The organism is Pseudomonas sp. lyk4-TYG-107, from assembly GCF_030209055.1.
Taxonomy (GTDB): Bacteria; Pseudomonadota; Gammaproteobacteria; order Pseudomonadales; family Pseudomonadaceae; genus Aquipseudomonas; species Aquipseudomonas putida_A.
Genome location: NZ_JARVST010000030.1, coordinates 1 through 104,896 on the forward strand (window position 1 = coordinate 1; position 104,896 = coordinate 104,896).

General features: G+C 59.1%; 99 protein-coding genes, 2 tRNA genes and 2 pseudogenes. 47 read left to right on the plus strand and 56 right to left on the minus strand.

Annotated features, from left to right (window positions below):
• From QRN61_RS23905 to QRN61_RS23950, 10 genes and pseudogenes are all read left to right on the plus strand, one after another.
• A pseudogene (locus tag QRN61_RS23905) lies at positions 1–208 on the plus strand (type VI secretion system tip protein VgrG); the annotation flags it as partial.
• A complete protein-coding gene (locus tag QRN61_RS23910) occupies positions 198–935 on the plus strand; it encodes a DUF4123 domain-containing protein (protein WP_285375806.1) in 738 nt (245 codons plus the stop codon). The pseudogene QRN61_RS23905 and the gene QRN61_RS23910, both read left to right, overlap by 11 nt.
• Positions 935–5,584 (plus strand): RHS repeat-associated core domain-containing protein, encoded by a 4,650-nt coding sequence (locus QRN61_RS23915; RefSeq protein WP_245223389.1) that lies wholly within the window; start codon positions 935–937, stop codon positions 5,582–5,584. The genes QRN61_RS23910 and QRN61_RS23915 overlap by 1 nt, the downstream gene beginning before the upstream one ends.
• Before the next feature lies 1 nt (position 5,585).
• Positions 5,586–6,116 carry a CPCC family cysteine-rich protein gene (locus tag QRN61_RS23920; RefSeq protein ID WP_158547269.1) on the plus strand — a complete coding sequence of 177 codons (531 nt, stop codon included), beginning with the start codon at positions 5,586–5,588 and terminating at the stop codon, positions 6,114–6,116.
• A gap of 205 nt (positions 6,117–6,321) precedes the next feature.
• Positions 6,322–8,508: pseudogene (locus QRN61_RS23925) on the plus strand (polymorphic toxin type 47 domain-containing protein); the annotation flags it as partial.
• Positions 8,505–8,906, plus strand: a complete 402-nt coding sequence (locus QRN61_RS23930; protein WP_096796520.1) for a hypothetical protein — start codon at positions 8,505–8,507, stop codon at positions 8,904–8,906. The pseudogene QRN61_RS23925 and the gene QRN61_RS23930, both read left to right, overlap by 4 nt.
• A 181-nt stretch (positions 8,907–9,087) precedes the next feature.
• On the plus strand, positions 9,088–9,474 hold the full coding sequence (locus QRN61_RS23935; RefSeq protein WP_143520565.1) for a hypothetical protein: 387 nt from the start codon (positions 9,088–9,090) through the stop codon (positions 9,472–9,474).
• Positions 9,475–9,792: 318 nt separating this feature from the next.
• Entirely contained in the window at positions 9,793–10,116 is a 324-nt protein-coding gene (locus QRN61_RS23940; RefSeq protein ID WP_285375814.1) for a hypothetical protein, read from the plus strand.
• An 81-nt stretch (positions 10,117–10,197) separates the two neighbouring features.
• The gene (locus QRN61_RS23945; protein ID WP_285375815.1) at positions 10,198–10,563 is read left to right on the plus strand and encodes a hypothetical protein; all 366 of its coding nucleotides are present in this window, start codon (positions 10,198–10,200) and stop codon (positions 10,561–10,563) included.
• A gap of 189 nt (positions 10,564–10,752) precedes the next feature.
• Positions 10,753–11,058, plus strand: coding sequence for a hypothetical protein (locus QRN61_RS23950; protein WP_285375817.1), 306 nt, complete (start codon positions 10,753–10,755; stop codon positions 11,056–11,058).
• A 131-nt stretch (positions 11,059–11,189) separates the two neighbouring features.
• Here the strand turns inward: QRN61_RS23950 and QRN61_RS23955 are convergent, their stop codons facing one another.
• Positions 11,190–12,005 carry a VanW family protein gene (locus QRN61_RS23955; RefSeq protein WP_285375818.1) on the minus strand — a complete coding sequence of 272 codons (816 nt, stop codon included), beginning with the start codon at positions 12,003–12,005 and terminating at the stop codon, positions 11,190–11,192.
• Positions 12,006–12,220: 215 nt separating this feature from the next.
• Between QRN61_RS23955 and QRN61_RS23960 the strand changes: the two genes are divergently transcribed.
• A complete protein-coding gene (locus QRN61_RS23960) occupies positions 12,221–13,027 on the plus strand; it encodes a glycosyltransferase family 2 protein (protein WP_285375819.1) in 807 nt (268 codons plus the stop codon).
• Between the two features lie 329 nt (positions 13,028–13,356).
• Here QRN61_RS23960 and QRN61_RS23965 read toward each other — a convergent pair whose 3' ends face one another.
• The 7 genes from QRN61_RS23965 to QRN61_RS23995 form a co-directional block, all read right to left on the minus strand.
• On the minus strand, positions 13,357–13,941 hold the full coding sequence (locus tag QRN61_RS23965; RefSeq protein ID WP_285375820.1) for a hypothetical protein: 585 nt from the start codon (positions 13,939–13,941) through the stop codon (positions 13,357–13,359).
• An 85-nt stretch (positions 13,942–14,026) separates the two neighbouring features.
• Positions 14,027–14,209 (minus strand): hypothetical protein, encoded by a 183-nt coding sequence (locus tag QRN61_RS23970; RefSeq protein ID WP_095136647.1) that lies wholly within the window; start codon positions 14,207–14,209, stop codon positions 14,027–14,029.
• A gap of 11 nt (positions 14,210–14,220) precedes the next feature.
• A complete protein-coding gene (locus QRN61_RS23975) occupies positions 14,221–14,463 on the minus strand; it encodes a hypothetical protein (RefSeq protein ID WP_115989425.1) in 243 nt (80 codons plus the stop codon).
• Between the two features lie 150 nt (positions 14,464–14,613).
• Positions 14,614–15,684: a lipocalin-like domain-containing protein gene (locus QRN61_RS23980; protein ID WP_285375822.1), complete on the minus strand. Its 1,071-nt coding sequence runs from the start codon at positions 15,682–15,684 to the stop codon at positions 14,614–14,616.
• Complete coding sequence (locus QRN61_RS23985) at positions 15,674–18,145, minus strand: ABC transporter permease (RefSeq protein ID WP_285375823.1); 2,472 nt, start codon at positions 18,143–18,145, stop codon at positions 15,674–15,676. The genes QRN61_RS23980 and QRN61_RS23985 overlap by 11 nt, the downstream gene beginning before the upstream one ends.
• The gene (locus tag QRN61_RS23990; protein ID WP_027611612.1) at positions 18,142–18,795 is read right to left on the minus strand and encodes an ABC transporter ATP-binding protein; all 654 of its coding nucleotides are present in this window, start codon (positions 18,793–18,795) and stop codon (positions 18,142–18,144) included. The genes QRN61_RS23985 and QRN61_RS23990 overlap by 4 nt, the downstream gene beginning before the upstream one ends.
• Positions 18,796–19,099: 304 nt before the next feature.
• Positions 19,100–20,797 (minus strand): sulfatase-like hydrolase/transferase, encoded by a 1,698-nt coding sequence (locus tag QRN61_RS23995; RefSeq protein WP_285375824.1) that lies wholly within the window; start codon positions 20,795–20,797, stop codon positions 19,100–19,102.
• A 389-nt stretch (positions 20,798–21,186) separates the two neighbouring features.
• On the opposite strand from QRN61_RS23995, the gene QRN61_RS24000 reads away from it, so the two are divergent.
• The 17 genes from QRN61_RS24000 (at position 21,187) to QRN61_RS24080 (ending at position 40,034) form a co-directional block, all read left to right on the plus strand.
• The gene (locus QRN61_RS24000; protein WP_285375825.1) at positions 21,187–22,539 is read left to right on the plus strand and encodes a UDP-glucose dehydrogenase family protein; all 1,353 of its coding nucleotides are present in this window, start codon (positions 21,187–21,189) and stop codon (positions 22,537–22,539) included.
• Positions 22,536–23,573 carry an NAD-dependent epimerase gene (locus tag QRN61_RS24005; protein ID WP_097088761.1) on the plus strand — a complete coding sequence of 346 codons (1,038 nt, stop codon included), beginning with the start codon at positions 22,536–22,538 and terminating at the stop codon, positions 23,571–23,573. The genes QRN61_RS24000 and QRN61_RS24005 overlap by 4 nt, the downstream gene beginning before the upstream one ends.
• 18 nt (positions 23,574–23,591) lie before the next feature.
• On the plus strand, positions 23,592–24,338 hold the full coding sequence (locus QRN61_RS24010; RefSeq protein ID WP_096796214.1) for a sugar transferase: 747 nt from the start codon (positions 23,592–23,594) through the stop codon (positions 24,336–24,338).
• Entirely contained in the window at positions 24,338–24,985 is a 648-nt protein-coding gene (locus QRN61_RS24015) for a CpsD/CapB family tyrosine-protein kinase (RefSeq protein WP_007961335.1), read from the plus strand. Before QRN61_RS24010 ends, QRN61_RS24015 begins: the two co-directional genes overlap by 1 nt.
• A gap of 21 nt (positions 24,986–25,006) precedes the next feature.
• Complete coding sequence (locus QRN61_RS24020; protein ID WP_103367654.1) at positions 25,007–26,032, plus strand: polysaccharide biosynthesis/export family protein; 1,026 nt, start codon at positions 25,007–25,009, stop codon at positions 26,030–26,032.
• A 17-nt stretch (positions 26,033–26,049) separates the two neighbouring features.
• Positions 26,050–27,642 (plus strand): GumC family protein, encoded by a 1,593-nt coding sequence (locus QRN61_RS24025; protein WP_285375827.1) that lies wholly within the window; start codon positions 26,050–26,052, stop codon positions 27,640–27,642.
• Positions 27,639–28,730, plus strand: a complete 1,092-nt coding sequence (locus QRN61_RS24030) for a glycosyltransferase family 4 protein (protein ID WP_285375828.1) — start codon at positions 27,639–27,641, stop codon at positions 28,728–28,730. The genes QRN61_RS24025 and QRN61_RS24030 overlap by 4 nt, the downstream gene beginning before the upstream one ends.
• Positions 28,727–30,097 carry an O-antigen ligase family protein gene (locus QRN61_RS24035; protein ID WP_096796212.1) on the plus strand — a complete coding sequence of 457 codons (1,371 nt, stop codon included), beginning with the start codon at positions 28,727–28,729 and terminating at the stop codon, positions 30,095–30,097. Before QRN61_RS24030 ends, QRN61_RS24035 begins: the two co-directional genes overlap by 4 nt.
• Complete coding sequence (locus tag QRN61_RS24040) at positions 30,094–31,062, plus strand: glycosyltransferase family 2 protein (RefSeq protein WP_285375829.1); 969 nt, start codon at positions 30,094–30,096, stop codon at positions 31,060–31,062. The genes QRN61_RS24035 and QRN61_RS24040 overlap by 4 nt, the downstream gene beginning before the upstream one ends.
• Positions 31,055–32,191 (plus strand): glycosyltransferase family 2 protein, encoded by a 1,137-nt coding sequence (locus tag QRN61_RS24045; protein WP_097088749.1) that lies wholly within the window; start codon positions 31,055–31,057, stop codon positions 32,189–32,191. Before QRN61_RS24040 ends, QRN61_RS24045 begins: the two co-directional genes overlap by 8 nt.
• Before the next feature lie 13 nt (positions 32,192–32,204).
• Entirely contained in the window at positions 32,205–33,206 is a 1,002-nt protein-coding gene (locus QRN61_RS24050; RefSeq protein WP_097088747.1) for a polysaccharide deacetylase family protein, read from the plus strand.
• Complete coding sequence (locus QRN61_RS24055; RefSeq protein ID WP_027611601.1) at positions 33,203–34,507, plus strand: lipopolysaccharide biosynthesis protein; 1,305 nt, start codon at positions 33,203–33,205, stop codon at positions 34,505–34,507. The genes QRN61_RS24050 and QRN61_RS24055 overlap by 4 nt, the downstream gene beginning before the upstream one ends.
• The gene (locus tag QRN61_RS24060) at positions 34,504–36,429 is read left to right on the plus strand and encodes a hypothetical protein (RefSeq protein ID WP_285375831.1); all 1,926 of its coding nucleotides are present in this window, start codon (positions 34,504–34,506) and stop codon (positions 36,427–36,429) included. The genes QRN61_RS24055 and QRN61_RS24060 overlap by 4 nt, the downstream gene beginning before the upstream one ends.
• Before the next feature lie 215 nt (positions 36,430–36,644).
• Positions 36,645–37,334 (plus strand): GNAT family N-acetyltransferase, encoded by a 690-nt coding sequence (locus QRN61_RS24065; RefSeq protein ID WP_285375832.1) that lies wholly within the window; start codon positions 36,645–36,647, stop codon positions 37,332–37,334.
• Positions 37,335–37,338: 4 nt separating this feature from the next.
• Entirely contained in the window at positions 37,339–38,523 is a 1,185-nt protein-coding gene (locus tag QRN61_RS24070; protein ID WP_285375833.1) for a GNAT family N-acetyltransferase, read from the plus strand.
• The gene (locus tag QRN61_RS24075) at positions 38,495–39,286 is read left to right on the plus strand and encodes a ChbG/HpnK family deacetylase (RefSeq protein WP_285375834.1); all 792 of its coding nucleotides are present in this window, start codon (positions 38,495–38,497) and stop codon (positions 39,284–39,286) included. Before QRN61_RS24070 ends, QRN61_RS24075 begins: the two co-directional genes overlap by 29 nt.
• Before the next feature lie 55 nt (positions 39,287–39,341).
• Positions 39,342–40,034, plus strand: a complete 693-nt coding sequence (locus QRN61_RS24080) for a GNAT family N-acetyltransferase (protein ID WP_285375835.1) — start codon at positions 39,342–39,344, stop codon at positions 40,032–40,034.
• 134 nt (positions 40,035–40,168) lie between these two features.
• On the opposite strand, the gene QRN61_RS24085 is transcribed toward QRN61_RS24080, so the two are convergent.
• Together QRN61_RS24085 and QRN61_RS24090 are read right to left on the minus strand one after the other, a co-directional pair.
• Positions 40,169–40,975, minus strand: coding sequence for a class I SAM-dependent methyltransferase (locus tag QRN61_RS24085; protein ID WP_027611595.1), 807 nt, complete (start codon positions 40,973–40,975; stop codon positions 40,169–40,171).
• Between the two features lie 381 nt (positions 40,976–41,356).
• Positions 41,357–42,244, minus strand: a complete 888-nt coding sequence (locus QRN61_RS24090) for a LysR family transcriptional regulator (RefSeq protein ID WP_096796201.1) — start codon at positions 42,242–42,244, stop codon at positions 41,357–41,359.
• Between the two features lie 129 nt (positions 42,245–42,373).
• Between QRN61_RS24090 and QRN61_RS24095 the strand changes: the two genes are divergently transcribed.
• Positions 42,374–43,390: an alpha/beta hydrolase gene (locus QRN61_RS24095; protein WP_097088731.1), complete on the plus strand. Its 1,017-nt coding sequence runs from the start codon at positions 42,374–42,376 to the stop codon at positions 43,388–43,390.
• A gap of 207 nt (positions 43,391–43,597) precedes the next feature.
• On the plus strand, positions 43,598–45,025 hold the full coding sequence (locus QRN61_RS24100) for a mechanosensitive ion channel family protein (protein WP_285375837.1): 1,428 nt from the start codon (positions 43,598–43,600) through the stop codon (positions 45,023–45,025).
• Positions 45,026–45,217: 192 nt separating this feature from the next.
• Here the strand turns inward: QRN61_RS24100 and ycaC are convergent, their stop codons facing one another.
• The 6 genes from ycaC to QRN61_RS24130 form a co-directional block, all read right to left on the minus strand.
• Complete coding sequence (gene ycaC / locus QRN61_RS24105; protein ID WP_007961287.1) at positions 45,218–45,841, minus strand: isochorismate family cysteine hydrolase YcaC; 624 nt, start codon at positions 45,839–45,841, stop codon at positions 45,218–45,220.
• Positions 45,842–45,909: 68 nt separating this feature from the next.
• A complete protein-coding gene (locus QRN61_RS24110) occupies positions 45,910–47,748 on the minus strand; it encodes an amidohydrolase (RefSeq protein ID WP_103367640.1) in 1,839 nt (612 codons plus the stop codon).
• Positions 47,749–47,778: 30 nt separating this feature from the next.
• On the minus strand, positions 47,779–48,405 hold the full coding sequence (locus QRN61_RS24115; protein WP_095136682.1) for an antibiotic biosynthesis monooxygenase: 627 nt from the start codon (positions 48,403–48,405) through the stop codon (positions 47,779–47,781).
• Complete coding sequence (locus QRN61_RS24120) at positions 48,398–48,814, minus strand: DoxX family protein (RefSeq protein WP_096796196.1); 417 nt, start codon at positions 48,812–48,814, stop codon at positions 48,398–48,400. Before QRN61_RS24120 ends, QRN61_RS24115 begins: the two co-directional genes overlap by 8 nt.
• A 214-nt stretch (positions 48,815–49,028) precedes the next feature.
• Entirely contained in the window at positions 49,029–49,952 is a 924-nt protein-coding gene (locus QRN61_RS24125) for a LysR family transcriptional regulator (protein WP_096796195.1), read from the minus strand.
• Positions 49,953–50,009: 57 nt separating this feature from the next.
• Complete coding sequence (locus QRN61_RS24130) at positions 50,010–50,141, minus strand: hypothetical protein (protein ID WP_256578447.1); 132 nt, start codon at positions 50,139–50,141, stop codon at positions 50,010–50,012.
• Positions 50,142–50,259: 118 nt separating this feature from the next.
• Here QRN61_RS24130 and QRN61_RS24135 point away from each other — a divergent pair, with 118 nt between their 5' ends.
• Positions 50,260–50,715 (plus strand): helix-turn-helix domain-containing protein, encoded by a 456-nt coding sequence (locus tag QRN61_RS24135; RefSeq protein ID WP_210558979.1) that lies wholly within the window; start codon positions 50,260–50,262, stop codon positions 50,713–50,715.
• Positions 50,716–50,749: 34 nt separating this feature from the next.
• On the opposite strand, the gene QRN61_RS24140 is transcribed toward QRN61_RS24135, so the two are convergent.
• The gene (locus QRN61_RS24140) at positions 50,750–51,319 is read right to left on the minus strand and encodes a flavodoxin family protein (RefSeq protein WP_027611586.1); all 570 of its coding nucleotides are present in this window, start codon (positions 51,317–51,319) and stop codon (positions 50,750–50,752) included.
• 343 nt (positions 51,320–51,662) lie between these two features.
• Here QRN61_RS24140 and QRN61_RS24145 point away from each other — a divergent pair, with 343 nt between their 5' ends.
• Complete coding sequence (locus QRN61_RS24145; protein ID WP_285375841.1) at positions 51,663–54,470, plus strand: ATP-binding protein; 2,808 nt, start codon at positions 51,663–51,665, stop codon at positions 54,468–54,470.
• On the opposite strand, the gene QRN61_RS24150 is transcribed toward QRN61_RS24145, so the two are convergent.
• The gene (locus tag QRN61_RS24150) at positions 54,435–55,904 is read right to left on the minus strand and encodes an ATP-binding protein (RefSeq protein WP_285375842.1); all 1,470 of its coding nucleotides are present in this window, start codon (positions 55,902–55,904) and stop codon (positions 54,435–54,437) included. The two genes, QRN61_RS24145 and QRN61_RS24150, sit on opposite strands and share 36 nt — an antisense overlap.
• Positions 55,905–55,994: 90 nt before the next feature.
• Entirely contained in the window at positions 55,995–56,945 is a 951-nt protein-coding gene (locus tag QRN61_RS24155) for a GlxA family transcriptional regulator (RefSeq protein WP_285375843.1), read from the minus strand.
• A 220-nt stretch (positions 56,946–57,165) separates the two neighbouring features.
• On the opposite strand from QRN61_RS24155, the gene QRN61_RS24160 reads away from it, so the two are divergent.
• Positions 57,166–57,888: a pirin family protein gene (locus QRN61_RS24160; RefSeq protein WP_097088717.1), complete on the plus strand. Its 723-nt coding sequence runs from the start codon at positions 57,166–57,168 to the stop codon at positions 57,886–57,888.
• Positions 57,889–57,939: 51 nt separating this feature from the next.
• Here QRN61_RS24160 and QRN61_RS24165 read toward each other — a convergent pair whose 3' ends face one another.
• Positions 57,940–58,428, minus strand: coding sequence for a hypothetical protein (locus tag QRN61_RS24165; RefSeq protein ID WP_256578446.1), 489 nt, complete (start codon positions 58,426–58,428; stop codon positions 57,940–57,942).
• Positions 58,429–58,599: 171 nt separating this feature from the next.
• Complete coding sequence (locus QRN61_RS24170; protein ID WP_285375844.1) at positions 58,600–59,475, minus strand: LysR family transcriptional regulator; 876 nt, start codon at positions 59,473–59,475, stop codon at positions 58,600–58,602.
• A 109-nt stretch (positions 59,476–59,584) separates the two neighbouring features.
• Between QRN61_RS24170 and QRN61_RS24175 the strand changes: the two genes are divergently transcribed.
• The 3 genes from QRN61_RS24175 to QRN61_RS24185 all read left to right on the plus strand — a co-directional run bounded on the left by QRN61_RS24175 (position 59,585) and on the right by QRN61_RS24185 (position 62,889).
• Positions 59,585–60,775 carry a YbfB/YjiJ family MFS transporter gene (locus tag QRN61_RS24175; protein ID WP_285375846.1) on the plus strand — a complete coding sequence of 397 codons (1,191 nt, stop codon included), beginning with the start codon at positions 59,585–59,587 and terminating at the stop codon, positions 60,773–60,775.
• 61 nt (positions 60,776–60,836) lie between these two features.
• Positions 60,837–61,835, plus strand: a complete 999-nt coding sequence (locus QRN61_RS24180) for an NAD(P)H-quinone oxidoreductase (protein WP_285375847.1) — start codon at positions 60,837–60,839, stop codon at positions 61,833–61,835.
• A 109-nt stretch (positions 61,836–61,944) separates the two neighbouring features.
• Entirely contained in the window at positions 61,945–62,889 is a 945-nt protein-coding gene (locus QRN61_RS24185) for an alpha/beta hydrolase (protein ID WP_285375849.1), read from the plus strand.
• Here the strand turns inward: QRN61_RS24185 and QRN61_RS24190 are convergent.
• Positions 62,886–64,697, minus strand: a complete 1,812-nt coding sequence (locus QRN61_RS24190) for an ABC transporter ATP-binding protein (protein ID WP_103367631.1) — start codon at positions 64,695–64,697, stop codon at positions 62,886–62,888. The genes QRN61_RS24185 and QRN61_RS24190 overlap by 4 nt on opposite strands.
• Positions 64,698–64,899: 202 nt before the next feature.
• Here QRN61_RS24190 and QRN61_RS24195 point away from each other — a divergent pair, with 202 nt between their 5' ends.
• Complete coding sequence (locus QRN61_RS24195) at positions 64,900–65,313, plus strand: VOC family protein (RefSeq protein ID WP_097088705.1); 414 nt, start codon at positions 64,900–64,902, stop codon at positions 65,311–65,313.
• Positions 65,314–65,370: 57 nt separating this feature from the next.
• Here the strand turns inward: QRN61_RS24195 and QRN61_RS24200 are convergent, their stop codons facing one another.
• The 5 genes from QRN61_RS24200 to QRN61_RS24220 all read right to left on the minus strand — a co-directional run bounded on the left by QRN61_RS24200 (position 65,371) and on the right by QRN61_RS24220 (position 70,756).
• Positions 65,371–65,700, minus strand: coding sequence for a hypothetical protein (locus QRN61_RS24200; protein WP_007961262.1), 330 nt, complete (start codon positions 65,698–65,700; stop codon positions 65,371–65,373).
• 106 nt (positions 65,701–65,806) lie between these two features.
• The gene (gene rtcA, locus QRN61_RS24205) at positions 65,807–66,835 is read right to left on the minus strand and encodes an RNA 3'-terminal phosphate cyclase (protein WP_285375852.1); all 1,029 of its coding nucleotides are present in this window, start codon (positions 66,833–66,835) and stop codon (positions 65,807–65,809) included.
• An 8-nt stretch (positions 66,836–66,843) separates the two neighbouring features.
• Entirely contained in the window at positions 66,844–67,632 is a 789-nt protein-coding gene (locus tag QRN61_RS24210; RefSeq protein WP_285375854.1) for a nucleotidyltransferase domain-containing protein, read from the minus strand.
• 14 nt (positions 67,633–67,646) lie between these two features.
• Positions 67,647–68,873, minus strand: coding sequence for an RtcB family protein (locus QRN61_RS24215; RefSeq protein ID WP_027611573.1), 1,227 nt, complete (start codon positions 68,871–68,873; stop codon positions 67,647–67,649).
• A 335-nt stretch (positions 68,874–69,208) separates the two neighbouring features.
• Positions 69,209–70,756: an RNA-binding protein gene (locus tag QRN61_RS24220; protein ID WP_285375855.1), complete on the minus strand. Its 1,548-nt coding sequence runs from the start codon at positions 70,754–70,756 to the stop codon at positions 69,209–69,211.
• 204 nt (positions 70,757–70,960) lie between these two features.
• Here QRN61_RS24220 and rtcR point away from each other — a divergent pair, with 204 nt between their 5' ends.
• Together rtcR and QRN61_RS24230 are read left to right on the plus strand one after the other, a co-directional pair.
• Positions 70,961–72,568: an RNA repair transcriptional activator RtcR gene (gene rtcR, locus QRN61_RS24225; RefSeq protein WP_285375856.1), complete on the plus strand. Its 1,608-nt coding sequence runs from the start codon at positions 70,961–70,963 to the stop codon at positions 72,566–72,568.
• 350 nt (positions 72,569–72,918) lie between these two features.
• The gene (locus tag QRN61_RS24230) at positions 72,919–73,179 is read left to right on the plus strand and encodes a hypothetical protein (protein ID WP_150369115.1); all 261 of its coding nucleotides are present in this window, start codon (positions 72,919–72,921) and stop codon (positions 73,177–73,179) included.
• Between the two features lie 31 nt (positions 73,180–73,210).
• Here the strand turns inward: QRN61_RS24230 and QRN61_RS24235 are convergent, their stop codons facing one another.
• The 10 genes from QRN61_RS24235 to thrS all read right to left on the minus strand — a co-directional run bounded on the left by QRN61_RS24235 (position 73,211) and on the right by thrS (position 81,353).
• Positions 73,211–73,633: an RDD family protein gene (locus tag QRN61_RS24235; protein WP_150369117.1), complete on the minus strand. Its 423-nt coding sequence runs from the start codon at positions 73,631–73,633 to the stop codon at positions 73,211–73,213.
• 267 nt (positions 73,634–73,900) lie between these two features.
• A tRNA-Pro gene (locus QRN61_RS24240) sits at positions 73,901–73,977 on the minus strand.
• 88 nt (positions 73,978–74,065) lie between these two features.
• Positions 74,066–74,422 carry a MerR family transcriptional regulator gene (locus tag QRN61_RS24245; protein ID WP_003179985.1) on the minus strand — a complete coding sequence of 119 codons (357 nt, stop codon included), beginning with the start codon at positions 74,420–74,422 and terminating at the stop codon, positions 74,066–74,068.
• Entirely contained in the window at positions 74,403–74,705 is a 303-nt protein-coding gene (gene ihfA, locus QRN61_RS24250; RefSeq protein ID WP_002553164.1) for an integration host factor subunit alpha, read from the minus strand. Before ihfA ends, QRN61_RS24245 begins: the two co-directional genes overlap by 20 nt.
• A 3-nt stretch (positions 74,706–74,708) precedes the next feature.
• Entirely contained in the window at positions 74,709–77,087 is a 2,379-nt protein-coding gene (gene pheT / locus QRN61_RS24255) for a phenylalanine--tRNA ligase subunit beta (protein WP_139055542.1), read from the minus strand.
• A gap of 26 nt (positions 77,088–77,113) precedes the next feature.
• Entirely contained in the window at positions 77,114–78,130 is a 1,017-nt protein-coding gene (gene pheS / locus QRN61_RS24260) for a phenylalanine--tRNA ligase subunit alpha (RefSeq protein WP_003226365.1), read from the minus strand.
• 109 nt (positions 78,131–78,239) lie between these two features.
• Positions 78,240–78,596 (minus strand): 50S ribosomal protein L20, encoded by a 357-nt coding sequence (gene rplT, locus QRN61_RS24265; RefSeq protein WP_002553161.1) that lies wholly within the window; start codon positions 78,594–78,596, stop codon positions 78,240–78,242.
• A gap of 28 nt (positions 78,597–78,624) precedes the next feature.
• Entirely contained in the window at positions 78,625–78,819 is a 195-nt protein-coding gene (gene rpmI / locus QRN61_RS24270) for a 50S ribosomal protein L35 (RefSeq protein WP_002553160.1), read from the minus strand.
• 60 nt (positions 78,820–78,879) lie between these two features.
• Complete coding sequence (gene infC, locus QRN61_RS24275) at positions 78,880–79,431, minus strand: translation initiation factor IF-3 (protein WP_170929410.1); 552 nt, start codon at positions 79,429–79,431, stop codon at positions 78,880–78,882.
• Positions 79,431–81,353, minus strand: a complete 1,923-nt coding sequence (gene thrS / locus QRN61_RS24280; RefSeq protein ID WP_285375857.1) for a threonine--tRNA ligase — start codon at positions 81,351–81,353, stop codon at positions 79,431–79,433. Before thrS ends, infC begins: the two co-directional genes overlap by 1 nt.
• Positions 81,354–81,734: 381 nt before the next feature.
• On the opposite strand from thrS, the gene QRN61_RS24285 reads away from it, so the two are divergent.
• Positions 81,735–82,034 carry a hypothetical protein gene (locus tag QRN61_RS24285; protein ID WP_003226370.1) on the plus strand — a complete coding sequence of 100 codons (300 nt, stop codon included), beginning with the start codon at positions 81,735–81,737 and terminating at the stop codon, positions 82,032–82,034.
• Positions 82,035–82,326: 292 nt separating this feature from the next.
• Positions 82,327–82,539: a cold-shock protein gene (locus tag QRN61_RS24290; protein WP_003179963.1), complete on the plus strand. Its 213-nt coding sequence runs from the start codon at positions 82,327–82,329 to the stop codon at positions 82,537–82,539.
• Between the two features lie 72 nt (positions 82,540–82,611).
• Here QRN61_RS24290 and QRN61_RS24295 read toward each other — a convergent pair whose 3' ends face one another.
• Positions 82,612–82,929, minus strand: a complete 318-nt coding sequence (locus tag QRN61_RS24295) for an I78 family peptidase inhibitor (RefSeq protein ID WP_007961248.1) — start codon at positions 82,927–82,929, stop codon at positions 82,612–82,614.
• Between the two features lie 168 nt (positions 82,930–83,097).
• Positions 83,098–83,403: a hypothetical protein gene (locus tag QRN61_RS24300; protein WP_097088685.1), complete on the minus strand. Its 306-nt coding sequence runs from the start codon at positions 83,401–83,403 to the stop codon at positions 83,098–83,100.
• A gap of 132 nt (positions 83,404–83,535) precedes the next feature.
• Between QRN61_RS24300 and QRN61_RS24305 the strand changes: the two genes are divergently transcribed.
• A complete protein-coding gene (locus QRN61_RS24305) occupies positions 83,536–83,748 on the plus strand; it encodes a hypothetical protein (protein WP_096796226.1) in 213 nt (70 codons plus the stop codon).
• Positions 83,749–83,781: 33 nt separating this feature from the next.
• Here QRN61_RS24305 and QRN61_RS24310 read toward each other — a convergent pair whose 3' ends face one another.
• The 8 genes from QRN61_RS24310 to QRN61_RS24345 all read right to left on the minus strand — a co-directional run bounded on the left by QRN61_RS24310 (position 83,782) and on the right by QRN61_RS24345 (position 91,420).
• Entirely contained in the window at positions 83,782–84,810 is a 1,029-nt protein-coding gene (locus QRN61_RS24310; protein ID WP_096796176.1) for a nucleoside hydrolase, read from the minus strand.
• 44 nt (positions 84,811–84,854) lie between these two features.
• The gene (gene rbsD / locus QRN61_RS24315; RefSeq protein WP_027611553.1) at positions 84,855–85,259 is read right to left on the minus strand and encodes a D-ribose pyranase; all 405 of its coding nucleotides are present in this window, start codon (positions 85,257–85,259) and stop codon (positions 84,855–84,857) included.
• A complete protein-coding gene (rbsK, locus tag QRN61_RS24320; RefSeq protein ID WP_096796175.1) occupies positions 85,256–86,173 on the minus strand; it encodes a ribokinase in 918 nt (305 codons plus the stop codon). Before rbsK ends, rbsD begins: the two co-directional genes overlap by 4 nt.
• Positions 86,174–86,197: 24 nt before the next feature.
• Complete coding sequence (locus tag QRN61_RS24325) at positions 86,198–87,217, minus strand: LacI family DNA-binding transcriptional regulator (protein ID WP_027611551.1); 1,020 nt, start codon at positions 87,215–87,217, stop codon at positions 86,198–86,200.
• Positions 87,218–87,220: 3 nt separating this feature from the next.
• On the minus strand, positions 87,221–88,198 hold the full coding sequence (locus QRN61_RS24330) for an ABC transporter permease (RefSeq protein WP_007961238.1): 978 nt from the start codon (positions 88,196–88,198) through the stop codon (positions 87,221–87,223).
• The gene (locus QRN61_RS24335) at positions 88,195–89,748 is read right to left on the minus strand and encodes a sugar ABC transporter ATP-binding protein (RefSeq protein WP_285375863.1); all 1,554 of its coding nucleotides are present in this window, start codon (positions 89,746–89,748) and stop codon (positions 88,195–88,197) included. Before QRN61_RS24335 ends, QRN61_RS24330 begins: the two co-directional genes overlap by 4 nt.
• Positions 89,749–89,805: 57 nt before the next feature.
• Entirely contained in the window at positions 89,806–90,762 is a 957-nt protein-coding gene (locus QRN61_RS24340; RefSeq protein ID WP_003226388.1) for a sugar ABC transporter substrate-binding protein, read from the minus strand.
• A 202-nt stretch (positions 90,763–90,964) separates the two neighbouring features.
• Positions 90,965–91,420: a hypothetical protein gene (locus tag QRN61_RS24345; RefSeq protein WP_027611549.1), complete on the minus strand. Its 456-nt coding sequence runs from the start codon at positions 91,418–91,420 to the stop codon at positions 90,965–90,967.
• Positions 91,421–91,768: 348 nt separating this feature from the next.
• On the opposite strand from QRN61_RS24345, the gene QRN61_RS24350 reads away from it, so the two are divergent.
• From QRN61_RS24350 to QRN61_RS24360, 3 genes are all read left to right on the plus strand, one after another.
• Positions 91,769–92,857, plus strand: a complete 1,089-nt coding sequence (locus QRN61_RS24350) for an asparaginase (protein ID WP_285375865.1) — start codon at positions 91,769–91,771, stop codon at positions 92,855–92,857.
• A gap of 177 nt (positions 92,858–93,034) precedes the next feature.
• A complete protein-coding gene (locus QRN61_RS24355) occupies positions 93,035–93,325 on the plus strand; it encodes a DUF1654 domain-containing protein (RefSeq protein ID WP_003226395.1) in 291 nt (96 codons plus the stop codon).
• A 4-nt stretch (positions 93,326–93,329) separates the two neighbouring features.
• On the plus strand, positions 93,330–94,019 hold the full coding sequence (locus tag QRN61_RS24360) for an endonuclease (RefSeq protein WP_003226397.1): 690 nt from the start codon (positions 93,330–93,332) through the stop codon (positions 94,017–94,019).
• A 55-nt stretch (positions 94,020–94,074) separates the two neighbouring features.
• Here QRN61_RS24360 and QRN61_RS24365 read toward each other — a convergent pair whose 3' ends face one another.
• Positions 94,075–94,986, minus strand: a complete 912-nt coding sequence (locus QRN61_RS24365; RefSeq protein WP_285375867.1) for a siderophore-interacting protein — start codon at positions 94,984–94,986, stop codon at positions 94,075–94,077.
• An 86-nt stretch (positions 94,987–95,072) separates the two neighbouring features.
• On the minus strand, positions 95,073–95,441 hold the full coding sequence (locus QRN61_RS24370; RefSeq protein WP_047293271.1) for a sporulation protein: 369 nt from the start codon (positions 95,439–95,441) through the stop codon (positions 95,073–95,075).
• 250 nt (positions 95,442–95,691) lie between these two features.
• Here QRN61_RS24370 and csrA point away from each other — a divergent pair, with 250 nt between their 5' ends.
• Positions 95,692–95,886, plus strand: coding sequence for a carbon storage regulator CsrA (gene csrA / locus QRN61_RS24375; RefSeq protein WP_003179932.1), 195 nt, complete (start codon positions 95,692–95,694; stop codon positions 95,884–95,886).
• 225 nt (positions 95,887–96,111) lie between these two features.
• On the opposite strand, the gene QRN61_RS24380 is transcribed toward csrA, so the two are convergent.
• The 3 genes from QRN61_RS24380 to QRN61_RS24390 all read right to left on the minus strand — a co-directional run bounded on the left by QRN61_RS24380 (position 96,112) and on the right by QRN61_RS24390 (position 97,169).
• Complete coding sequence (locus QRN61_RS24380) at positions 96,112–96,567, minus strand: DUF2214 family protein (RefSeq protein WP_115989376.1); 456 nt, start codon at positions 96,565–96,567, stop codon at positions 96,112–96,114.
• A 37-nt stretch (positions 96,568–96,604) separates the two neighbouring features.
• Positions 96,605–96,868 (minus strand): hypothetical protein, encoded by a 264-nt coding sequence (locus tag QRN61_RS24385; RefSeq protein WP_285375871.1) that lies wholly within the window; start codon positions 96,866–96,868, stop codon positions 96,605–96,607.
• A gap of 224 nt (positions 96,869–97,092) precedes the next feature.
• Positions 97,093–97,169: transfer RNA gene (locus QRN61_RS24390), tRNA-Val, on the minus strand.
• A 184-nt stretch (positions 97,170–97,353) separates the two neighbouring features.
• On the opposite strand from QRN61_RS24390, the gene QRN61_RS24395 reads away from it, so the two are divergent.
• Positions 97,354–98,637 carry an NAD(P)/FAD-dependent oxidoreductase gene (locus QRN61_RS24395; protein WP_096796164.1) on the plus strand — a complete coding sequence of 428 codons (1,284 nt, stop codon included), beginning with the start codon at positions 97,354–97,356 and terminating at the stop codon, positions 98,635–98,637.
• 145 nt (positions 98,638–98,782) lie between these two features.
• On the opposite strand, the gene QRN61_RS24400 is transcribed toward QRN61_RS24395, so the two are convergent.
• From QRN61_RS24400 to QRN61_RS24415, 4 genes are read right to left on the minus strand one after another with little or no spacing between them, the layout of a single operon-like run.
• Positions 98,783–99,754, minus strand: coding sequence for an XdhC family protein (locus QRN61_RS24400; RefSeq protein WP_096796163.1), 972 nt, complete (start codon positions 99,752–99,754; stop codon positions 98,783–98,785).
• 1 nt (position 99,755) lies between these two features.
• Positions 99,756–100,991 (minus strand): c-type cytochrome, encoded by a 1,236-nt coding sequence (locus QRN61_RS24405; RefSeq protein ID WP_096796162.1) that lies wholly within the window; start codon positions 100,989–100,991, stop codon positions 99,756–99,758.
• 2 nt (positions 100,992–100,993) lie between these two features.
• Complete coding sequence (locus tag QRN61_RS24410; protein ID WP_003226408.1) at positions 100,994–101,533, minus strand: (2Fe-2S)-binding protein; 540 nt, start codon at positions 101,531–101,533, stop codon at positions 100,994–100,996.
• Positions 101,526–104,357, minus strand: a complete 2,832-nt coding sequence (locus tag QRN61_RS24415; RefSeq protein ID WP_135296201.1) for a xanthine dehydrogenase family protein molybdopterin-binding subunit — start codon at positions 104,355–104,357, stop codon at positions 101,526–101,528. Before QRN61_RS24415 ends, QRN61_RS24410 begins: the two co-directional genes overlap by 8 nt.
• Between the last annotated feature and the right edge of the window lie 539 nt (positions 104,358–104,896).

Below are 104,896 nucleotides of genomic sequence, written 5' to 3' on the forward strand. Positions count from 1 at the left end.
CATGAGCGGCCCGACGATCAACATCAACTCCGGCGGCAGCCCCGGCAGCGGCACCGGCGCCGCCCCGTTGATGCCCGGCGTGCTGAAACAGGCCGACGCCGACAAGGCCGGACAGGTCCTGACCCCGGCCCAGATCAACACCCTCAAACGCAACGCGCCGTTCTGCGAAGAATGCGAAAAATGCAAGGCAGGTGCCTGTGCCATCTGATCGACTGACACCCAAGGACTGGCTGGCACAACAGCCGCTGCAGAGTGGCGAGCGCCTGTACCTGATCGTCAGCGCAGCAAGCGATGCCGACGCGCTGAAAACCCTGTACCTGATCGAACCCACCGCCCAGCTCCTGCCAATCTGGGGCGGCACGCCCTACTCCACTTGGCAACCAGTGATGCCCTACGTCACCGAACTCAAACCGAACTCGGCATTCCTGCCGTGGATCGCCGAAACCGACGCCCTCGACTGGGGCTGGCTGGCCGTCTCACGCGCCGAACCGAACGAGGTGTTCGAGCACCTGCGCAGCCTGACGCAGGTAAAGATGCCGGACGGGACCGAGGTGTTTTTCCGCTTCTGGGATGGGCGGCATATCTACCCGATTCTGAAGGGGCTTGGGGAGAAGGCTGGGGAAGTAATGCCGGTGTTTGAGCGGTATTTGATTAATGGGCAGACGCTGGAGGTTGGGACACGGGTGTTGCCGAAGGTGAAGGATTGGCCGTGGTGGGAGGTGCCGAAGGATTTGCTGGATGGCTTAGCCAAGGACAACCCGACGACACTGATCAGCAACCTTATGCAGTGGCTGGAAGAAGACCGCCCGGACATTTACAACGCTTGGCCTGAGAACAACCTGAAGCTGAAAGTCAGCCGTTTCGTGCGCCGCCCGGATGCGCCGAAAAACCTTAAAGAAGCACTGTTAAACCACCTGATTCTGGAGCAAGGCTGATGGATCGCGTTGCCTTTGTTGATAAACAACTCTCTACCTTCCCGGACAGTTTGAAGGACTACCGAGAACTGACTGAAAGCAAATATGCGGAATGGCTGGACAAGGGGCCTCAATTTCTCGATAGACCAGCATTTTTTGGGTTGAGCAGATCCATCAAGCTCGGGAGCGCGAACGCTACTGTCAGTGTGAAAGACGATGAGTTCGAATCCACGGTTGCACAGTGCCCCAAGGATGGCAGACTGCTGATCGAAAGTAAGTTTGTCTCCGTCAACGACATTCCCGTTGGCAATATAACGGTCGAGGTCACTCCCAAAGAAGGCGGCACAGCAACTTCTATCACTCTCGATGCTGATGGAAAAGGTGTTTACAAGGGCGTACCAGGAAAAAAATACTTCGTTCGGGTACAAAGCTCAGTAACAAAAAATCAGCTAAATCAGCTATTTAGCTCCTACGACGGGTTCACCGCACAGTTAAAAGACTGGCTCGACTTAGAATGGAGAAAATACAGACCACTTTGGCCGAAGGAAACACTTGCCTCCCCCTACCTCGCCCAGATGAAGGGAACGCTCATTGGAAGTTGGGAGGCGATCAAGGCAGCATTTGACGGCATTAAGCGAATCTTTGAGATCCTGAAGGATCCGAAACAATTCGCAAAGGAATTGGGAGAAAGCGCGAGCGATTTGTTGAGACTAGCGAAAGAAACACCAGCGATGATGGAAAAGCTGATGTTGCTAGCCAGCGACCAAGCGGCACTTTTTCTTATTCTGAAGGCGTCAGGAATCTGGCTACTACAACTCCCTCCCAGCGTAATATCCGGAAAAACCGCAGAACAAATATCCAGCGCCATCGTAACTATTTTAATAGATATTCTTCTGGCGATCGTTCTCACGTTCGCTGCAGAGGGCTCAGGTATTGCCTACCTCGGCGTGCGCTTGGTTAACTACGGTGCAAGAGTTATCGAAGCCGTCTCTGGGTTTGTAAAATCCATATTCAGTATTGTTAAAAAGTTCATGGAAGCGATCGAGCACTACAAAAAACTCGCTACAAGGGCGATCGCTGGGACTTTTGAAAAGGGCAAGGTCAAACTTGGCTGGGACCGACAAGACCATGCAAAAGTTGGCAGTTCAGAGCATGTTGATGACAAATCAAAACAGTCAACCAACCACGACGATAAAAACGTCGCCTGCACCAGGGAAACTTGTGTTAACGGCTGCCCAGTATCGATGGTTACAGGGGAGGAACTGCTAACGCTTACTGACGGCCAGTTAAATGGACTGTTTCCATTCGAATGGACCCGCCTATATCGTACTAGCGCAGCAGAAGTAGACTGTGGACTAGGCTACGGGTGGAGTCACGCTCTTGCGCAGCGAGTCCAAGTGAATGACGACGGGATTGTCTGGACAGATCATGAAAATCGCATCACCAACTTTCCGCTTCCTAGCGAACAACGGTCAGCAATAACCAATAGCCTAGCAAAAGCGGCTATCTTTATTGGTGATGATCCATCTGAACTCATTCTGACCCAGGCAGGCGAGCGCCCGCTGTTCTATCACTTCAGGTACAACAGCGAAGGCGCAACACTTATTGCAATTACTGACCGGTATCGTAATCGGCTTCATATTACTCGCGATATTCATGGACGAATCAAACGTGTAGATAACGGTGCGGGACGAGCATTATTAATTCGCTATAATCGCAAGCATATTGTATCTGTCGATTATCAGCAGTTCATCCCTGCAGACAACCTGGAAGATGCTTGGGCCACCATTCAAACACTTGTCACTTATCGATACGACGAGCACAGTCGCCTCGTGGAAGCGAAAAACGCCGCGGGTGAAAGTGAGCTTTATTCCTATAACCACCAAAACGTAATTCTCGAAAGGCAACTAGCTGGTGGTGCGAGCTTCTTCTGGGAATGGGAGAACGAAGGAAAATCCTCTCGATGCATCCATCATTGGGCAAACTTTACACAGATGGATGCCCGCTATACTTGGGACGATAATGGAAGCGTCACTGTTACTAACGCTGATGGCAGTGAGGAAATCTACACTCATGACGATCACGCCAGACTCATCAGCAAAGTCGAACCGGGTGGAGCGGAACACAGCAACATCTACGACGAAAAGGGCCGTCTTGTTGCCGAAAAGAATCCATTAGGCGCAATCACGGAATACCAGTACAACGACGCGGGTCGATTGGAAGCAGTAATTCCGCCAGAGGACACACCTACACTTTACGACTACAAATTCGGCTTTGTGTCCGAAGTTCGTCGTGGCGATGCGATCTGGAAATATATACGAAACAAACAAGGTGATATCACTCAACAAATTGATCCCGACGGTAATTCAACGTATTACTCTTACGATGATCAAGGTCGTCTTTTAGAGATTCTAAACCAGGATGGCAGCCGCCATAGGTTAGGTTGGAACAACCTCGGCGAATTGCTTGAAGAGCAGTTACCGGATGGTGGGAAACGTAAATACCGTTACGATGCACTTGGGCGGCAAATCACTCGCCAAGATGAAACGGGCGCCATTACTCAATACCAATGGGATGCCGTTGACCGTCTGATTCAGGTGATCCTACCCGGTGGCGCCAGCCGTGCCTTCACCTATAACCCGTATGGTCGCGTCACCGCCGAGCGAGACGAACTTGGGCGCATTACCCAGTACGAATATGCTGACAACCTGCATCTTGTCAGTCGTCGCATCAATCCGGACGGCAGCCAACTGCGCTACCGCTACGACAATGCGGGACTGCTGCTTACCGAAATAGAGAACGAGCGCGGCGAGCAATATCACCTCGACTACTACGCCAACGGCCTGATCCAACAGGAAACCGGCTTCGACGGTCGTCGCACTGCCTACGAGTACGACCTCAACAGCCAGTTGGTCAAGAAAACCGAATTCGGCGATGACGGCAGCGAACTCGTTACCGAATACCAGCGCGATGCTTCTGGCCGCCTGTTGGTAAAAATCCTCGCCGATGGCGAAGAGATTCACTACAGCTACGACGGACTGGGTCGTCTGGTAAATGTCGACGACGGCAATTGGCCACTCGCCTACGAATACGATGTGCAAGATCGCCTGATCACTGAACACCAAGGCTGGGGCACCACACGTTACGAATATGACAGCGTCGGCCAACTGAACCACTGCCGCCTGCCCGATGGCAGCAAACTTGACTACCGTCACCTGCCCGGCGGACGTCTGAGCAGCATCGACCTCAATGGCTCTCGCCTGACCGCTCACCAGTTCAGCGCCGGACGCGAACAGCAACGCCAACAAGGTCTGCTGCTCAGCCAATACCAGTACGATGAGCAGGGTCGCTTGCAAGCCCACACAGTCGGCCAGCGAGACAAGAACCTGTTTCAGCGTCGATACAACTACGACGCCAACGGCAATCTCGCCGGTATCGATGACAGCCGCAAAGGCAAGCGCAGCTACCACTACGACCCGCTCGACCGACTCATCAGCGTGCGCGGCGCCACACCGGAAAGCTTCGCCCATGATCCGGCCGGTAACCTGCTGGGTCAAAACAACGAAGGCACAGCGAACCTGGCCAACGTCAAAGGCAACCGCCTGCTGATGCAGGGCGACCGCCATTACGACTACGATGCCTACGGCAACCTGATCCGCGAACGCCGTGGTGCCGGCCAGAAACTCGTCACCGAATACCGCTACGACTGCCAGCACCGCCTCATCGGCGTCAGCCTGCCGGGCGGCAGTACCGCATCCTACAAATACGACGCCTTTGGTCGCCGTATCGAAAAAACCGTCGACGGCCACACTACCGAGTTTCTGTGGCAAGGCGAACGATTGATCGCTGAAAGCGCGGAAAACCGCTACCGCAGCTACATTTACGAACCTGGCAGCTTCCGCCCTCTGGCAATGCTCGACGGCGAAGGTCCACGCAAAGCTACGCCGTTCTACTATCAGCTTGATCACCTCGGCACGCCGCAAGAACTCACAGATTACAGCGGCGAGATCATGTGGTCGGCGAAGTACCGCGCCTACGGTAATCTCGCCGCACTGGACGTCAGCGAGATTGATAATCCGCTGCGCTTCCAAGGTCAGTACTTCGATGCCGAGACGGGGTTACATTACAACCGGCACCGCTACTACAATCCGGGTACTGGGCGTTTTTTGACGCCGGATCCGATCAAGCTCGCGGGTGGGTTGAACAACTATCAGTACGTGCCTAATCCTACGGGTTGGGTAGATCCGCTTGGTCTGAACACTTGTCCTGGCGGAGATAAATGCATCCCTGGCCAAGGCGCTGAGGCGCCTGAGGACAAAGCCAGAGTAAATCAAGGAGATGCGCAGGTTCCAACGGCGGCCGCATCTGTCAATTGGAAGGGATTTTCTTCTGGGAAGTTGCAACCTCATTATCAAAAGCATGTAATTGATCAAAAAGAATTCGGAAACATAAGCCAAACTGAATACTTAAAACAGGCGAAAGAATTCTCGAAAGAATCAGGAAGCTTTAACGAAACGAATGTCGGAAATTTTGTAATCAAACATGACCCAGCAACTGGAAGAATATTTGTTGGACACTTGAAATCCAGAGAAATTAGAACATTTTATAGAGATGATGGTAGAAGCGCCGACGCCTTCCAATCCGCCATTGAATTGGCTAAGGGTTTATAAAATGACCAAAATTGATCGACACGATGCTATAAAAAAAATCTCAAAGGCAATTTTGATTTTGCTTGACCATGACGAGCGAGAATCTCATCTCCTCGATTGGTGGAGTATTGATGAGAGCAATCCTGAATTCTTCACACTATCAGAGCAACTGCAGAGCCTTATTGCTAGCGGGGACGATCTACCTAGCGACATCGATGATAAAAAATATGACGAACTTATCTTGCTTGCCCTAACATCAAGCTATAAAGGCGTAACAAACGTATTCTTATCAAAAAAATTAAAACAATTGAATATTGGAGAGTACGAGGTATCTGGAGAAATTGAAACTCTGATGCCTTGCCCGTGCTGTAAATACCGCACGCTTTCAGTGCTTGGTAATTATGAAATTTGCGACCTATGCAAATGGGAAGACAATGGAACTAGCAACCTTGACACTTATAGCGGCCCAAACCACATGACTCTTCGGGAAGCAAAAGAATTGTTTGCAAAAAAAACTGAGAAACTTCCTTTGGATAAATGGGTGAAAGAATAACGTTGAGATGAGTCATTCGCGTGTGTGGATAGTCGAAATTGCGACTATGGCGAAGTAATCAGGTCACCGACCTTACAGACGAGACTAAGGGGGACTAAGGGGACAGGTTTATTTTCCGGCTTGCCCCCCTTTTTTGATTCAAAAGGGAGTGAAAATCCCCCTGTTCTAGCCGCTTTTTCAGAAACAGATCCGTCCCCTTTTTCCGGAAGAGCGTCTGCCGGACGGAGGTCAACGGAAGTATCGCTACGACGCACTGGGTCGTCAGATCACTCGTAAGGAAGAATCCGCGCCATCACCCAATACCAACGGAATGCGGCCAACCGCCTAGCACAGCGCAACACGTGCCTTCACCTACAACGCCTATGGCAACGTCACCGCCGAACGTGACGAACTCGGCCGCATCACTCGCTACGAATACGCCGACAACCTGCACCTGGTCAGCCGCCGCATCAATCCGGACGGCAGCCAACTGCGCTACCGCTACGACAACTCGCGTCTGTTGCTCACTGACATCGAAAACGAGCGCGGCGAACATTACCAGCTCGATTACTACTCGAACGGCCTGATCCAGCAGGAAACCGGCTTCGACGGTCGCCGCACGGCCTACGAATACGACCTCAACGGCCAGTTGCTGAAGAAAACCGAATTCGGTGATGACGGCAGCGAACTTGTTACCGAATACCAGCGCGATACCGCTGGCCGTCTGCTGGTAAAAACCCTCGCCGATGGCGAAGAGATTCATTACAGCTACGACGCTTTGGGTCGTCTGGTGAATGTCGACGACGGCCACTGGCCGCTCGCCTATGAATACGACGTGCAGGATCGCCTGATCACCGAACACCAGGGCTGGGGCACCACGCGTTACGAATACGACAGCGTTGGCCAACTGAGTCACTGCCGTCTCCCTGACGGCAGCACACTCGACTACCGTCACCTGTCCGGCGGACGCCTGAGCAGCATCGACCTCAACGGCTCACGCCTGACCAGCCACCAGTTCAGCGCCGGTCGCGAACAACAGCGCCAGCAAGGCCTGTTGCTCAGCCAATACCAATACGACGAACAAGGCCGCCTGCAAGCACACACCGTCGGCCAGCGTGATAAAAACCTGTTCCAGCGGCGCTACAACTACGACGCCAACGGCAATCTCGCCGGCATTGACGACAGCCGCAAAGGCAATCGCAGCTACCATTACGACCCGCTCGATCGCTTGGTCAGCGTACGCGGCACGACACCGGAAAGCTTCGCCCACGACCCGGCGGGCAACCTGCTCGGTCAGAACAACGAAGGCACGGCCAACCTCGCCAACGTCAAAGGCAACCGCTTGCTGATGCAGGGCGACCGTCATTACGACTATGACGCCTATGGCAACCTGATCCGCGAACGTCGCGGCACGGGCCAGAAACTCGTTACCGAATACCGCTACGACTGCCAGCATCGCCTAATCGGCGTCAGCCTGCCGGGTGGCAGCACCGCGTTCTACAAATACGATGCCTTCGGTCGTCGTATCGAAAAAACTGTCGATGGTCAGACCACCGAGTTCTTGTGGCAAGGCGAACGGCTGATCGCCGAAAGCGCAGACAATCGCTATCGCAGCTACATTTACGAGCCGGGCAGCTTCCGTCCACTGGCGATGCTTGATGGCGAAGGCCCGCGCAAAGCCACGCCGTTTTACTACCAACTCGACCACCTCGGCACACCGCAGGAACTCACCGACTACAGTGGCGAGATCATGTGGTCCGCGAAGTACCGCGCCTACGGTAACCTCGCTGCGCTGGACGTCAGCGAGATCGATAACCCGCTGCGCTTCCAGGGTCAGTATTTCGATGCCGAGACAGGGTTACATTACAACCGCCACCGCTACTACAATCCGGGCACTGGACGGTTTTTGACGCCGGATCCGATCAAGCTTGCGGGTGGGTTGAACAACTACCAGTACGTGCCTAATCCTACTGGGTGGGTAGACCCTCTAGGCTTGGCCAGTGGTCCAACAAATTGCCCACAACCTGTTCCAGGTGGGACATGGAAATTCAATTCAGAGGTTGACCTCGACTGGAGACATACGCCAGGAACGTCGTATCAGCAGATGCATAAAGGATTAGACGAGGCATTTACTCGAACTGGCGTACCAAAAAATGAATTTACAGTTACCAAGTGGGGTAAAGACCAATACGGAAAATCTTATCCTACGGAATGGCGCGTACTAGAGGGCAAAAATAAGGGTGCAGAGGTGAACATCGATGATCCTCGTCTCGTTCCATCCACCGACGGTCCTGCAGACCCTCATGTCGGGTATCAAACGCCTGGCAAACGGGGTACAGGTGGGGCTGTTAGAGGACATATTTTGTTAGAATCCGTGCCTGTATCACGCGCGAGAATTGGAGACCCTCAATGAACTACCTAGAAAAAGAAATAGACTCAACATTGGCAGAGCAGTCCTTAGCGCATGAGAAACTATGCGACGATGAACTATCTAAATTAATCACCAGGCTAACAACGTTATTTTTTTCCCCTGAAACAAAGGGTCTCGACCCTTACCACTTGAAGAACACTCAAAAAAAACACGATCCAGAATTCTGGAAAAAAGTCGACAGGCTCCCAAATTTTGAAAAACCGTTCCTGATAGTTCAAGACAGTAAGATTCATGCTTGGAAGCTAGAAACCTCTGAAGATCTTAAAATGCTATTTTCCGAAACGACTGGGTTTCCATTTTGGATAGCCGACAACAATTTAAAAGTCCTAATCTATATGGATGATCATGACTGCGTTCATACCAGTGATTGCAACCAGTAAATACACCCAACGTCAGGTTACTGGCCAACCGGAAGGGAACAGATTTATCTTCCGGCTTGCCCCCTTTTTCGTCCTGGAAATATGAGCCCAACTGTCAGGGTGATATCACCAAACTAGATCTGATAAATATGTAATGAACATCGACAACACTGCAATACGAGCACTACCAGAAATAAAATAAATGGTTATTACGATAGCAAGCACAGTTAAAAGCACACACGATAAAATATTTGTCGAATATTCAACACCCTATGGAAAAGGCTTGTCAGCATTTAAAGGCTCACCCCCTACCGCAAATCAAACACTTGATGTCGAAATCAATATAGATGATGAGTTCATTTGGGGAGAAAACTTGACCCCCTCCTCAAAAAACACACCTTCCATATCCTTCGACCTAGGATTCACATACATCACAGGAGAGTTAATCGTTATTGAGGACGACGGTTGCGGTGTATTAAAAATTGGGGATGCGATAATACTAATTTCTCTTGAGCAAAAAAAACATACCCTACCCATATACGTAGATATTATTGCAAAAGAAATCTCCATCCACCCAACCAACATATGAGCAAGCGGAAAAACACCAAAAGCTTTCATCTAATATTACCCACCCTTTGAATCCCTACTCTAGGTTAACGTGATTAAAGCGAACCAATTAAAGAGGAAATATTTATTTTGCAGCCCGCCCCTTTTTAATCAATAGAGATTGAAAACATTCCTTTTGCAAAGCCTCTTTTCATAAAATAAATCCGTCCCCTTTCCCACCAAGCAGGCGCGAGCTAGTGGTAATCGAATGTATAGCGCATCTCACGACAGTATAATATCTAGGATCTACCTAAATGAAACACTAACAACCGCCACAAATTTTCACCCAACGATGAAATAGATGATGACCATAGAACAGCTTTCAGAAAAGCAACGCGACATAGTCAACAATTGTCTACTAGACTTACTGGAGTCATCATACTTACAAAACTCTAGTTTTTTGCAAAAAGCTTTAGAAAGCCTAATTAAATCGCATGGCTTTGGCATAGAAATGTCTGGGATATATATAAGCACGGACGAAGATCCAGAAAATATCCCTGAATACCTAGAAGATGGAATTGCTTTTGAATTTATGGATAGCCACGTCACATTGCCATTTAAAGACGCTGCCGCTTTTATCATTTCTTGGTGCGCTACACAAAACAGGTGGAAGAGCTTAATCTAGACATAACGCTAGAAAAACTTAAGAAAAAATTTAGTTAAACACTTAAAACCAACGATATCGGAGAAGCAAATCGCGGCAAAAATGGACAGTTTTATTATTAATAGACAATCCAAAAGGCATTGCCCCCCCTTTGCTCAAGGTAGAATTATGTTAGATAGCAATAAAGAAATAACACTTAAGGGAGAAGAGGCGCTTGAAGCCCTAGCAGAAATCGAATACACCTTGATTTCACTGCATAAAATTGGGAGCTACTACTTCGACAAATCACTTAAAGATTACAGAAAAGCCACAACTGACTTCATTGATAACGAAAAAATCACTCAACGGCTTGCCAAAGTTAGAAAGCTCATCAGCAAAAATTTTGATCCGACTCTTGGAAAGGACGATATGGATGACATCGAACGTCATCTGGAAGGGATTAAATTCTGGGCACCGAACAAAATATGACAAATTTATTTTCCCGCCAAATTTCAAAGGTAAGTAAAAATAAATTCGCCCTCCCTTTACTGGGCATTTGGAAAGAATTAGACTTTGAAAACCTTGAAGTCACTCTTCTTACGTTTATGAGATAGCCTTTAAAAAATTCTATTCTAGGATCCGCCTACAAATTTGCAAATAGAACCAGGAATATAGCCAATGAATACTGATAAAATAACAAGTCTTGGCGGAAAAATAATTTTTGATGAAATCTCCAACTTGAGCAATTTGGAAATTTCATTAATCACTGATGACTTGAAGGAAGATCTATTCCAGGCTTCTTTTCCCTCGGGGCAGATCCTGGATATCGGATGGTATCCAGAGCTTTCTAAAAACGGCTTCTTTAAGGTATTGCTTATATCTAATAGAGACTGGAGTTCGCCTACCTATAGTGAAACCGCAAAAACCTGGAAGAGTCTTGAAAAGGCTTTGAAAAATGCTCTTAAAAGAATGCAAACACCATAAACGAAAACCCGAAGCACACTCCTCCCTAAAAATCCTGCAACCTCACCAGACCTTTTTACAAGCAATACCCGTCGCATACGGAGTGTCCCGCCATCTACTAAATAATTTCTTCATCATCTGCGGTATAGCAATCATCTCTCCACCATTTCCTCCACCACCTCATACTTAACCACCACCCGATTCCGATACAATCTCACCCTCTCCACCAATTCCCCCACCTGCCCCTTCTCCCGCACTTCCCGCCAGATCTCATTCTCCCGATACACCCGCTCCCCCTCCCGCACAAACCGATGCCCTTCCTGAAACACGTGATACCGATACGCCCGCACCCGATCGCACAACAACTCCCCCTCCAACTGCGTGTCCCCCACGTTCAACTTCAACTGAAAACTCCGATCCGTCGGGTTGTGCAGTACCAGGTCAACGTAGTTGTAGAAAATCGCCGCGCCGGAACCGAATGGCAGTACTCGCCCTTCGTCCGGGAATGGGTCGAAGCTGTGGTTGGAGCGCTCGATCACGACCAGCGGTGAGTGAATCGCCATCCAGTGGATCAGGTTGCTCAGTTGGCAGATTCCGCCGCCGATACCGCTGCGTGCTTCGCCGAAGGACAGTTCCATGCCTTCGACGTAGCCGCGTTTGCGGGTTGGGCGGCCGACGAGGCGGCAGAAGGAGAAGTGTTCGCCGGGGGCAATGACGAGGCCGTTGATGGCGGCGACGGCGAGTTTGAGGTTGATGACTTTGTTGTGTTGTAGGGCGAGGTCGGAGTCGCCGAGTTTGCGGATGAGTTTCGAGGTGTGTTTGAGGTAGCGGAATGGCAGACGGTCAGCGTCGGCAACCAGGCGTGCGTAGCGTTTGCTGGAACAGTGCCAAGCGATCTGGCGGAACAGTCTTTTTTGCCACACTCGCAGCCAGTACAGGGCCGGGTGGTAGAGGGAAAGTGGTTTCATCCGTGAGGCAACGGCAGGCGCCGTTTTGTCCTTGAAGCGTGTTAGGGGCGCGCAGTTTAGCCTGTGGGCCGGCTTGCGTCGTGCGCGAGATGTCGTGGCTCGACACACTTCGAATGGCTTGCTGAACGGCAAATTAAGCTTCAACTAAGCTTGCGTCGCTAGCATCCCGGCCCGAGAGATACCTGTCGCCGATCAACCGCGGATGAGCTTACCGAATGAGCCAGTTTGATTTACCAGCCGTTACGCAGCCGAATTTTAGTCTTGTATTGGTAAATTACAAAACCCCGGACATCACCCGGATGTGCCTGGAGTTATTGCGTCAGCACGTTCAGGCGCAGCGCGTTCCGGTTTGGGTGGTGGACAATGATTCGGCGGATGCCAGCCTGGATTACTTGCGTTCGCTGGACTGGATCAATCTGATCGAACGTCCCTCCCCCGGCAAAGAAGCGGGACATATTGCGCATGGCAAGGCGCTGGATCTGGCGCTGGAAAAAGTTGAAACCGACTATCTGTTTCTGCTGCACACCGACACCTTTGTCTACGACAAGGAAGTCTTTGAGATGATGCTGCGTGAGTGTACAAAGTCTGCGGACATCGCCGCAGTCGGGTGTGTCGAGCAAATCAATCGAGGGATTCTGAGAGAGACCTGGCGACTAACTTCGCGGTTTTGCAAACACTATATTCGCCGGGCGAAAACTGCGTTGGGTTTGCGCAGTAAAGAGCCGAAAACTTATCGGGAAACTCACCTCAAGAGTTTCTGCACTTTGTGGAACGCCAAGTTGATGAAGTCCCATGGACTGCACTTTTGCATGGATGACCGAGTGCCCGGTTATACCCTGCAGGATCGAATGGTCGGTCTGGGCTATGGCATCAAGCTGCTGTCACCACGCAAGATTTTCCGCTATCTGGATCACATCCAGGCAGGAACCGTCGCCGCCGTCGGCACGTACGGCAAAAACCACCGCCGCACCAAGATGTATGAAGCCACCCTCAAACGATTTGAGGGGCAGGCATCGGCATAATCGCGAACACAAAAAAGGGCGACTGCAAAGTCGCCCTTTTTTTATCTGAAATTGTATACATCCGCTCCGAAGAGGTGTTCGCCCAGTGTAATGGCCTGGCAATCCATGCACCGGTAAAGAGCCCTGACACTGGGCGAACGGGAAGGATTTTAATAGAAGTTGGCAGATATGTCGTCATACACAAAGGTAAATTTTATGTACGAAAAAGTTAATAGATATTTATCGACGAAATCCTTTCGTGAAACTTTCAAAGCACGGCTCAGCTCATTTCAGATGATTGTTCTCATACAATAATTTGTACAAGAACAATCATCTTGTAGAGTTAATACTCAGCTTTCATGCTGACTGGTCACTTTTAATACATCGGTATAAGTGACAACTACGCTCTGCCCGACTTTCAAATCTTTCAGCTTGGCCTGAATTTCAGGCTTTTTGACGTCGAGGATTTTCGACTTACCTTGAGGGTTTTCCAGGGTCACCTGATTATTCTTCAAATCAATTTTGGTGATTTTCAGTTGCACCTGAATCTGGCGATAAGCCTCGCCGCCCGGGTTTTCGCTGCCCGGTGCCTTGCGCAGCTCGCCGCTACGCTCGACGGTGCCAGGCAGACCTTTATCCACATCGGTATCGAGGTAAGCCGCCACCGAGCGTTGTACTTCGACTTTTACCAGATCGCCGACCTGAAGATTGGCGAGGTTTTTCGCCTTGTCGCTGAGCTGAACGTGAACCTGACGACCTTCGGCGCCTTCGAGCACGACCTGATGGTTGGCCGCATCGACGGCCAGCACTTTGGTGGTGACCTGATCGGCCAGGACAGTGGCGGACAGCGGAATATCCGCCGCCATTGCGCCGAAGCTGGTGGCGGACAGAACGGTTGCGAGAGTGATGGCCTTGGCCAGAGCGTGGAGCTTCATAAGCGGTACTTTCCCTGTAATGAATGGCAGCAACCGGCGCCCACGCGTGGCAGGCGCCGACTGTGCCACTGAGCATAGACGCTGTTCAGGGCTTGGCTTTCGTTTCTGCCGCGGCGGTCTCCTGCGCGGTGGACTCGCCACTGGCGGTGCCCTTGCCGCTGTCCTCGCGCTGTTTGGGATCGGTCGGGCGCAGGGCGTCGTTGTCGCGCTCGGTTTCTCCCGGTGGCCGGGGTTCGTCGGGGTGTTCGCTGGGGGATACGGGTTTCATGGGAGTGTTCCTCAGGCTTCAGGGTCATCCAGTTCATTGGTGACGTTCGCGGCAGGCGAATCCTTGTGCAGATCGTCGGCCTTGGCACGCAGGATCTGCCACTGCTCCAGATCGATCGCGCCCTGGCCGAGCAGATCGTCGGCGATGCGCTGCAGGTCGAAGTAGTGAGCGTCGGGCGATTGCTGCCAGTAGGTCTGATCGTCGAACAGGCGCTGCCAGGTGGTGAGGTCTGGGGGTTGCAGGTCGTCGCTCATGGGCGGGCTCCTCGCCGGGGTCTCGGAAATGGGCCGGGATTGATCGGTAGAGGGTGGTAGACGGGGCGGAGTTCCGGGCAATTGCTCTGTGGGTGACTGTACCGGCGCTTTCGCGAGCAAGCCCGCTCCCACGGGTTTTGCGTGTGAGCGTCAGTACCCGGTCATTTCCAGATAGCCGCGCCCGCCATGGCTGCCGCTGATCCGCACCGGCCCTTCCCAGTAAGGGATGCGCAGGTTCATCCAGGCGGCGGGATTGAGCGCGTCGAGGCTGATGTCGAGGTGTTTGTCGGGAATGCTGATCGACCAGCGCACCGGCATCTTGCGTCCTGCGACTTTGGCGGTGTCCTGAGGGGTGAGTTTGATCTGCTCGCCGTGCAGGGTTTCGGTCCGGCCGTCGGCGTTAATCCAGGTGCCGGTCAGATACGGCGCGCCGTCGGTTTGCCGGGTGCGGAACAGCATCAGCGACTCACCACTGTCCAGGTGCAGGGAAAACCAGTCCCACCCGGTCTGATTGGCTGCCAGCGGCTGGCTGCTCCATTCACGATCCAGCCACGCCGGGCCGCTGACGGTGTAGGTCTGGCCGTCGATTTGCAGGGTGCCGCTGGCCTGAAAAAACGGCTGACTGTAGTAGTACGAAGCCTGACCCTGTTCGGATTTTCGGCTGAAACCGTTGTCACCTTGCAACACCAGTGGACGACTGGAGGTGAGGTGCAATTGATAGCTGAAGGCTTTGTCGCTGGCGCTGAGTTGCAGATCGGTCAGCGGATCCTGCGCCTGACTGGCGAAGCGCCAATCATCGATCCACGCCTCGAACGGCGCCACGTTCACCCCGGCCTGCCCCACTCCGCCCCGGGCATAGCGCTCGGCGGCATGGTGCGCGGTGGCTGAAGTCACCGCGGCATGCCCGAGCCAGATCGTCTGGTTGCCCCAGCCCGGCTGCTCTGCCGCAGGCTTTAACGCACTGCGAAACAGAGTCCATTGCACACCGAAATCGTGACCCTGCCGGTCCTTGAGATTGGCGGTGACGTACCACCACTCGATACGAAAACCGTCATGCGCGCCGTGATCCGCCGGAAAGCTGAACACCCGCCCCGGCACCACCGGTGTGAACTGCGCGGCCTGATCGCCGAGCCCGGCAAAACCCTTCTGCTCAGGCACAGGCTGATCGCAACCGGCCAACAGCAGCAACGCGAACAGCAGCGCGACCCGGCTAATCCTCATGGGCAAACGTCCTCAGCAGATCCGCCGGTTGCGTGCGGTACAACGAATACAGCGGCCACGCCGAGGCCAACAGCGTCGCCAGCAACGCCAGCCCGAGCAACTGCAGCAGTTGCAGCGGAAAAATCCGCAACGGCAGACGCCAGCCGAATGCCTGCACATTGATCACCGCGTCCAGACACCACGCCAACGCGATCCCCAACGGCAACGCCAGCACCAGCGTCAACACCGCCAGCAGCCACGTCTGGCCGAGGTTAAGCAGCATCAACTGACGGCGCGTCACACCCAGCGCCCACAGCGGCGCCAGTTGCCCGAGGCGGCTCTGGCTCTGAGTCAGCAGGCTGATGAACAGCGCCACACCGGCCACCGCCAGGGTCAGACTGTTCAACGCGGCGGTGGCGGCGAAAGTGCGTTCGAAAACCTGCACCGACCAACCCTTGAGCCGCGCCTGATCGACGATGCGGCTGTCATCAAGCTGAAAGCGCGTTTGCAGTGCGTGCAAAAACGGCGGGATATCGGGCGGCGCGATGCGCAGGTTGAAACGGTTCGGCGTCAGTGACGGCCACAGCCGCAGCAGATGATTGCTGTTGACCAGCACGTGCCCCTTGGGATTGCCGTAGTCGGCGTAGATCCCGACGATCCGCGGTGACCACGCCCCGCCCGGCATCGGCACGCTCAAATGATCCCCCGCCCGCACCTTCAGCCGTCGTGCCAGTTGTTCGCTGAGCATCACTGAATCGTCGTTCGCCAGATGCGCCCACGGATCTCCGGCAATCGCCTCGAGCAACGGCCAGTGCTGCCGGTAATAAGGATGATCGATCACCCCGAAGACATCCGCCGGCCAGCCTTGCAGGGTGACCGCGACTTGCCAGTTGGGCAGCACCGCGCTGACGTTCGGCTGTTGCTTGAGCCAGGCGTACATCTCGCGCGATTGCGCCGGATTGACCGGGTTGAGGTACAGCTCGGCACTGAGGCGTTGTTCGAGCCAGTCGTCGAAGGTCTGGCGAAAACCGGCGGTCATGCTGCCGGCGCCGATATTGGCCGACAGCGCCAGCAGCAACGCCATCAGCGCCAGGCTGAGTGCCGGCAGTTGCTGGCGGCAATCGGCGAGAAACCACTGACCGAGCACCGAACGACTGCGCCCGAGCAACGAATTGAGCACTGCGCTGAGCACCACCGGCAACGCCAGCGCAGCGCCGAGCAGCAACCCGGCCATCAACACAAAACCACTGCTCAGACTGTCGCCCCAGACCAGCGCCAGCAGCGCGATCAGTCCCAGCACCGCCGCCAGCCAACCCTGACGGCGCAACCAGCGCGCATGTTGCTGATGCCAGGCCTGCGGATCCGCCACCGCCAACAGCGGCAAGCGTGCCGCACGCAGCAGACTGTTGGCACCGGCCAGCAACGCGCCGAACAGGCTCAAACCAATACCGCTGAACCACCACCACGGGCTCAAGCGCAACTGCCCCGCCACTTCCGCGCCGTACAGACCGCGCAGGCTGGCGGCGACATCCGGCAGCAACACGCTCGCCAGCCAGTAACCGCTGATGACTCCGAACACCCCGCCAGCCAACGCCAGCACACCGAGCTCGACGACCAGACAGCCGATCAACATCCGCGCACTGACCCCGCAGGCGCGCAACGTGCGCAGCAGACCACGACGCTGTTCCAGCGCCAGACCGATGGCCGCGTGCACGATAAACAGCCCGACCAGAAAAGAGAGAAATCCCAAGGCATCGAGGTTGAGGTGAAAGCTCTCGGTCAGACGCGAAAGATTGTTTTCCTCGGCGCTGCTTTTGAGCTGCAGTCGACCGTTGAACGCGGCCGGCAGCTCGGCGTGAAAATCCTTGGGCAGTAACAAGCGCGACAGTTGCCCGGGCTGTTCGAGCACGGTTTGCGCGACGCCGATGTCCACCAGCAACACGCCAGGCGCCATGTCCTTTTGCGCGTGCAGCGGCGGCAGCGTCTGGCCGCTGGCGGTTTGCGGCGTGGCGCCTTCGGTCAGGCCCAAGGAGTGCAGGGTTTCCGGGGAAATCCAGGTGCTGCCCGGCGGTGAGAAGAACGCGACGATGCGCTCGATCGGCATCGCCTGCCCGGCCACCGCAGCGTCCATCGGCAGCGACACCGGTTCGATGCCCATCAGTTGCAGGCGCTGGTCTTGGTGATCCTTGAGCAGCAGCCGTCCCTGCAGCAGCGGCGACACCGGCCAGCCTGCGCGGCGCAGATCGATGAACCACTGCTGGGTGAAGGTCGCACCGCTCGGTGTGGCCAGACTGGCCTGGGGTTCGCCACCAATCATCTGACTGGCCCGGGCGTAACTGTCGCGGGCCTGACTGTTCAGTGCCTCGACCCCGGTCAGCAAACTGGTGGCCAGCCACAGCCCGGTCAGCACACTGAAGAACTGCACCGGATGCCGCCGCCAGTGGCTGAGCAGCGCACGCAGGGTTTGCCAGAACACGTTCACGTCAGACGGCCATTGGACAACACCACCCGTTGCGCCAGCCGCGCTGCAACCCGCGGGCTGTGCGTGACCATCAACAGCGTGGTCGGCGTGTCATCCAGCAACTCGAGCAACAGGCGCAGCACTTCGTCGCTGGTGGCTTCGTCGAGGCTGCCGGTGGGTTCGTCGGCGAGCAGCAGTTTCGGCCGCGACGCCAAGGCCCGGGCCAGCGCCACCCGCTGCTGCTGACCGCCGGAAAGTTGTTCGGGATAACGCTTGAGCAAATCGCCCAGCCCCAGACGCTGCACCAGATGCGCTTGCCAGCGCGGTTCATGGCGCCCGGCCAGGCGCGCCTGGAACGCCAGATTGTCCTCGACCCGCAGGCTGCCGATCAGGTTGAACTGCTGGAACACCAGACCGATTTCCGTACGGCGCCAGTCGGCCAGTTGCGCTTCGTTCATCTGCTCCAGCCGATGCTCGCCGCTGTGGATGCTGCCGCGATCAACCTTGTCGAGGCCGGCGATCAGGTGCAGCAAGGTGCTTTTGCCGCTGCCGGATTCGCCCATCAGCGCCAGACTGCTGCCGGCTTCGAGCGTCAGGTCGACGCCTTGCAGCACCGGGAGCGGACCTTGGGGGGTGAGGTAACTTTTGAACACGCCTTGAACCTGAAGCATGCCGCCATCCGTTGGGTCAATGTGGGGCAAGGATAGCGGATAGCGGCCTGATTGGATCAGTGGTGTTCGTACTGGTCTCATCGCTGGCAAGCCAGCTCCCACAGAGATTGAGGTTGCTCACAAATACTGGACTCACCATCAAACACCGTAGGAAATATCTTCAGATCAGCGGTGTTTGAACTGGCCCCATCGCTGGCAAGCCAGCTCCCACAGGGATTGAGGTTGTCCACAAATACTGAGTACACCCCAAAACACTGTGGGAGCTGGCTTGCCAGCGATGAGGCCAGTGAAACCGGCACAAATCTCACTCCCCGGTCGCCACACTGGTCGCCGCCGCACCCGGTGTGACGATGGTCTTCAGATCAATGTGCCTCCACTCAGGCTTGGCCCCCAGCCGCGCATTGAAGCGGTAGTTGAAGGTGAAGTCGTCCGCCGTCGGCAGCGTCAACGGTTTGCCGTACAGCGCCTCGACTCCCGCCAGGTCATAACCCATCAACTGCAGCAGCGTCGGAAAAATGTTGTAGTGACTGGAGCGATCCTTGTTCGCCGGCAACGCTTGCGCCCAGTCCGGGCCGTGCAGCTGATCGCCCTGAATCACCACCAGTGGCACCAGCCCTTCTTCCTCCACCGGATCACCACCGCAGTGGGTATTAAGCCCGGGGTTGCCGCGTTCATGCAGGTCCTGGCCGTGATCGGAGGTGTAGATCAGCAGCGCATTGTGCAAATTGGCCTGGGCAAATACCCGGGCGAAGAACTCGCCGACATTCCACAGCACGGTGTTCTTGTAGGCGTTGCGGTACAGCACCCAGTCATCCGGCTGGCCGTTGAAACCGTCGCGCTTGCCGGTGTCGGCGACTTCGGTGAATTGCCCGCGCGGCAAGGTCGGACGGTAGGCCATGAAGGCGTCGGGGTATTTGTCGTGCACCGGGAAATGCGCGCCGACCTTGTTGATCACCACCAACTCCGGCTGATCATCGTTGAGCAATTCGATCAGCTTGGCGGCGGCAGCCATGTCGCGGTCACGCACGCTGGTCTGGTCAAACTGGACGAATTCATCGATGTCTTTTTTCTCGGTGTCGGTCATCAGGTTCTGCAGATTGCCGGCAGTGCGCTGAGCGTCGATGTACACCGTGCGCAACCCGGCCTTTTTCGCGTACTGCCAGATCGACGGCAGCGTGCTGTTGATGCGCATGTAATCGTCGCGGGTGCCGCCGTAGCGCAACGTGACGTTGGTGTCGGCGCTGCAATTGGCGATGGATGCGGCGTAGCCGTAGTTGAAAATGTCGACGCCCGGATGCGCCTGATTAAGGTTGCTGTGCACGCCGAACGGCGCATTGATGTCCAGATAATTGCCGGAGATGCTTTCGTCGATGATCAGCACGATGTCGTGATTGACCGCCACTGCGTTGCGCGCCAGCGTCACCGGCTCGCGCGGGCCGACCGTGTTGTGCAGCGCTTCATAAGCGAACAGGTTCAGATAGGCCAGCGGCGTGTACATGATCGGCAAACCGCGCGCGCCCTCGCCCGCCCGCAGGAACAACACCGCGCTCAACAGCAGCACACCACACACCGGCGCCGCCACACGCAACGCGTTGGGCACCACCAGTGCATGGCGCGGTTTCAGACCGATGCCGAACAGCAACAGCAGACCACTGAGCGCGCCATGAATGATCGCGTCGCGATACTGGTAGGCGGCCTCCTGAATGAAGCCGCCGGAGTACACCAGCGAGACAAAACTGCTGTAGGTCAGGTAATCCGCGGTGACCCGGGTATAGACATCGAAAAACACCGCCGAGACAAACAGTGTTATTGCGAATAAGTGGCGAATGAGAGCCTGACGAATATAAGCCGTTAGATATAACGCTAAAGTAAGCGCCAAAAACATCGCGCCAAAAAGAAGTACAGCAAAAGCGACGCCGATAGCATTTAACCGATCAACGTAATATTCGGAATAAAGCAGCAAATAAACAATTAAAAGTACTTCTTTGGCATATCTGAACATGGCGATACCGCTCGTGCAAAACGGCAGGGAGTCAAAGGTTTGTCGGTCAGAACCTGACACTAGCACCCAGCCATCAAAGCGCAAGAATTGACTGTTTTCTTTAGAAAGCGTCAAAAAACCGGTGACTCAAATCTGACACACACCAAACGCTAGAAGCCTTTAAATTAAAGACTTACAACCGTTTATCGCTTATTTCGAATCTGAACAAATCTGCAAAAAAACAACAAATCCAATCGCAGCAATGACTTGATGGCCAATCGCCAAAAAGCGCTCAAGTGTTATACAGGTGCAACATGTCATTTTGCTGACACGCTTTCCAAACCCTGCGCTATACCCCTTTTACAGTCTTCTTCCGAACTTCTTCTTTTCGCTCTATCGAGGGTGCGCAGATGGACGTGAGCGTATTTGGCACCGGCTATGTCGGATTAATTCAAGCCGCCGCACTTGCAGATGTAGGGCATCGGGTTTTATGTGTCGATATTGACCCCAACAAGATCAAGCAACTGCAACAAGCTGTGCCACCTATTAGTGAGCCTGGTCTTTCCAGCACCCTCGAAGACAACATCAAGGCCGGCCGCTTGCTCTTTAGCACTCAGGCCAGCGACGCGGTGGAGCATGCCGAGCTGATTTTCATCGCCGTGGGCACGCCGGCCGATGAAGATGGTTCCGCCGACCTGACCCATGTGCTGAACGTGGCCCGGGAGATCGCCTCGCACATGGAGGCCGATCGCACCCTGATCATCAAGTCCACGGTGCCGGTCGGCACGGCCGACCAGGTCGCCGCCAAGGCCCACGAAGAATTGCAGCGCCGTGGCCGCAGCAGCCTCAAGGTGCGGGTGGTGTCCAACCCCGAATTCCTCAAGGAAGGCAGCGCCCTCGCCGATTGCATGCGCCCGGACCGGATCATCGTCGGCACCCGCGATGACGAAGCCCGCGAACAGATGAGCGAGCTGTACGCGCCGTTCTGCCGTAACCACGAAAAACTGATGTTCATGGACAACCGCAGCGCCGAACTGACCAAGTACGCGGCCAACGCGATGCTCGCCACGCGCATCAGCTTCATGAACGAACTGGCCAACCTCACCGAACTGCTCGGCGCCGACATCGAAGCGGTGCGCAAAGGCATCGGCTCCGACCCGCGCATCGGTTACCACTTCATTTACCCCGGTTGCGGCTTCGGCGGTTCATGCTTCCCCAAGGATCTGCGCGCCCTGCTGCACACCGCCGAACACAACGGCATGCCGCTGAAATTGCTGCGCAGCGTCACCGACGTCAACGACAGCCAGCGGCACATCCTCTTCGGCAAACTCAAGGCGCAGTTTCCGCAGGGTCTGGCCGGCAAGTCGATTGCGATTTGGGGCCTGGCGTTCAAACCCAATACCGATGACATGCGCGAAGCCCCCAGCCGCTACCTGATGGACGCGCTGTGGGCCGAAGGCGCCAGCGTGCAGGCCTACGATCCGGAAGCCATGTCCGAATGCCGGCGCCTGTACGGCTATCGCAACGACCTGCACCTGTGCGCCACCCGCGACGACACCCTGGAAGATGCCGATGCGCTGGTGATCTGCACCGAGTGGAAGAATTTTCGCGTAGTGGATTTCGAGCTGCTGGCGAGCAAGCTGCGCTCGAAAGTGATTGTCGACGGTCGCAACCTCTACAACCCGGAACACGTGGCCGCCGCCGGTCTGCATTACAGCGGCATCGGCCTGCGCCACATCGCTCCGGAAGGACTGCGCCCATGAAAATCCTGGTCACCGGCGCAGCCGGCTTCATTGGCGCCCATTGCGTGTTGCGGCTGATGCGCGACGGGCATGCGGTGGTCGGCCTGGATAACTTCAACGGCTATTACGACCCGCAGCTGAAACACGATCGGGTGCAATGGGTGCGCGATCAGGTCGGGCATTTCCCGCTGGCGCGGATCGATCTGGCCGATGCCGCCGCGATTGAAGCGCTGTTTGTCCGCGAGCAACCGCAAGTGGTGATCCACCTCGCGGCGCAGGCCGGGGTGCGCTATTCGCTGGAAAATCCGAAGGCCTACCTCGACAGTAACCTCTGCGGTTTCCTGAACATTCTCGAAGGCTGCCGGCATCATCCGGTGGAGCACTTGATCTACGCCTCGTCGAGCTCGGTGTATGGCGCCAACCAGCACACGCCGTATTCGGTGCATGACGGGGTGAATCACCCGCTGTCGCTGTACGCCGCGACCAAAAAAGCCAACGAGCTGATGGCCCACAGTTACAGCCATCTGTTCGGCATTCCCAGCACCGGTCTGCGCTTTTTCACCGTGTACGGGCCATGGGGTCGGCCCGACATGTCGCCGATCCAGTTCGCTCGGGCGATCACCGAAGGCACGCCGCTGAAGCTGTTCAACTACGGCGAGCACCAGCGCGATTTCACTTATATAGACGACATCGTCGAAAGCATCGCGCGCCTCACCGACCATCCGCCGCACAGCCACCCGGAGTGGGATCGTGAACATCCCGACGCGGGCAGCAGCATGGCGCCGTGGTGCCTGTTCAACATCGGCGGCCACCACCCGGTGGAGCTGAAAACCTATCTGGCGCTGATGGAAAAACACCTCGGCCAGAAAGCCATTGTCGAGCTTTTGCCCCTGCAACCGGGCGATGTGCTCAACACCTGTGCCGAGACCGATGATCTGGCCCAGGCCACCGGGTTCCAGCCCCGGATCGAGCTGGATGAAGGACTGGGGCGTTTCATCGCCTGGTTTCGCGACTACTACCCCACTGCCTATCGCCCACGCGCCGCTCGCGGCTGAACATCAGCGGAGGACCCCATGACTGGACATGAACAAGGTGTACCGATCAATCAGATGCGCCGCGACAAGCGCATGGATCCCGAGCACCGAATGCGCCTCGATAGCGCCATCCACCGGCAGGGCCGTGGCTGGCTGACCGGCCGCGACGGCGGCCGGCCATGGACGCTGTCACGCACCAACCGGGTGCTGGCCTGCTTCGGTGCGCTGCTGATTCTGGTGGTGTTTTCGCCGCTGCTGCTGGGCCTGGCGCTGGCCATCAAATTCACCAGCCCGGGCCCGGTGATGTTCGTGCAGAAACGCACCGGTTATCGCGGCCGCACTTTCGGCATGTACAAGTTCCGCACCATGGTCTGCAACGCCGAAGAACTGAAGGAATCGCTGCGCCACCTCAACAAGCACGGGGTCGACGCCATCGATTTCAAGATCGACAAGGATCCACGCATCACCGGCATCGGCGGTTTTCTGCGGCGTACCAGCCTCGACGAACTGCCCAACCTGTTCAACGTGGTCAGCGGTGACATGCGCCTGGTCGGCCCGCGGCCGACCTCGTTCAACGCCTACCGCTACAAGGACAACCACCTTGCGCGCCTGAGCATCTACCCCGGCATGACCGGCCTGTGGCAGATCTCCGGGCGCAGCAACATCGACTTCGACCAGCGCGTTGAGTTGGACCTCAGCTATATCGCCGAGCAAAGCCTTTTGCTTGATCTGAAGATCTTGTTGAAAACCCCCTTCAAAGTATTCAGCGGCCACGGAGCAAGCTAATGGACGGTTCAACCAACAAAAGCCTGAGCATTGCCAACCCCAGCGAATCGAACCTGATTTCGACCGTGCTGGATCTGGATCTGCGGATCCTGTTCCTGACCGCCGCCAACCCCGGCGCAGGCACCACCACCAGTGCCCTGGCACTGGCCAGCCAACTGGCGCAGATGAGCAGCGGCCAGGTGTTGCTGGTCGATGCCAGCCAGTCGGCAGGCAACCTCACGCAGCAATTGAACCTGGGCAAGGAGCGCGGCCTGCGCGACCTGCTGTTCAACCCGGACAACCCGCCGCTGTTGCAGGACTGCGTGGTGCAGGTGTCGAGCCTGCCTTTTCATGTGCTGCCCAATGGCCGGCCGATCCGCACCCTCGAACACCTGACCGCCGAGCGCCTGAGCCCGCTGCTCGACCGCTTGGGCACCCAGTACCGTTTCGTGGTGATCGACGGCGACGCGGTGTACTCCGCCGCCGACACGCTGGTGCTCGCCACTCAGGTCGATGGCGTGGTGTTTGTGGTGCGCGCCGAAGACACCCGCTGGGAAGTCGCCCAGGCCGCCGTGCAACGCCTGACCCAGGCCGGGGCAAAAGTGGTCGGCAGCGTGTTCAACCGGCGCAAGTACTACATGCCCAAGTGGCTCTACAAAAACCTGTAAGCAAACGCGAAGGATGACGCCATGAACGCCAAGATACTGGTTCTGCTGATGCTGCCGCTTGCAGGCTGCTCGAGCAATTCCGAAACCCAGAACATGCCGGTGAACATTCTCACCGCCACCCCGGCCAACGCCCAGGCCACCGACATGCCGAAGATCGAGCAGACCTTGCGCCCGCAAGACGTGCTGGATGTGATCTTCCACATCAGCACCAGCGGCTCGGACGCCTACCGCGTGCAGTCGGGTGACCAGATCGGCCTGAACTTCACCGCCGCCAGCCAGCTCAATGGCAACCAGTTGGTGCTGCCCGACGGCACCATCAACCTGCCCGGCGCCAACACCTCGGTGAAAATCGCCGGCCTGACCGCCGATGAGGCGCGCGATGAAATCCAGCGTGCCTACCAGCGCAAACAGCTGTTCCAGCCCAACCGCAATCAGTTGACGGTGCAGGTCATCAGCCCGCTGACCAATGAGCAGAACCTGAAAAGCGCACTGAATCACCCGGCCACCGGCATGAGCCGCGAGATCACCGTGGGCAATGACGGTTATGCGAGTTTTCCGGAAATCGGCGCGGTGCCGCTGCAAGGCATGACCATCAACCAACTGGAAACTTTCCTCAACCAGAAGTACGCGCAATTGCCGGGGCGGATGAGCGTCGATGTGATGCTCAAGTCCACCGCCGGCAACGAGATCTACGTGCTCGGCGAAGTCGGCCAACCGGGTTCCTACCCGATCCGCCGTCCAGTGTCGGTGCTTGAAGCGCTGACCCTGGCGCGCGGCACCAATGTCAAGGCGCGCCTCGACTCGGTGGTGATCATGCGGCGCAACGGCAACCAGGTGCAGGCCGTGCACTACGACGTGGAAAAAGCCCTGTCGGGCGATGCGTCGCAGATCGCCTACCTGCAACCGGACGACATGCTGTTTGTGCCGAAAACCAAACTGGCGAGTGCCGGTGAGCTGGCTCGGCAACTGGCGGACGTGGTGCTGTTCCAGGGCGTGGGCTTCAGCTTCGGCTACCGCGTCGACAACAAAGACAGTAACAACAACTGACTCTCAGGTGACCGATCATGAATCCAAAGGAAAACTACCTGCATGAGTTCTTCAGGATCTTCTTCGCCAACAAGCAATTGGTGAAACGGGTCTTCCTGATCTTTGCAGTCATCGCGTTGCTGCTGCCGCTGGTGCTCAAACAGAGCTTCGATATCACCGCTCAGGTGATCGTGCAGTCGAAAAAACTCTCCCAGGGTGACGCCACCACGTCACTGACGGTCGATAACGCCACCTTCATTCCGCCGTCGCTGGCGGACATGGAAACCGAAAGCAACATCCTGCGGTCCCCGGCGCTGATCCGCCAGACCATCAGCGAACTGCGCGACAAGGGCGAGTACAACCCGCCGGTGGGCGTGTTCGCCAAATTGGTGAGCGAACCGTTCCGCCGCTATGTCTCTTCGCCGCTGCGTGAGTACGTGATCAATCCGCTGCGCAACATGCTCGGGCTGCAAACCGATCCGGTGCGTGACACCGTGCTCGACGGCCTGACGCAAGATGCGATCAACAGCCTGAAGATCGAGACCCTGCCTGGCTCCAACGTGATCTCGATCGTCTACAGCTTCCCCGATCCGCATCAGGGCACGACGTTCGTCGCCACTCTGCTGCAGAACTATCTGGGCAGCCGTCAGGCGCTGCAATCGATCGACCTGCCGCAATCCTTCTATGAAACCAAGAAGCACCTGTATCAGGTGCGTCTCGACGGGCTGGAAGGTAATCGGCAAGCGCTGCTGGAAAGTGTTGCATCGTCCGATCCGAAGGAAGAAATCACTTTCCGCCTGAACGCGATCAACACTGAAGAGCAAGCCCTGAACCTGTACCAGGATCGTCTGCTGCAGAGCCAGCGCTGGCTCGAATACCTGAAAACCGCGCTGACGGCCGCCAGCAGCAACAAGCTCAACGACTACACCTTCCCCTTCACCTTCACCACCACTGTCGATAACGTGGCGTTCGAGGATCGGGAAATCAAACAGTTGGGCGAGCAACTGACCACTCAGGTCAGCCGCTACATGAATGACCTCGCGGTGTTCCAGCCCGGCAGCGAGCCGATGCTGCTGACCCGCGAACAGATCGCCCGCACCCGCCAGCAATTCCTCAAAGTGGTGAGCAACCGCATTCAGGAGCGCACCAACGATCTGGCCGTGGTGCAACAGGTGATCGATCAGAAAACCGCGCGCATCGCCGAGTTCAAGAACCGCATCCACACCTTGCAGCAGACCCAGAGCAAGCTGCGGCAGATGGACACGGAAATCGACGCGCTGCACACGGCGTTCTCGACCTACGCGCAACGCTTTGCCGAAAGCAGCACCGCCGGTTCGCTCAACGACGACCTGTCGAACGCCAAGGTGCTCAGCCCGCCGTTCGAGCCGACCGAGCCGGCGTTCCCCAAACCGCTGCTGATCATTCCGTTCGGGCTGTTCACCGGTCTGCTGCTGGCGATTGCCCTGGTCTATGTGCGTGAGTTCTTCGATCACCGTTTCAAACACCCTGCGCAAATCACCCACGAACTGGGCCTGCCAGTGTTGCTGGTGATCAACGACGAAAACGTGCTGCCAAGCAATCCGCACAAGAACTGGACCGTGCCAAGCTTCATGCACTGGGTGCGCAATTGAACACGCTGTCCACCCCGAACGCCGCGCTGCCGATCATTCATTTGCTCAGCAGCGGCGGCTTCTATGGGGCCGAGCGCATGCTGCTCGATCACTGCCTGGCGACACCGGGGCAGCACCAGGTGCTGTTCCTCGATGCGCCGCCGGCGTTGATCGCGCGCTTTCGCGAGGCCGGGGTGGACTGCCGTGGTTGCGCCGGTCTGGGTGAGCTGTTGCGCCACCTGCGGGTCCGGCGCAGCGAACGGCCGCTGATCAATACGCACAACTTCAAAGGGCTGTTGTTCGGCTGGGTCGGCGCGACGCTGTTGCGTTTGCCGCTGGTCATCACCCAACACGGCTTCACCCCGCGCAGCCGCAAGCAGAAGTTCTACACCTGGCTGAGTCTGCAGTTGTGCCGCACGGCGTCGGTGGATCGGGTGGTGTGCGTGGCCGAGAGCATTGCCGTGCTGCATCGTCAGGCCAGCGTGCAGGCGGAAAAACTCCAGGTGATCCCCAACGGATTGCCCGCCGCCGACGCGCTGGTCAGCACCGTTGACCGCCAGCGCTGGCTCGCCGGTTACGTCGGGCGCCTGAGCAGCGAGAAAGGTCCGGACCTGTTTCTCGATGCGCTGATTCCGCTGTGTCACCAGCATCCGCAACTGGACGCGGTGATGCTCGGCGACGGCCCGGAACGCGAGGCGCTGCAGGCGCGGATCGACGCCGCAGGTTTGCAGCAACGGATTCGTCTGCCCGGCTACCAGACCGCCATGCAACCGTGGTGGCAGCGCCTGGATGCGCTGGTGATCAGCTCGCGCACCGAAGGCACGCCGATGATTCTGCTCGAAGCGATGCAGAGCGGCGTGCCGGTGGTGGCGTTCGCCGTCGGCGGCATTCCCGATGTGCTCGAGCACCGGCATAACGGTCTGCTGGCGACACCCGCCGACAGCGCCGACCTCGCCCGTCAGCTCGACAACCTGCTAAGCGAGCCGAAACTGGCCCGGCATTTGTGCGACAACGCAAAGCGTACGCAACAGGATCGCTACGACCTCAAGGCCCTGGCCGAACGCTGGTCGCAGCTGTACATCCGCACGGCACGGGAGGCACGCGCATGATTTTCCCGCTCTCGATCGTCACGCTGCTCGGTCTGGTGTGCATCGGTCTGCTCGCCAGCCCTTATCCATTTCTCGCACCGGGTGCGGTCATTGGTCTTGTGGGGTTCACGGTGTTGTACCGCAAGCCAACCTGGGGCCTGCTGGGCATTGCCGCGCTGGTACCGTTTGAAGGTTTCTTCAAGGACAGTGCACTGTCCGGAAGCAAACTGATCGGCGCCTCGCTGGCGGTGATCGTGATGCTGCAACTGGCCCTGCACCAGATTCCCGGCGATCGCCTGCGCAGCAATATCTGGCGGTTTCTGCTGTGGTTTCTAGTCCTGTATTTCCTCAGCCTGCTCAACACCGATGACGTGGGCATGTCGCTGGGACACCTGCGCGAACTGAGCGTCGGGCTGATCCTGTTTGTCATTACGCTGTTGATTGGCCGTGAACTGAATCTCGACCTGTTCGCCCGACTGGTGACCCTGAGCGTCAGCACGACCTGCGCCATGGCGATGTTTTCGGTCAAATTCCAGGATCAGGGGCGCGCTGCCGGTCTTCTGGAAGACCCTAACGCGTTTGCCTTGCTGATCGCCTTCGCCATTCCGTTGGCGCTGCTGCTGGTGATTCGTGGGCCAAACCTGCTGCACCGGTTGTTCTGGGGCGCTTGCTGCCTGCTGCTGCTCGGTGGCATGACCAAGACCGAATCGCGCTCCGGGCTGGTGGTAGTGGCCTTGAGTCTGTTGATCGGCTGCTGGCACTACCGCGCGCAACTGACCCGCATTCGCCCTCGGCACCTGGGCTTCGCTATGCTCGGTGCAGCCATCGTGATTCCGCTGGCGATCTACGCAATGCCCGCCGGTTACCTCGCGCGCATCCAGTCCCTGAGCGTATTGAGCGCCGGGGCCAAGGGGCACGACGACGAATCCCTCGGCCGCCGCGCCTCGTACATCGTGGTCGGCGGGCAGATGATCCGCGAGAACCCGCTGCTCGGCTCCGGTCCCGGCACCTTCCCGCTGCACTACGCGACCACCGGCTACGCCAAAGCATTTTCCGCCAACCGCAAGATCGGCGATCTGTACCGCCGTGCCCACAACACCTACCTGGAAATCTTCAGTGAACTGGGGATTCCTGCCGGCCTGCTGTTCGTCGGCATGCTCGGCCTGGGCCTGTACAACCTGATTCGCGCCCGCGCCGCGTGGATGCTGCGGCGCGATTGGCAGCAGGCGGACCTGATGACTCACCTCGGGGTGAGCTTTCTGTCGCTGACCCTGTTCCTGATGTTCCTCAGCGCACCGAACCAGAAGTACGTGTGGATCATGCTCGCGCTGACCAGCGTCCTGCGCCTCAAGGCCGAACAGGCGCCACTGACCGAGGCCAGAACATGAGCCGGATCAGCATCATCATCCCGATGTACAACGAGGCCCGGCACATCGGCCGTACGCTGCTGGCGGCGCAAAAAGCCGCGCATGCGGCCGATGTCGACTGCGAGTTGATCGTGGTCGACAACGGTTCGAGCGACGACGGCCCGCACATCGCCCGCCGGTTCGGTGCACAGGTGCTGGTGCTGCCGGGCCTGCTGATCGGTGCGCTGCGCAATCGCGGTGCGCTGCTGGCAAGCGGCGAGTGGATCGCGTTTATCGATGCCGACGTCGAGATGCCCGAAGACTGGCTCAAGCCCTTGTTCGAGCTGCAAGCCGAGGGTCAGGCCGACGTGTTCGGCCTCGACCTGCACACCCCCGCTGCCGCGCCGTGGTACGCCGCCGCCTGGCAACGGCGCACGCTGCGCCCGTCCAGCCAGAGCTCGCACCCGGTGGACTGGCTGCCCAGTTCCAACCTGCTGATGCGCCGGTGCTGGTTCGACAAGGTTGGCGGCTTCAACGAACACCTGCGCACCGGCGAGGACAAGGAGTTCACCCTGCGCCTGCACGAACAAGGCGCGCGGCTGCTGTCGGTGAACAGCAGCGTGGCCCTGCATTGGGGCTATGAGATGAACTGGCGCGAGTGGATGGGCAAGGAAATGTGGCGTCAGGGCAGTCATCTGCAACTGCTGCGTACTCACGGTTTCAGCCTGCGTCTGTTGCGCTTTCCGCTGCTGTCGATTGCGGTGTGGATCCTCGACTTTCTGGCGATTTCAGCGTTGCTCGACGGCTTCCCGCATCACGCCGCGTTCATGGTCGCGTTGACCCTCCTGCCGGGGCTGGTGCTAAGCGTGCGGCAGAGTATCAAACACCACGACATCGGCCTGACCGTGCAACTGTGGGGCCTGCACTGGGTGCGTCTGCACCTGGCGGGCGCCGCGTTCATTCTCAGTCTGTGTCATTGGAACGCCAGGAGGCCTGCCCGTGGCTGAATTCATTTTCTGGATGTGCCTGTTGCTGCCGGTGTATGCCTACCTTGGCTACCCGCTTCTGCTGACTGTGCTGGCGCCGCTGTTCCCGGCCTGGCGCCACAGCCCGGCGCCGCCGCTGAACATCAGCATCGTGATTGCCGCGCACAATGAGGCGCGGCACATCGAGCACAAGTTGCGCACGCTGCTGGCGCAGGACTATCAGCCGGCCACGCTGCAGATCATTCTCGCCAGCGATGGCTCGACCGACGACACCGTGGCCCGCGCGCACAAAGTGGTTGATTCGCGCATCACTGTCCTCGATCTGCCGCGCCAGGGCAAAGCCGCGACGCTGAATGCCGGCGTAGCCCTGGCGACTGGCGATATTCTGGTTTTCACCGACGCCGACAACCAATGGTCGCGGGAAACCCTCGGCTACCTGCTCGCCCCACTCAGCGACCCCAACGTCGGGGCCTGCGCCGGGCACATGGTGATTCCGGTGACCGGCGGCGGCCTCAGCGTCGGCGACAGCCTGTACCGGCATTACGAAGGCTGGCTGCGTCGGGTGGAGAATCGCACCGGCTGCATGGTCTCGGCCGACGGCGCCCTGCTCGCCCTGCGCCGCGAGCTGTTCCAGAGCGTGCCGGCGGAGGTCAACGACGACTTCTTTCTCAGCACCTGTGCACCGGTGGCCTTCAAGCGCATTGTGTACGTGCCCGAGGCGCAAGTGATCGACCACGGTGTCGACGAAGCGGACAAACAGTTCCGCCGCCGTCAACGCGTCACCGTCGGTGGCCTGCAAAGCCTCGCCCAGCGCCGTGAGCTGCTCAACCCGCTCAAACATGGCCTGTATTCGCTGGCGCTGATCAGCCACAAACTGATTCGGCGCCTGGCACCGATCCTCCTGCTGCCGCTGCTGCTGAGCAACTTCTGGCTGTGGGATGACCACGGTTTCTATCGACTGGCCCTGATCGCCCAACTGTTCGGCTACGCCATTGCGCTGGCCGGACTGCTGGACTCGCAACATCGCTTGCCCAAACCGTTTCGTCTGGCCGCGTTCCTGCTGGTCACCCTCGCCGGGATGAGTCTCGGCTTGTGGCAGTTCCTGCGCGGCCACCGATATGCCCAGTGGAACCCTGAACAAAACCGTTGAGAGGACCGAAGCCATGGCGATCAAACAATTAATAAAACGCACCAGTGGCTGGCTTTACCTCAACTCGCCCGTGGGACGAAACCAGTTGCACGGCGCCGGGGTGATTCTGATGCTGCATCGGGTGTTGGCCAACGACCGCGCCGCCGACTTGCCGCACCGCAATGAGCTGTGTGTCGGGCCCAAGGCGTTCGAGCACCTGCTGGTGTGGCTGCGCCGGCACTTCGATTGCGTGCCGCTGATGGACATCCTCACGCCCACCGCACTGCGCAGCGAACGCCCAAGGGTGGCGCTGACCTTCGACGATGGCTGGCGCGACAACGCGGTCAATGCGTTCCCATTGCTGCAAAAACATCAGGTGCCAGCGAGCATTTTTCTCTCCACCGATTTCATCGGCAGCCGTCAGCGCTTCTGGTGGGAAAGCCTCGGCGAAACCCTGTGGGGCAGCCACGGCGAAAAGGCCCGCATGCACTTGATCGAATGCCTGCACGTAATCCACCACCCGGTGCCGGTGCTGGTGGATGACATCGACGTTGATCGCCGCAGCCTGTCGCTGCTGCATTACCTGCAAAGCCTGAAAAACCTTGAACCGGCGATGCTCGAACGCCTGACCGACGAATGCCCGCCCGAAGCGCAGCCGCAAGCGCTGGACTGGCATCAGGTACGCGCGCTGGAAGCCTCGGGGCTGGTGCGCTTCGGCCCGCACGGCGCCAGCCACGCGATCCTCACTGAACTGGACGATGTGCGCCTGAGCGAAGAAATCAGCCGCAGCCGCGACGCCTTGAGCAACGGCTGTAACCGGCCGTTACCGGTGTATTGCTACCCCAACGGCAACAACGACGAGCGAGTAAGAAAACAGATTGCCGCGCACGATTATCCGTTCGCGCTGGGCACCGGCACCGGCATCTATCGCGGTGAAGGCGATCCGCTGAACCTGCCGCGTTTCGGTGTCAGCCAGCGTACTGCGCGCAATCCTGAGCTGCTTTCGTGGCGCATCTTTCGTGGCAACCGGCCATGAGCCGCAGCCATTACCTCAAGCATCTGGCGCTGAGCATGGGCACCAAACTGGCGATGATCGCCTTGCGCCTGCTGCGTAACGTGTTGCTGGCGCGGATCCTAGGGCCGAGTGAGCGCGGGTTGTTCGCGCTGCTCAGCACTTTGCCCGACCTGATCAGCGCCGCCACCAGTGGCGGGCTGAATTCAGCCGTCGGTTATCAAGCCGCCAAACAACGACCGATGGGCCTGCTGCTGAGTCAGGTGCTGGTGTTCGGTTGCTTGCTCGCGGGTCTGCTGACCCTGCTGGTGGTGGCGCTGGTCCGTGAGTTCGGCAGTGAACTGGATGTCACCGTGCAGCTTGGTCTGCTGGCCTGGCTGTTGCTGCTGGCGGTGCCGCTGACCGTGCTGAAAAGTGGCCTGCTGACCCTGCACAACGCCTCCGGCGGCGTGGTCGCGTTCAACGCCTTGCGCCTGACCGAATCACTGGCGCCACTGCTGCTGTTTCTCGCGCTGTTCTGGATGTGGAAAAGCGCGGCACTGGAAGCGGCGCTGATCAGTTGGCTGGCCGGGATCAGCCTGGTGGTGCTGGCCGGTTGGGTCTGGCTGAAACGGGCGCAACCGCTGCAGTTGCAGTGGGATCGCGCCAGCCAGAACGAACTGCTGCGCTACAGCGCCCGCAGCCATCCGGACCTGCTGTTCCAGCAAGTGATTCTGCGCTCGGATTACCTGTTCATCGGCGCCCTGCTCGGCAGCACCGCGCTGGGTCATTACGCGATGGCCAGCGCCGCCGCCGAACTGCTGCTGATCGTGCCGGAAGCGGTGACCACGCCGCTGATGAAACGCCTGTTGCAACAGGACGAAGGCATGGACAAGGTCACTCCGCTGGCCCTGCGCCTGACCGCCACGGTGATGCTCGGCGCGTGCCTGAGCATGGCAGTGATCGGCAACTGGCTGATCGTCACCCTGTTCGGCATCGCCTACCAACCGGCGTATCCGGCGCTGCTCGCCTTGCTGCCGGGGCTGCTCGGCCTGTGCTACGCGAGCATCTTGCGGCTGGACCTGCTGGGGAAAAACCGCCCCGGCACGGTGTCGCTGCTGATGGGCCTCGGCGCCCTGCTCAATCTGGCGCTGAACCTGGTGTTGATTCCGGCCTACGGCATCGTTGGCGCAGCGGCGGCTTCATCGATTGCCTATCTGGCGGTGACGGTGGCGATGCTGGTGTTGTACTGCCGTTTGAGCGGCGTGGCGTTCTGGCAAACTTTGATCATCCTGCCCAGTGACATCGCGCCGATGTGGCAGATGTTGCAACGGAAGGCCGCATGAAAGGCCTGGTCCTGCTGCTCGGTCTCGGCCTGTCGCTGGACGCCTTTGCCGCGTCGATGCGCTGGGGCGAGATCCGCGACGGCAGCCTGTATCTGCAAACCGACCGCCCGGACAGCGTGACCGTGCGCTGGACCCCGGCGTGGCAGGCCGATGCCAACGAAGAGCATCTGTACCTGCTCGACGGTCAGGGCAAATTGCAGGGCGAGCGCTTGATCAAAGCCAGCGAAACCCGTGGCACCCAGAGCTGGGCGTTGCTGCCGGGTGCCGCCAGTTATCGCCTGGAAATTCCCGGCTACAGCTTCCGCAATTACCGGGTCGAACACGACGACCGAACCGTAGCGCTGTTCGAGCCGGCCAAGGTGCATTTCAGCGCCCAGACGCAGAATGGCGACGAGTTGTATTTCAAGGTCGCGCCGGGGGAACACGCGGTGCTCGCCGGCAAGTTCCATGGCGGGGTCAATGCGTTGCAGGCGCAGCGGGTGGGCGATGATCAGTCACTGACGCTGACACTGACACTGAAACCCTATCGCGCCTATTGGCAGTTCGATCAACTGGCGTTGCCGGTCAGCGAGCGCGAACAGGTCTGGCGCCTGCGCCTGCAAGGCAGCGGCAAAGCAGCATTCTGGCTCGACGGCACGGCCAATCGGTTTGCACAGACTCCGCAGCAACTCAAACCCGTGCGCGAAGAGACCGGCCAGATCCACCTGACCCTGCACGACAAAATCCTTGGGCGCACCCCGGATCTGGGCATCGCCCTGCCCTACGTGATGCCGCCCGCCAGTAGTCACGCGGTGCTGGATGCGCTGAAAGCGACCGCCGCCAGCTACTACAGTTTTGTCGATGTCACGGCGAAGAATCCGCACTTCGAAGACGCGTTTCGTCTGGCTTATCAGGAGCGCTTCGGCATTCATCAGGACATCACCCTGCTCGCCGGCAGCCAGCGTCAGGCCGATCTGCGCGCCGACGTGCAAAGCAATGGCGGCCTCGATGCATGGCTGGCCGGCACCCGCGCCTTGGGCGGCAAAGGCACGCACTACATCGGTTTTGCCGATGAGCCGAACCTCAACTATTCGAGCTTCGAGCAATACCGGGCAATTTTCGCCAGCATGGCCAGGCAAGTGCGCAGCGATCCGGCGAATGCCAAGGCCGGCGTGCGCATCGCCATGCCGGCCAGCTCACGACTGGTCAACGGGCCATTCGCCGATAACGCGGCAGACAAGCGCGGCATCGACTGGGCGCGGCGCCTGCTCGGTGAATCCGCCGAACAGATCGACGCACTGGCGTGGCACGAATGGATGATCCGCGACCTGCTCGCCACCCGGGTCTACCGCGACAGCGTGCGCCGCGCCGCCGAACTGGTCGGCCTCGACGCCCACGGTCAGCCGCGCAAGGCCTTGCTGCTGGATCAGACCAATATGTCCAGTGGTTCCAGCCTCAGCCCCTACGATCAGGAGACGCACTACGCCTCGCTGTGGTGGGCGTCGGTGGTGATCAACGCTTCGCAGGACGGTTTGCTGACGATGCTCAACTGGTTTCAGGCCGCCGATGAACCGCAGTATCCCAAGGGCATGATCCGGGTTTTGGGCGATGAGCGTTTTGAGCTGAAACCGGTGGGTCTGGCCCAGCAGTTCATCGCGCAGCATTGGCTGCACCAGGTGCTGTGGCTGGAGAACGATGGCTTTGAAGTCGATGTGCTGGCGATGGCCGGCGACGAGCAGCGGGGCCTGCTCGGTGTGAACAAGGGCACGCGCTTGCAGCGTGTTGACCTGAGTGGCGCCAAGTGCCCGCTGAACAACGGTGCGTTGCGTTACTTCGGCACGGACAACCGCAGCCGCGACGCACCATTCGCCTGCCGAGACGGACGCGTCAGCTTCGACTTGCCAGGGGAAACCCTGTTCGCCCTGAGCTGGAGCGCGTCATGAACCCAATTCCGAATATCAGAAAAGGTAAAGCGAACAAAGATTTGTGGGTAGGGAGTTTTTGTGGCGAGGGGATTTATCCCCGATCGGCTGCGCAGCAGTCGTCGCTTTTAGCCTGTAAATGCGGGGCCGCTTCGCAGCCCATCGGGGATAAATCCCCTCGCCACAGAGCCCCTCGCCACAGTTGTTCGCCCTGCCGGAACGCCGGAGTACAGAACATGGGTACCGTCAGCAAACTCAGCCAGCACATCAAACAAAAAGGCCTGCGCGCCACCCTCGCCAAGGCGTGGAAGCACTACGTGTTTTTTCATCAGGAATTGCTGTGGATGGAGCGCGATCTGGTCAGTCCGGTGCCACCGCACAGCCTCAAACCGTATCCGCCGCTGCGGGTGGTGAAGATCACCGCCGACAACGCCAGCGCCTTTGCCCGCTACTTCGGCGACCGCGTCGGGACCATGGCCGAGCTGGCCAACGAAGGCCACACCGGGCACATGCACCTGGACGATCAGGGCGATGCCGTGGCGTTTATCTGGGGCAGCGCACGGGACTACTTCGACCGGCATTACTACGGCTGCCTGTTCCCGGTGAAACCCGGCGAGTTCTTCGAATTCGGCGGCGAGCTGACCCGTGCCTACTGGGGCACCGAACTCTCGGTGGACCTGCAACTGGAACTGTGGAAAGCCATGGCCGCCCAGGGCTGCGACAAGGTGGTGGACGTCTGCGAGTTCCACAACGTCCCGGCGCTGAAACTGCACCTGCGCATGGGTTACACCGAGCAAGGCCGGATCATGAATGTCTACACCCTGTTCGGTCGCTGGCGCTTCTACCGCGAAACCCGCTACAGCGGTTCGCGACTGGATGCGCTGCGCAAACCGTCCCGCCCACCTGTCACAGCCACGGCGGCCTGAGCCTATGACGGCGCGATTCGAATGGCGCACTTCACTGTGCGCCGCCGACTTCCCGGCAGCCGCCTATGAAGCGCTGCGCCTGCAGGTGACGGATCACACGCCGTTCAACCACCTGGGCTGGTTGTGCGCGGCGGAGCAGGCACTGGGCGCGGGTGAGCGCCTGCACATCCTGCTCAGTTGGGATGCGGACGAATTGCGCCTGTGCCTGCCGCTGGTGGCGGGCCGCGAGCGTTTTGCCGGCGTGCCGTTTCGTGTACTGCACCACTTGGGCTATCCGCTGGCAGACCGGCTGGCGCTGCTGTCATTGCTCAAGGGCGAAGACATGCGCGAAGCCTTGCACCTGATCCGCCGACAGCTGCCGCACGCCCTGCTGCAACTCAACGAATTGTCCGAGCCGGCGGGTGAGGAAAGCGCCCTGACCGAATGGATGGCCCACAGTTCTGCGGGCGAACGCCGCCTCAGTTGCCGGGTGCCGGTGCATCTGATCAGCGACGCGGATCACCAGGAGGTCTCCGGCGACCCGCGCTACAAGCTGCGGCGGGCGCGCAAACGGATTGCCGCGTGTGGCGCCCAGGTGCGGCGCATCAGCCCCGACGCGCTGAGCATGGGTCCGCTGTTGCGGGCGATCAGCGAAGTCGAAGCGGTGAGCTGGAAAGGTGACGAAGGCGTGGGGATCTTTGCCAGCGAGCGCAGTCGGCAATGGATCGAACGCGCCTTCACCGCCCTCGCCGGCCAGGGCCTGGTGCGGGTGGTGACGCTGGAACTCAACGGGCGTTGCATCAGCTATCGCCTCGGCTTGCTGGAACAGGGTCGACTCTACGATTACAACCTCGCGTTCCTGCCGCAATACGCCGATCTGGGCAGCGGCCGGGTGTTGCTGGAGGAATGGATTCGCTGGGGGCTGGATGAGCACTGGTGCTGGATCGATGCCTCGCGGGTCAGTCTGGAAAACTCCAGCCACCAACTGCACGAACGCATGACCGGACAACTGGAACACTGGCGCTGGAGTTTCTATTCCTGGCGCCCCAGCGGGATGTTGCTGGGGCTGGGGTTGCGCCTCTGGCAGCGCTTGAAACCGACGGTGCAGCAATGGCGCGCGCGACGTGCGGCCAGACCGGCATCGGCGCCCACACCTGTCGTCATCACCACGGAGGGCGATCATGCCTCGCCAAGTCATAGTCAACGCTGACGATTTCGGTTTGAGCCCGAACGAAAACGCGACGATCTTCGCCGCGTTTCAGGCCGGGGTTATCAGTAGCGCCACAGCCATGGCCAACATGCCGGCCTTCGAAGCGGCCTGCGCGATGGCCCGGCATCCGTCGCTTCAAGGTCGGGTCGGGTTGCACTTCAACCTGACTTACGGGCGGCCGTTAAGCGCTTCGATCCTGCGCAGTCGCACCTTCTGCGACGGCCACGGCGTGTTCGATCTGAGCCTGCCACGGCACAGCCTGTGGCTGAGTCGCGAAGATCGCGAAGCGGTGCGTGAAGAGTTGCAGACGCAGTGGCAGCGCTGCGTCGAACATGGCGTGCGACCTAGCCATATCGACTCGCATCAGCACGTGCACAACATCTGGCCGATCGGCGAAATCGTCGCGCGCTTTGCTGCCCATCAAGGCGTGCCGATTCGCTTGGCGCGCAACCTGGGGCAGAACCTCAGTCTGCCGAAACGCATATTCAAAAGTTTGCTCAACTGGCGCTTGCAGAGTCTGGCCGGAGCCACGGCGGACTATGTGTGCACGCCGGTGGATCTGCGTAACGACCCCGCGCCGAGCGACGGCGTGCTGGAAGTCGTTGCCCACCCGAATCAGCTGGGCAGCGATTTCGGTGATGCCTACCTCAATCCCGGAGAATCCCTGAGCCGCGTGCTGGAGCAACGGCTGTCGGGTGTGCCACGGGTCTCCTATGCCGATCTGCACAAGGATTTTTTACGCGGTGCCACGGCACTCGATTGATTCATCCCCACAACAGCAACATCCACCACACCGGGCTTCGGCCACGGAGGGCAACATGAGTGTTATCGAAAAACTGCGCGAACGCATTCGTCAAAAAGGCCTCGGCCGTCTCTTCGCCACCCTGTGGAAGCGCTACGTGTTCTTCCACTGGGAGCTGCTGTGGATGGAGCGCGATCTGGTCTCCCCGGTGCCACCGCACAAGCTGCGCCCGTACGAAGGGTTGCGCAAAGTCGATATCACCCAGCTCAACACCGGGGCCTTCGCCAAACACTTCGGCGACCGCGTCGAGACCATGGCCGAACTCGCCGCCGAGGGCCACACCGGGCACATGTACCTGGATGCCGACGGCCACGCGGTGGCGTTCATCTGGGGCAGCATGCGCGACTACTACGACCGCCACTATTACGGCTGCTGGTTCCCGGTCAAACCCGGCGAGTTCTTCGAATTCGGTGGCGAAATGGCCCGCCCGTATTTCGGCACCAGCCTGTCGGTGGACGTGCAAGTCGCCCTCTGGGAAGCCATGGCTGCCCAGGGTTGCGACAAAGTCGTCGATGTCTGCGAAACCCACAACATCCCGGCGCTGAAACTGCACATCCGCATGGGCTACCACGAACAGGGCCGCGTCACCCACGTCTACGGCCTGTTCGGCCGCTGGCGCTTCTACCGCGAAAGCCGCTATGACGGCTCACGCCTGGACCCCCTGCGCAAACCTGGGCGGCCGGTGGTGAGTGCGGCGGCGCAGGCGTGATCAATCGTTAGAGGCATGGCGGCCATTTGGCCGCCATCGCGAGCAGGCTCGCTCCCACAGTGGATTTGTGTACGACACCGATCACGTGTAGGAGTGAGCCTGCTCACGATGAGGCCAGATGGAGCAACAAATTCTCAGGTTTTGCGAGCGACCAAGGTGAAGCACAACGGCATCTGCGCCTCGCGATTCAGATACTGGTCATACACCTCTTCGCGGTTCGAATGCGCATACTCCTTGAAGTGCGCGATGTTCAGGCCGGCCGCGATGGCGCCGCTGAAGATCGCGCCGAGGGTGTGTACGAACCAGTAGGACTTGGCAGCCTGCTGTTCGACCTTGCCGACGTAGACGATCGGTTCTTCCTGCACGAATGGCTCGGCGCGGAAGTAGGAGCTGGCGAGGCGGTACGGGTCTTCGGCGTCGGGGTCGACCATTTCCAGAAACGGATGGGTTTCGTAGATCACCAGTTTGCCGCCCGGTTTGAGAGTCAGCGCGACATGGCGAAAGAACTCGCCGATGTCGGGCATCCAGTTCAGCACGCCGATGGTGATCAGCGCCACGTCGAAGCGGCTGTGCAGCGCAGTCGGCAGGTGATGGATATCGCTTTCGATGAATTCGGCGTTGTGCGGCGAGCGCTGGTTCAACTCACGGGCCTGTTCGAGAAACGCCTCCGATTGATCGACGCCGACCACACTGCGCGCACCGATGGCGAACAGCGACAGGCTTTCGCGACCATTGTTGCAACCGAGTTGAATCAGCGCTTTGCCATCGACGCCGACCTGTTCCAGCTGACCGCGCAAGGTGTCGTCGAGGCAAGAGAAATCAGCCTTTGACACGTCGTTCAACAGCGCTTGCCATTCCGCCGACTCACGGTGATGACGAGCAGAATCGTTCCACGCCTGTCGATTGCTGTCGATGGCGGTTTTATTGTTGGGCACTTCCATGGCGCACTCCGGGCGATGCTCGTGATTGAGCGGACCCGAGTCTAGAACAGCCCGATCAGTACGGTTGTTGCGACTTTGTAAGCCGCACCGCCGTTCCACTGTGGGAGCGGGCTTGCTCGCGAAGGCGGTGAGTCAGGCAACGGAGATGTTGGCTGACAGGACGCTTTCGCGAGCAAGCCCGCTCCCACAGGGGGTAATGCGGCGGCTTCGTAGAGCTTTTTGCGACCGGGCCTCATCGCTGCAAAAAGCTCCCACAAGATTTGCACACGTCGCACAACCTGTGGGAGCGGGCTTGCTCGCGAAGACGTCGGTCCGGCCAACATCTTCATCGACTGACACGACCTCTTCGCGAGCAAGCCCGCTCCCACACTTTTGGCGTGGTCACATCTGGTTGAGGCGTTCGCGCAGGAATTCGACCAGTGCCTGCACCGGGCGCGAAGCCTGGCGGTGTTGCGGGTACACCGCCGACAGGGTCAGCGGTTCGGGGCGGTAGTCGTCGAGCACTGGCATCAGCCGCCCGTCCTTCAGCGCCGCGCCGACGATGAACGTCGGCAGATAAGTAATCCCCATCCCCTGCACCGCCGCATCGCGCAACAGCTCGCCATTGTTCACCCGCATGCGTCCGGTGACATTGACCAGCAGCGGCTTGCCCTGCCCCGCATTGAAGCGCCATTGCACCGAACGACCATGGCCGTACGGCAGACAGTCGTGGCTGTGCAGGTCTTCGGGATTGAGCGGCGTGCCGCGTTCGGCCAGATATGCCGGGCTGGCGCAGTACACCCGTTCGATGGCGGCGATGCGCCGCGCAATCAACGTCGAGTCTTCCAGCACACCAATGCGCAGCGCCAGGTCATAACCTTCGCCAAGCAGGTCCACCGGGCGGTCGCTCAAATCCACCTCCACGGTGACATCGCGATAGCGCTGCAGGAACAGCGGCAGCAGACAGCCCAGATGCGCCACGGCAAACGACAGCGGTGCACTGACGCGAATGGTCCCGCGCGGCTCGGCAGTCTGCCCGGCGATGCCCTGCTCGACCTGTTCCACTTCGCCCAGCAGACGCAGCGCCGATTCGTAGTAGCTCTGGCCCAGTGGCGTGACGTCTAGGCGTCGGGTGGAACGGTTCAACAGCCGCACACCGAGGCGCTCTTCGAGCTGCATCAAACGGCGGCTGACGAACTGCTTGGACAGGCCCAACTGATCGGCCGCAGCAGTGAAACTGCCGGAGTCCATGACCTGGCAAAAAATACGCATGTCTTCGAACGGGTTCATTGTCACTCTCTGGTAGACAGTCAAACGCTTTATAGCCGCTTTTTCACTTTTCGACAGCTCATTAATCTGTGCTCACGGTTTGAAAACAGCCCGACACAACACCAATAACTTTCGAAAATGGAATTGAGCATGAACATCAAAAAAACCCTGACCGCATCCCTCCTCGCCCTGTCCATCGGCAACGCGTTCGCCGCCGGCAGCCCGGGTGTCGAACACAACACCCAGGCGTTTCTCGAAGCCCTCGCCGCCGGCGGCGGCAAACCGCTGGAGCAACTCAGCCCGAAGGATGCCCGTGCAGTGCTGACCGGCGCTCAGGCCTCGGTAAAGGTTGACCTGTCCGGAGTTGAAGTCAGTGACAAGGCAATCAAGGTCGATGGCCAGACGATCAACCTCAAAGTGGTGCGTCCGGCCAAGGTCAAAGGTGAATTGCCGGTGTTCATGTTCTTCCACGGCGGCGGTTGGGTGTTGGGCGATTACCCGACGCACCAACGCTTGATTCGCGATCTGGTGGTCGGTTCTGGAGCGGTCGCGGTGTACGTCGATTACACGCCGTCGCCGGAAGCGCAGTACCCGACAGCGATCAACCAGGCCTACGCGGCGACCAAATGGGTGGCAGAGCATGGCAAGGACATTGGCGTCGACGGCAAGCGTCTGGCGGTGGCCGGCAACAGCGTCGGCGGCAACATGGCGGCGGTCGTGGCGCTGATGGCCAAAGAAAAGCAGAGCCCGGCCCTGCGCTTCCAGTTGCTGATGTGGCCGGTGACCAACGCGCAGTTCGACGACGGCTCGTACCAGCAATTCGCCGAGGGCCACTTCCTCACCAAGGGCATGATGCAATGGTTCTGGGACAACTACACCACCAACCCGGCCGAGCGCGCACAGATCCACGCCTCGCCACTGAACGCCAGCAGCGAACAGCTCAAGGGCCTGCCCGCCGCGCTGGTGCAGACCGCCGAGTTCGACGTGTTGCGTGATGAGGGCGAAGGCTATGCGCGGCATCTGGATGCGGCCGGTGTGCCGGTGACGTCGGTGCGTTACAACGGGATGATTCATGACTTTGGCTTGCTCAATCCGCTGAGTCAGATTCCCGAAGTGAAAGCGGCCGTGCGCCAGGCCGCGGCTGAGCTGAAGACGCATCTGAACTGAGCCCCCCTCACTCGCCACACCTGACGGTGTGGCGAGTTTTTTGTCTGCAGGAACCCTTGTGGTGAGGGGATTCATCCCCGATGGGTTGCGAAGCGGCCCCGCCGCTAACCAGAAAGGCAGGGGACTGCTGCGCAGTCCATCGGGGATGAATCCCCTCACCACAAAAGCCTCTTCAACACCAATGTTCATGCAGTTCCGGAGATCGCCATGTCCATCCTCCTCACCCACCCACTGTCCTGGAGCGCCGCCCTGCTGCTGCTCGACGCGCTGCTCTGGCACCTCGCCCCGTTCAAGCATCGCGCACCGAGAGTCGGCATTCGCCTGGCGCTGTTTCTGGCGTTCAGCGCATTGATCATCAACGCCGAGATCAGCCCGTTGCAGGCGCCGCTGTTCGCCGATGACCGGGTGATGCAACTGGGCGCAACGGCGTTGGGGATTGTCTGGTGGCTGTACGCCGCGCGGGTGCTCACCGAGGTGATCGGTCTGGCACTGATGCGGCGCATCGGCCACAGCGGTCGGCTGTTGCAGGACGTGATCGGCGCGCTGGTGTTTCTGGCGGCGATCGTCGCGGCCGCCGGCTATGTGCTGGAACTGCCGGTCAAGGGCTTGCTGGCGACTTCCGGGGTAGTGGCGATCGTCGTTGGTCTGGCATTGCAAAGCACCTTGAGCGACGTGTTCTCGGGAATCGTGCTCAACACCACCAAGCCGTATCAGGTCGACGATTTCGTGGTGATCGACGGTGTCGAGGGCAAGGTCATCGACATCGACTGGCGCGCCACGCATCTGTTGACCAGCAGCGGAACCCTGGCCGTGGTGCCGAACTCGGTGGCGGCCAAGGCGAAGATCGTCAATCTCAGTCGCCCGACCAACCTGCACGGGGTGTCGATCAGCATCAAGGTGCCGAATCACATTCGCCCACGGCGGGTGCTCGACGCCCTCGACCGCACGCTGCAAGGCAGCAGCAGTCTGCTGCTCAATCCGCCGCCCAAAGCCGTGTTGAAAGAGGCCGGCGAGGAGATGTCGGAGTATGTCGCCAGCGGTTTCATCAGTGAACTGAGCAAGAAAGGCGAAGTGCGCAATCAACTGTTCGACCTCGCCCATCGGCATCTCGAAGCCGCAGGTATTTCCCGGCACCCTGATGGCGTGATCGAACCCTCGACCCGCGCCCGGGCCTTGCTCGATGAAGTGAAAATCTTCCGCTCGCTGAGCCATGAGGAACGTGATCGCCTCGCCGAATCGATGGTCGCGCAGCAATACGCGGCCGGTCAGGTGGTGCTGGGGCTGGATGAAGTGCCCGACAGTCTGTTTGTCATCGCCACCGGCGTGGTCAGTGCGACCGTGCCCGATGGCAACGGCCAGACCGAGGCCGGGCGCATGGGGCCGAGCGAGGTCATGGGCGAACAGAGCATCCTCGCCGATACCCCGTCGCAAGCGACGTTCACCGCGCTGACGTCGAGCATCATCTATCGCCTCGACAAAGCGCTGACCCGCCAATGCATGGAACAGCGCAGCGAAGTCGGCCAGGCGCTGAACAAATTGCAGGCCGTGCGACAGCAGAACAGCCGGCTGGCGTTGATGGCCAAACCGGTGGCGGTGCGCAAGGGTGGTTTTCTGGGTTGGCTGCAAAAGCGCTGATGCGAGAGCAAGATCAAGAGCCCCCCTCACCCCAACCCTCTCCCCCAAGGGGGCGAGGGGGAAAGGGAGCCGATCTCCGTGTACTTCAATTTCGGAGATCGGCTCGGTATTGCAGGTCGGCGTATCGCGAACAAACCCCTCGGTCAGTCCCCTCTCCCTCTGGGAGAGGGCTAGGGTGAGGGGCTTCAGGCATCACTTGGCCGTGAACTTGGTGTAGCTGTTGATCAGGTTGCGATAGTTCGGCAGGCGTTCGGACAGCAGATGCGCCAGACCTTCCATGTCGTTGCGCCAGTCACCTTGCAGCTCGCACGCCACCGAGAACCAGTTCAGCAGGTGTGCACCGGCGGCCGACATGCGCGCCCACGCGGCTTGTTGCACGGTGGTGTTGAAGGTGCCGGAAGAATCGGTGACCACGAACACTTCGAAACCTTCAGCAATGGCCGACAGGGTCGGGAATGCTACGCAGACGTCCGTCACCACACCAGCGATGATCAGTTGCTTGCGGCCGGTGGCCTTGATCGCTTTGACGAAGTCTTCGTTGTCCCAGGCATTGATCTGGCCAGGGCGCTGAATGAACGGTGCATCGGGGAATTGCTCGCGCAGCTCAGGCACGATCGGGCCGTTCGGGCCGGCGTCGAAACTGGTGGTGAGGATGGTCGGCAGCTTGAAGAACTTGGCGATGTCGCCCAGCGCCAGCACGTTGTTCTTGAACTCGTTAGGGGTGAAATCCTGTACCAGCGAGATCAGACCGGTCTGGTGGTCGACCAGCAGCACGACCGCATCATCTTTGTTCAGACGCTTGTAGGGAACGCTCATGGGAAACTCCTCGGTGGATGGTTGTTGCGTGAGGCGCCGACCGGATGGCCGGCGCTTTTTTGTAGTGATCAGAAAGCGAAACAGGAACAGCCGAACGCGCCCCAGAAACCGGCGAAGTCGCTGACCGGTGCGTTCGACAGTCGGGCTTTTTCATGGCTGTGCGCGTGCACTGCGCAGGCACCGACGCACTGGTGCACTTGCGCCTGCAAAGGCGAGTTCGGGCGCCAGTGGCCCGGCACCTTGACCACCGGCGACCAGTCCGGCAGCACGGGGATCGAGCGTGGGCCGAGGTCTTCGAAATCGCCGGCGGCGTAAACGATCTTGCCGCCGACCACGGTCAGCACCGACTCGATCCACTTGATCGCTTCTTCTTCGACGTGGAAGAAGTCCGCGCTCAGCGCCGCCAGATCCGCCAGTTGCCCGACCTTGATCTGGCCCTTCTTGCCCTGCTCCGACGAGAACCAGGCGCTGCCGTGGGTGAACAGTTCCAGTGCGGTAGTGCGTGGCAGACCTTCTTCGTACAAGGCCAGACCGCCGACGGTGCGACCGCTGACCATCCAGTACAGCGAGGTCCACGGGTTGTAGCTGGAAACCCGCGTGGCATCGGTGCCGGCGCCGACCGGTATGCCTTCGGCGAGCATGCGTTTGATCGGCGGCGTGGCTTCGGCGGCTTTCGCGCCGTAACGGTCGACGAAGTATTCGCCCTGGAACGCCATGCGATCCTGAATCGCAATGCCGCCGCCCAGCGCCCGCACCCGCTCAATGTTCTGCGGGGTGATGGTTTCAGCGTGGTCGAAGAACCACGGCAGACCGTTGAACGGAATGTCACGATTGACCTTCTCGAACACGTCGAGCATGCGGCTGATCGATTCGTTGTACGTGGCGTGCAAACGGAACGGCCAGCGCTGCTCGACCAGATGGCGCACCACCGGTTCCAGCTCCTGTTCCATGGTCTGCGGCAGGTCCGGGCGCGGTTCGAGGAAGTCTTCGAAGTCGGCGGCGGAGAACACCAGCATCTCGCCAGCGCCGTTGTGCCGCAGGTAATCGTCGCCCTGGTGCAACTTGACGCTGCCGGTCCAGTTCTGGAAATCGGTCAGCTCTTCTTTGGGCTTCTGGGTGAACAGGTTGTAGGCGATGCGCACGGTCAACTGATCATCCTTGGCCAGTTGCTCGATCACCTGATAGTCGTCGGGATAGTTCTGGAAACCACCGCCGGCATCGATCGCGCTGGTCAGGCCGAGGCGATTGAGTTCGCGCATGAACTGCCGGGTCGAGTTGACCTGATATTCCAGCGGCAGCTTCGGCCCCTTGGCCAGCGTCGAGTACAGAATCATCGCGTTGGGTTTTGCCACCAGCATGCCGGTCGGATTGCCATTGGCATCACGGACGATCTCGCCACCCGGTGGGTTCGGCGTGTCGCGGGTGTAACCCGCAACCCGCAGTGCGGCGCGGTTGAGCAGCGCGCGGTCGTACAGGTGCAGGACGAACACCGGGGTGTCTGGCGCGGCCTGATTGAGCTCTTCAAGAGTCGGCATGCGTTTTTCGGCGAACTGGAATTCGTTCCAGCCACCGACCACACGCACCCATTGCGGAGTCGGCGTACGGTCAGCCTGCTCCTTGAGCATGCGCAGTGCATCGGCCAGCGACGGCACGCCTTCCCAACGCAGTTCGAGGTTGTAGTTGAGGCCGCCACGGATCAGGTGCAGGTGCGAGTCGTTGAGACCGGGGATCACGCAGCGCCCGTGCATGTCGATCACTTGCGTGGCCGAACCACGCAGGGCCATGGCCTGGGTGTCGTTGCCAACGACGACAAAGCGGCCATCCTTGATCGCCACGGCACTGGCCAGCGGCTTGCTGCGGTCTACGGTATGAAATTGGCCATTGAACAGAATCAGATCGGCGTTCATCGCAGTTCCTTTCGAGTAGATGAATGGGTGTCAGCGTGACGGCTGTTTCGCCGGCTCGACGTGAGCATGGGCCTGACCGGCTTCCAGCCACGGCGCGAACAACCGGGTCACGCGGGGCATGAACACGTACACCACCGACAGGACGATGGTCAGGGTGATCAGGAACGTGGCGACCACGTAGTTGGACAGCAGCGGGTGCAGCTTGAGCAGCGGCCCCCAGATCAGCGGCACCAACAGCGTGTGCGGCAGAATCACCAGCAGGGTGATCACCGCTTGCTTCCAGCGCGGCGGCGGCTTCGCGGCATCGGCCAGCGGCGCGAACCAGAATTCGTTGACCGGTGCGACTTCAGTCTGGTCGCCATCGGCGAGCATCGGCGCCGCCTCATCCACCAGCGCCTGACGCTGCGGCGACTCCAGCCACAGCTGCATGGCCTCGGTGGAGGAAAAGCGCAGGACGCAGGTGTAGGTGTCGAGACCGGCCAGTTTGCCGCGCACCACGTCGACCCCGAGGTGACCGTCGCGCTGCCCGGCGACCCGGACGATGTTGCGCAACCACGCCTCGTAAGGCTGTTCGAATCCGGCCTTGACCCGGTGCTTGACGATCAGGGTCACGGTTTCACCGACCCCCGGTGCTTTTGGACTCAGGGCTTCAGGCATAACGCAGCACTCCGGGCAGACGAACATTGAGCGCCAGGCGTCCCGGCCCGGCGATAAACACAGTGGCGAACAGGATCAACAGCAACCAGCCGAATTGCCCCTCGGCCACACTCCATTGCGGATGCACGACCAGCAGCGCCACCAGCAGAACAAAAAGAATAGGCAAGCAGGCCAATCGCGCCAGCACCCCGGCGACGATCAGTAGCGGACAGAGGACTTCAGCGAAAATCGCCAGGCAGAGTGTGAGGTGCGCGCCGAGGTGGAACGGATCTTCGATCTGCTGCAATTGCGCGTTGAAATCCAGCAGCTTGGGTAAACCGTGGACCCACAGCAGGAACAGTCCACCGCTGACCCGCAGAAACAGCAGACCGATATCCTGTGCCTGTTCATCGTGTTGTGATGCGCTCATGACCCTACCCTTAAATCCTTATCGGGTTGAATCATGCTCGGTGCGGGCGAGGGAAAATTGAATGGATGTGCTCTCTTTCAGGCGAGTCGGATTCCTGTGCGAGCGAGCCTGGTGCGGGCGGCGATCCGACAGTGGCGTCCGGTCAGCCAGCATCATTGTTGAATGACATACCGTTTTCGTGAGCAAGCCCGCTCCCACAGGGAAACTTGGCGCGTCAGGCGGGCGGAATATCCAGCGGCGCCGCCATGAACTGGCTGATCCGCGAACGCAGCCAGCGCTCGGCCGGGTCGTTGTCGTGCACCCCGCTCCAGGCCATCGACAGCTGTGCGGCGTCGATCGGGAACGGTGGATCTTCAGCGCGCAAGGCGCAGCCTTCGACTAGCGCACACGCGGCATAGTCCGGCACGGTAGCAATCATTTCAGTGCCGGCGAGCAACGCACGCAAACCGCTGAACTGCGGCACGCCGAGCACCACGCGCCGACGCCGGCCAACCTTGGCCAGGTCCAGATCGATGTTGCCGCTCAGGTCACCGGAGAACGACACCATCGCGTGCGGGCGCTCGCAGTATTCGTCCAGCGTCAGCGGCCCCGGACGATCATCGCCGCGTAGCACTTTGCAGGGAATGTCGCGCAGTTTCTTGCGCTTGGCGTTGGCCGGCAGATCGGTGGTGTAACTGACGCCGACCGAGATTTCCCCGGACGCCAGCAGCGCCGGCATCAACAGATAATTGGCACGTCGCACCACCACGACAATTCCCGGGGCTTCCTGCTGAAGCTGTCGCAGCAGCGGCGGAAACAGACCGAACTCGGCGTCGTCCGACAGGCCGATGCGGAACACGTCGCAACTGCTGGCCGGGTCGAACTCCTTGGCCCGGCTGACCGCGCCGGAGATCACATCCATCGCCGGTTGCAGCTCCTGCAGAATCGCCAGCGCGCGGGCGGTCGGCTCCATGCTGCGACCGTTGCGCAGCAGCAAAGGATCATCGAACAGGTCGCGCAAACGACCCAGCGCCGCACTGACCGCCGGTTGGCCCATGAACAGTTTTTCAGCGACGCGGGTCAGGTTCTTTTCGAACATCAGCGCTTCGAAAATCACCAGCAGGTTCATGTCGACGCGACGCAGATCGTTACGGTTCATGGGCTCGAGTTCCTTGCTTGAGAAGTCGTGTTCAGTCGGGTGCGATAGCGCCGTACTTTACTTGATCAACGGTACGCTGGCCGCAGGTTTGTATGGGCCGTATTTCACCGGCACCCATTGGAAGTGTTTGTCGATGGCGACGACTTGCAGCGATGTGCTGAGTTCAACGTTTTGCGGCGCAATTAACAACGTTTAACTCGTCAGTCTTCCGGCCCCGTCCAACAATGAAACCCTCTGCGAAACATTGTTTTTTTGACCAGAGGGAAACGTGCCGAGCGTGCGTTGCCCCCCGACACGGACATTGGCCATGGCTCACTTACAACAAACAGTCGCCCTCGCCCCCTCCAGCGAATCTTGCACACCGCGCATCGGCGGCCTCAGTCCGCAACGCGAACGGCGGGCCAAACAATTGATCCTCGACCGCCTGGGTGAAAGCCTGGAAGTCACCGAACTGGCAGAGGCCTGTTCGTTGTCACGCAGTCATTTTTCCCGGGCGTTCAAATGCAGTACCGGACTCTCGCCACAGGACTGGATCCGCACCCAGCGCATCGCTCGCGCCAAGCAGTTGATCCGGCTCACCCACTTGAGCCTGACGCAGATCAGCCTGGAATGTGGCTTCTGCGATCAGGCACATTTCTGCCATATCTTCACCCGCAGCGAAGGGATCAGTCCGTTCGCCTGGCGGTGTCGTGAGGTGCCGGGCATGAAGCCCGAAAGACCGCAGTCAGCGGCCGCGCCTGTCGGCATACGCCTGGCGGTCTAGACGCTGTCGCGCGCCAAGCTCATTTCCCTGCGCTTCATTGCTGCCTCAAGCGCTGCGCCACTTGCGCCACCCGCTCGCCCAGGTGTGCCGCCGTGCGCCGGTCTTCGAGCGGCGGAGCCTGCTCGGGGGGCTGTTCGACATTGGATTGCGACATGGCCCCGAGCGCGCTGCCCAGACGATTCAACTGACCATCGAAGCAGCCCGCCACCGAGCGCGCCGGGAGCAGGTCGAGCCCCACCCAGATCATCGAATGTTGCGCGGCGAACACCGCCATTTGCAGCAATGTATTGAGCTTGTCGCCGCACAGGCTTCCGGAATTGGTGAACCCGGCGGCAACCTTGTTGCGCCATGGTTTTGCCAGATAGAACGCCGCGCTGGCCTCCATGAAATGCTTGAAGCCCGCCGAGGCGCTGCCCATGTAAGTCGGCGCACCGAAAATGATCGCGTCGGCGCGGTGCAACTCATCCCAATAGAACTCGACCTCTTCTACCGCCACCAACCGGCAGGTACTGCCCAAGTGCCGTTCGACGCCCTGCGCCACGGCTTCTGCCATGACGCGAGTGTGGCCATAGCCGCTGTGATAGACCACCACCACGTTGCTCATTGCGTCGCCCTCCGCACGCGTGCACTCCATTGCAGCCGTCAGGTCCAGGCCTGCTTCATCGGATTTTTGGGGTTGAAGCGAACACAGACGAGTTAATCGTTGTTAATTGTCCGCGAGACAAAGCGCTGGTCTGAACATTGCAGCGGGCAAAAATGCCGATCGCTGCATCACTTTCGAGCATTGCCGGCAATCTGCACGTTGCACTGACGCCAGAACCTGCGGAATATGTCCGCAAAACTGCGGATTAGAAGGCTTGCGTGCCGCTGACGCTGATCCGCGCTGCCCTTCACGGAGGCTTCACACGCCGTGGGCAGGATTATAAAAATTTCGCAGGAGTGAGCTGTTGAGTCTTCCCACGAATCAGGCCCTCGGTTTCGGCCCCTATCGGATTCAGCCCGGCAAACGGCTGCTGCTTGAAGGCGAGCAGCCGTTACGCCTGGGCCGACGTGCCATGGATATTCTGCTGATCCTGCTGGCGCATGCCGGCGATGTCGTGAGCAAGCAGCAACTGATTGCCGGCGTGTGGCCGGACAGCGTCGTCGAAGACATCAATCTGCGGGTGCACATGGCGGCTTTGCGCAAAGCGCTGGGCGACGGTCAGGGCGGGCAGCGATACATCGTCACGGTGGCGCAGCGCGGCTACAGTTTTGTCGCACCGATCAGGCTGCAATCGATCGAACAGCACACCTGCGCAGAGACCGGCACCCGGCATAACCTGCCACTGCGCCGCACGCGAATGATCGGCCGCCAGCCGCTGGTCGACAGCCTGATCAGGCAGTTGCCGCGCCAGCGCTGCATCACGCTGGTCGGCCCCGGCGGCATCGGCAAAACCACCGTGGCCCTGCGCGTTGCCGAGCAGATGATCGGCCACTATCGGGACGGTATCCGGCTGCTGGATCTGTCGCCGATCAACGACGCACGAATGATCTGCTCGCACCTGGCGGCCCTGCTGGACGTGGTGCCGCATGACAACGATCCGCTGACCCACCTCGTCAATGCGCTGCGCGAGCGCCAGATGCTGCTGGTGATCGACAACTGCGAACACCTGATCGACGCCATGGCACTGCTCAGCGAGAGCATTTTGCGCGGTGCGCCGCAGGTTCACATTCTGGCCACCAGCCGCGAGAGCCTGCGTGCCGAAGGCGAGTATGTGCAACGTCTCGAATCCCTCGATTACCCGCCGCCGATTGCCGTGCTTGATCGTGCGCAGGCGTTGAGTTTTTCGGCACTGCAACTGTTTGCCGAACGCGCCCTGGCCGCGCACGAGGGCTTCGAATTGAGCGACGCCGAGTTGCCCGATGCGCTTGAAATCTGTCGGCGTCTGGACGGCATTCCGCTGGCGCTGGAGCTGGCGGCGGCGCAGGTTGGAGAACTCGGCCTGCAGGGTTTGCTCAGCCAGTTGCAAGGGCGTCTGCCGGTATTGGCGACCGGCAATCAGAGCAGCGTGGAACGCCACCAGACGCTGCGTGCCACGCTGGACTGGAGCTTCAACCTGCTGACCGATTGCGAACAGACCTGCCTGCGCCGGCTCGGCGTGTTTCGGGGTGGCTTCACGCTGGAGTCCGCCGCTGCGGTGATCGGTGGACAGCACATCCAGCCCGGCGAGGTGTTCGGCTCAATCACCCAACTGGTCGCCAAATCGTTGCTCAACGTCGAAGTCGGTGACGAAGAAGTGTTTTATCGGTTGCTCGACACCACGCGCCGCTATGCCCTGGAAAAACTCGAGCAAGGCGCCGAACTCGCCGAAACCCGCGAACGCCACGCTGAACGTTGTCTGGCGCTGATGTATCAGGGGCAGACCGATTGGGAAACCACCTCAACCGCACTGTGGATCGAACGCTACGCACGCGGTCTGGAAGACCTGCGCGCGGCGCTCGACTGGAGCCTGAACGGTGCAGGCCCCAACGATGTGGGGATTTATCTGGCCGCGACCTCGGCGCCCCTGTGGCAAGAGTTGTCGCTGCTCAAGGAATACGGCGGTTACGTGCGTCAGGCGCTGGCCCTGCTGGAAAACGCTGCCGAACCTTGCCCTCGGGTGAAGATCGCGCTGAAACTGGCGCTCGGCAGCGCCTGCTACCACACCTGGGGTGGTACCCCGGAAACCATCGCCGCATTCGTCGATGCCCATGCGCTGGCGCAAGAGTACGACGACGTGGCCGGCCAGCTGCGTGCGGTGTCCGGGCACATGGCGGTCAACCTCAGCTGTGGCCACTATCGGTCGGCGCTGGAACAGAGCGAACAGTTCGATCGACTCGGCCTGCACGGCGACCCGCAGTTGTCGCTGAGTACACATCGCCTGCGGGTGTTGGCGCTGCATTACGCCGGCGACCAGCAGCAGGCACGCCTGCATGCCGAGCAAGTGATTCAGCACATGGCGCAAAACGGCAATCCCAACCGTTTCACCCATGGCTTCGGCGTGCAGTACGACCAGAGCGTCGCCTCGCTGACGGTGCTGGCCCGGGTGTTGTGGCTGCAAGGTTTCCCTGAACAGGCCTGGCGTACGGCCAGGCAGGCACTGGACATCGCCGTGCAAATCAACCACGGCACCTCGATCTGCTACACCCTGGCGCTGGCCAGTTGCCTGATTGCTCATTACAACGGTGACGCGCAAAACGCCCGTGCTTTGCTGCAGCTGTTGCTGGAGCAGGCGCAGAAGCATTCCGTATTGCTGTTCTATCGCTGGGCACGGCAATACGCGCAGGTCCTCGACGCCGATGCCGCCGTGCCGATAGCGACCGATGACAGCGGTCTGATCAGAGAAATCATGGTGACCCTGGACAGCCGCTTTGTTGATGATGCGTTGCTTGAGCGGGCACACAGCGGAGCTGCAGGCTGGAGCACGGCGGAGATTCTGCGGGCTCGGGCCGATCGCATGTTGATTGAACAATCGGCTTGCCCCGACAGCAGCACACGGCAAGCCGAAAAGGTCTTGCTCCAGGCACTGTCGATCGCGCAAACCCAGGGCGCCCTGGCCTGGGAACTGCGCAGTGCTACTTCGCTGGCGCAGTTGTGGCAACGGCAGAACCGCTACCGCGAAGCACTGGAGTTATTGAACCCGATCTATCAACGCTTCACCGAGGGCTACGCCACCCCGGACCTGCGCAAGGTGCGCTGGTTACTCGACGAGTTGGGCCGCCAACTGCGAGCCTGACACCCAACGACTGCGGCTGACGAAGCGCGCATGCCGACGCTCGTACTCGTTGGATTCACCGCTGCGTTCCAGTTGTTCGCGGGCGTAACGACGGGTGGTGTTGAGCATGCGATAGCGCAACCCGGCACTGCCCCGCTCCACCGCCAGCAAAGACTTCTGCGCCAACCGATCAATCATCAGGGCCAACGTCGACGGGGGTAATTGCGCGCAGCTGATGACGCCCATCGCCGCATCAATGGCAAACGCCGTTTTGAAGACCGACAGGCGTTGCAGCACCCGCTGTTCCTGCTCACTCAGGTGCTGATAGCTCCAGTCCAGCGCGGCTTTCAGGGTTTGATGGCGTGGCACGGCAGTACGCCGACCATGGCTGAGCAGCTGTAAACAATTGTCGAGTTGAGACTGCAAGCCGACCAACGCCAGCGCATCAATGTGCGCCGCCGCCAGTTCAATCGCCAGTGGCAGCCCATCGAGCCGCCGACAGATGTCGCGCACAGCATTGAGATCCTGTTCACGCAGGGTAAAACCCTGCTGCCGGGCTCGGGCACGACTGACAAACAATTGCACGGCCGAATAGCTCATGGTCTCTTCGACACTGCCCAACGCTGAGGACTTGGGAATAGCCAGTGGCGGCAGGGTTTGCACGGTCTCCAGACTGACCTGCAATGCTTCGCGACTGGTCGCAAGAATCGACAACCGTGGCGCGGCCTCCAGTAAACGTTCAACCAGAGCCTTGCAGGCTTCACGCAGATGCTCGCAGTTATCCAGCACCAGCAAGCTGTGACGCGCTGCCAGCGTGACGAGATCGGTTTCGAGGGTGTGCAACAGATAATCGAGCAGTGGCGTGGCGTCGTTGACTACCGCCAGGTCCACCAGCCAGACCCCGTCGCGAAAATGCTGTAACAGCAACTCTGCAGCACGCAACGCCACCGTGGTTTTGCCGACACCCGCAGGCCCCGTCACGGTCATCAATCGGCACAGTGGCAATTGCCGCACCATCGAGCCCACCACTGAATCGCGACCGGTCACCGGCGTCAGCCGCACAGGCAAGTTGTGTTGTGGCGCTTGCAGGTGTTCCAGGGCCACGTGCTCAAAATTGTCGCCGTGCACCGGAGCAACGAAGCTGTAGCCACATTGCGGCACATTGACGATGTAGCGTTGGCCGTTCTCACCGTCACCGAGCGCCCGGCGCAGGGCGGCAATGTGGACGCGAAGATTGATCTCTTCGACCACCGAAGTGGGCCAGACCCGTGCAATCAACTCTTCCTTTCTGACCACTCGGCCTGCACGCTCGACCAGCACCTGCAGAATGTCCAGCGCCCGCCCGCCCATGCGCAGTTGCCGATCCCCGTCGAGGATCAGCCGTTGGCGCAAATGAAAGGCGTAAGGGCCGAAATACAGGACTGACGCCGAGTGCAAATCGTTGAGGCTGTTCATGCCAACTATCTTGGCAGCCTGCGATGACGGCACAACCTTCACACAGGGCGCAGCACGGACATCCGGGTGCGCACAACGGACAGAACCGCTCTAGCTGAACTGTTCGCGGTATTGCACAGGGGTAAGGCCGAGTTTTTCCGCGAACAACAGACGCATGTGCCGAACACTGCCAAAACCACTCTTGTAGGCCACGGTTTTCAAAGGCAGGTCAGTGGCTTCCAAAAGATTTCGTGCGCAGTCGATACGCGCACTTTGCAGGAACTCCATCGGCGTCATATTGATGTCGCGGACAAACGTCCGCGCGAAGTGCCGTGCACTCATGTTGGCCAATCCTGCCATGCGCTCGACAGTGAACACTTCGTCGAGATGGTCCAGGACGTAATTCTGTACTCGGGTGATCGGTGTTTCCTGAGGCGCCACCGCCGCCATCAAGGGGCTGAACTGCGCCTGTCCGCCTTGACGTTTCATCACCACCAGCAGCACTTTGGCGACGTCCTGGGCCAACTTCTTGCCGTGATCCTGCGCCACCAGCGCCAGCGCCAGGTCGATGCCGGCCGTGACCCCGCCAGAGGTGATCAGATTGCGATCCTCAATGAAAATCTGGTCGGTGGCGACGCTCGCCTTTGGAAATGCCTTGATCAGGCGTTCGGTGTAGTTCCAATGAGTGGTCACCCGATAGCCGTCGAGCAACCCGGCATGGCCGAGCACGAAGGCGCCGGTGCAGATCGAACCATATCGCTCGGCACAGGGCACGGCCGCTTTCAGCCAGGCCAGCAACGCCGGGTGTTTTTCGTTGTAAGCCCCCGGCCCTCCTGGCACCAGCAGCAAATCGTAGCGCTCAAGGGCTTGTTCGATATGCCGGTCGGTGTGTACCAGCACACCGTTGGACGCACGCAACGGCCCGCGCTCGGTGCCAAGGGTCGTCAGCTGATAGTGCGACTCCGGTTTCAAATAGCGATTGGCCACCGAAAACACTTCCAGCGGCCCGGCCATGTCGAGCAGCAGAAAGTCGGGGAACAACACCATGGCCACGGTTTTCATGGGGTACACATCACTGATAATCAAAAGTAAGCGGACAGGACAGGCTGAGCATTATGGCCAACTGCGGCACAGTCGTCGGAAAAAAATACGTGATCGAGCGCACACAACTGTCAACCAGAAACGGACAGTATTTCAATTTCCATCTACTTATTACCCCGCAGAGTAAACAGTAATCTTCTCCTCACTCGGACGAATTCACGTCCCCCAAGGAGATTTCATCATGCTGACTCTTCGCAAAGCCTCCGATCGTGGCCTCGCCAATCATGGCTGGTTGAAGTCGTTCCACACCTTTTCCTTCGCCAGCTACCGCGACCCGCGTGAACAGGGTTTTTCCGACCTGCTGGTGATCAACGATGACCGCGTTGCCGCCGGTAAAGGTTTCGGCCAGCACCCGCATCGTGACATGGAGATCTTTTCCTACGTGCTCGAAGGCGCACTGGAACATAAAGACACGTTGGGCACCGGCTCGGTGATCCGCCCTGGCGACGTACAACTGATGAGCGCCGGCAGCGGCGTGGCGCACAGCGAGTTCAACCATTCGGCCACCAAACCCGTGCACTTTTTGCAGATCTGGATTGTGCCGGAGATCAGCGGCGCCAAACCGCGCTATCAGCAGGAGCACTTCAGTGCGCAGAAAAAACGCGGTCGCCTGCAACTGATCATCTCGCCGGACGGCAGCGATGGTTCGCTGACAGTGCGCCAGGATGCGCGGGTTTACGCCGGGTTGTTCGACGGCAAGGAAAGCGCCACCCTGAAACTGTCCGCCAACCGTTACGCCTACGTGCATGTGGCTCGCGGCAGTGTTGAACTCAACGGCCAGTTGCTGCAGGAAGGTGACGGCGTGCGGGTTCGCGAGGAACAGGCGTTGACCCTGAGCAATGGCGCGGATGCAGAAGTGCTGGTGTTTGACCTGCGTCCGCAAGAGCTGCCGCAAATGCCATGAGGCAGGGTTTCCAAAGCCAACAAAAACGGCCTTCGATTGAAGGCCGTTTTTTTATTTTGGCAACACCGGTGATGGCTGCTCGGCAGGCTTGGCTGCGCCGACTTCTTTGCCCGCCTGAACCGCCGCCAAGGTTGTTTGTATCGCTGCATACAGGTTGGCCTGACTGGCGAAATAGCCGCCCACGACAATACTGACCACACCAAACAGATGCACAGCCGTTGCCATCCAGACGTTGGCATTCACGGAACCCGCCTTTTTGAGCGCCTCTTTGGACTCGATGGCAATGCCTTGAATCATCGAGTCGTAGCGTTTATCTCGCTCACACTGGATGCGCTCATTCGCCTTGTCTCGCTCTGCCTGGGAGCAAAGGAACTCTCGGATATCTGCGTGCACTCGCTCTACCCGAGCATCCATCCTTGCCTCGATGGTCTCGATCCTGGCGTTGAATTCTTCACGGCTGATAGCGTTCATGATTTGTGTATTACGACCTTTGCTCAATGTGTCGAAGCTTTGATATTGCTCGAATTCCCTGGCTTTCAATCCGATCCCCTTCCCTGGGTTAGCGATACCTTCTCTGGCGCACCGATTTCCTGGCGCTGCGAGTTGCATCAACCTTAGGACTGGCGCTCCAAGCCCACAAGCCGGCAGATTCTGCTGTGGATGTAGGGCGTTTCGTCAGACGCTGTAGCTTGTCCAAAACGCTTTGAGCCGTCACTCATTCTCCAGTGCAAACGCCTCGACAATCTGCTCAATCACCGCCCTGACCCGTGCGGTGTGGCGCAAGTCCGCGTGGGTCACCAGCCAGACCTCATACGGTTGCGGGCGATTGCGCTCCGGCCAAAGCCTGATCAGGCCATCGCGCTCGCCCATGTATACCGGAATTTCTCCTACGCCCAGGCCGGCCGCAATCGAGCGGCGTACCAACAGACTTGAACTCAGGCTGGCGACAATCCGTCCGCGATGCAGCGGCTCGCAAACCAGCGTCATGTCCTTGTGCGTCTGCAAATACGGCTGGTAGACCACCAGGTCATGGCCTTCGAACGCCGTACCCGGCGGCGGGATGCCATGGGCGTCGATATACGCCTGTGAAGCGAACAATCCCACGGGCCAGCGTGCAATCCGCCGCGCGATCAGATCGGGATTGTCAGGCCGGGTATTGCGCACAGCGATGTCCGCCTCGCGCTTGGCCAGGCTAAGAATCTGCGTGGAGGCGTCCAGTTGCACACGCACGTCCGGGTGCAGCGCGTGCAGGCGACTAATGGCCGGAATCAGAAAGTCGATGGCCAGTGAGTCGGTGGTGCTGACGCGTACGGTGCCGGTCAGACGATCATCCAGGCCCTGAATCTGCCGCTCAAGTTCCAGCGCCGAATGCTCCATTTTTTCCACGCTTTTGAGCGCGGCCTCGCCGACTGCGGTCAATGCGTAGCCGTCGGAGGTGCGCAGGAACAAGGTCGCGCTCAGGGACTTTTCCAGCGCCGTGATCCGTCGCCCGACAGTCGCCTGATCCACCCCCAAAACCCGCGCTGCGCCGCGTAATGTCGATTCCCTGCATACCGCGAGAAATACCCGCGCATCATCCCAGTTCATACTGCCCGCCCCATGCAAATTTGCATCACTATAAAGCCGAATCGCTGCATTACCGCAGCAAAGATAGCCGATATTCTGAGCGCCATAGACCTTCCTCAGGATCGCTGTCATGCGTACATCAACCTCAGCCTTACCGATTTTCTCGGGACTCTGCGCCAGCCTGGTCGGCATTGGGCTGGCGCGTTTTGCCTACACACCGCTTATTCCCTCGCTGATTCAGGCGCAGTGGTTTTCTGCCAATGACGTGGTCTACCTCGGCGCAGCCAATCTGGTCGGCTATCTGATCGGCGCCCTGCTCGGCCGGCCGATCGCGCGGCAACTGGGCAATAAAAACGCTCTGCGACTGATGATGCTGCTGGTCACCGCAGCGTTTTTTGCCTGCGCATTTCCGTTGTCGGTGAGCTGGTTCTTTGGCTGGCGATTGCTGTCGGGGATTACCGGCGGCGCGATTATGGTGCTTGTGGCGGCGACTGTTCTGCCCCACGTGCCGGCATCCCGCAAGGGACTGGCCAGCGGTGCGATTTTTCTCGGTATCGGCTTGGGCATCGCCGCCTCCGGAACCATCGTCCCGCCCTTGTTGAATATGGGCCTGCACGCCACCTGGCTGGGGCTGGGCGGATTGTCCTTGTTGCTGACCGCTATGAGCTGGTTTGGCTGGCCTGTTGATCTACCGTACCCGACCGCCACTCCCACAGGCGCTGCGGTTGAGCCAACCCCCTCCGCCGTCTATTTGCTGTTCGGCCAATACGCCTTCATGGCCGCAAGTCTGGTGCCGGCCATGGTGTTCCTGGTGGATTACGTGGCTCGCGGGCTCGGTGCCGGGGCGCAGATTGGTGCACTGGTTTGGGTGATGTATGGCCTGGGCGCAATTGTCGGCCCGGTAAGTTACGGCTTTCTCGCGGACCGGCTTGGCGCGCGGATGGGCATCCGGCTGGTATTGGTGGTGCAGGCGATTGCGCTGGGACTGCTGGCGGTTTCCCACTCTTTCATGGCGTTGGCCGTGCTGGCAGTGATCATCGGTTCATTCCCGCCCGGCATCGTCCCGCTGGCCTTGGCCCGCGTGCATGAACTGGTGCCGGATCACCATCGCCAGCAAATCGCCTGGAGCCGCGCCACCGTATCGTTTGCCACGTTTCAGGCGCTGGCCGGATTTGCCTATTCGGCGCTGTTCAATGCCACGGGCGGTCAGCACGCAATGCTCTTCGTGATCGCCGCAGGGGCGATTGTCGTGGCGATTTTGTTGGAGCACGCCCTGAAATGGCTGCCCTCAGCGACTGAACCACGCGTCTGTGAAAATTGAAGGGAATCATTGCCTGCGGGCTGCGCTCCCATCTTCAGAACCTCAAGCAACAGGAATCGACATGACTTTGCCCAACGAAATGACCCGGATCGAAATCACTCAACCCGGTGGCCCGGAAGTCTTGCAAGCCAAACGCGTGCCGTTACCGGTCGCCGCAGCCGGTGAAGTGCTGATCCGCGTGCATGCCGCCGGGATCAACCGCCCCGACGCCCTGCAACGGGCCGGCAAGTATCCAATGAAGCCGGGGATGAATCCGATCCCCGGTCTGGAAGTGGCCGGCGAAGTAGTGGCGCTGGGTGCCGGTGTCAGTCAGTTTGCCGTCGGAGACAAGGTCTGCGCGCTGACCAACGGTGGCGGTTACGCCGAATACTGCAACGTCCCGGCCGGGCAAACCCTGCCGATCCCCGATGGACTGGATTGGGTGCAGGCCGCCGCTATCCCGGAAACCTTCTTTACCGTGTGGGCCAACCTGTTCGGCCTCGGCGACGCCCAGCGTGGTCAGCGCGTGCTGATCCACGGCGGCACCAGCGGCATCGGCACCACCGCACTGATGCTGTGCCGCGAACTCGGCATCGAAGCCTTTGCCACCGCCGGCAGCGTCGATAAATGCGCAGCGATCAGCAAACTGGGTGGGCAGCCGATCAATTATCGCGAGCAGGATTTCGCCACGGTCATCGCCGAAAAAACTGCTGGCCAAGGCGTTAACGCGATTCTCGACATCATGGGCGCTTCGTACCTCAACGGTAATGTCAGCGCGCTGGCGATGGATGGCCGGCTGGTGATGCTGGGCTTTCTCGGTGGCGGCAAGGCCAACGACATCGACCTGCTGGCGATCATGGCCAAGCGTGCGGTGATCACTGGCTCATTGCTGCGTGCGCGAACCGCTGAGGAAAAGGCCGAAATTGCCGAGCAACTGCGCGAACACGTGTGGCCGGCGCTGGCCGCCGGACGCTGCCTGCCGATCATCGACAAGGTTTATTCGCTGAACGATGCGGCCCAGGCGCATGCGCGCATGGAAGGTGGCGACCACATCGGCAAAATCGTTCTGCGCGTGGGCTGAGCCGCAGCATTTTGTAATCGTTGCGAGTAGACGGTGGTCGAAAAACTCACGCGCAGACCGAGCCTTCTGGTAAAAAGCCTTCTTTGTCTGCGCTGTGGTGAACCGTTTAATGTTCCTGTCCTTCATGACCCGTTTGCGTCGTCGCCGTCTGGCGTTCGCCTGCATGGCTGCGCTGATCATTGGCGTGCCGACGAGTTGTGCGGTGCTCGAACACACCGAGCGCAAACTGCTGTTTCGCATCGAACCGGGCACGGCCGGCTGGTATCACGGTTTGCCGGGCAGCGTGCAGGAACTCGACTTGCAGCCCAAGAGCTTCAAGGCCGGGCAGAATATTCATGCCTGGTGGTGGCCCGCAGAACGACCGAACGCTCCGGCGATTCTCTATCTGCATGGCGTGCGCTGGAACCTCACCGGACAGCTGTTCCGCATCGAGCAATTGCGCGCGGCCGGCTACTCGGTACTGGCCATCGACTACCGTGGTTTCGGCCAGAGCAAGGGCGATCTGCCTTCGGAAAGCAGCGTGTATGAAGACGCCCGTGTGGCGTGGGAGCGCTTCAAACTCCTGCAGCCCGACCCGAGCAAGCGCCTGATCTACGGCCACTCACTGGGTGGCGCCGTGGCTATTGATCTGGCCGCCGAACTCGGCCAGGACGCCGCACGGGACAAGACACCGCTGCCGGTCAAAGGTCTGGTGATCGAATCGACCTTCACCTCTCTCGCCGACGTGGCTGCCGCCGTGGCCAACACTTCGCTACCAGTGCGCTGGCTGCTGTCGCAGAAATTCGACTCCATCGACAAGATCGCCGAGATTCACATGCCATTGCTGGTGGTGCACGGCATGGCCGACGCATTCGTGCCGCCACGTTTCAGCGAGCAACTGTTCAACGCCGCCCGACAACCGAAACGACTGCTGTTGGTGCCGGGTGCCACCCACAACAACAGCATGGCGCTGGGCGGGCAGAATTATCGCAAGGCGATCGATGCGATGATGCAGTCCAAACCCGCGCCGCGCGTGGCCGGCCCAGCATTGGTGCGCAGCGCGCAGGATTCCTAGCGATAGCCGCGAGCCTGCAGATCGAACAGCTTGGCGTAGTGCCCGTTTGCAGCGATCAGGCTGTTGTGATCGCCCTTCTCCAGTATCCGTCCGCCCTCCAGCACCATGATCTGATCGGCATTGCGCACACTGGAAAAGCGATGGGAAATCAACAAGGTCATGCGCCCTTCGGTGTGCTGGCTGAAATGCTCGAACACTGCCGCTTCCGCTGCCGGATCCAGCGCCGAGGTCGGCTCGTCGAGAATCAGGATGTCGGCATCGCGGCGCATATAGGCCCGAGACAAGGCAATCTTCTGCCATTGCCCGCCCGATAACTCCTGACCGCCAGCAAACCAGCGGCCCAACTGCGTGGCATAGCCACGGTCGAGACCTTCAATGAACGGCGCGGCCATGCCTTCGGCCGCTGCGGCCTGCCAGCGCGATTCATCGTTGAACGCCGAGGTATCCCCCACGCCGATGTTTTCGCCCACGGTGAACTGGTAGCGAATGTAGTCCTGAAAAATCACGCCGATACGCCGCCGCAATGTGTTCTCTTCCCAATCCTGCAAATCGCTGCCATCAAGCAGAATCCGCCCCTGATCGGGCCGATACAGGCGCGTCAGCAATTTGATCAGCGTGGTTTTGCCTGAGCCGTTCTCCCCCACCAGCGCCACACTCTTGCCCGGCACCAGGTGCAGGTCGATGCCTTCCAGTGCTGCACGGCTGGCCCCCGGATAGCGGAAACCGACGTTCTCAAAACGCAGGCCATCACCCGGATGCGCGCCGACGGTGAGATGACCGCAATCAGCCAACACCGGTTCGGCCAGATACTCATACAGGCTCGACAGGTACAGACCGTCCTCATACAAACCGCTGATCGCACTCAGGCTGCTGCTGACCGCACTCTGCCCCTGCTTGAACAACACCAGGTACATGGTCATCTGACCGAGACTGATATTGCCGTGCACCGCATCGATCACCACCCAGGCATAAGCCAGATAGAACGCCCCTGTACCGAGCAAGCCGAGACCGAAACCCCAGCCATCACGACGCAATGTCAGGCGCCGATCCTCGGCGTAGAGCTTGGCAAAAGTGTCCCGATAACGCTGCAGCAGCAACGGCGCAAAGCCGAACAGCTTGACCTCTTTGATGTAGGCCTCATGGGACAGCAAGGTTTCGATGTAATTTTGCTGCCGACTCTCCGGGGCCCGGCGGGTGAACAGGCGGAAAGCGTCGCCGGAGAAATGCGCCTCGGCAAAGAACACCGGCAACGCGCCGATCACCAGCAACAGCAGTGCCCACGGCGAAAAATGCACCAGCAGCACACCGAAGCTGATCAACATGATCAGGTTCTGGATCAGCCCCAGCGACTTCATCACCAACGCCAGCGGCCGGGTCGAGGCTTCGCGGCGCACGCGCACCAGCTTGTCGTAGAACTCGGAGTTCTCGAACTGCACCAGCGACAGGGTCTGCGCCTTTTCCAGAATCAGCGTGTTGACCTTCTGCCCCAACTGCACCCTCAACAACGACTGCTGCACCGAGAGCGCCCGTTGCGTACCGGATAACAACGCCAGCACGCCCGCCTCCATCAGCACATAACGCAACACCGGCCACAGGGGTGCATCGCCCTGTTGCGCGTGCAACTGCATCGCCGTCACCACCGCATCGACAATGCGCTGACCCAGCCATGCGGCCAGCGCCGGCAGAACGCCGGCAATCAGGGTCGCCAGCACCAACCCCAGAAACAACCCGCGTGATGTCGCCCAGACCAGCAACAGGGCGCGCCGGGCCTGATCGAACAGGGCGTTGAAGCGGGAAATCAAAGGCATGGCAGAACAAGCTCAATAGGTCGTACAGGGTGTCATGGTACTCCGCAGGTTTTATCCGTGCTGAAGCGCGGCGTTTTCAGAAGAAAAACATCTGGAAAAACTCTGGCCGTTGCGGCGTCCAATGCTTTGCTATGGTTTAACCGCCTTTCGCGGAACCTGGCGAACATCGCCTCTCTCCGCGCCTACTGCCAGGAACGCCATCATGCGAATCAATCCCTACCTGATCTTCAACGGCAACTGCCGTGAAGCCTTCACCTTTTATGAGCAAGCGCTGCAAGGAAAACTCGAAGCAATCATGACCTTCGGCGAAACACCCGCCGCCGAACACGTACCGAAAGAGCACCACAACCTGGTCATCCATACCTGCCTGAAGGTTGGCGACCAGATGATCATGGCCTCGGACACCACGCCTGACCGGCCGACCGGGGGTATGAGTGGTTGCTCGATTTCACTCAACGTCGACAGCATTGCCGAAGCCGAGCGGGTGTTTAATGCACTGGCCAAGGACGGTCGCGTCGATATGCCGCTAGAGGCGACTTTCTGGGCCGCCCGGTTCGGTATGCTGGTCGATCGCTTCGGCGTGTCGTGGATGGTCAATTGCGAGACTGACAAGTAACGCCGACGTTTCGTCAGGCATGAAAAAGCCCAACCTCTTCAGGTTGGGCTTTTCGATTTATCGCTGGGCCAGCTCATGCCGCACGCATTGTTCGTAATAGGTCTGCTTGACCGCTGCAGGTTTGAGCTTCGACGTGCTGTTGTAGGTCTGCTCGGTAATCCCCATTGCCGTCATGCGCATCCACGGTTGCTGGAACTTGCGCACCTGCAACTGCTTGCGCGCGCCGTACAACGAGATCCCCGAGAGCTTCGACTGTTGTGCGCCGGCGGCGATGTCCGAGCCCCACGTACAGGCAAACCGGTGACTCTTGCTCAACTCTCTCGCTTCAATGGCCGAAGCGAAAGCAGCCAGGGAAAGCGTTGCAACGGTTATGACAATCGTCCGCATATAGCCAACCTAACCTTTTGAAAAAAGGCGATTTTGCCGGGGAAGCCCAAGCCTGGGGGCCAGCAAATTGCCGCATTCGCGAGATTGATCCGGGCTTGCGACGTGGTCAGCGACCGTTGCGGACCTCAACCCGCAGACGCTCGGGGCCCGCTTCCGAGCATTCAATAGTGACCGGCAAGAAGCGCTCGATCACCGCGATGTTGCTGTGCAGATGCTGGGTCATTCTTGGGGTAGTGAATGATCCGCCACCGGCCAGCGCCATCGGCAGCAGCAACTGGTCGGCGAGGTGTTCCGCCACCGCAGCGTCACTGCGTAACCAGTCTGTCGCCTGATTGATTGCGCTATCAGCTACCTTCTCCGCCCGTAACAACACCTGGCCAAAGGCACTGAAGACTTCGGTGACCTGCTCGAACACGTACTCCAGTAACAGCACGTTACCGGGGCCACGCGCCGGGTCGAGCGTGATCGGATGCAAAGTTTCCGCTGCCCAGCGCAAGCGTTTCGCCACCTGATTCAGTTCACGCTCGGCGACGCTCGGTGCGAGACCGGCCGTCAGCGCCAAGGCTTGCTGCGACAGCAGCGCCCCACGCTCACACAGGTCCAGCGGCTTCAGTTGCGACGGCTGCACCGTGACGTCGATCTCACCGCCACCGGCCGGGACAAAGCCGTGACGCAGCAGATCCAGCTCAATGCCGGCACCCATGCGCCGCATCAACGGCAACCAGCTGCGCGTAAGGAAATCGACAGGCGGCGCCAACGGATTATGCGTACCGCCGCTGATCCGTACGCGACTTGTGCCCGGCGCCTGCAACAGCGCCGGCAGCAATGTCTGCAACACCAACGTGCAACTGCCGGCCGTGCCGATCGCAAACCGGTAATCACCCGAACGAATCGCTCCCGGCTCGAAAAACAGCGCCTGCGAGCCCAGTTCCGCTCCCGCGATCCGTGCGCCGCAGACTTCGGCGGCCGCAATCACCGCCGTCAAATGCTGACGCAGCAGTCCCGGCCGACTGCGGCGGGCGCGAATCTGTTTAATGCGAAACGCCTGGCCCGTCACCATCGACAGGCTCAGCGCGCTGCGCAACACCTGACCGCCGCCAATCGCGCCGTCCAGTTCAATCACTTGCGGTTCCATTTCAATCCTTACGCATACAACCTGACGATGTCCCTGAGGTAGTCATCCAGTCGTCGCGAGTCTTCCTGAGTTCTGAGTAATGTGGGCACATCGCGTTCGAGTTCGGCATTGATGAACCTGTGCAGCGCCGGACGACGCGGGCCGTAGGCGCGCTCGTCGGCATTGCGTTTGAGTGCCAGCAGTTCGTCGACTTCAGCCAGCAGTGCCCGGTCGTCGATTGTGGTCAGCAGGTCGGCGAAGGTCATCGGTGGACGCCCACGCCCCTGATCGATCCAGCGCACCGCCAGCAACGGCCGCAGCACGTAGAAGTACTTCTTGAACCGTACGCTGTCGCCTTGCAGGTACTGGCGAAAGTTGTTTTTCGCCATCGACAGATAGTGGTTGCGGGCTGCCGGCGGGCTGTAGAACGCTTCGGCCAGCTCCCGCAGTTGCGCAACCTGCGCGCTTTCGCTGCGGTACACCAATGGCGAGTCGAGCCACTCCAGCAACGTCGGATTGGACTTGCGCAACAACCCGAGGGTCTTGCGCAGTTCCCAGCCGCTGACGTCCAGCTCATCGTCCAATGGCCGCTCGATCACCGCGCGCGGCGTGTCGACCTGAACGAACCACTGCGGTTTTTCCACGTACACGAACCGTACGTCGTAGTCGCTGTCGGTCGAGGCAAAGCCCCAGGCCCGACTGCCGGACTCACAGGCGTACAACACCGTGACATTGCGCTCACGCTCTATACGCGCCAAATCTTCCAGTACCCGCGCACGCATCGTGGCGCACAGCGGGTGGCGTTCTGCAAATTCCATGACTGCTGATCCTTTTATCCTTTGACGCACACCACTTGCCGCAGGGTGTGCAGCACTTCCACCAACTCGCGCTGGGCGTGCATGACTTTGTCGATGTCCTTGTAGGCCATCGGAATTTCGTCGATCACCGCTTCGTCCTTGCGGCACTCGACATGCGCCGTGGCGCGGATCTGGTCTTCGACGGTGAATGTATTCTTTGCCTTCGTTCGGCTCATGGTGCGGCCGGCGCCGTGGCTGCAGGAGCTGAACGACTCTTCGTTGCCCAGGCCGCGCACAATGAAACTCTTGGCGCCCATCGAACCCGGAATGATCCCGAGTTCACCTTTCTTCGCCGACACCGCGCCTTTGCGGGTGACCAGGATTTCTTCGCCGAAATGCCGCTCTTTCTGCACGTAGTTGTGGTGGCAGTTGACCGCTTCCAGCGCCACCTCGAACGGTTTGCGAATGATCTGGCGCGTGGCCTGAATCACCGCGCGCATCATCAATTCGCGGTTCTGTCTGGCGAAGTCCTGCGCCCAGCTCACCGCTTCCACGTAATCATCGAAGTGCTGGCTGCCTTCTTCGAAGTACGCCAGGTCACGATCCGGCAAGTTGGCGATGTGTTGCCGCATATCCGCCTGAGCCATCTGAATGAACAGGTTGCCAATGGCGTTGCCGACACCGCGAGAACCACTGTGCAACATGAACCAGACCCGGTTGGCTTCATCCAGGCACACTTCGATGAAGTGGTTGCCGCTGCCGAGCGTGCCCAGATGCCCACGGTTGTTGGTGTTGGTGAGTTTCGGGTACTTGTCGGTGATCAGTTTGAAACGTGGCTGAAGCCCCGCCCAGGCCTGATCGGCTTGCTGCGGAATCTCGTCCCACGCGCCCTTGTCGCGCCGAGAACGGTTCGAACTGCGGCCATGGGGCACCGCTTGCTCGATGGCGCTGCGCAGACCCTGCAGGTTGTCCGGCAAGTCGGCTGCGGTCAGCGACGTGCGTGCGGCGATCATGCCGCAACCGATGTCCACGCCGACGGCCGCAGGGATGATCGCGCCCACCGTCGGAATCACGCTGCCAATAGTCGAGCCCTTGCCCAGATGCACATCCGGCATCACCGCCAGATGCTTGAAGATGAATGGCATCTTTGCCGTGTTCATCAGTTGCTCGCGGGCCTCGTTTTCCACCGGGACGCCTTCAGTCCAGAGTTTGATCGGCTTGCCGTTGGCGACTTCGAGCAGTTGGTAAGTGTGTGCTTTCATTTCTCTATTCTTTATTCGTTGGCCGATGATTCGGCGTTGTTCCGTCATGTGCAGCGACAAAAAAACAGACACTGTGGCTCTGCCAGTCGAGCCCCCGTTGCCGGGGCGGGATTCGAACCCGCGTTCCGATGGAGTACCTGTTGCATTCGCTGCCTTCTTTTTCAATAAGGTGGCACGACAAAAGTTGATGACTGTTGCGCGTCGCCGCGCACCGGGGTTAACCGGCCTCAGATGTACAGCCATCAGGCATTCGTGCCGTCACACACGCTGACAAGGGTTTGATGAGACGTCTTGGATGTAGTCCCACCGGCATTCAGCGCCTGTGACAAATCAATTCATTGCATCTTCTCGATCGCTTCGACCCAGTGCTGGGCACCGTAACGACCGCTGGTGAACTGCTCGACCACATCGAACACCGCATCGCTGAAACCGCCGACATTCAGAATGTCATCGCGATCCGCCGCCTGCGTTGCATAACCCGGCTGGATATCGATGCACACCAGCCGTGCCTGCGGGTTGATCCGCTTGATGCGCTCCCACTGCAGCATGGTCTCACTGGCACCACGGCGCTGCGTGTCGATCCAGGACTCGTTGTCCGATACCAGAATCAACGTATCGACCCTGGCCTTGCTGTCCGCCAGTTTCTTCAATGGCGCCGAGCAGTTGGTGCCGCCGCCAAAGGCCTTGGCCAGTTTCTCCGCATTGCTGATCACGCTGTCCCGTGGGTTGAGCTTGATATCCACCACCTTCACTTCGAACGGCATCACCCGCGCCGCCGGCTGTTTGCGCAACACCGCTGCCGCGACCAGTGCCGCCACATCAATGCAACGCACTGCGGTGGTTGCACCCTGACGATAACCGGTCGCCGGGCTGCCCATTGAACCCGATACGTCCGGGCAAACCACCACCGCGCCTTCAAGCTTCGGCACGTTGGCCAGCGACAGCTCAAGTGCATCCTGCAACGCCTCGCGGATCTGCGGCGGTACGTTATCGCCAACCATCCGATAGGCCGCCAGCAACTGGTATGGATAAACCCGCGCCTTTGCCACTTCTTGCGGATCTGCAAGTCGCGCTGCCACGTAATCGACGCAACCCGGAACCTCGAACGCGCCATGCCGCGCCAGGGTGTTGAGGTTGATGCGCAACCCCTGCCAGCCCATGTTGCAGGCCTGCGCCGCCCATTGCTCTTTGCTCAGAATTTCGTTGCCGAGCAGTTGAAACGGTACCGCGGGGACTTCGCAACTCGCACCGCTGCGAAATGCCAGCAAATCACGGGTCAACTCGGGCAATGCCTGCACATCCACCGGTTTGCCGATCAGCCAGGCGAAGAACGCTTCGCGCCAGGCCTCAGCCGGCTTTGGGTGAACCATCTTCACCACGTCCGCCAGCGATGGCTGGTTGCCAATCGACGCTTGTAGCAGTTGACGTTCGGTCGCGCCGTTCAGCCAGTTCTGCACCAGACGCTTGGGTTGCGAACCGAGGGATTTGCGCCCGGTGGCGCCACTGCGCAGGATCTGCACGTAGTTGCGCAACATCTTGCCGCTGTCGATCACTTGTTCAAACACCTCAGGTACCAACGTCGAACGGTTCGCCGTCAACGCCGCGAGCAACAACGCCGGCATGTCTTTCATGTGGCCCTTATGGCGAGCGTAGACAGCAGCCTTCGCCACGAAACGGCTGTCGAGTTCAGCCACCAGCTTCAACACTTGATCCAGCTGGCTTTCAGCGCTGGCGTAAAACGTCTGGTTCAGGCAACCGGTGACCGCCAGTTGAGCCAGTTGATGCTTCGGCGTGTAGGCATATGCCGAGGCGCCGGAGGCATTCAAAGTGTCGCAGGCTGGCAGCTGTTTCGATTGCGTGTTGAAGAGTTTGAAGTTGGCCATCGTGGCGTCTCGCTGTGTTGTCCTGTTCGTTGCGATAGATATTGCAGCGGCTGTGCCAGTTTTTGAGAGGCGCAAAATTTATTTTTTATCTTATTGATTTATATAGTTTTTTTATTTTTTATCGGTTTCTTTGAACTGAACCGAAGACAAACCCAGCGTGAGAAATCTATCATTTGATATCGTCATTTATCTTTTGAGATAGCCATGCCCAACAAACGCACCGTCGCCATCGGTTTTATCGGCGCCACCCTGGACCGCGTTGGCAAAGGCGCCAATCGCTGGAGCCACTGGCGACCGAGCGTTGGCCTGTGCCAGCAACCGGACGTGTTGATCCATCGTCTGGAACTGATTCACGGTATCGACGCGCGCGACATCAGCCTCGCTGAACGGGTTCGCACCGATATCCAGCAGGTCTCGCCGGAAACCGAGGTACACCTGCACCCCATGTCACTGCGCAATCCGTGGGATTTCGAAGAGGTCTACGGCGCGCTGCATGACTTCACGACGGCCTACAGCTTCGATACCGAGCACGAGGACTATCTGGTTCACATCACCACCGGCACCCACGTCGCGCAGATTTGCTGGTTCCTGCTGACCGAAGCACGCTATCTGCCGGCGCGCCTGATCCAGACCTCCCCCGCCCGGCGCAAAAGCGAAGATGAACAAGCCACCGGCACTCACGCGCTGATCGATCTCGACCTGTCGCGTTATGACCGCATTGCCTCGCGTTTCGCCAACAAACGCCTCGAGGGCCTGGAGTTCTTGAAGTCCGGCATCGCCACCCGTAACGCGGCGTTCAACCGCTCCATCGAACAGATTGAACGCGTGGCCGTGCGCTCCAAGGCGCCCATGCTGCTGATCGGCCCGACCGGCGCCGGCAAATCGTTTCTCGCCCGACGCATCTATGAACTCAAACGCAGCCGCCATCAAATGCAGGGCCGGTTTGTTGAGGTGAACTGCGCCACCCTGCGGGGCGACGGTGCGATGTCGGCTCTGTTCGGTCACGTCAAAGGCGCATTCACCGGAGCGCAGAACGCCCGCGACGGCCTGCTACGGGCAGCGGACGGCGGCATGTTGTTTCTCGATGAAATCGGTGAGCTGGGCGCGGACGAACAGGCGATGCTGCTCAAGGCTATCGAAGAAAAGCGCTTCTTTCCGCTTGGCTCCGACAAGGAGGTCGACAGCGACTTCCTGATCATCGCCGGCACTCACCGCGATCTGCGCAGCCGCGTCGCCGAAGGCCTGTTCCGCGAGGATCTGTACGCACGCATCAACCTCTGGACATTTGATTTGCCCGGCCTGGCCGGCCGCCGCGAAGACATCGAGCCCAACATCGATTTCGAGCTCGAACGTCACGCTCGCGATCACGGCCAACTGGTGCGCTTCAACCTCGAAGCGCGCCGACGCTACCTCGCCTTCGCCAGCTCTCGGGAAGCGGCATGGCTGGGCAACTTTCGCGAACTGTCAGCGTCGATTACCCGGATGGCCACGCTGGCGGACAGCGGACGAATTGATGAGGCGCAAGTGCAGGAAGAAATTGATCGACTGCGTTATGCGTGGGGACTGGCGCAAGCGGACGGCGTGTCGGATGACCTCCCGGGAGACGCCGATAGCCTCGACCTGTTTGATCGACTGCAATTGAAAGCGGTGCTTGAAGTATGTCGGCAAGCGGACAGCCTGTCGGATGCCGGACGCAGACTGTTCGGCGTATCGCGCCAAGCCAAGGTGCAGCCGAATGATGCAGATCGCTTAAGAAAATACCTGAGCCGCTTCGGGATTGAATGGGCCGACTTGCAAGGCCGTAAAACATAGCGCCCTCGACTGGGGCACACAGCTTGCACGAAAGCAGATGCATTCATAAGCTCGACATTCATTGCCGTCCACCCGAAAAATAACGCCCCATGAGAGCACTACAACTTGAGCGAGCTTTTTGATTTCCTGGCGGCACTCGTCGCTTACGATGACTTCAGATCAAGGCGCCGCAGTAATCGTGTGTTTTCGCGGCGGTTTGTCGCGGTCATGTTTGTGGTCGGCTTGATAGAAATCCTTCTACTTTCACATTGGGCCGGGTATCTGTGACTTTACCGCTCGTCCAACGGCCAGCACCTTAGGCCTGTTCATGCCTCCAAAGAGTTACCCACATCGCGCGGAAGACTCAGATCATGAACAAGTCGATTGCAACCCTGACGCTTGCAAGCCTGCTGTTGACTGGCGCGTTCTTCACGCAGACCAGTTCGGCAGCAACACCGACGGCCTCCTCCGGCACAAATCAAGCGCAAAGCTCAGAGTCCAACGAGGAAAAAGCCAATAAAAAAGGCGAAGAAGCGTCAGGCTCAAACTCCGGCGCCGAACCGCAAGAAACGCAGAAGGACGCCGCAACCTCCAGTGACTCGGAGGATATTCAGCAAGATTCGAAACCTTAACACCTGGGCGACTGCCGTCGCCCCACTTGACTCACCTGACACGAATCACAATTGTTGACGCAAGCATGTCGCCCAGGCGTTTGCGCGAGCCAAAGAAGATGAAAATCCAGTCGAGGATGTTCAGAAACGGCGTTGTGATATTGCGTATGAACGATTGATACAGATTGCAGTTCAAGTAGCTACGCTCATCAATCACCGACATCCCCAGCAGCTTTTTACCCAGGCTTTGCCCGTTGGGCATTGCGTCGGAAAACAGGTAATACGCCACACCCGTACCAAGAGCCAGGACAGCCACCACATTTGGCGGCAAACCAATAAACTCCGACAGCCGTCCTACGAAGAGGATCAAAAAGTAGGTGATCAACGTATCGATGATCTGCCCACCCCAGCGACGGCCCAGCCCGGCAAGATTTTTCGGCTTTTGATATTCACTGCTGGTATTGCTGATGTCCATGCGCCTTCGCTCGATCGGAATTTAGATGACTGAGTATCGGCAACCGTCAGCCAATATTTAATGGAGCTTCAGGGCTGGCTGCATCGACCGGGCGACCGACCAAATCCCATCGAGACTGCGCAAGAATCAGCGTGTACCAAGAGCAATAATCACAAACGGCACTGAATAACAGTGAATCTTCCGGGGCGCTTTGTGCAGTTTTTTGCGCGGACACAAAAAAGCCGATCTAGATGATCGGCTTAAGTGTCTGATTTTACTCAGGAATAATGGTCGGGACGGAGTGATTCGAACACTCGACCCCTAGCACCCCATGCTAGTGCGCTACCGGACTGCGCTACGCCCCGACTGGTTTGAAACCCGCCCCTCGTCTCGAAGAGCGCTCAAGAATATATCGCAAGCTTTTGAAAACTGGAAGTATTCAAACGCAGCTTTTTATTTCTTGAGCACCACCAGTACATCTTCAAGCTCAGCGATCATCTGGCGGATCATTTGCTTGTATTGGGTGGTGTCGTCTTTGGCTTCATCACCGGACAAGCGCAGACGCGCGCCGCCGATGGTGAATCCCTGATCGTAAAGGAGCGCGCGGATTTGCCGGATCATCAGCACATCCTGGCGCTGATAATACCGGCGGTTTCCGCGGCGTTTGACGGGGTTGAGTTGAGGAAACTCCTGCTCCCAGTAGCGCAGCACGTGTGGTTTTACCGCACACAGCTCGCTGACTTCACCAATGGTGAAGTAGCGTTTGCCCGGGATGACGGGTAGTTCGTCGTTATGACTTGGTTCCAGCATAAGCCTCAACTCGGGCCTTCAACTTCTGCCCTGGACGAAAGGTGACCACACGGCGAGCCGTGATCGGGATTTCTTCCCCCGTTTTCGGGTTGCGGCCAGGCCGCTGGCGTTTGTCCCGAAGGTCGAAATTGCCGAAACCGGACAATTTGACCTGCTCGTTGTCTTCAAGAGCGTGCCTGATTTCCTCGAAAAACAGTTCAACCAATTCCTTGGCTTCCCGCTTGTTCAGGCCCAGCTCTTCATACAGACGTTCCGCCATCTCAGCTTTCGTCAAAGCCCCCATACGTCACTTCCTTAACGTGGCGTTCAACCTTTGTTCGAGCGAGGTGAGGATATTTTGCGTCGTCGAATTCACCTCATCGTCATTAAGAGTGCGCGATGGATGCTGCCAGGTCAAGCCAACTGCAAGGCTTTTTCTATCAGGATCAATACCTTTACCCTGATACACGTCAAACAGCCTGAGATCCGTGAGCCATTCGCCTGCATTTTCACGGATTACGTCCAATACAGCCGAGGCCGCGACGTCTTTGTGTGCGATCAGTGCAAGGTCACGACGCACTTCAGGAAAACGCGACAACTCGTGGAATTGCGGCATTTTTCCGGAAGCGACTTCAGCCAGAACCAGCTCGAAGACGAAGACCGGACGATCCAGGCCCAGGGCTTTGGACAGCTCGGGGTGAATCGCACCGATAAAGCCGACTTCACGCCCGTCCCGTTCGATGCGCGCGGTTTGACCCGGGTGCAGCGCCGGGTGTTTACCCGGAGTGAAAGTGAAGGTATCCAGTGCACCGGCAAAGCCCAACACCGCTTCAACATCAGCCTTCACGTCGAAGAAATCGACGGTGTCGCGACCCTGCGCCCAACCTTCCGGCAGACGGCTGCCGCAAACAACACCCGACAGCATCGGTTCTTGCTTCAGACCTTCCAGCTGACCGACGAAGCGCAGACCGCTTTCGAACAGACGCACGCGATCCTGCTGGCGGTTCAGGTTGTGCTGCAACGCCTTGACCAGGCCCGGCCACAGCGAGGAACGCATGGCAGCCATATCATTGGAAATCGGGTTGGCCAGCAACAGCGGCTCAACGCCCGGGTTGAACAGTTCGAACTGTTTCGGATCGATGAAGCTGTAAGTGATCGCTTCCTGATAACCACGGGCTACCAGCAGACGACGCAGCTCAGGCAATTCGCTGCGTGCTTCAGCCTTCGCTTGCGGCGCCAGACGCGCTTGCGGGTAACGAACCGGCAGACGGTTATAGCCGTACAGACGCGCCAGCTCTTCGATCAGATCGACTTCCAGACTGATGTCGAAGCGGTGACTTGGCACTTCTACGCGCCACTGCCCTGCGCCGTCAGCGGAAATCTTCAGACCCAAGGCGCTGAGCAGACGCTCGACCTGCGCCGAATCCATTTCCATCCCCAGCATCTGGGTGATGCGCTGCGCACGCAGGGTGATCGGCGCGATCGACGGCAGGTGCTGTTCGCTGACGGTCTCGATGATCGGGCCGGCTTCACCACCGGTAATTTCCAGCAGCAGGCCAGTGGCGCGTTCCATGGCTTCACGGGCCAGTTGCCAGTCCACGCCACGCTCGTAACGGTGCGACGCGTCGGTGTGCAGGCCGTAGGACCGAGCCTTGCCAGCCACAGCGATCTGATCGAAGAAGGCACTTTCCAGGAAAACGTCGCGAGTGGTTGCGGACACACCGCTGTGCTCGCCACCCATTACGCCGGCAATCGCCAGAGCGCGGGTGTGGTCGGCAATCACCAGGGTATCGCTACGCAGGCTGACTTCCTGACCGTCGAGCAAAACCAGCTTCTCACCCTCTTCCGCCATACGCACGCGGATGCCGCCATTGATTTCGGCGAGATCGAAAGCGTGCAGTGGCTGACCCAGCTCAAGCATCACGTAGTTGGTGATGTCGACGGCAGCGTCGATGCTGCGCACATCGGCGCGGCGCAGACGTTCAACCATCCACAGCGGGGTTGGTTTGGACAGATCAACGTTACGGATGACACGACCCAGGTAACGCGGGCAGGCGGCAGGCGCCAGCACTTCTACCGGACGCACTTCGTCGTGCACAGCCGGAATGGTCATGACCACCGGGCGAGTGACCGGCGTGTCGTACAGCGCACCCACTTCACGGGCCAGACCGGCCAGCGACAGGCAGTCGCCACGGTTCGGGGTCAGGTCGACCTCGATGCTGGCATCTTCCAGATCCAGGTACACACGGAAATCTTCGCCCACCGGCGCATCGGCCGGCAGTTCCATCAGACCGTCGTTGCCTTCACCGACCTGCAGCTCGGCTTGCGAGCACAGCATGCCGTTGGACTCGACGCCACGCAGCTTGGCCTTCTTGATCTTGAAGTCGCCCGGCAGTTCGGCACCGATCATGGCGAACGGAATCTTCAGGCCCGGACGCACGTTTGGCGCACCGCACACGACCTGGAAGGTTTCCGCGCCATTGCTGACCTGGCACACACGCAACTTGTCGGCATCAGGGTGCTGCTCGGTGCTCAGCACCTCGCCCACAACCACGCCGCTGAATACACCGGCGGCCGGGGTCACGCTATCGACCTCCAGACCCGCCATCGACAGACGAGCAACCAGCTCGTCGCGACTTACCTGCGGGCTAACCCAGCCACGCAGCCATTGTTCACTGAATTTCATCCTGCTCTCCTAAGAATTCGTTACGACTAGCGAAATTGCGCGAGGAACCGCAAGTCGTTGTCGAAGAACAGACGCAAGTCGTTCACGCCGTAACGGAGCATTGCCAGACGCTCGACACCCATGCCGAAGGCAAAACCGGAGAACTCTTCCGGATCGATGCCGGACATGCGCAGCACGTTCGGGTGCACCATGCCGCAGCCCATGACTTCCAGCCAGCCGGTCTGCTTGCAGACGCGGCAGCCTTTACCGCTGCACATCACGCATTCCATGTCGACTTCAGCGGATGGCTCGGTGAACGGGAAGTACGAAGGACGGAAACGGACGGCCAGCTCTTTTTCGAAGAACACTCGCAGGAATTCTTCGATGGTGCCTTTGAGGTCGGCGAAATTGATGTCGCGATCGACCAGCAGGCCTTCGACCTGGTGGAACATCGGCGAGTGGGTGATATCGGAGTCGCTGCGATACACACGGCCTGGGCAGACGATGCGGATCGGCGGCTGCTTGGACTCCATGGTGCGGACCTGTACCGGCGAGGTATGGGTGCGCAGCAACATGTTCGCATTGAAATAGAAGGTGTCATGCATCGACCGGGCCGGGTGGTGGCCTGGGATGTTGAGCGCTTCGAAGTTGTGATAGTCGTCTTCGACCTCAGGGCCTTCGGCGATGCCGTAGCCGATGCGGGTGAAGAACTGCTCGACTCGTTCCAGAGTCCGGGTCACAGGATGCAGACCACCGGAGGTCTGGCCACGGCCCGGCAACGTCACGTCAATGGATTCGGCAGACAGTTTGGCAGCCAGTTCGGCTTCTTCAAACAGAGCCATGCGCGCATTGAGAACGCCTGTAACACGCTCCTTGGCAACGTTGATCAGGGCGCCGACTTGCGGACGCTCTTCTGCCGGCAAATTCCCCAGGGTCTTCATCACCTGAGTCAATTCACCCTTTTTGCCAAGGTATTGAACCCGGATTTGCTCCAGGGCATTGATATCTTCAGCGCTTTGCACAGCCTCTAGTGCTTGAGAGACCAGCGCATCCAGGTTTTCCATGTACAGACTCCAGATACAAAATAGGGGAAGAGCTTGAAGGCTCTTCCCCTATTTATGACGTTTAACACCTGGCCCCACAGAGGTGAGGCCGGGTGACTGTCGGGGGTACTTAAGCCAAGGTGGCTTTAGCTTTCTCGACAATCGCAGCAAACGCCGCTTTTTCGTTCACTGCCAGATCAGCCAGAACCTTACGGTCGATCTCGATGGACGCTTTTTTCAGGCCAGCGATGAAACGGCTGTAGGACAGACCATTAACACGAGCACCAGCGTTGATACGAGCGATCCACAGAGCGCGGAACTGACGTTTTTTCTGACGACGGTCACGGTAGGCGTATTGGCCTGCCTTGATTACCGCTTGCTTGGCAACACGGAATACGCGGGAGCGTGCGCCGTAGTAGCCTTTAGCAAGTTTCAGAATTTTTTTGTGACGCTTACGGGCAATGACGCCACGCTTTACACGAGCCATGAGTTACTTCCTCTATTCTTGACTAAAATTAACGAAGGCGCAGCATGCGCTCGACTTTTGCCACGTCAGACGGATGCAGCAAGCTGCTACCGCGCAGTTGACGCTTACGCTTGGTCGACATTTTGGTCAGGATGTGGCTCTTGAAAGCGTGCTTGTGCTTGATACCGTTAGCAGTTTTCAGAAACCGCTTAGCAGCACCACTTTTGGTTTTCATTTTTGGCATGTTCGGATACTCCGCATTCAGTTGATAAACATAATCAGAAGGCCTGCCGTGCCCTGTTGATTACTTCTTCTTTTTCGGGGCGATGACCATGATCAGCTGGCGTCCTTCCATCTTAGGATGCTGTTCGACCGAACCGTACTCGAGCAGGTCAGCTTCAACCCGCTTGAGGAGTTCCATCCCCAGCTCCTGGTGGGCCATCTCACGGCCGCGGAATCGCAAGGATACCTTGGCCCTGTCCCCGTCACTCAGGAAACGTACCAGGTTGCGCAGTTTTACCTGGTAATCCCCTTCCTCCGTCCCTGGACGAAACTTGATTTCTTTTACCTGAATCTGCTTCTGGTTTTTCTTCGCTGCTGCAATCTGCTTCTTCTTCTCGAAGATCGATTTGCCGTAGTCCATCACCCGGCAAACCGGTGGGACTGCGTCAGCAGAGATTTCTACCAGATCAAGCTTTGCTTCTTCAGCAATACGAAGCGCTTCATCAATCGAGACGATGCCAATCTGCTCGCCATCAGCGCCAATTAACCGAACCTCGCGTGCCGAGATATTCTCGTTGATCGGGGCTTTCGGTGCAGCTCGTTTATCTTGTCTCATTTCACGCTTAATAATAATTACTCCGAATCTGGGCGACCACGCCGGGAAACCGCTTGCGCGAGAAACTCAGCGAACTGGGCGACGGGCATCGAGCCCAGGTCAGCACCTTCACGAGTACGCACAGCGACAGTCTGCATCTCGACTTCCTTATCTCCGATAACCAAAAGATAGGGAACCTTGAGCAAAGTATGCTCGCGGATTTTAAAGCCGATCTTTTCATTTCTCAAGTCGGACTTGGCACGAAATCCGCTTTCGTTGAGAGTTTTTTCTACTTCTGCAACAAAATCTGCCTGTTTATCAGTGATATTCATGATCACTGCCTGGGTTGGCGCCAGCCACGCAGGGAATGCACCTTCGTAATGCTCGATCAGAATCCCGACGAAACGCTCGAAGGAACCGAGGATCGCCCGGTGCAACATCACTGGGTGTTTGCGGCTGTTGTCTTCGGAGACGTATTCAGCACCGAGACGGACAGGCAGGTTGAAATCGAGCTGCAAGGTACCACACTGCCAGACGCGACCGAGGCAATCTTTCAGCGAGAACTCGATTTTCGGACCGTAGAACGCACCCTCGCCCGGCTGCAGATCATACGGCAGACCCGCGGAATCAAGGGCTGCAGCCAGTGCCGCTTCGGCGCGATCCCACAGCTCATCGGAACCTACGCGTTTTTCCGGACGAGTGGACAGTTTCATCTCGACATCGGTGAAGCCGAAATCGCGGTAAACGTCCATGGTCAGCTTGATGAACGCAGCGGATTCGGCCTGCATCTGCTCTTCAGTGCAGAAAATGTGGGCGTCGTCCTGAGTGAACGCACGCACACGCATGATGCCGTGCAACGCACCTGATGGCTCGTTACGGTGGCAGGCACCGAACTCGGCCAGTCGCATCGGCAGCTCGCGGTAGCTCTTCAGGCCCTGGTTGAACACCTGCACGTGACACGGGCAGTTCATCGGCTTGATGGCGTAGTCGCGGCTTTCCGACTCGGTGGTGAACATGTTGTCGGCGTAGTTGGCCCAGTGTCCGGATTTCTCCCAAAGGCTGCGATCGACCACTTGCGGAGTCTTGATCTCCAGGTAGCCGTTGTCGCGCTGCACTTTGCGCATGTACTGCTCGAGCACTTGATACAGGGTCCAGCCGTTCGGGTGCCAGAACACCATGCCCGGCGCCTCTTCCTGGGTGTGGAACAGGCCCAGGCGCTTGCCGATCTTGCGGTGGTCGCGCTTTTCAGCTTCTTCGATGCGCTGGATGTAAGCCGCCAGCTGCTTCTTGTCAGCCCAGGCTGTGCCGTAAACGCGCTGCAATTGCTCGTTCTTGGCATCGCCGCGCCAGTAGGCGCCGGACAACTTGGTCAGCTTGAAGGATTTCAGAAAACGCGTGTTCGGCACGTGCGGGCCGCGGCACATGTCGACGTATTCTTCGTGGTAGTACAGGCCCATGGCCTGCTCGTTCGGCATGTCTTCAACCAGACGCAGCTTGTAGTCTTCGCCGCGGGCCTTGAACACTTCAATCACTTCGGCGCGCGGAGTGACTTTCTTGATGACGTCGTAATCCTTGTCGATCAGCTGATGCATGCGCTGTTCGATGGCGGCCATGTCGTCCGGGGTAAAAGGACGCTCGAAGGCGATGTCGTAATAGAAGCCTTCGTCGATAACCGGGCCGATGACCATTTTCGCAGTCGGGTACAGCTGCTTGACCGCGTGGCCAACCAGGTGCGCACAAGAGTGGCGAATGATCTCCAGCCCCTCTTCATCCTTTGGCGTGATGATTTGCAGCGTCGCGTCGCTGTCGATGATGTCGCAGGCGTCGACCAGCTTGCCGTTGACCTTGCCGGCCACAGTGGCCTTGGCCAGACCGGCACCAATGGATGCGGCGACCTCGGCTACGGAAACCTGGTGATCGAATGAACGTTGACTGCCGTCGGGAAGAGTAATAGTTGGCATGGCGCCTCCTCTCCTAGTGGTGACCCCTACCAAAGGTCACGTGGGTTGGGATGAGCCAGTACAAGATCCGATCCAGGCCATTCAATGACGAACGCCTGCCTTACAGCGGCAGGAGCCTTGCGGCCAACCGGAAAACCGAACCAGAGTGACTGGGATTCAAATCAGAATTTTCGCACGCTGACCGCTGCCGGGGCTGAAGGCCATCCGGAGCCTGAGAACGCTTGAGCCCGGCATGCTAGCACAGATGAGCGGTCATCGACGTCATCGAATTGAGGTGTTGCTGATTTGCGCATTTTTGCGGCGCGAAGTGAACTTGGGATATACGCCTTGCCTCAAATAGGCTGAGAATCGTCGCCGATATCAACCCAAGGAGTTTCCGACATGCGCCTTATCCGACTTTTTGCTTTCGCGGCCCCGCTGGCCCTGCTGCTGCCGCTGAGCGCCAACGCGGCCTGGCCTGCCGGCGTCAAAGCCCAATACATGAACGACTGCACCGCCGCAGCCAGCAAGAGCGTCAATCCGGCCGAAGCCAATAAACATTGCGCTTGCGGTGCCGACGTTCTGGAAAAGAAATTCACCACGCAAGAGATCGCGCAACTGATGGACAAGAACACCCCGCCAAGTGGTGAACTGGGTCAGCGCGCACTGAAAGAAATCTCGGTTTGCCGCGTGCAGAAATAAGCGCTGACGAATGTTTTTTCGGGCGTCCAGCAGGCTGAAAACCGCCAAAAAGACCCCAAAATCGATAATTTACGCAGGTTTTATAGCTTTTTTTACACCCTCTTCACTCGGCTGAAAGCCACTGAAACCGGGGCTTGCAGACATTTCAGAGGTTGAAATCGATGCAATATGAAAGCAAACAGCACGTCCGGGGGGCTACCAAAGCGAACATTTCGACTATGATACTCCGGTGTGCCCAGTTGGCCTGAGCAGCACAGTACTACTGAAAATATATGTTTCTTGGAGATACACCATGTCTAATCGCCAAACCGGCACCGTTAAATGGTTCAACGATGAAAAAGGCTTCGGCTTCATCACTCCTCAAGGTGGCGGTGACGACCTGTTCGTACACTTCAAAGCTATCGAATCCGACGGTTTCAAAAGCCTGAAAGAAGGCCAGACCGTCTCTTTCGTGGCTGAGAAAGGCCAAAAGGGTATGCAAGCTGCACAAGTTCGCCCAGAGTAATTTCCCGGCGCACTAAAAAAACCCCGTCCATGTGACGGGGTTTTTTATACCTGCAACAAAAGCGGTCTGAGATCAGCCGCAGTTGACGCGAGTGACCACCAGGTTGTTGTCGGTGTTCAGATTCAAGCGATCGGAACGGTACTCCAGAGTGATCATGTCGGTTGGCTTGAGGAAGCGGGCGTTTTGCGCGCCAGCCTTGGCACGAGCCTGATCGAGCAGTTCCGGCGAAGCCTTTTTACCGATGGCAAACTCCGCTGCCTTTGCTTCACAGCGGCTATGACCAGCATCGGTCGCCACAGGATCCTTTGCCGACTCGCTGGAGGTTGTGCTGCAACCGGCCAACATGGCAACGGCCATTAGTGCACCCAGAGACGCGAACTTCAAAGGCATGAAGCCTCCTTTTTTCAAATGGTTAAGCTGAGATCGTGCGACCACCAATCCGGCGTTTGGTTTCACAACCGATGCTGTCACCCTGCCCCACGATCCGGAAAAACGCTGAGTCTGCCTGAAGTGCGCGCATCGCATCCTCACGCAATCGTCACCGAATATTAACGAAGCTCAATAGACGTCGATGTAATCGTGCGGCGGATTCGGCCAGTTGTCTTTCAGCGCATTGAAAATCTGCATCACCCAGACTTCATCACTGGCCGCGACCTTGCCGACATACCCCGAGCCCTTGGCCCAGGTCTCCAGGCGAAACAGCAGGCCATCAATATCCTGGCCGCCGGTCACACCGGAAGAGATATAGGCAATCCCACCCTTGGTCACACGCAGCTGCGTGTGCACATCATCGCTGGCCGACGCCAGCAACTGGCGCACAGCGTCGAGTGTGAGGCCGTCGGGGGTGTTCAAATCGATCTGCACAGCACATTCCTTGGATCAGCCGGAAAAGACCAAGTGTCGCATAGCGACGCGCTCATGCCTAAGTCGCAGTGCCAAACGCCCGCCAAAGTGGTTAACTCGCTTTCAGACATTTCCGACTTTTCGAGCGCACTCATGAACACCGTAAGCATCTCCGCCGACATCAAGGTTCATTGGCCGAAGGGGCACAGCTCGTACAGCCCGGGCAGTGCGGAGGAGTTGGCATTGATCAGCATCGATCTGCTGGTCAAGACGATGGGAACCCAGGGCGCACAAACGTTTATCGCCCAGGTGTTCGAGCGGTACCAGCATGACGGCGAGAACACGCAGGACACCGAGAGAAAATAAAAACCCGCAGGCTGGCACCTGCGGGCTCATGCCTTACTTCAAGCGCTTCAGACGCTCGGTCAGCAGATCGAAGAAGCCTTGAGCATCCCCATTTTCCACCCAGAAGGCGTTCTTCGGCGCCTTCAGACCGTCATACCAGTCAACGATGGTCTGGCCAAAAGTCGGACCTTCGCGACTATCCACCACAACGTTCACCGAACGACCGGTGAACAGCTCAGGCTTGAGCAGGTAAGCGATAACGGTAGCGTCGTGCACCGGACCGCCCGGGATGCCGTAGTGCTCCATGTCACCCTTGATGTACTCGTTGAGGATGTCGCCAACAATCTTGCTTGCGTTGTTGTTCAGTGCAGCGATCTGTTTCAGGCGTGCATCACTGGTGAGGATCTTGTGGGTCACGTCCAGCGGCAGGTAGGTCAGTTTCACGCCGCTCTTGAGTACCACTTCCGCCGCTTGCGGGTCGGCGAACAGGTTGAATTCGGCCACCGGGGTGATGTTGCCGCCATTGAAGTGCGCACCGCCCATGATCACCACTTCCTTGATGCCATTGACGATCTCCGGCTCCTGGATCAGCGCCAGCGCCAGATTGGTTTGCGGGCCAAGCATGGCGATGGTGATGCTGTGCGGCTTGGCTTTTTTCAGGGTGTCGATGAGGTAGTTGACCGCATTGCCTTCGGCCAGGCCTTTTTTCGGCTCATGCACGGTGACACCCGACAGGCCTTCCTTGCCATGGATGTTCTCGGCGTAGATCGGCGTACGCATCAGCGGTTTCGGCGCACCGGCATACACCGGAACGTCTTCGCGCCCTGCCCATTCGCGAGCCAGGCGCGCGTTGCGCGATGTCTTGTCGAGGCGCACGTTGCCAGCCACGGTGGTCAGTGCACGAATGTTCAGTTCATCCGGCGAAGCCAGGGCGAACAGCAAAGCGACCACGTCGTCGGCGCCAGGGTCGGTGTCGATGATCAGGTCGATCTTTTCAGCAGCCTGAGCGCCGGTGGCGGTAATAAAAGACAAAAGCAGCAGACTCCGAAGCAATTGGTGGAGTTTTTGAGCATAGCGGTGCATGGCGCATTCCTTGTGCTGATGAAAATGAAAGGGTCGGAACCCGATTAGAACGTTACCCCGGCCACCAGCACGATGTTGCAGTACGGCTGACATTCGCCTGTACGAACAATCGCCCGCGCCTGTCGGCTGAGAACCTTGAATTGCTCATGCGTCAGCAGATCGCGCCGACCGAGGGCGCCCTCTTCCTGCAACTCGTCCAGCGCGACCAGGGCGGTCGGCTGCTTGTCGAGAATTTCGTTGGCCAGCACATGGCTTTCCACCTGCATCTCGCTGAGCACGACTTTCAGGGTACTGACAAAATCCGGAACGCCGTGGGTCAGCGCCAGATCAATCAATTCAACACCCGGTGGCACCGGCAGTCCGGCGTCACCGATGACCACCATGTCACCATGGCCCAGGGAGGCGATCAGCCGCGACAACGCGACGTTGAGCAGAGGAGTCTTTTTCATGCGGGTTTGAACGCCTGTACGTCGGACATGGTTGGAATGGAAGGTTGTGCGCCGGCCCGGGTCACAGATAGCGCTGCCGCGACTTGCCCGTACCGGATCGCCTCGGCCTCGGATTTGCCACTGGCCAGCGCCGCGGCAAACCCGCCGACGAAGGTATCGCCGGCGGCGGTGGTATCGACAGCCTTCACTTTCGGCGCCGGGAAATGCTCGAAACCTTTGCCATTGGCAAACAGTGAACCTTGCGCACCGAGGGTAATGATGACCTTGCCCGCGCCCATTGCGATCAACTGGTTGGCAGCGCTTTCTGCGCTTTGCAGCGAATCGACCGGCAACCCGCTCAACGCGGATGCTTCACTTTCGTTGGGGATCAGGTAGTCGATGGCGGCAAACCAGTCTGCCGGTAGCGGACGACTGGCCGGCGCCGGATTGAGGATCACCGTCTTGCCCAACGCACGTGCACGCTTGAGCGCATGCCCTACCGTTGCATCCGGGATCTCGAGCTGGCAGATAATCACGTCGGCCGCTTGCAGCACCGCATCAAAACGGTCGATCACTGCCGGAGTCATTGCACCGTTGGCGCCAGCAACGATCACGATGGCGTTCTGACTGTTGTCATCGACCACGATCAGCGCCACGCCACTGGAATCTTCGACCGTGCTCACCGCCTGACAATCGATCTGCTCGGCCAGCAATGCCTCACGCAATTGCACGCCGTAGTCATCGTTGCCAACACAGCCGACCATTGCCACCCGCGCACCCAGGCGCGCAGCAGCGACTGCCTGATTGGCGCCCTTGCCGCCGGACACGGTGGCAAAGGAATGACCGATCAGCGTTTCACCGCCCTTGGGCAGCCGTGGCGCCCGGGTGACCAGATCCATGTTCAGGCTGCCTATTACCACTACATTTGCTGGCATACATCACTACTCGTCAATTCGGTTTCAGCGGTACTCGGTGAATACGCCGGACAGCGGCGCAGTCGATTCGCGCAAGACAATACTCGGGGTCACGATCCGTTGATCGGTGACCAGACTCGGGGTAGCAATCCTTCGCAGCAACACTTCGGCAGCCATCTCGCCCAACTGCAGGATCGACTGGCCGACCGTGGTCAGCGCCGGGTACACGTAGCGACTCATCTGGATATCGTCGAAGCCGATCACCGACAGCTCGCTCGGTACGCGGACATTGCGCTCGGCCGCCGCGCGGAGCACACCGATACCGATCATGTCGTTACCGGCGAAGATCGCACTCGGCGGATTGCTTTCAAGCAGGATCGCCGCCGCGTTGTAACCGCCAGTGCTGGTGAAATCGCTTTCCAGCATGCGCTCGGCCCGCACCTTGATGCCCGCCTCCTGCAGCGCCCGACAAAAACCGGCCTGACGCATTTGCGCCACGCTGGTGCTCGACGGACCACCGATGGTGGCGATGTCACGATGGCCCAGCTCCAGCAGATGCCGCGTCGCCAGATAAGCGCCATACTCATGGTCGATGCGCACCAGGTCGGCGTCGACGCCATCCAGCCCGCGGTCGACGATGACCATTGGCGTCTTCACCCCGGCCAGCCCTTGCGCAAGTCCGATGTCACCACCGGCGGAGGCGACGATCAGTCCGTCGATGCGTTTTTCCAGCAGCACGCGCAAATAGCTGCGCTGTTTTTCCGGGTTGTCGTCAGAATTGCAGAGGATCACGCAGTAGCCGTTACGCTCGCAGTAATCCTCGATGCCCCGTGCCAACTCGGCAAAATACGGGTTGAGACTGTTGGGCACCAATAAGCCAATGGTCGCAGTGGTCTTGGCTTTCAGCGAACGCGCCACCGCACTCGGCACATAGTCGAGGCTTTTGATGGCCGCCTCGACCTTCAACCGCACTTCCTGGCTGACCGGGCGCGTCTTGTTCACCACGTGAGAAACCGTGGTGTAGGAAATCCCCGCGAGCGCCGCCACATCCTTGATCGTTGCCATCTGTTAGCCCCGTCGACTGGCGCGCTGGCTGCGATAGGTATCGAGCACTACCGCGATGACAATCACCGCGCCGGTGATGATGCGTTTGGTTGGCTCGGTCGCGCCGATCTGCGCCAGACCGGCGGCCAGTACCGAAATGATCAACACACCGAAAAAGGTGCTGATCACCGAACCACGGCCACCCATCAGACTGGTGCCACCGATCACCACGGCGGCGATCACTTGCAATTCGAGACCGGAGCCGGCATTCGGGTCTGCAGCTTCCAGACGGGAAATCTGGAACAGTGCGGCAATCCCGGCCAGCAGCCCCATCAGGCTGAACACCAGAATCTTGTACGGTTTTGGATTGATCCCGGCCAGCCGCACCGCTTCCTCGTTGGTGCCGATACCGATCAGGTAACGACCAAACACGGTGCGGGTCAGCACAGCTTGCGCAATGAATATCACCAGCAAGGCAATGATGAACGACGGCGAAATGCCGAACGCGATCGGGTTCGACAGCCAGGCAAACGAATCACCGATGTAGGCGGTGCGCGAACCGGTCATCTGGTACGCCAGGCCACGGGCCATTTCCAGCACACCAAGCGAAACGATGAACGACGGAATGCGCCACGCCACGGTGATCGAACCGGTCACCGTTCCCGCCAGTGCCGCCACCGCCATACCGAGCAACGCGGCCGGCAACACGCTCCAGCCCCAGCCGAGAATCGCCACGCTGACTGTCGAAGCGGCAAGTGCCAGCACCGAACCGACCGACAGGTCGATGCCGCCGATGATCAGTACAAAGGTCATGCCCACCGCCAGCACCATCAGATCGGGAATCTGGTTGGCCAGCGTGCTGAAAGTGTCATAGGACAGAAAGTGGCTGCTCATCATCGAGAACAGCGCCACCATCGCCAACAAGGCCCCGGCCAGGCCCAGATAGGTGCCCAGACCGTAGAAATTGCCACTACGTTTGCCGGCGGAAGATGCAGTTTTCATGGGAGATCCCTAGGCGCCGCTTCATTGAGCAACGCATCACGTTTTTGGTAGCCGGCGAACGCGGCGGCAAGCAAATCATCCTGGGTCCAGCTGTCGCGCTCGAAGGTATCGATCAAACGCCCTGCCGACAGCACACCGATCCGGTCGCAGATCAGCATCAGCTCGCGCAGGTCACTGGACACCACCACCAGCGCCTTGCCCTGACGCGTCAACTCGCCCAGCAAGGCGTAGATATCGAACTTGGCACCGACATCGATGCCGCGGGTCGGCTCGTCGAACAACAGCACCGAGCAATCACGCTCCAGCCAGCGGCCGATCACCACTTTCTGCTGGTTGCCGCCAGACAATTCCGACACCAGTTGAGTCGGGCTGGAACTGCGGATGCGCATGGCGTCGATCTGACGCTGCGCCAGGGAAATTTCGTCGCTGTTTTTGACTATTCCTGCTTTGGAAATCTCCGGCATGTTGCCCAGGGCGATGTTGGCGCTGATCGATTGGCTAAGCAGCAGGCCTTCACCTTTTCGGTCTTCGGTGATCAAGGCAATGCCATGGTTCACCGCATCAACCGGCGAACGCACACTGACCACCTGCGCCGGCGAACCCAGCGCAATCGTGCCGCTGTCGGCCAGATCGGCGCCGAAGATCAGTCGCAGCAATTCGGTGCGCCCTGCCCCGATCAGCCCGGAAATCCCGAAGATCTCGCCAGCACGCACTTCGAAGGAAACATCGCGCACCTTGTCGGACCGGGTCAGGCCCTTGACCGTCAGTGCCGAGGCGCCGATCTTGCGTGGGCCCATGTCGATGTGTTCGCCCAGTTCACGACCGACCATCAAGGTGACCAGTTGCTCACTGTTGTAGTTGGCCATCGGCTCGACGCAGACCAGATTGCCGTCACGCAGCACGGCAATGCGTTGCGCGACGCGCGCCAGCTCTTCGAGGCGGTGCGAGATATAGATGATCGAGACGCCACGTGCCTGCAAACGGGTGATCTGCTCGAAGAGCATTTCCACCTCGCGGGCGGTGAGCATCGCAGTCGGTTCATCAAGGATCAGCACATGGCAATCGCCGATCAGGTTGCGTGCGATTTCGACCATCTGTTGATGGCCAATGCCCAGTTCGCCGACCAGGGTGTCCGGGTCAATGGCATCGAGGCCAACCTGCGCCATGGCCTCGATCGCGGCTTTGCGCAATTGCTTGCGACTGATCCAGCCGCCGTTGCTCGGCAGGTTGTCGAGAAACAGGTTTTCCGCCACCGACAGGGTCGGCAGCAGATTGAGTTCTTGCATGACCATGCGCACGCCAAGCTCTTCGGCCTGGGTGCGACTGCCCGGACGGTAGTCCTTGCCCTGGAATTGCATCTGACCGGTGGTGGGCGTAACCAGCCCCCCAATGATCTTCGACAGCGTGCTTTTACCGGCGCCATTCTCACCGGTCAGCGCCAGCACTTCACCGCGCATCAGCGTCAAGTCGATGCCCGTGAGCACCGGTTGCGCATAGGTCTTACCGATACCGCTGACCGAGAGGACAGCGTTCGGGGCGGAAACTGACATAAAAAACTCTCCATGCGCTCGTCCGGACGGACGAGCGCCGTTGTGTCGCCGGAAGACTTACTTAGTGACCAGCTCGACTGGCGTTTCGATCACGCCATTGACGCCGCTGTCGACTTTTTCGCCCTTGAGGATTTTCAGCGCAGTCTCGATACCGAACACGGCCTGCTTGGCAGCGAACTGATCGGCCGTCGCCAGCACACGACCATCCTTGAGCATCGGCTTGATCGCATTGATGTTGTCGTAACCGACCACTTGGACCTTGCCCGCCTTACCGGCAGCGCGCACAGCGGAAACAGCGCCAACGGCCATGCTGTCGTTACCCGCCAGCAGCGCCTTCACATCCGGGTATTCGCTGAGAATCGACGCAGCAACCTTGTTGCCCTTGTCGATCTCCCAGTCACCGGATTGCAAGGAGACAACCTTGATCTGCGCCGCCTCCATCGCATCCTTGAAGCCTGCGGTGCGTTGCTGGGCGTTGGTGGTGGTGGACACGCCTTCGATGATGCCGACCTCGTCACCGGCCTTCAGTTGCTTGGCCAGGTATTCGCCGACCAGACGCGCACCTTTGCGGTTGTCCGGGCCTACGAAAGGCACGCTGATGTTTTTGCTTTTGACGATCTGCGGATCAAGCTGGTTGTCAATGTTGATCACAGTGATGCCGGCATCGACGGCTTTCTTGATCACCGGCACCATGGCTTTGGAATCGGACGGTGCGATAACGAGCGCGTTGACCTTGGCCAGAATCATCTGCTCGACGATACGGGTCTGGCCGGCGGTATCGGTCTCGTCCTTGATGCCGTTGGAGATCAGGTCGAAGTCGGCGGAGTGTTCTTTCTGGTAGGCCTTGGCGCCATCTTCCATGGTCAGGAAGAATTCGTTGGCCAGGGATTTCATGACCAGTGCGACTTTGGGTTTTTCCGGGGACTCGGCGAAAGCCGAAGAGACAGGTAGTGCGGCGGCTGCGGCAGCCAGCATAGCGACAGCAAGAAGACGTCCAGCGAATGGCAGCTTCATGGGTTCACTCCGATCTTATGATTATTGTGAGCAACGCTCGCGCTGGCGTAAGCTTCAGCGCTCTCTTCCGGACAATAGTGCACCGGGGAAGCCGCGCAAACGTTTGCGTAGACCGAACTATGCGAATCCCGCCGACATTTGTCAACAATCAGAAATCGTCGTTGTATTGCGGGGCGCAATCGTCTGATTCACCCCTTACCGCTTAAGCCGTGGTGCTGACCAGGTTGCCGCTGGTGGAATCCTTGGACATTTCCTTGACCAGTGCCGCTGCGACTTCCATCAGCGCGCCGCTAGTTTGCGCGATCTGCCCCTGAACGGACATCACCGCCTGTGACTTGGCCTCGGGCGTCGGATAGCTCGCCGCCTGAGCCGCCGCCAGTTGCTGTTGCTGCTCCTGCAGTTGCTTCTGCAATTCCTGCATGCGCTTGAGCAACATTTTTACGGTCACGCTCAGACTGTCGCCGCTGTCAGCGCTATCCGCCTTGCTGGCTTCTTGCGCGGGACCACCGGTGCGAACTTGATTGCTCGGTTCTTTTTCAACGCCAAGCGCCTCGTCGGCAGCATCTGCTTCCGCCTGGTTCATTGCATTGATTGTCGCTGCGGTTTTACCGCCAATGGTGACTGAGCCGGGATTTGAAAAACCGATCGTCAGTGACATGTGAACTCCCTAAATAAACGTTTCCTTCCACAGCCATCGGCCTGCTGACGGGTTTCTTTAGCGGAAAAACTGAACCGGCAAGCCGTTGCGGTCGCCAGGAGGTGCAGTCCCTTTCGGTGAACCGAACACGAAAGCTTCTTTTGTTCGGAAACCCGGATAAGCCATTCACTCAAGAATCCGCCAACTTACAAAATATTGATATAAATCATCAGGTTAAACATTTCTCTAAAGCAAAGTAGCACTGGTACAGATCCTGCTCCCTAGCCTGCACCCCGGGCATTCAGATCGGCTCGGGGCGCATCTAGATGAACCTGCATCAGCACCGTCTCACTACTAGAGAGAAAAATAATGAAATCTGCTTTCAACACCTTGGTTCCGGGCGCTTTGGCCCTCCTCCTGCTCCTGCCCACTACCCTTCAGGCAAAAGAAGTCGAAACCCAGACCAAACTCGCCAACGTCGTGGTGCTTGCCACGGGCGGCACCATTGCCGGTGCCGGCGCCAGCGCAGCCAACAGCGCCACCTATCAAGCGGCCAAAGTCGGGATTGAACAACTGATCGCCGGCATCCCCGAACTGAGCAAACTGGCGAACGTGCGTGGCGAACAAGTCATGCAGATCGCTTCGGAAAGCATCACCAACGACAACCTGCTGCAACTGGGTCGCCGCGTATCGGAACTGGCCGACAGCAAAGACGTCGATGGCATCGTCATCACCCACGGCACCGACACCCTGGAAGAAACCGCGTACTTCCTGAACCTGGTGGAAAAAACCGACAAGCCGATCATCGTGGTCGGCTCGATGCGTCCGGGCACCGCCATGTCGGCGGACGGCATGCTCAACCTGTACAACGCCGTCGCCGTCGCCAGCAGCAAAGAAGCGCACGGCAAAGGCGTGCTGGTAACCATGAACGACGAGATCCAGTCCGGTCGCGACGTCAGCAAAATGATCAACATCAAGACCGAGGCGTTCAAAAGCCCTTGGGGTCCACTGGGCATGGTGGTTGAAGGCAAATCCTACTGGTTCCGCTTGCCGGCCAAGCGTCACACCATGGATTCGGAATTCGACATCAAAAACATCAAGAGCCTGCCTGACGTAGAAATCGCCTACTCCTACGGCAACGTCGATGACACCGCTTACAAGGCCCTGGCCCAGGCCGGCGCCAAAGCCATCATCCACGCCGGTACCGGCAACGGTTCGGTGTCCTCCCGCGTTGTGCCATCTCTGCAAGCCCTGCGTAAAGACGGCGTGCAGATCATCCGTTCTTCCCACGTCAACGCCGGTGGTTTCGTTCTGCGTAACGCCGAACAACCTGACGACAAGTACGACTGGGTGGTCGCTCACGACCTGAACCCGCAAAAGGCCCGCATCCTGGCCATGGTCGCCCTGACCAAAACCAACGACAGCAAAGAACTGCAGCGGATGTTCTGGGAATATTGATTGGCCCTCGCCTGACCCTTTCGGGTCGGGCAACCTGCTCACCACTCGCCCGTGCGGCGGGTGGTGCTGCCACTTACGCTGAGCGCGACTTTTTCATACAAAATAATCGACCCGACCTACACCAAAATCGGAAAAGCGCTGTCAGAGGATTTTCTTGAATTTTAAGCAGTTGCGAAAATGCTTACAGTTAAATACTGTATGCACGTACAGCTTAATAAGGATAACCTCGTGGCCACCTCTCCTGATGCTCCTGACGCTTACGAACGCATGGGCATGCGCGTTCAGAAAATCATCAATTCTCCTACCGCACAAAAAGCCAAAGCCGCACTGATCTTCCGCCTGCCGGACGAGCCTGTGGATGCATGGGAGCAACTGCTCGAGGAAATCGACGAGAACGACAACGTCACACTCGCCTATCGCGACGATGGCGGCGTGCAGATTTTTTGGGTTGTGCCGAAGGAAGATTGATTCAATGAGTGTCCGCTGTTTTGCTTTGCTGCTGCTGTTCATCGCTTTTGGCGCCCAGGCTGGCGCGCCCCGCACCTTTACCGAGGCCAAAAAGGCCGCCTGGAAACTCTATGCACCGCAGTCCACCGAGTTTTACTGCGGGTGCAAGTACACCGGCAACAAGGTGGACTTGAAGGCATGCGGTTACGTGCCGCGCAAGAATGCCAAGCGTGCTTCACGCATCGAATGGGAACACATCGTCCCGGCGTGGGAGTTCGGTCACCAGCGTCAATGCTGGCAGTCGGGCGGGCGCAAGAACTGCACCCGCTATGACCCGAGTTACCAGAAAGCCGAAGCCGACCTGCACAACCTGGTGCCGAGCATTGGTGAGGTCAACGGTGACCGCAGCAACTTCAGTTATGGCTGGCTGCCGGTGCAATCCGGGCAGTACGGCTCGTGCCTGACCCAGGTCGACTTCAAGGCCAAGAAGGTCATGCCGCGCCCGTCGATTCGCGGCATGATCGCGCGCACCTATTTCTACATGAGCAAGCAGTACGGCTTGCGCCTGTCGAAACAGGATCGGCAGTTGTACGAAGCGTGGGACAAAACCTATCCCGTGCAGGACTGGGAACGTCAGCGCAATCAGAGCGTGGCGTGCGTGATGGGACGCGGCAATGAATTTGTCGGCCCGGTAAACCTGAAAGCCTGCGGCTGATCCTCCAGCGCAAAAGAAAAGGCCTCGAACGTGATGTTCGAGGCCTTTTTTGCTTTTAGCTTCCAGCCTTGTTGTAGCGCCAGTAACCCATCAGATTGAGTGACTCGCGGGGAATACCGCATTCCTTGATCAGGTATTTGCGCAGGCGCATGACCGCAGCGCTTTCTCCGGCGATCCAGCCATAGAATCCTTGAGGGGCCGTGTTGGCGATCTCCCAGAGTATGTCTTTGTCGATATCGACTTCAGCGAGTTCGGCGGCTTTCCCTGCTGATGGATCATCTGTGGGCAGGAAGGCTTGCTGCACCGCCTCCACCATCAGCGTCCCAGCCACTGTGGCCAGCGCCTGATCGCGAACCAGCCACTGCACCGACAGCCCGGGCCAATCCGGCACCGGGAGCATGTCTGGCGCGCTGTCCACCTCAAAGTACGCCTGAGTCTGAGGCGGTTCAGGCATGGCAGCCAACTCGTCAAGAATGCCCATGGCGGCCGGCAATGCCGTGGCATCCGCCACCAGCAAAACCTCCTTGAGCAGCTGCGGCGGCTTCCATTCAAACCCGCCGGCGTCCTGCGCGGAAAAACCGCTGTCAGGAGCGAGAATCTGCATAGACGCTCCCGGCTGCGCACGCAGCGCCCAGCGCGACGCGGGGCCGGTCTCGCCGTGCAGAACAAAGTCGATGTCGACCTCGCCCTGATCGGCGCGCAAATGACGAATGGTGTAGGTGCGCATTGCTGGTCGCCGGCTCGCCAGCATCGAACGAAAACGGGTGTACCAGCCCTCCTCCTGCGCAAGCCTTGCAGGCGATCCATCCTCAGCAGGAAAGAACAGTTTGACGCGCTGATCAGGCGCCCAGGTGGCCATGTCACCTATCGAAGGGTCGGCGAGCGTGATCCGCATCATGTGCGGACTCACCAGCGTCTTGCGGTGCAGAACCGCATTGAAGAGTTTGTAGGGAGCGGCGGAAGCCATGCGGAGCTCCTTCAAGAAATCGTGGTTGACTCGTATAAGACGAATCGCCTGCGATGTCCTTTAGGCCGCTCCGCTGAAAGTGCTGCTTACGGCGCGAGCGGATGCTCGACGATCACCGACTCGACGTTCTGCTTCTTGGCCTTCACCAATGCCGCATCCACCTCTACCTTGCGCGCTTGCGCGTCGGCCTGGGAGTTGAACGGACCAATCAGGATCCGCGTCTTGCCGCTGCTGTCCTTGATCACGGTCGGCACGAACGCATGCTCGATCAACCAGCCACTCAGGTCACTGACAGCCTGAGGCGTTTCGCCGCGTACTTCGAGGTCCCATTGCGGGGCGGACGCTGCCGCAGGTGCGGCCGCGACGGCCGTTTTCGGCTTCTGCACGTCTACACTCTTGCCTTCACCACATCCCGCCAATGCCAGTGCCGCGACCATCCAGACCAGTTTGCGCACAACGCTTTCCTCGAAAATCACAAAGCGGCGATCTTAACATTCATAAATACTTCGCGAGGCCCGCAAAATGGGCACAAAACAACGAGATTGATGATTGCAGCCTCTGTATAGTTACGCCCTGGGAATTAATGCCGCATCTGCGCGTCAGAAAGAGGCACCCAAACCGTGAGACTTCGCACTAATCTATACGTACCACCGACCTCTGCACTGTCTGAATCAGGTGCCCTACAAAGCAATCAAGGAGAAGACCATGCTGATACTCACCCGCAAAGTCGGTGAAAGCATAAATATTGGTGATGACATTACGATCACCATCCTCGGCGTAAGCGGTCAGCAAGTCCGTATCGGCATCAACGCCCCGAAAAACGTTGCCGTGCACCGTGAAGAGATCTATCAGCGCATTCAGGCTGGCCTGACCGCCCCGGACAAGCCACAAACTCCCTGAGCCGCATTGCAGTCAGTAGCCAGTCCGTTTGCCTCTGCGTAATGACTGGCTAAAGATTCACGCGCCGTACTGCCATCCGCTCCCCAGTCCACTTGGCACGGCGCCTGACACATCCCTTCTCCGCTTCATTCGCTTCCCTTCCTTTCTCCAGCAGCGCGATACTACCTGCGACTGCCAAGCCTGGCTGTCAGACATTTCCGAGAGGACACAGGGAATTGCTCCCTGCTAGCCGAACGTCACGCCGCGCGCCATGCCGGTAGCTGCAATCATCATCAGTACCAACAGCAGCGCCTCGACATGGCTGATCCGTGCGAACAGCTTTGCACGTCCGGTATCGAGCGCCTTGCCCCGCGCCAATGCGATCCGCCATTTGACCAGCGTGATCATCGGCGCCAGCTCTGTCAGCAGAATCAGCACGAACAACGTCATCTTCAAATGAAACAGCGGCTGGTGCAGATAATAGTCAGTGCCCTTTTCAAAGCCACCGAAGGCGCGCATGCCACCGGTCACCAGTAGCACCAGCGCAGCAATCCCCCACAGATTATCAGCGAGCAAAACCCGCTTGGCCTCACCGACGCCAGCGGCCAGACGACTGAACGCCGTGCCACGGGTCAACACGGCCCAGAAGCCCAGTGCAAAAGCCAAGAGATGAATAGCGGCGAGAAACCAGTGAACCAGCATCAACGAACTCCTTTGAGAAATCCCTGGAAAACGCCAGTCAGTAGTAGTCGAAAAAGGCCGGTTGCGCCCGCACACGATCGTGGGGTTGGAAAGTTTCGCACTGGAAGCCGGGAGACAAAAAGCGCGATTCACCAAATCGCAGGCAAAAAAAATCCCAAGCAGCTGATGGAAGCTTGGGATTTAAAAATGCATAAACCGTGGTGGTGAACGCGGGGCAGATGTTACTGAAGTTCACGAACTGCAACAACATTTTTTTGATAACCGGCCGGTTAAAAATACCGGTAACCCCTTCAATATCCACACTTTTTCTACGGATCCAAAAAAAGAACAGAACGCAATATCAACAGATCGTGTTATTTCGAAACACGCTAAGCGCTTGGGTAACGGAACAGATGCAGTGTCGAGAGGTGCGCTGAGGTGGGGGTTTTGAAAAAACTTTGCAAAAGTTTTGCAAATCGCAGACAACAAAAAAGGGCCCACCTTTCGGTGAGCCCTTCTAGACCGCCCAGCAGAGCGGATTTTGTTTGGTAGGCGCGATTGGACTCGAACCAACGACCCCCACCATGTCAAGGTGGTGCTCTAACCAACTGAGCTACGTGCCTGCTGTGAGGCGGCATTCTACGGAATTCCGGAGGGGTGTCAACACCTTTTTTTCACCTAACCCTATGAATATGCAAAATATTTAATTTCGGGCCGGCAGATTAGATTTTTCCGGTGGCTGGCGGAGGTTTTTCAACTCGGGTAGGATCGACGCACTCGTAAAATATATTAAACAGAGGCTGCAGGATGGCGAACACCCCTTACCCAGAGTCTTATTACGCTGCGTCGGCCAATGCCGTACCGCCACGTCCGGCCTTGCAGGATGATGTGGAGACGGATGTCTGTGTGATCGGCGCCGGGTATACCGGGCTGTCGTCGGCGTTGTTTCTGTTGGAGAACGGTTTTCGCGTGACAGTCCTGGAAGCTGCCAAGGTCGGCTTCGGTGCGTCGGGGCGTAATGGCGGGCAGATCGTCAACAGCTATAGCCGTGACATCGACGTCATCGAGCGCACGGTTGGCCCAAAGCAGGCGCAACTGCTCGGGCAGATGGCCTTCGAAGGCGGCCGAATCATTCGGGAGCGCGTGGCCAAGTACGACATCCAGTGCGACCTGAAGGACGGCGGCGTGTTCGCCGCGCTCTCCGCCAAGCAGATGGGACACCTGGAATCGCAGAAGCGCCTGTGGGAGCGCTTTGGCCACACGCAACTGGAACTGCTCGATCAGCGCCGCATTCGCGAAGTGGTGGCGTGCGATCAATACGTCGGCGGCATGCTCGACATGAGCGGCGGCCACATTCATCCGCTGAACCTGGCGCTCGGTGAAGCTGCTGCGGTCGAGTCCCTCGGCGGCACCATCTATGAGCAATCGCCAGCCGTGCGCATCGAGCGTGGTGCCAACCCGGTGGTGCACACGCCGCAAGGCAAGGTCAGGGCCAAGTTCATCATCGTTGCCGGCAACGCCTATCTCGGCAATCTGGTACCGGAACTGGCGGCGAAATCGATGCCGTGCGGCACCCAGGTAATCACCACCGAACCGCTGGGCGATGAGCTGGCGAAATCTCTTCTGCCACAGGATTACTGCGTCGAAGACTGCAACTATCTGCTCGACTACTACCGACTGACCGGCGACAAGCGTCTGATCTTCGGCGGCGGCGTGGTTTACGGTGCGCGGGATCCGGCGAACATCGAAGCGATCATCCGCCCGAAAATGCTCAAGGCGTTCCCGCAACTGAAGGACGTGAAGATCGACTACGCGTGGACGGGCAACTTCCTGCTGACCCTGTCGCGCCTGCCGCAGGTTGGGCGCCTGGGCGATAACATCTACTATTCGCAAGGCTGCAGCGGCCATGGTGTGACGTACACACATCTGGCCGGCAAGGTACTGGCCGAGGCGTTGCGCGGACAGGCCGAGCGTTTTGATGCGTTTGCCGATCTGCCGCACTATCCCTTCCCGGGCGGGCAGTTGCTGCGCACGCCGTTTGCGGCATTGGGTGCGTGGTATTACGGACTGCGTGACAAGCTGGGTTTCTGATCAGTTTTCTTGACTGACAAGAAACTGTGGCGAGGGAGCTTGCTCCCGCCGGGTCGCGCAGCGGACTCTCTTTTATCTAAAAAGAAGGCCTGCTGCGCAGTCCAGCGGGAGCAAGCTCCCTCGCCACAAATTTGCAGAATCCAGATCAGAGCTGATCCCGGGCAATCCCGCTACGAATCCGCAAGATATCCGCCAGCACCGCCAAAGCAATCTCCGCCGGTGTTTTGCTGCCCAGGTTAAGCCCGATTGGCGCATGAATCCGCGCCAGCTCGACCTCCCCCAGCCCACCAATCCTGCGCAGGCGCTCGAAGCGTTTCTGCGAAGTCTGCTGCGAGCCCATGACGCCAATGTAAAACGCCTCGGTGCGCACCGCTTCCATCATCGCCAGATCGTCGATGCGCGGATCATGGGTCAGCGCCACCACCGCGGTATCGCGATGACAGCCGCCATCGGCGATGAACACTGACGGCAACTGTCGACGAATCTCCACGCCGTTGAGCACCACGCCTTCGAGCACTTCATCGCGCGGATCGCAGAGAATCACTTCGAAACCCAGACCCACCGCGAACTCGGCACAGGCCTGCGCCACGCTGGAGTAACCCGCCAGCAGCAAGCGCTGAGCGGCACCAATGCGAATCCGCACCCGATCAATCTCGCGCTCGATGCGCGCACCCTGCTCGCGATCAGTGAACAGACTGCGCGCACCGCTGGCCAGATCGACCTCGCGAATCAAACGGCGCTGGCCGAGCAATGCCGATTCGAGTTCACGCAGATGCGCCTGCACCTCACAGTCGGCGTCAAATTTCTCTACCAGTACGTCGAGAATGCCGCCACAGGGCAGGCTGACCCGCGAGCGCGGATCATCACCTTCGCCGTAACGCACCACGTTGACCGCATCGAGAAACGCACCTTCAGCGACGCGCTCGAGAAAGTCTTCCTCAACACAGCCACCGGACAGCGAGCCGATCCACTGGCCTCTATCGTTCACCGCCAGCAGCGAACCCGGTGCACGCGGCGCCGAGCCGTAAGTGGTCAGCACCGTGCAGAGCCAAATGCGCTGCCCCGCCACCGACCACTCCAGTGCCCGCCGCACAACCTGTAGATCGAGATGCTGCATGTCAGTGCGCCTTGTGCTCGACGGCCGGAGCGTCAGCCTGCAGTTTCTGCACGTCGCTCACCGCCAGTTCAGCCGATTGACCGCCCCAGCCTTGACGCAGGTAGTTCAGTAGATCAGTCAGTTGCTCAGGTTTGAGCTTGTCGGCGAAACCCGGCATTGGCTGCATATGTTCGAACCCGGCGAATTTCTGCTCACCGATACCGTCCTCGATCACCCGCACCAGGTTGCGCGGATCCTCCAGGCGCAGCGTGGTATTGCCGCGCATGGCCACGGCAATGTGCGGCTTGCCCTCACCACCAGCGGCATGGCAACCGGCGCAGACGTTCAAATATTCCTGACGGCCGCGCTGGGCGCTTGGGCTGAGTTTGTCCAGCGACACTTCAGCCAGCTCTTTGGCTACTGGTGGTTTGTCGCCAAGCAGGAACGTCGCCATCGCCGCCAGATCCTGATCGTTCAGGCCCTGGGTGCTGTTATGAAACACTGGGAACATCTCGTTGAACATCGTGCCTTGGGCGCTCATGCCGTGCTTGAGGAACGTGCTCAGGTCCTGCTGATTCCAGCCGCGCGCCGCCAGATCGGTGGCGAGCAGGCTCGGTGCCAGATAACCGTTGAGGATGCCGCCGGTCAGGCGCTTGTCCAATTGCATCGCACCCGGCAGGCCGCGTGGCGTGTGGCATTCGCCGCAGTGACCGAGCACTTCGACCATGTACTGGCCGCGCTTCCAGGCTGCGCTTTTGCCTTCGGCAGATTCCAGCTTCAAGGCCTTGCCGTACAGCATGTTCCAGCCGATCAGGCCCGGACGCACGTTGAACGGAAAGCTCAGACTCGTGACCGGCGCGGCGCGCTCGATCGGCTCGATGGTTTTCAGATACGCGTGAATCGCATCCGAGTCTTCCCGCGGCACCAGGTGATACGAGGTGTACGGCATCGCCGGATACAGATTGGCGCCGTCGCGACGCTTGCCCTCGGTCAGCGCAGCGAAGAACTCGTCATCGCTGTACAGGCCGATGCCGTGCTCTTTGCTTGGGGTGATGTTGGTGCCGTAGATCGTGCCGAACGGCGAAACGATCGGCAGCCCGCCGGCAAACGGCGCGCCGCCCGGCGCGGTGTGGCACGCCATGCAGTCGGCGGCGCGGGCGAGGTATTCGCCGCGCTTGACCTGATCATCAGCGTGAGCAAACAACACCGGCGCAGCCAGCCCGACCGCCAGGGTCAGGCGGGTCAATAGATGCTTCATGCTCAACCCTCCTTGACCAGGCCGAGATCGGTCAGCACGTTGCGCGTGGCGTTGTAGTAACGCACGTACCCGGTGCAACGGCAGATGTGGTGGCCGAGGCTGTCCTCGATGACTTTTTCCAGTTGGCTTTTGACGATCGGCTGGCGCTGCAGCTTCTCCACCAGCACCGTCGCGGCGTTGACGAAGCCCGGCGCGCAGTAGCTGCACTGGAAGGCGAATTCGTCGACGAAACGCTGCTGGATCGGGTTCAGCTCAGTGACCTGGCCACTCTCATCACGCTTGGCATGACTTTCGATGGTGCGGACTTTCTTGCCTTCGAAGTAATGCGCGCCGGTGATGCAGGTGCGCACTTCTTCACTGGTGCCGTCCGGGTTGTCGACGATCACCACGCAGGCGTGGCAAATGCCCTGGCCGCAGCCCAGGCGCGAGCCGGTGAGGTTCTTGTATTCGTGCAGATAGTCGATCATCGGCAGGTCATCAGGGATGTCCACCGGGCCGACGGATTGACCATTGAGGGTCAGTTGAAGCGGACGGTTAGCCATTGAGGGCCTCCTTGATGCGCGCAGCAGTGATTGGCAGATCGCGAACACGTTTACCGATGGCATGCGCCACGGCGTTACCAATGGCACCGACCACCGGGATCATCACCACTTCGGCGATGCCTTTGGACGGATCGCTTGGCGACAGCGGCGGCAGAATCTCCGCGGTCTGCTTCCACACCGCAACGTGACGGGCCATCGGCAGGCGATAACGGTTGAAGTTCCAGTCACCCTCCCCCGGTCCGCCTTCGTACAGCGGCATCTCTTCCATCAGCGCGTGACCGATGCCCATGGCAATCCCGCCTTCGAGCTGGCCTTTGACCAGTTCTTCGACCAGCACCCGACCGCACTCGACCCAAGAATGGTGGTTGAGCACCTCGACTTCCGCCGAGCCTTTGTTGACCTTCAGCTCGACCAGAGTTGCGACCGGGCTGTAGTAAGTCACCGCCGCGTTGTTCAACTGGACCACCGGATAGTTGATGTTCTGGCGATCCAGCAGGTGGAAACCCGCCGTGCTCATCAACGCTTTCTTCGCCTTCGGCGCGCCATCACCGTACTTCACTGCGAGACCGTCGAGCGGCAGACGCTCGCGCACGCCGTCGATGCTGTATTCGGCCTCGGCCCAGCTCCAGCGGTTGAACGCGTGAACGGTGGCGCCGGTGACCAGACCACGTTCGTGAGCGCGTTTGGCCAGCTCTTCGAAGCTCAATGGCTGCATGCCATTGGCAGTGAGCTTGCCATCGACCCAATGCGCATCTTCACGACGCACCACGTAAGGGTTGGCTTGACCGCCGTAAGGGCCCTGACGCCAGATTTCCATGGCCGCCGGCCACAAACCGTTGTTGAACAGCACGCGCGCCGCTTCACGGGTGGCGTGACTGAAGTAGTAGGCCGAGTTGGTCGCGGACGACGCCGAGGCCAGCTTGCCAACCCAGCGCGGGTTGCGCAGCAGGTTGTCCTGTTCGGCCTGGCTCATGATGTAAGGGTTGCCGCTGGTGATCAGCTGCATTTCCTTCCATTCGGTTTCGCCGGTCTTCACGTCGTGCGCCGGGCTGCCAAGGAAATCAGCAACGACCAGCGCCTGCGAAGTGGACATGCCAGTGCCGATTTCAATACCGATGTGACGCAGAGTGATGCGACCTTCAGCAGTGAATTCGATGCTGGCCATCGGCGCTTCGGAACCGGTGCCGAAGTCTTTCTGGCAAATGGCAAAACCCACGCCGTACCAGTTGTCCGGGTCGGCAGCTTCGCGCTGTTTCTTGATCGCGTCGCGGTTTTTCCAGACTTCGTGCACCGAGGCCTTGTCGAGAATCTCGTGCAGGCGCAGGGCACCGGCCGGAATCGCGCCCTGGGTGTTTTTCATGCCCGAACGCAAGGCGTTCTTGCGACGCAGATCAATCGCGTCAACGCCGAGGCGGTTGGCGATTTCGTCGACCATCATTTCGGTCGAGGCCATGCTTTGCAGGGTGCCGTAACCGCGCATCGAACCCGCTTCAACACCACGCGAGTGATAAGCGGTGACCTGCAGATCGTTCTGCGGCATGTAGTAGATCGACTGCGCTGCCGTGGCACCGACTGCCGCCACCGACGGGCTGTAGTTGATGCGACCGCCACCGTCGACGCTCATCTCGGCACGGAAAATCTTGAAGCTGTAGTCATTCTTGTCCACTGCGAGCTGGTAGCGGATGTCGAACGGGTGGCGCTTGATGCCGCTCTGGAACTGCTCGTAGCGGTCGTTGGCCAAACGGATTGGCACACCGGCGCCATACAGCGCAGCGAGGGCCGCGTAGTAGACGAAGATGTTGTGGTCTTTGGAACCGTAGCCCACGGTGTAACCCGGGTGCATGTTCAGGTTTGCCAGGCCGAAGCGCGATGGCGCGATCATTTTCGCGGTCTCGGTCGCCGCTTCCAGCGGGCACTGAGTGGCGACCACGAAGTGCAGGGTCTTGGTTTTCGGGTCGTACCAGCCATTGCCGTTGTCCGGCTCCATGGCGGCCGGTTCGATCGACGGGGTCTTGTAGCGCTCGTCGAACACCAGCCAGTTGTCCGGCGGCGTATCGATCTCTTTTTTCATGCGGTCGGCGTAGAACAGGCCGCGCTCGGTCAGGTTGCCGTGCAGGTTCGGCTGGGAATTCCACACCGGACGCCGGTTTTTCAGCATCGGGAACAGAATCGAGTCTTTCAGGCTGGCGAATTCGTCTTCGTCGGCCGAGGTCGCGCCGCCCACGCGCACGTAGCGGAAGCTGCCATAAGGGTCGCCTTCGTAGTACGGCACTTGTGCACCGTAACGAATCGCCTTGTCATTGAATTTGAGTTTGTTCTTGGCCTGGCGGAAACGCTCGAAATCGTTCCAGATCAGGATCGCCACCGGGTGGCCGATGAACATCGGCACTTTGCCTTCCGGCAGCAAAGGGTCTGGCGCGTGTTCTTCGGGGAAGACGATGCCGTCCTTGTCCAGATCGGCAGCGGTGACGATACGGTCAGGTTGCAAGTCGGCGCCCAGCCACGACAGGTCGTAGCCTTCGTAGATTCGGTCGGCCTTGATGGTTTTCAGCAGCATGGCGTGGCCTTGCTGTTCAGGCCAGCCCGGCATGTCCTTGGAACGAATGTCGCGGGCAAATACTTTGCTGCCGCAGACCTTGGACAGGGCGTCGTTACGTTGGCGTGCCTTGCCGTTGTTGCCGAGCCACTTCTCGGACGGCACGGTGACGCTGTTTTCCATCAAGGCAGCCAGCGCCTGACTGCTGAGCGGCGTGAGCGTAACGCTCACACCCGCCACCAGCCCGCCTTGGAGGAACGAGCGCCGGGATATATCACGGTTGGACATGGATCATCCTCTGGGCGGTTATGTGTCCGCCCTTCTGGTTATCTACTGGGAATCTCGAGTCTTGCAGAAGCCCTTCTTGGCGAAACAAAGGGCGTGTTGACAGTGCAAAGCTGACCGAAAGGTTAACTTTAAAGGTTTCTGAGCGTCCGGCAAACAACCAGTTACAAAAATTTGACTAAAGAATCAAAAAATCAATGCGACGTGGCACCGCAGCAGATCGCCGGGCAATTCGACAACCCCCTGTGGGAGCGGGCTTGCTCGCGAAGGCGTACTGTCAGCCAGCACATTATTAGCTGGCACACCGCTTTCGCGAGCAGGCTCGCTCCCACAGGGATTTGCGCTGGATTGAGGAGGGAGGAAGAGAGGAAAGCCAAATTTCAGACACAAAAAACCCCGGCCTTTCGACCAGGGTCTTTGCTATCGATTCCGAAACAACCAACGGTTGCTTTCGGTGTTTCAAGGCGTTCAGTGGTCCTTGAAACAGATATGGCGCAGCGGACGGGACTCGAACCCGCGACCCCCGGCGTGACAGGCCGGTA

Bases quoted from the DNA above. Each gene is read 5' to 3' on its own strand.
- QRN61_RS23915 (WP_245223389.1), top strand. From the start codon at position 935: ATGGATCGCGTTGCCTTTGTTGATAAACAACTCTCTACCTTCCCGGAC.
- QRN61_RS23920 (WP_158547269.1), top strand. From the start codon at position 5,586: ATGACCAAAATTGATCGACACGATGCTATAAAAAAAATCTCAAAGGCA.
- QRN61_RS23930 (WP_096796520.1), top strand. From the start codon at position 8,505: ATGAACTACCTAGAAAAAGAAATAGACTCAACATTGGCAGAGCAGTCC.
- QRN61_RS23935 (WP_143520565.1), top strand. From the start codon at position 9,088: ATGGTTATTACGATAGCAAGCACAGTTAAAAGCACACACGATAAAATA.
- QRN61_RS23940 (WP_285375814.1), top strand. From the start codon at position 9,793: ATGATGACCATAGAACAGCTTTCAGAAAAGCAACGCGACATAGTCAAC.
- QRN61_RS23945 (WP_285375815.1), top strand. From the start codon at position 10,198: ATGGACAGTTTTATTATTAATAGACAATCCAAAAGGCATTGCCCCCCC.
- QRN61_RS23950 (WP_285375817.1), top strand. From the start codon at position 10,753: ATGAATACTGATAAAATAACAAGTCTTGGCGGAAAAATAATTTTTGAT.
- QRN61_RS23955 (WP_285375818.1), bottom strand. From the start codon at position 12,005: ATGAAACCACTTTCCCTCTACCACCCGGCCCTGTACTGGCTGCGAGTG.
- QRN61_RS23960 (WP_285375819.1), top strand. From the start codon at position 12,221: ATGAGCCAGTTTGATTTACCAGCCGTTACGCAGCCGAATTTTAGTCTT.
- QRN61_RS23965 (WP_285375820.1), bottom strand. From the start codon at position 13,941: ATGAAGCTCCACGCTCTGGCCAAGGCCATCACTCTCGCAACCGTTCTG.
- QRN61_RS23970 (WP_095136647.1), bottom strand. From the start codon at position 14,209: ATGAAACCCGTATCCCCCAGCGAACACCCCGACGAACCCCGGCCACCG.
- QRN61_RS23975 (WP_115989425.1), bottom strand. From the start codon at position 14,463: ATGAGCGACGACCTGCAACCCCCAGACCTCACCACCTGGCAGCGCCTG.
- QRN61_RS23980 (WP_285375822.1), bottom strand. From the start codon at position 15,684: ATGAGGATTAGCCGGGTCGCGCTGCTGTTCGCGTTGCTGCTGTTGGCC.
- QRN61_RS23990 (WP_027611612.1), bottom strand. From the start codon at position 18,795: ATGCTTCAGGTTCAAGGCGTGTTCAAAAGTTACCTCACCCCCCAAGGT.
- QRN61_RS23995 (WP_285375824.1), bottom strand. From the start codon at position 20,797: ATGTTCAGATATGCCAAAGAAGTACTTTTAATTGTTTATTTGCTGCTT.
- QRN61_RS24000 (WP_285375825.1), top strand. From the start codon at position 21,187: ATGGACGTGAGCGTATTTGGCACCGGCTATGTCGGATTAATTCAAGCC.
- QRN61_RS24005 (WP_097088761.1), top strand. From the start codon at position 22,536: ATGAAAATCCTGGTCACCGGCGCAGCCGGCTTCATTGGCGCCCATTGC.
- QRN61_RS24010 (WP_096796214.1), top strand. From the start codon at position 23,592: ATGACTGGACATGAACAAGGTGTACCGATCAATCAGATGCGCCGCGAC.
- QRN61_RS24015 (WP_007961335.1), top strand. From the start codon at position 24,338: ATGGACGGTTCAACCAACAAAAGCCTGAGCATTGCCAACCCCAGCGAA.
- QRN61_RS24020 (WP_103367654.1), top strand. From the start codon at position 25,007: ATGAACGCCAAGATACTGGTTCTGCTGATGCTGCCGCTTGCAGGCTGC.
- QRN61_RS24025 (WP_285375827.1), top strand. From the start codon at position 26,050: ATGAATCCAAAGGAAAACTACCTGCATGAGTTCTTCAGGATCTTCTTC.
- QRN61_RS24035 (WP_096796212.1), top strand. From the start codon at position 28,727: ATGATTTTCCCGCTCTCGATCGTCACGCTGCTCGGTCTGGTGTGCATC.
- QRN61_RS24040 (WP_285375829.1), top strand. From the start codon at position 30,094: ATGAGCCGGATCAGCATCATCATCCCGATGTACAACGAGGCCCGGCAC.
- QRN61_RS24050 (WP_097088747.1), top strand. From the start codon at position 32,205: ATGGCGATCAAACAATTAATAAAACGCACCAGTGGCTGGCTTTACCTC.
- QRN61_RS24055 (WP_027611601.1), top strand. From the start codon at position 33,203: ATGAGCCGCAGCCATTACCTCAAGCATCTGGCGCTGAGCATGGGCACC.
- QRN61_RS24060 (WP_285375831.1), top strand. From the start codon at position 34,504: ATGAAAGGCCTGGTCCTGCTGCTCGGTCTCGGCCTGTCGCTGGACGCC.
- QRN61_RS24065 (WP_285375832.1), top strand. From the start codon at position 36,645: ATGGGTACCGTCAGCAAACTCAGCCAGCACATCAAACAAAAAGGCCTG.
- QRN61_RS24070 (WP_285375833.1), top strand. From the start codon at position 37,339: ATGACGGCGCGATTCGAATGGCGCACTTCACTGTGCGCCGCCGACTTC.
- QRN61_RS24075 (WP_285375834.1), top strand. From the start codon at position 38,495: ATGCCTCGCCAAGTCATAGTCAACGCTGACGATTTCGGTTTGAGCCCG.
- QRN61_RS24080 (WP_285375835.1), top strand. From the start codon at position 39,342: ATGAGTGTTATCGAAAAACTGCGCGAACGCATTCGTCAAAAAGGCCTC.
- QRN61_RS24085 (WP_027611595.1), bottom strand. From the start codon at position 40,975: ATGGAAGTGCCCAACAATAAAACCGCCATCGACAGCAATCGACAGGCG.
- QRN61_RS24090 (WP_096796201.1), bottom strand. From the start codon at position 42,244: ATGAACCCGTTCGAAGACATGCGTATTTTTTGCCAGGTCATGGACTCC.
- QRN61_RS24095 (WP_097088731.1), top strand. From the start codon at position 42,374: ATGAACATCAAAAAAACCCTGACCGCATCCCTCCTCGCCCTGTCCATC.
- QRN61_RS24100 (WP_285375837.1), top strand. From the start codon at position 43,598: ATGTCCATCCTCCTCACCCACCCACTGTCCTGGAGCGCCGCCCTGCTG.
- ycaC (WP_007961287.1), bottom strand. From the start codon at position 45,841: ATGAGCGTTCCCTACAAGCGTCTGAACAAAGATGATGCGGTCGTGCTG.
- QRN61_RS24110 (WP_103367640.1), bottom strand. From the start codon at position 47,748: ATGAACGCCGATCTGATTCTGTTCAATGGCCAATTTCATACCGTAGAC.
- QRN61_RS24115 (WP_095136682.1), bottom strand. From the start codon at position 48,405: ATGCCTGAAGCCCTGAGTCCAAAAGCACCGGGGGTCGGTGAAACCGTG.
- QRN61_RS24120 (WP_096796196.1), bottom strand. From the start codon at position 48,814: ATGAGCGCATCACAACACGATGAACAGGCACAGGATATCGGTCTGCTG.
- QRN61_RS24125 (WP_096796195.1), bottom strand. From the start codon at position 49,952: ATGAACCGTAACGATCTGCGTCGCGTCGACATGAACCTGCTGGTGATT.
- QRN61_RS24135 (WP_210558979.1), top strand. From the start codon at position 50,260: ATGGCTCACTTACAACAAACAGTCGCCCTCGCCCCCTCCAGCGAATCT.
- QRN61_RS24140 (WP_027611586.1), bottom strand. From the start codon at position 51,319: ATGAGCAACGTGGTGGTGGTCTATCACAGCGGCTATGGCCACACTCGC.
- QRN61_RS24150 (WP_285375842.1), bottom strand. From the start codon at position 55,904: ATGAACAGCCTCAACGATTTGCACTCGGCGTCAGTCCTGTATTTCGGC.
- QRN61_RS24155 (WP_285375843.1), bottom strand. From the start codon at position 56,945: ATGAAAACCGTGGCCATGGTGTTGTTCCCCGACTTTCTGCTGCTCGAC.
- QRN61_RS24160 (WP_097088717.1), top strand. From the start codon at position 57,166: ATGCTGACTCTTCGCAAAGCCTCCGATCGTGGCCTCGCCAATCATGGC.
- QRN61_RS24170 (WP_285375844.1), bottom strand. From the start codon at position 59,475: ATGAACTGGGATGATGCGCGGGTATTTCTCGCGGTATGCAGGGAATCG.
- QRN61_RS24175 (WP_285375846.1), top strand. From the start codon at position 59,585: ATGCGTACATCAACCTCAGCCTTACCGATTTTCTCGGGACTCTGCGCC.
- QRN61_RS24180 (WP_285375847.1), top strand. From the start codon at position 60,837: ATGACTTTGCCCAACGAAATGACCCGGATCGAAATCACTCAACCCGGT.
- QRN61_RS24185 (WP_285375849.1), top strand. From the start codon at position 61,945: ATGTTCCTGTCCTTCATGACCCGTTTGCGTCGTCGCCGTCTGGCGTTC.
- QRN61_RS24190 (WP_103367631.1), bottom strand. From the start codon at position 64,697: ATGCCTTTGATTTCCCGCTTCAACGCCCTGTTCGATCAGGCCCGGCGC.
- QRN61_RS24195 (WP_097088705.1), top strand. From the start codon at position 64,900: ATGCGAATCAATCCCTACCTGATCTTCAACGGCAACTGCCGTGAAGCC.
- QRN61_RS24200 (WP_007961262.1), bottom strand. From the start codon at position 65,700: ATGCGGACGATTGTCATAACCGTTGCAACGCTTTCCCTGGCTGCTTTC.
- rtcA (WP_285375852.1), bottom strand. From the start codon at position 66,835: ATGGAACCGCAAGTGATTGAACTGGACGGCGCGATTGGCGGCGGTCAG.
- QRN61_RS24210 (WP_285375854.1), bottom strand. From the start codon at position 67,632: ATGGAATTTGCAGAACGCCACCCGCTGTGCGCCACGATGCGTGCGCGG.
- QRN61_RS24215 (WP_027611573.1), bottom strand. From the start codon at position 68,873: ATGAAAGCACACACTTACCAACTGCTCGAAGTCGCCAACGGCAAGCCG.
- QRN61_RS24220 (WP_285375855.1), bottom strand. From the start codon at position 70,756: ATGGCCAACTTCAAACTCTTCAACACGCAATCGAAACAGCTGCCAGCC.
- rtcR (WP_285375856.1), top strand. From the start codon at position 70,961: ATGCCCAACAAACGCACCGTCGCCATCGGTTTTATCGGCGCCACCCTG.
- QRN61_RS24230 (WP_150369115.1), top strand. From the start codon at position 72,919: ATGAACAAGTCGATTGCAACCCTGACGCTTGCAAGCCTGCTGTTGACT.
- QRN61_RS24235 (WP_150369117.1), bottom strand. From the start codon at position 73,633: ATGGACATCAGCAATACCAGCAGTGAATATCAAAAGCCGAAAAATCTT.
- QRN61_RS24245 (WP_003179985.1), bottom strand. From the start codon at position 74,422: ATGCTGGAACCAAGTCATAACGACGAACTACCCGTCATCCCGGGCAAA.
- ihfA (WP_002553164.1), bottom strand. From the start codon at position 74,705: ATGGGGGCTTTGACGAAAGCTGAGATGGCGGAACGTCTGTATGAAGAG.
- pheT (WP_139055542.1), bottom strand. From the start codon at position 77,087: ATGAAATTCAGTGAACAATGGCTGCGTGGCTGGGTTAGCCCGCAGGTA.
- pheS (WP_003226365.1), bottom strand. From the start codon at position 78,130: ATGGAAAACCTGGATGCGCTGGTCTCTCAAGCACTAGAGGCTGTGCAA.
- rplT (WP_002553161.1), bottom strand. From the start codon at position 78,596: ATGGCTCGTGTAAAGCGTGGCGTCATTGCCCGTAAGCGTCACAAAAAA.
- rpmI (WP_002553160.1), bottom strand. From the start codon at position 78,819: ATGCCAAAAATGAAAACCAAAAGTGGTGCTGCTAAGCGGTTTCTGAAA.
- thrS (WP_285375857.1), bottom strand. From the start codon at position 81,353: ATGCCAACTATTACTCTTCCCGACGGCAGTCAACGTTCATTCGATCAC.
- QRN61_RS24285 (WP_003226370.1), top strand. From the start codon at position 81,735: ATGCGCCTTATCCGACTTTTTGCTTTCGCGGCCCCGCTGGCCCTGCTG.
- QRN61_RS24290 (WP_003179963.1), top strand. From the start codon at position 82,327: ATGTCTAATCGCCAAACCGGCACCGTTAAATGGTTCAACGATGAAAAA.
- QRN61_RS24295 (WP_007961248.1), bottom strand. From the start codon at position 82,929: ATGCCTTTGAAGTTCGCGTCTCTGGGTGCACTAATGGCCGTTGCCATG.
- QRN61_RS24305 (WP_096796226.1), top strand. From the start codon at position 83,536: ATGAACACCGTAAGCATCTCCGCCGACATCAAGGTTCATTGGCCGAAG.
- QRN61_RS24310 (WP_096796176.1), bottom strand. From the start codon at position 84,810: ATGCACCGCTATGCTCAAAAACTCCACCAATTGCTTCGGAGTCTGCTG.
- rbsD (WP_027611553.1), bottom strand. From the start codon at position 85,259: ATGAAAAAGACTCCTCTGCTCAACGTCGCGTTGTCGCGGCTGATCGCC.
- rbsK (WP_096796175.1), bottom strand. From the start codon at position 86,173: ATGCCAGCAAATGTAGTGGTAATAGGCAGCCTGAACATGGATCTGGTC.
- QRN61_RS24325 (WP_027611551.1), bottom strand. From the start codon at position 87,217: ATGGCAACGATCAAGGATGTGGCGGCGCTCGCGGGGATTTCCTACACC.
- QRN61_RS24330 (WP_007961238.1), bottom strand. From the start codon at position 88,198: ATGAAAACTGCATCTTCCGCCGGCAAACGTAGTGGCAATTTCTACGGT.
- QRN61_RS24335 (WP_285375863.1), bottom strand. From the start codon at position 89,748: ATGTCAGTTTCCGCCCCGAACGCTGTCCTCTCGGTCAGCGGTATCGGT.
- QRN61_RS24340 (WP_003226388.1), bottom strand. From the start codon at position 90,762: ATGAAGCTGCCATTCGCTGGACGTCTTCTTGCTGTCGCTATGCTGGCT.
- QRN61_RS24345 (WP_027611549.1), bottom strand. From the start codon at position 91,420: ATGTCACTGACGATCGGTTTTTCAAATCCCGGCTCAGTCACCATTGGC.
- QRN61_RS24350 (WP_285375865.1), top strand. From the start codon at position 91,769: ATGAAATCTGCTTTCAACACCTTGGTTCCGGGCGCTTTGGCCCTCCTC.
- QRN61_RS24355 (WP_003226395.1), top strand. From the start codon at position 93,035: ATGCTTACAGTTAAATACTGTATGCACGTACAGCTTAATAAGGATAAC.
- QRN61_RS24360 (WP_003226397.1), top strand. From the start codon at position 93,330: ATGAGTGTCCGCTGTTTTGCTTTGCTGCTGCTGTTCATCGCTTTTGGC.
- QRN61_RS24365 (WP_285375867.1), bottom strand. From the start codon at position 94,986: ATGGCTTCCGCCGCTCCCTACAAACTCTTCAATGCGGTTCTGCACCGC.
- csrA (WP_003179932.1), top strand. From the start codon at position 95,692: ATGCTGATACTCACCCGCAAAGTCGGTGAAAGCATAAATATTGGTGAT.
- QRN61_RS24380 (WP_115989376.1), bottom strand. From the start codon at position 96,567: ATGCTGGTTCACTGGTTTCTCGCCGCTATTCATCTCTTGGCTTTTGCA.
- QRN61_RS24395 (WP_096796164.1), top strand. From the start codon at position 97,354: ATGGCGAACACCCCTTACCCAGAGTCTTATTACGCTGCGTCGGCCAAT.
- QRN61_RS24400 (WP_096796163.1), bottom strand. From the start codon at position 99,754: ATGCAGCATCTCGATCTACAGGTTGTGCGGCGGGCACTGGAGTGGTCG.
- QRN61_RS24405 (WP_096796162.1), bottom strand. From the start codon at position 100,991: ATGAAGCATCTATTGACCCGCCTGACCCTGGCGGTCGGGCTGGCTGCG.
- QRN61_RS24410 (WP_003226408.1), bottom strand. From the start codon at position 101,533: ATGGCTAACCGTCCGCTTCAACTGACCCTCAATGGTCAATCCGTCGGC.
- QRN61_RS24415 (WP_135296201.1), bottom strand. From the start codon at position 104,357: ATGTCCAACCGTGATATATCCCGGCGCTCGTTCCTCCAAGGCGGGCTG.